General features: G+C 65.2%; 90 protein-coding genes and 4 pseudogenes (1 of these 94 running past the window's edge). 44 read left to right on the top strand and 50 right to left on the bottom strand.

Annotated elements, in window-relative coordinates:
• Nucleotides 1-4 carry the 3' end of a hypothetical protein gene (locus tag GGR62_RS12960; protein WP_184408297.1) on the top strand. The gene continues 446 nt to the left of window position 1, outside the view, so 4 of the gene's 450 nt are visible here — the last part of the coding sequence; its start codon lies off the left edge, out of view; it ends in the stop codon at nucleotides 2-4.
• Between the two features lie 214 nt (nucleotides 5-218).
• On the opposite strand, the gene GGR62_RS12955 is transcribed toward GGR62_RS12960, so the two are convergent.
• From GGR62_RS12955 to dnaA, 12 genes are all read right to left on the bottom strand, one after another.
• Entirely contained in the window at nucleotides 219-629 is a 411-nt protein-coding gene (locus GGR62_RS12955) for a biopolymer transporter ExbD (protein WP_011035269.1), read from the bottom strand.
• Between the two features lie 3 nt (nucleotides 630-632).
• A complete protein-coding gene (locus GGR62_RS12950) occupies nucleotides 633-1055 on the bottom strand; it encodes a biopolymer transporter ExbD (protein WP_011035268.1) in 423 nt (140 codons plus the stop codon).
• A 58-nt stretch (nucleotides 1056-1113) separates the two neighbouring features.
• Nucleotides 1114-1875 (bottom strand): TonB-system energizer ExbB, encoded by a 762-nt coding sequence (gene exbB, locus GGR62_RS12945; RefSeq protein WP_184408296.1) that lies wholly within the window; start codon nucleotides 1873-1875, stop codon nucleotides 1114-1116.
• Nucleotides 1876-1960: 85 nt separating this feature from the next.
• Nucleotides 1961-2518 (bottom strand): energy transducer TonB, encoded by a 558-nt coding sequence (locus GGR62_RS12940; protein WP_184408332.1) that lies wholly within the window; start codon nucleotides 2516-2518, stop codon nucleotides 1961-1963.
• A 267-nt stretch (nucleotides 2519-2785) separates the two neighbouring features.
• Nucleotides 2786-3982, bottom strand: a complete 1197-nt coding sequence (locus GGR62_RS12935; protein WP_184408295.1) for a tetratricopeptide repeat protein — start codon at nucleotides 3980-3982, stop codon at nucleotides 2786-2788.
• Between the two features lie 285 nt (nucleotides 3983-4267).
• The gene (locus GGR62_RS12930) at nucleotides 4268-5074 is read right to left on the bottom strand and encodes a M48 family metallopeptidase (protein WP_184408294.1); all 807 of its coding nucleotides are present in this window, start codon (nucleotides 5072-5074) and stop codon (nucleotides 4268-4270) included.
• A gap of 61 nt (nucleotides 5075-5135) precedes the next feature.
• Complete coding sequence (locus GGR62_RS12925) at nucleotides 5136-5972, bottom strand: CPBP family intramembrane glutamic endopeptidase (protein ID WP_184408293.1); 837 nt, start codon at nucleotides 5970-5972, stop codon at nucleotides 5136-5138.
• Nucleotides 5973-6041: 69 nt separating this feature from the next.
• A complete protein-coding gene (gene gyrB, locus GGR62_RS12920; protein WP_184408292.1) occupies nucleotides 6042-8486 on the bottom strand; it encodes a DNA topoisomerase (ATP-hydrolyzing) subunit B in 2445 nt (814 codons plus the stop codon).
• Nucleotides 8487-8567: 81 nt separating this feature from the next.
• A complete protein-coding gene (recF, locus tag GGR62_RS12915; RefSeq protein ID WP_184408291.1) occupies nucleotides 8568-9707 on the bottom strand; it encodes a DNA replication/repair protein RecF in 1140 nt (379 codons plus the stop codon).
• Nucleotides 9708-10111: 404 nt separating this feature from the next.
• Nucleotides 10112-10303, bottom strand: coding sequence for a hypothetical protein (locus GGR62_RS12910; protein ID WP_184408290.1), 192 nt, complete (start codon nucleotides 10301-10303; stop codon nucleotides 10112-10114).
• A 476-nt stretch (nucleotides 10304-10779) separates the two neighbouring features.
• Nucleotides 10780-11880: a DNA polymerase III subunit beta gene (gene dnaN / locus GGR62_RS12905; RefSeq protein WP_055852563.1), complete on the bottom strand. Its 1101-nt coding sequence runs from the start codon at nucleotides 11878-11880 to the stop codon at nucleotides 10780-10782.
• Between the two features lie 277 nt (nucleotides 11881-12157).
• Complete coding sequence (gene dnaA / locus GGR62_RS12900; RefSeq protein WP_184408289.1) at nucleotides 12158-13486, bottom strand: chromosomal replication initiator protein DnaA; 1329 nt, start codon at nucleotides 13484-13486, stop codon at nucleotides 12158-12160.
• Nucleotides 13487-13728: 242 nt separating this feature from the next.
• Between dnaA and rpmH the strand changes: the two genes are divergently transcribed.
• The 5 genes from rpmH (at nucleotide 13729) to mnmE (ending at nucleotide 20381) form a co-directional block, all read left to right on the top strand.
• A complete protein-coding gene (gene rpmH / locus GGR62_RS12895; protein ID WP_002805908.1) occupies nucleotides 13729-13869 on the top strand; it encodes a 50S ribosomal protein L34 in 141 nt (46 codons plus the stop codon).
• A 38-nt stretch (nucleotides 13870-13907) separates the two neighbouring features.
• Nucleotides 13908-14354, top strand: coding sequence for a ribonuclease P protein component (gene rnpA / locus GGR62_RS12890; protein ID WP_104650389.1), 447 nt, complete (start codon nucleotides 13908-13910; stop codon nucleotides 14352-14354).
• Nucleotides 14355-14369: 15 nt separating this feature from the next.
• Nucleotides 14370-16091, top strand: a complete 1722-nt coding sequence (yidC, locus tag GGR62_RS12885; RefSeq protein ID WP_184408288.1) for a membrane protein insertase YidC — start codon at nucleotides 14370-14372, stop codon at nucleotides 16089-16091.
• 79 nt (nucleotides 16092-16170) lie between these two features.
• Nucleotides 16171-18876 carry a polysaccharide deacetylase family protein gene (locus GGR62_RS12880; RefSeq protein WP_184408287.1) on the top strand — a complete coding sequence of 902 codons (2706 nt, stop codon included), beginning with the start codon at nucleotides 16171-16173 and terminating at the stop codon, nucleotides 18874-18876.
• A 164-nt stretch (nucleotides 18877-19040) separates the two neighbouring features.
• Nucleotides 19041-20381 (top strand): tRNA uridine-5-carboxymethylaminomethyl(34) synthesis GTPase MnmE, encoded by a 1341-nt coding sequence (gene mnmE / locus GGR62_RS12875; RefSeq protein ID WP_184408286.1) that lies wholly within the window; start codon nucleotides 19041-19043, stop codon nucleotides 20379-20381.
• 531 nt (nucleotides 20382-20912) lie between these two features.
• Here mnmE and GGR62_RS12870 read toward each other — a convergent pair.
• The 8 genes from GGR62_RS12870 to GGR62_RS12835 all read right to left on the bottom strand — a co-directional run bounded on the left by GGR62_RS12870 (nucleotide 20913) and on the right by GGR62_RS12835 (nucleotide 28924).
• Nucleotides 20913-22151 (bottom strand): ABC transporter permease, encoded by a 1239-nt coding sequence (locus GGR62_RS12870; RefSeq protein ID WP_047129802.1) that lies wholly within the window; start codon nucleotides 22149-22151, stop codon nucleotides 20913-20915.
• Nucleotides 22148-23377: an HlyD family efflux transporter periplasmic adaptor subunit gene (locus GGR62_RS12865; RefSeq protein ID WP_184408285.1), complete on the bottom strand. Its 1230-nt coding sequence runs from the start codon at nucleotides 23375-23377 to the stop codon at nucleotides 22148-22150. Before GGR62_RS12865 ends, GGR62_RS12870 begins: the two co-directional genes overlap by 4 nt.
• Entirely contained in the window at nucleotides 23374-24339 is a 966-nt protein-coding gene (locus GGR62_RS12860; protein WP_184408284.1) for an HlyD family secretion protein, read from the bottom strand. Before GGR62_RS12860 ends, GGR62_RS12865 begins: the two co-directional genes overlap by 4 nt.
• The gene (locus GGR62_RS12855) at nucleotides 24336-25331 is read right to left on the bottom strand and encodes an HlyD family efflux transporter periplasmic adaptor subunit (protein WP_184408283.1); all 996 of its coding nucleotides are present in this window, start codon (nucleotides 25329-25331) and stop codon (nucleotides 24336-24338) included. Before GGR62_RS12855 ends, GGR62_RS12860 begins: the two co-directional genes overlap by 4 nt.
• Nucleotides 25291-25974, bottom strand: coding sequence for an ABC transporter ATP-binding protein (locus tag GGR62_RS12850; RefSeq protein WP_326520257.1), 684 nt, complete (start codon nucleotides 25972-25974; stop codon nucleotides 25291-25293). Before GGR62_RS12850 ends, GGR62_RS12855 begins: the two co-directional genes overlap by 41 nt.
• A 1256-nt stretch (nucleotides 25975-27230) precedes the next feature.
• On the bottom strand, nucleotides 27231-27482 hold the full coding sequence (locus GGR62_RS12845) for a hypothetical protein (protein WP_184408282.1): 252 nt from the start codon (nucleotides 27480-27482) through the stop codon (nucleotides 27231-27233).
• Nucleotides 27483-27701: 219 nt separating this feature from the next.
• On the bottom strand, nucleotides 27702-27851 hold the full coding sequence (locus tag GGR62_RS12840) for a hypothetical protein (RefSeq protein ID WP_184408281.1): 150 nt from the start codon (nucleotides 27849-27851) through the stop codon (nucleotides 27702-27704).
• 212 nt (nucleotides 27852-28063) lie between these two features.
• A complete protein-coding gene (locus GGR62_RS12835; RefSeq protein ID WP_184408280.1) occupies nucleotides 28064-28924 on the bottom strand; it encodes a phosphatase PAP2 family protein in 861 nt (286 codons plus the stop codon).
• Between the two features lie 194 nt (nucleotides 28925-29118).
• Here GGR62_RS12835 and GGR62_RS12830 point away from each other — a divergent pair, with 194 nt between their 5' ends.
• Nucleotides 29119-31419 (top strand): TonB-dependent receptor, encoded by a 2301-nt coding sequence (locus tag GGR62_RS12830; protein ID WP_184408279.1) that lies wholly within the window; start codon nucleotides 29119-29121, stop codon nucleotides 31417-31419.
• 249 nt (nucleotides 31420-31668) lie between these two features.
• A complete protein-coding gene (locus tag GGR62_RS12825) occupies nucleotides 31669-32763 on the top strand; it encodes a glycerophosphodiester phosphodiesterase (protein ID WP_184408278.1) in 1095 nt (364 codons plus the stop codon).
• Nucleotides 32764-33068: 305 nt separating this feature from the next.
• Here the strand turns inward: GGR62_RS12825 and GGR62_RS12820 are convergent, their stop codons facing one another.
• Nucleotides 33069-33857 carry a rhomboid family intramembrane serine protease gene (locus GGR62_RS12820; RefSeq protein ID WP_184408277.1) on the bottom strand — a complete coding sequence of 263 codons (789 nt, stop codon included), beginning with the start codon at nucleotides 33855-33857 and terminating at the stop codon, nucleotides 33069-33071.
• 549 nt (nucleotides 33858-34406) lie between these two features.
• Nucleotides 34407-35363: a TerC family protein gene (locus GGR62_RS12815; RefSeq protein ID WP_055829329.1), complete on the bottom strand. Its 957-nt coding sequence runs from the start codon at nucleotides 35361-35363 to the stop codon at nucleotides 34407-34409.
• 264 nt (nucleotides 35364-35627) lie between these two features.
• Between GGR62_RS12815 and GGR62_RS12810 the strand changes: the two genes are divergently transcribed.
• The 7 genes and pseudogenes from GGR62_RS12810 to GGR62_RS12780 all read left to right on the top strand — a co-directional run bounded on the left by GGR62_RS12810 (nucleotide 35628) and on the right by GGR62_RS12780 (nucleotide 45379).
• Complete coding sequence (locus GGR62_RS12810) at nucleotides 35628-36794, top strand: class I SAM-dependent rRNA methyltransferase (protein ID WP_184408276.1); 1167 nt, start codon at nucleotides 35628-35630, stop codon at nucleotides 36792-36794.
• A gap of 45 nt (nucleotides 36795-36839) precedes the next feature.
• Entirely contained in the window at nucleotides 36840-37157 is a 318-nt protein-coding gene (locus GGR62_RS12805; RefSeq protein ID WP_184408275.1) for a hypothetical protein, read from the top strand.
• 264 nt (nucleotides 37158-37421) lie between these two features.
• Entirely contained in the window at nucleotides 37422-38687 is a 1266-nt protein-coding gene (locus tag GGR62_RS12800) for a dipeptidase (RefSeq protein WP_184408274.1), read from the top strand.
• Between the two features lie 351 nt (nucleotides 38688-39038).
• Nucleotides 39039-40178, top strand: a pseudogene (locus GGR62_RS12795) (glycerate kinase); the annotation flags it as partial.
• Between the two features lie 171 nt (nucleotides 40179-40349).
• On the top strand, nucleotides 40350-42098 hold the full coding sequence (locus GGR62_RS12790) for a diguanylate cyclase (protein ID WP_184408330.1): 1749 nt from the start codon (nucleotides 40350-40352) through the stop codon (nucleotides 42096-42098).
• A 138-nt stretch (nucleotides 42099-42236) separates the two neighbouring features.
• Nucleotides 42237-42629 carry a DUF2628 domain-containing protein gene (locus tag GGR62_RS12785; RefSeq protein ID WP_184408272.1) on the top strand — a complete coding sequence of 131 codons (393 nt, stop codon included), beginning with the start codon at nucleotides 42237-42239 and terminating at the stop codon, nucleotides 42627-42629.
• Nucleotides 42630-42901: 272 nt separating this feature from the next.
• Nucleotides 42902-45379 (top strand): GH92 family glycosyl hydrolase, encoded by a 2478-nt coding sequence (locus GGR62_RS12780; protein ID WP_184408271.1) that lies wholly within the window; start codon nucleotides 42902-42904, stop codon nucleotides 45377-45379.
• A gap of 276 nt (nucleotides 45380-45655) precedes the next feature.
• Here GGR62_RS12780 and GGR62_RS12775 read toward each other — a convergent pair whose 3' ends face one another.
• The 3 genes from GGR62_RS12775 to GGR62_RS12765 form a co-directional block, all read right to left on the bottom strand.
• Nucleotides 45656-46198 carry an SMI1/KNR4 family protein gene (locus GGR62_RS12775; protein WP_184408270.1) on the bottom strand — a complete coding sequence of 181 codons (543 nt, stop codon included), beginning with the start codon at nucleotides 46196-46198 and terminating at the stop codon, nucleotides 45656-45658.
• A 150-nt stretch (nucleotides 46199-46348) separates the two neighbouring features.
• Entirely contained in the window at nucleotides 46349-47764 is a 1416-nt protein-coding gene (locus GGR62_RS12770) for an amino acid permease (RefSeq protein ID WP_184408269.1), read from the bottom strand.
• Between the two features lie 107 nt (nucleotides 47765-47871).
• Nucleotides 47872-48492 (bottom strand): glutathione S-transferase, encoded by a 621-nt coding sequence (locus GGR62_RS12765; protein WP_184408268.1) that lies wholly within the window; start codon nucleotides 48490-48492, stop codon nucleotides 47872-47874.
• A 224-nt stretch (nucleotides 48493-48716) separates the two neighbouring features.
• Here GGR62_RS12765 and rmuC point away from each other — a divergent pair, with 224 nt between their 5' ends.
• The 4 genes from rmuC to GGR62_RS12745 all read left to right on the top strand — a co-directional run bounded on the left by rmuC (nucleotide 48717) and on the right by GGR62_RS12745 (nucleotide 52438).
• Nucleotides 48717-50300 (top strand): DNA recombination protein RmuC, encoded by a 1584-nt coding sequence (rmuC, locus tag GGR62_RS12760; protein WP_184408267.1) that lies wholly within the window; start codon nucleotides 48717-48719, stop codon nucleotides 50298-50300.
• Nucleotides 50301-50602: 302 nt separating this feature from the next.
• The gene (locus GGR62_RS12755; RefSeq protein WP_184408266.1) at nucleotides 50603-50998 is read left to right on the top strand and encodes a hypothetical protein; all 396 of its coding nucleotides are present in this window, start codon (nucleotides 50603-50605) and stop codon (nucleotides 50996-50998) included.
• A gap of 84 nt (nucleotides 50999-51082) precedes the next feature.
• Nucleotides 51083-51634 carry a glutathione peroxidase gene (locus GGR62_RS12750; RefSeq protein ID WP_184408265.1) on the top strand — a complete coding sequence of 184 codons (552 nt, stop codon included), beginning with the start codon at nucleotides 51083-51085 and terminating at the stop codon, nucleotides 51632-51634.
• A gap of 231 nt (nucleotides 51635-51865) precedes the next feature.
• Complete coding sequence (locus GGR62_RS12745; protein ID WP_184408264.1) at nucleotides 51866-52438, top strand: hypothetical protein; 573 nt, start codon at nucleotides 51866-51868, stop codon at nucleotides 52436-52438.
• 188 nt (nucleotides 52439-52626) lie between these two features.
• On the opposite strand, the gene GGR62_RS12740 is transcribed toward GGR62_RS12745, so the two are convergent.
• The 6 genes from GGR62_RS12740 to GGR62_RS12715 are packed head-to-tail and all read right to left on the bottom strand — an operon-like array spanning nucleotide 52627 to nucleotide 56723.
• Nucleotides 52627-53676, bottom strand: a complete 1050-nt coding sequence (locus tag GGR62_RS12740) for a VacJ family lipoprotein (protein ID WP_184408263.1) — start codon at nucleotides 53674-53676, stop codon at nucleotides 52627-52629.
• Nucleotides 53677-53686: 10 nt separating this feature from the next.
• Nucleotides 53687-53986: an STAS domain-containing protein gene (locus tag GGR62_RS12735; RefSeq protein ID WP_184408262.1), complete on the bottom strand. Its 300-nt coding sequence runs from the start codon at nucleotides 53984-53986 to the stop codon at nucleotides 53687-53689.
• On the bottom strand, nucleotides 53976-54638 hold the full coding sequence (locus GGR62_RS12730) for an ABC transporter substrate-binding protein (RefSeq protein WP_184408261.1): 663 nt from the start codon (nucleotides 54636-54638) through the stop codon (nucleotides 53976-53978). The genes GGR62_RS12735 and GGR62_RS12730 overlap by 11 nt, the downstream gene beginning before the upstream one ends.
• A complete protein-coding gene (mlaD, locus tag GGR62_RS12725) occupies nucleotides 54635-55168 on the bottom strand; it encodes an outer membrane lipid asymmetry maintenance protein MlaD (protein WP_184408260.1) in 534 nt (177 codons plus the stop codon). The genes GGR62_RS12730 and mlaD overlap by 4 nt, the downstream gene beginning before the upstream one ends.
• 11 nt (nucleotides 55169-55179) lie before the next feature.
• Nucleotides 55180-55929, bottom strand: coding sequence for an MlaE family lipid ABC transporter permease subunit (locus GGR62_RS12720; protein WP_184408259.1), 750 nt, complete (start codon nucleotides 55927-55929; stop codon nucleotides 55180-55182).
• On the bottom strand, nucleotides 55929-56723 hold the full coding sequence (locus tag GGR62_RS12715) for an ATP-binding cassette domain-containing protein (RefSeq protein ID WP_184408258.1): 795 nt from the start codon (nucleotides 56721-56723) through the stop codon (nucleotides 55929-55931). The genes GGR62_RS12720 and GGR62_RS12715 overlap by 1 nt, the downstream gene beginning before the upstream one ends.
• Nucleotides 56724-56869: 146 nt before the next feature.
• On the opposite strand from GGR62_RS12715, the pseudogene GGR62_RS12710 reads away from it, so the two are divergent.
• The 4 genes and pseudogenes from GGR62_RS12710 to GGR62_RS12695 all read left to right on the top strand — a co-directional run.
• Nucleotides 56870-57259, top strand: a pseudogene (locus GGR62_RS12710) (autotransporter domain-containing protein); the annotation flags it as partial.
• Nucleotides 57260-57488: 229 nt separating this feature from the next.
• On the top strand, nucleotides 57489-60893 hold the full coding sequence (gene recC, locus GGR62_RS12705; protein WP_184408257.1) for an exodeoxyribonuclease V subunit gamma: 3405 nt from the start codon (nucleotides 57489-57491) through the stop codon (nucleotides 60891-60893).
• A pseudogene (gene recB / locus GGR62_RS12700) lies at nucleotides 60890-64932 on the top strand (exodeoxyribonuclease V subunit beta). The gene recC and the pseudogene recB overlap by 4 nt, the downstream one beginning before the upstream one ends.
• 181 nt (nucleotides 64933-65113) lie before the next feature.
• The gene (locus GGR62_RS12695; RefSeq protein ID WP_184408255.1) at nucleotides 65114-67474 is read left to right on the top strand and encodes an AAA family ATPase; all 2361 of its coding nucleotides are present in this window, start codon (nucleotides 65114-65116) and stop codon (nucleotides 67472-67474) included.
• Between the two features lie 765 nt (nucleotides 67475-68239).
• Here GGR62_RS12695 and GGR62_RS12690 read toward each other — a convergent pair.
• Complete coding sequence (locus GGR62_RS12690; RefSeq protein ID WP_184408254.1) at nucleotides 68240-68572, bottom strand: hypothetical protein; 333 nt, start codon at nucleotides 68570-68572, stop codon at nucleotides 68240-68242.
• 296 nt (nucleotides 68573-68868) lie between these two features.
• Here GGR62_RS12690 and GGR62_RS12685 point away from each other — a divergent pair, with 296 nt between their 5' ends.
• The gene (locus tag GGR62_RS12685) at nucleotides 68869-69444 is read left to right on the top strand and encodes a hypothetical protein (RefSeq protein ID WP_260305923.1); all 576 of its coding nucleotides are present in this window, start codon (nucleotides 68869-68871) and stop codon (nucleotides 69442-69444) included.
• 551 nt (nucleotides 69445-69995) lie between these two features.
• The gene (locus tag GGR62_RS21450; protein WP_326520260.1) at nucleotides 69996-70808 is read left to right on the top strand and encodes a peptidoglycan-binding domain-containing protein; all 813 of its coding nucleotides are present in this window, start codon (nucleotides 69996-69998) and stop codon (nucleotides 70806-70808) included.
• 439 nt (nucleotides 70809-71247) lie between these two features.
• On the opposite strand, the gene GGR62_RS12675 is transcribed toward GGR62_RS21450, so the two are convergent.
• Nucleotides 71248-72300 (bottom strand): hypothetical protein, encoded by a 1053-nt coding sequence (locus GGR62_RS12675; RefSeq protein ID WP_184408252.1) that lies wholly within the window; start codon nucleotides 72298-72300, stop codon nucleotides 71248-71250.
• Nucleotides 72301-72507: 207 nt separating this feature from the next.
• Between GGR62_RS12675 and GGR62_RS12670 the strand changes: the two are divergent.
• Nucleotides 72508-72648 (top strand): annotated as a pseudogene (locus tag GGR62_RS12670) (IS256 family transposase); the annotation flags it as partial.
• Between the two features lie 100 nt (nucleotides 72649-72748).
• On the opposite strand, the gene GGR62_RS12665 reads toward GGR62_RS12670, so the two are convergent.
• Both GGR62_RS12665 and GGR62_RS12660 read right to left on the bottom strand, forming a co-directional pair.
• Nucleotides 72749-73585, bottom strand: coding sequence for a restriction endonuclease (locus tag GGR62_RS12665; RefSeq protein WP_184408250.1), 837 nt, complete (start codon nucleotides 73583-73585; stop codon nucleotides 72749-72751).
• Nucleotides 73586-73897: 312 nt separating this feature from the next.
• Entirely contained in the window at nucleotides 73898-75475 is a 1578-nt protein-coding gene (locus GGR62_RS12660; protein ID WP_184408249.1) for a choice-of-anchor Q domain-containing protein, read from the bottom strand.
• 330 nt (nucleotides 75476-75805) lie between these two features.
• Here GGR62_RS12660 and GGR62_RS12655 point away from each other — a divergent pair, with 330 nt between their 5' ends.
• Entirely contained in the window at nucleotides 75806-76702 is an 897-nt protein-coding gene (locus tag GGR62_RS12655; RefSeq protein ID WP_184408248.1) for a pseudouridine synthase, read from the top strand.
• Nucleotides 76703-76773: 71 nt separating this feature from the next.
• On the opposite strand, the gene GGR62_RS12650 is transcribed toward GGR62_RS12655, so the two are convergent.
• Both GGR62_RS12650 and GGR62_RS12645 read right to left on the bottom strand, forming a co-directional pair.
• Nucleotides 76774-77172, bottom strand: a complete 399-nt coding sequence (locus GGR62_RS12650) for a hypothetical protein (protein ID WP_184408247.1) — start codon at nucleotides 77170-77172, stop codon at nucleotides 76774-76776.
• A gap of 30 nt (nucleotides 77173-77202) precedes the next feature.
• Nucleotides 77203-77658, bottom strand: a complete 456-nt coding sequence (locus GGR62_RS12645; protein WP_184408246.1) for a hypothetical protein — start codon at nucleotides 77656-77658, stop codon at nucleotides 77203-77205.
• A 430-nt stretch (nucleotides 77659-78088) separates the two neighbouring features.
• On the opposite strand from GGR62_RS12645, the gene GGR62_RS12640 reads away from it, so the two are divergent.
• A complete protein-coding gene (locus GGR62_RS12640; RefSeq protein WP_184408245.1) occupies nucleotides 78089-78490 on the top strand; it encodes an antitoxin Xre/MbcA/ParS toxin-binding domain-containing protein in 402 nt (133 codons plus the stop codon).
• 69 nt (nucleotides 78491-78559) lie between these two features.
• On the opposite strand, the gene GGR62_RS12635 is transcribed toward GGR62_RS12640, so the two are convergent.
• Nucleotides 78560-80167 carry an alpha/beta hydrolase-fold protein gene (locus tag GGR62_RS12635; protein ID WP_184408244.1) on the bottom strand — a complete coding sequence of 536 codons (1608 nt, stop codon included), beginning with the start codon at nucleotides 80165-80167 and terminating at the stop codon, nucleotides 78560-78562.
• 385 nt (nucleotides 80168-80552) lie between these two features.
• Between GGR62_RS12635 and GGR62_RS12630 the strand changes: the two genes are divergently transcribed.
• Nucleotides 80553-80804: a helix-turn-helix domain-containing protein gene (locus tag GGR62_RS12630; protein WP_184408243.1), complete on the top strand. Its 252-nt coding sequence runs from the start codon at nucleotides 80553-80555 to the stop codon at nucleotides 80802-80804.
• A complete protein-coding gene (locus tag GGR62_RS12625) occupies nucleotides 80801-82078 on the top strand; it encodes a HipA domain-containing protein (protein ID WP_184408242.1) in 1278 nt (425 codons plus the stop codon). The genes GGR62_RS12630 and GGR62_RS12625 overlap by 4 nt, the downstream gene beginning before the upstream one ends.
• A 387-nt stretch (nucleotides 82079-82465) precedes the next feature.
• Here the strand turns inward: GGR62_RS12625 and GGR62_RS12620 are convergent, their stop codons facing one another.
• Together GGR62_RS12620 and GGR62_RS12615 are read right to left on the bottom strand one after the other, a co-directional pair.
• Nucleotides 82466-83578 carry a type II toxin-antitoxin system RelE/ParE family toxin gene (locus GGR62_RS12620; protein WP_184408241.1) on the bottom strand — a complete coding sequence of 371 codons (1113 nt, stop codon included), beginning with the start codon at nucleotides 83576-83578 and terminating at the stop codon, nucleotides 82466-82468.
• Entirely contained in the window at nucleotides 83565-83771 is a 207-nt protein-coding gene (locus tag GGR62_RS12615) for a hypothetical protein (protein ID WP_184408240.1), read from the bottom strand. Before GGR62_RS12615 ends, GGR62_RS12620 begins: the two co-directional genes overlap by 14 nt.
• A gap of 248 nt (nucleotides 83772-84019) precedes the next feature.
• Here GGR62_RS12615 and GGR62_RS12610 point away from each other — a divergent pair, with 248 nt between their 5' ends.
• Entirely contained in the window at nucleotides 84020-84556 is a 537-nt protein-coding gene (locus GGR62_RS12610) for a hypothetical protein (RefSeq protein WP_184408239.1), read from the top strand.
• 54 nt (nucleotides 84557-84610) lie between these two features.
• Here GGR62_RS12610 and GGR62_RS12605 read toward each other — a convergent pair whose 3' ends face one another.
• From GGR62_RS12605 to GGR62_RS12595, 3 genes are all read right to left on the bottom strand, one after another.
• A complete protein-coding gene (locus tag GGR62_RS12605) occupies nucleotides 84611-85876 on the bottom strand; it encodes a phospholipase D-like domain-containing protein (RefSeq protein ID WP_184408238.1) in 1266 nt (421 codons plus the stop codon).
• Between the two features lie 148 nt (nucleotides 85877-86024).
• Nucleotides 86025-86573 carry an RNA 2'-phosphotransferase gene (locus tag GGR62_RS12600; protein WP_184408237.1) on the bottom strand — a complete coding sequence of 183 codons (549 nt, stop codon included), beginning with the start codon at nucleotides 86571-86573 and terminating at the stop codon, nucleotides 86025-86027.
• A 117-nt stretch (nucleotides 86574-86690) separates the two neighbouring features.
• Nucleotides 86691-87530: an SDR family oxidoreductase gene (locus GGR62_RS12595; protein ID WP_184408236.1), complete on the bottom strand. Its 840-nt coding sequence runs from the start codon at nucleotides 87528-87530 to the stop codon at nucleotides 86691-86693.
• A gap of 100 nt (nucleotides 87531-87630) precedes the next feature.
• On the opposite strand from GGR62_RS12595, the gene GGR62_RS12590 reads away from it, so the two are divergent.
• Complete coding sequence (locus GGR62_RS12590; RefSeq protein ID WP_184408235.1) at nucleotides 87631-88524, top strand: LysR family transcriptional regulator; 894 nt, start codon at nucleotides 87631-87633, stop codon at nucleotides 88522-88524.
• A 335-nt stretch (nucleotides 88525-88859) separates the two neighbouring features.
• Complete coding sequence (locus tag GGR62_RS12585) at nucleotides 88860-90221, top strand: MFS transporter (RefSeq protein ID WP_184408234.1); 1362 nt, start codon at nucleotides 88860-88862, stop codon at nucleotides 90219-90221.
• Nucleotides 90222-90460: 239 nt separating this feature from the next.
• Here the strand turns inward: GGR62_RS12585 and GGR62_RS12580 are convergent, their stop codons facing one another.
• The 5 genes from GGR62_RS12580 to GGR62_RS12560 all read right to left on the bottom strand — a co-directional run bounded on the left by GGR62_RS12580 (nucleotide 90461) and on the right by GGR62_RS12560 (nucleotide 95916).
• The gene (locus tag GGR62_RS12580) at nucleotides 90461-92767 is read right to left on the bottom strand and encodes an FUSC family protein (RefSeq protein WP_184408233.1); all 2307 of its coding nucleotides are present in this window, start codon (nucleotides 92765-92767) and stop codon (nucleotides 90461-90463) included.
• Nucleotides 92764-94224 (bottom strand): efflux transporter outer membrane subunit, encoded by a 1461-nt coding sequence (locus GGR62_RS12575; protein WP_184408232.1) that lies wholly within the window; start codon nucleotides 94222-94224, stop codon nucleotides 92764-92766. The genes GGR62_RS12580 and GGR62_RS12575 overlap by 4 nt, the downstream gene beginning before the upstream one ends.
• Nucleotides 94221-95144 (bottom strand): efflux RND transporter periplasmic adaptor subunit, encoded by a 924-nt coding sequence (locus GGR62_RS12570; RefSeq protein WP_184408231.1) that lies wholly within the window; start codon nucleotides 95142-95144, stop codon nucleotides 94221-94223. Before GGR62_RS12570 ends, GGR62_RS12575 begins: the two co-directional genes overlap by 4 nt.
• A complete protein-coding gene (locus GGR62_RS12565; RefSeq protein ID WP_184408230.1) occupies nucleotides 95141-95359 on the bottom strand; it encodes a DUF1656 domain-containing protein in 219 nt (72 codons plus the stop codon). Before GGR62_RS12565 ends, GGR62_RS12570 begins: the two co-directional genes overlap by 4 nt.
• Before the next feature lie 101 nt (nucleotides 95360-95460).
• On the bottom strand, nucleotides 95461-95916 hold the full coding sequence (locus GGR62_RS12560) for a MarR family transcriptional regulator (protein ID WP_184408229.1): 456 nt from the start codon (nucleotides 95914-95916) through the stop codon (nucleotides 95461-95463).
• A 130-nt stretch (nucleotides 95917-96046) separates the two neighbouring features.
• Between GGR62_RS12560 and folE the strand changes: the two genes are divergently transcribed.
• From folE to GGR62_RS12535, 5 genes are all read left to right on the top strand, one after another.
• On the top strand, nucleotides 96047-96649 hold the full coding sequence (gene folE / locus GGR62_RS12555) for a GTP cyclohydrolase I FolE (RefSeq protein ID WP_184408228.1): 603 nt from the start codon (nucleotides 96047-96049) through the stop codon (nucleotides 96647-96649).
• A gap of 285 nt (nucleotides 96650-96934) precedes the next feature.
• Complete coding sequence (locus tag GGR62_RS12550; protein WP_184408227.1) at nucleotides 96935-98407, top strand: DUF3375 domain-containing protein; 1473 nt, start codon at nucleotides 96935-96937, stop codon at nucleotides 98405-98407.
• Nucleotides 98391-99092, top strand: coding sequence for a DUF4194 domain-containing protein (locus tag GGR62_RS12545; protein ID WP_184408226.1), 702 nt, complete (start codon nucleotides 98391-98393; stop codon nucleotides 99090-99092). Before GGR62_RS12550 ends, GGR62_RS12545 begins: the two co-directional genes overlap by 17 nt.
• A 118-nt stretch (nucleotides 99093-99210) precedes the next feature.
• Nucleotides 99211-102636 carry an SbcC/MukB-like Walker B domain-containing protein gene (locus GGR62_RS12540; RefSeq protein WP_184408225.1) on the top strand — a complete coding sequence of 1142 codons (3426 nt, stop codon included), beginning with the start codon at nucleotides 99211-99213 and terminating at the stop codon, nucleotides 102634-102636.
• A gap of 130 nt (nucleotides 102637-102766) precedes the next feature.
• Nucleotides 102767-103948: a DUF3322 and DUF2220 domain-containing protein gene (locus GGR62_RS12535; protein WP_184408224.1), complete on the top strand. Its 1182-nt coding sequence runs from the start codon at nucleotides 102767-102769 to the stop codon at nucleotides 103946-103948.
• 79 nt (nucleotides 103949-104027) lie between these two features.
• On the opposite strand, the gene GGR62_RS12530 is transcribed toward GGR62_RS12535, so the two are convergent.
• On the bottom strand, nucleotides 104028-104801 hold the full coding sequence (locus GGR62_RS12530; protein WP_184408223.1) for a TSUP family transporter: 774 nt from the start codon (nucleotides 104799-104801) through the stop codon (nucleotides 104028-104030).
• Between the two features lie 777 nt (nucleotides 104802-105578).
• Here GGR62_RS12530 and GGR62_RS12525 point away from each other — a divergent pair.
• The 6 genes from GGR62_RS12525 (at nucleotide 105579) to bphP (ending at nucleotide 113312) form a co-directional block, all read left to right on the top strand.
• Nucleotides 105579-105968, top strand: a complete 390-nt coding sequence (locus GGR62_RS12525; RefSeq protein WP_184408222.1) for a YchJ family metal-binding protein — start codon at nucleotides 105579-105581, stop codon at nucleotides 105966-105968.
• A gap of 653 nt (nucleotides 105969-106621) precedes the next feature.
• Entirely contained in the window at nucleotides 106622-106825 is a 204-nt protein-coding gene (locus GGR62_RS12520; RefSeq protein WP_184408221.1) for a hypothetical protein, read from the top strand.
• Between the two features lie 121 nt (nucleotides 106826-106946).
• Nucleotides 106947-109109 (top strand): lytic murein transglycosylase, encoded by a 2163-nt coding sequence (locus tag GGR62_RS12515; RefSeq protein ID WP_184408220.1) that lies wholly within the window; start codon nucleotides 106947-106949, stop codon nucleotides 109107-109109.
• Between the two features lie 343 nt (nucleotides 109110-109452).
• Nucleotides 109453-110718, top strand: a complete 1266-nt coding sequence (locus tag GGR62_RS12510) for a TCR/Tet family MFS transporter (RefSeq protein ID WP_184408219.1) — start codon at nucleotides 109453-109455, stop codon at nucleotides 110716-110718.
• Between the two features lie 99 nt (nucleotides 110719-110817).
• On the top strand, nucleotides 110818-111411 hold the full coding sequence (locus GGR62_RS12505; protein ID WP_184408218.1) for a biliverdin-producing heme oxygenase: 594 nt from the start codon (nucleotides 110818-110820) through the stop codon (nucleotides 111409-111411).
• Nucleotides 111408-113312: a bacteriophytochrome BphP gene (bphP, locus tag GGR62_RS12500; RefSeq protein ID WP_184408217.1), complete on the top strand. Its 1905-nt coding sequence runs from the start codon at nucleotides 111408-111410 to the stop codon at nucleotides 113310-113312. Before GGR62_RS12505 ends, bphP begins: the two co-directional genes overlap by 4 nt.
• A 293-nt stretch (nucleotides 113313-113605) precedes the next feature.
• On the opposite strand, the gene GGR62_RS12495 is transcribed toward bphP, so the two are convergent.
• Nucleotides 113606-114787, bottom strand: coding sequence for a benzoate/H(+) symporter BenE family transporter (locus tag GGR62_RS12495; protein ID WP_184408216.1), 1182 nt, complete (start codon nucleotides 114785-114787; stop codon nucleotides 113606-113608).
• Nucleotides 114788-115343: the final 556 nt, after the last annotated feature.

The raw sequence follows: 115343 nt of genomic DNA, 5'->3' as shown, positions 1-115343 counted from the left end.
GTAATTGGAGTAGTCAGCTGCTATTATCTGATGATTAACCCCCCACATCATCCATCCAGATAATGTGGTGTAACCAGAAGCCAAATCCACATCGGTCAAGCTCCTGGATTTGGGTTCAGACAGAAACCCTACGGTGGATTCAGAATAAAAAAAAACGCCACCGTTTCCGGTGGCGTTGCAGTCGCGTCATGACTGGTGTGTTGCGATGTTGCGATGTCTTACTGCATGAAGCCGATTTTCTTCATCTGCGAGTTTTTCGCAGCAGCCAAGACCTTGGCCATCACTTCGTACTCCGCATCTTCATTGGCATCGATGCGCAGTTCCGGCTGATTGGTCGGATCGGCCTGCACCACTTCTTCCATCTTCTGCTGCAACTGCGCGACCGGGGTCGGGCTGTTGTTCCAGAACACCTGGTTGCTGGCGTCGATCCGCAACTCGATCGGCGGCGGCGGCTCGGTCGTCTGCGGTGGCGGGTTGAGCACCCGCTGCGGCAGATCCACGGCGATCGGGTAGGTCATGATCGGCGCGGTCACGATGAAGATGATCAGCAGCACCAACATCACGTCCACCAGGGGCGTGACGTTGATGTCGGCCATCGGGCCACGGTTTCCACCGGTACTGAATGCCATGGCTTACTGCCCCTTCTCTTTGGTTGCAACGAAGCCGACGTCCAACATGCCCTGACCCTGCGCGATCTTGGTGATCTCGTTGATCGTACGCATCTTGGTGGTGCGGTCGCCGCGCAAGTTGAGCGGCGGTTGCGGGGTCTGCTGTGCTGCGGTGGACAGGCGCGACTCCAGGGCTTCCTTGGAAATCGGCTCGTCGTTCCAGTACAGCGACCCGTCTTCCTTGACGGCCAGGGTGATCGGTGCGGCACGTTTCTCCGCATCTTCCTTCTGGATCAGGTTGGCCTCTGGCAGCTCCACCTTGACCTTGTGGGACATCAGCGGTGCCGTAATGATGAAGATGATCAGCAGCACCAGCATGACGTCCACGAGGGGCGTCACATTGATGTCGGCCATCGGGCCACCGCTGTTTCCACTACTGAAGGCCATAACGGGCTCCGTCTAAATCGTTGCGAAGGCGTTCTTTACTAACGGATCTGCGACGCGATTAGCGAACGCGCGAACCGGTGGCGAAGAAGTCGTGCAGGTCGTGGGCGAAGGTGTCGAACTTGGCGATCACCGAGCTGTTGACCTTGGAGAAGAAGTTGAACGCGAACACGGCCGGGATGGCGACGAACAGACCGATTGCGGTCATGATCAGCGCTTCACCCACCGGGCCGGCAACGGCGTCGATGGAGGCCGAACCGGTGGCACCGATCTTGATCAGCGCGCCGTAGATGCCCCACACGGTACCGAGCAGACCGACGAACGGTGCGGTCGCACCGACGGTGGCGAGCAAGGTCATGCCGGACTGCAGACGGGTGCTTTCGCGGGTCACGGCCTGACGCAGGGCGCGATCGACGAATTCCGAACGGCTCAGGGTTTCACCCAGGCCGCCAGTGGTGCCCTCGGCACGCTGGTGGTGGGCAGCAGCCTGGGCAGCGTCCAGTGCGATCTTGGAGAACGGCTCGGAAGCCGGCTGCTCTTCCATGGCGCGGATGGCGTCCTGCGCATTCGGCGCATCCCAGAACGCGGTGGTGACGCGGTCAGCCGCGCTCTTCAGACGGGTGGCGCGGAAAATGTTGATGACAGTCCAGTACCAGGAGGCAGCGGACATGGCGATCAGGGTGATCAGCACGACCCAGGACACGGCGAAGTCGCCGGGCTGAGAGGTCATTTCGGTGATCAGATGCTCGAAGCCCATCTGCGACAGAGCGGCCGACGGATTGGAGCCCCCTGCAGCGGCGGCGATAAAGAATTCCTGCAGCATGACGCTTACCTTTGTTGTGTGTGGTGATGAAGGGTGGAGCGAAAGGAAGACAGGATCCTGGGCCGACCGTAGCCGGCCCGTGGGATCAGTTCAGAGCAAAGTTGACCGGGACGCGGACACGTCCGGCGGCTTTCTGCCCGTTGACAGTGGAGGCATTGAACTTCCACTTGCGTGCTGCGTCCATCGCGGCACGGTCAAGGTCGCGGTTGCGGCTGGACTTTTCGACCGACACGTTGGTCACGTTGCCGTTGGCATCCACATCCACGATCAGGATGACCTCACCTTGGACACCGGCACGGAATGCAGCCGGCGGGTACTTCGGCGGGTTCATGTTCTTGGACGAGATATCGACACTGGCGCCGATATCGCTCGGCGGAGTCGGAGGACTCGGCGGGCTAGGCGGCGTGACGATATCGCTCGGACGCGGTTCGGGAACATCGACGACCGGCGCTTCCGGCGGCGGCGGAACCGGTGACGGCTTCGGCGGCGACAGATTCTTGACCGGCGGCGGCGGCTTGTCTTCCGGCGGCGGCGGCGGCGGCGGCGGCGGGGGAGGAGGCGGTGCATCCACCAGGGTGACCATGGTGGTGCGCTCCTTCTCTGCCGGAGCCTTCGGCGCCACTGCAGGGATCAGCAACATCATCAGTGCAGTGAGGTGCAAGGCAATTACAAAAGCAATGCCGATAATGCGGGCCCAGCTCAGACCCTGGTTCCCGGCATCATAGTCATGCCTGTGGATAACGAGTTGTTCCGTCATGCGCCAATGGCTCTTTCAGTGGGGGCCCCGGATCACGGTGATGATCCCCAGGTTTTCGGACGGCTTTGACACCGCAGGAACTCCCAAGCTTATACCAATCCCGAGTCCTGTAACCACTAAAAACACAGGGATTTCGGGGGTTTATTTTCTTTTTTACTTCAGGTTGATGATCTTCTTGGCGTCTTCGGGTTTTTTAACACCCTTGGCGATCGCCTGCTGCGCGGCCTGCTTGGCCTCTGGGATGCGACCTTCCGAATGCAGCACCTTGGCCAGATTCAGATAGGTCTCGCCGTCCTTGGAAAGCGGTGCGGCCTTCTGCCAGTTTTCGATCGCCTTCGGCACATCCTCGCTGTAGTAATAGGACTGCGCCAATGCGAGGTATGTCTGATAATCAGGCTTGAGGATGCCTTTTTGCATACCTTCATTGATGACTGCGATGACGTCCTTTTCCTTGTTCTCGGTGTTGGCGTAGATGGAATACAGCTGTTTGTATTCCTTTTCTTCGGTCAACTGCCCGGCAGCGCGCAGTTTGTCCATCACTGCGGCGGCCTTGTCCATCTGGTCGGCCTGCATGTACATGCTGGCGAGATTGAGCTGGGCCTTCTTGTCGTTCGGCGTCTTGGCGGCGAGCGCCTCGGCGGCGGCAACGGCTTCACCGGTCTGGCCGGCTTCGGCATAGGCGGCCATCAGCAGCTGGTTCCAGGTGTCCTTCGGCTCCGGCGAGGCAGCGATGGCCTGCTTCAACACCGGGATCGCTTCCTTGTAGCGCTCGGCCTGATACAGCGCCTGGCCCTTGAGGATCAGATCTTCCGGGCGCTGCGACTTGCTCTCGGCCAGATACTTGTCGAGCGTGGCCAGGCCTTCGGCCTGCTGGTCGTCCTGCAACTGCAACTGCGCCAGCATCAGCATCGACTGGAACTGGCCGTTGTTGTCCAGCGCGTTCAGGCCGATTGCCTGCTGCAGATAGGTCTTGGCAGCGGCGGTGTCGTCCATGTTGTACGCCGCCTGGGCGGCCAGCTGGCCCGCCAGCGCCTTGTCGGCTTCGTTGGCGGCGCTGTTGGCCAGGATCTCGTCGGCCTGTGCCCGCACCGCCGGGAAATCCTCGCCCTTGTTGAAGGTTTCAATCAGCTTCTGCAGCTTGCTGCTCAGCTTGGACGAGGGCTTGACGGTCGGCGCGGTACGCGTGGCCTGCGGGTACAGCTCTTCCGCCTTGCCACTGCTCTTGGACTTGCGGCTGGCGCGCTCGGACGAACGATCCGACTGCGCGACCGCATCGGCGACGACAGCCCCACCCAACGACGCGGCGATGAACAGGGACAACAGGGCTTGCTTGCGGTTGAGCAGTTTCATGTTTCACCTCGGACGAGCCGCCGTCGGGCGGTACGAAAAGCGGAATGGACGCTGTACGAAAAATCTGAGCCGGCAAACTTAGCAGAAAGTCTCAGTTCCCGAAAACGGTTTCCATGCTGTATTGCGACAATCGGTACGTGAATTCACGGTCTTAGCATGACTGACACATGTTGCGAGCGATCGTCAGCTGTGTGAAATCGCGCTCTCGAGACCCTACGTACATGAGCGTATGGGCGTAGGCGCCCAGGCTGGCCCGACCATCACGACGAACCTGTGTTAGGTGTACTAGCCGCATTTTGGCGTCCGGCCGGCCTGGCGCGCCTGTTCATACACTGGCTCAAGCTGATTGACGTCGGCCTGCAATTCGCGGATGCGGTTGGCAGGGTCCGGGTGCGTGGACAGCCATTGCGGTTGGCGGTTGCCGCTGGCCGCCATCATGTTCTGCCATAGCGTCACCGCCTGCGCGGGATCAAATCCGGCTTGTGCCATGAGGCGCTGACCCACCACGTCGGCCTCGCTTTCCTGGGTGCGCGAGCCCGGGAGCAGGAACACTGTCTGCGCGGTCATACCGCCGACCTGGTTCACCGCGCTGGCCGCGCCGTCGCCGTAGGCCGCACCGGCCAGTGCGCCGATCACACCCAGACCGGCCTGTGCGCCCAGCTGGCGGGTGATGCGTTCTTCGTGGTGGCGCGAGATGACATGCCCGATCTCGTGCCCGAGCACGGCGGCCAGCTGATCCTGGGTCTTGGCAACGGTGAAGATGCCGGTGTTGACGCCGACCTTGCCGCCGGGCAGGGCGAAGGCATTGGCTTCGTCATCCACGAACAATGCGGTTTCCCAGCGGGTTTCGCGCCATTTCGGCGGCAACTGCGCGACCAGGGTATTGACCACGCATTGCACGTAGGCGTTCTGCTTACCGTCGGTGCTGACTTTTTCCTTGGCCTTGGTCTGCGCGAACGACTGCGCGCCGAGCTGGTCGAGCTGCTCTTGCGACACGCCTCCCACCACCTGTCGGCGGCCGGTGGGCGAGGTGGTGGTGGCACACGCCGTCAGTGCAAGGACGGTAACAACGAACAAGAGCCTGGCTTTCATGCGATCCCCCTAAAACTGTGGGGGCATTTTGGCAGGCTCGGCTTAACATTTCGTCAAACGGTCAGCCGATGCCAAAAAAGTACAGCGCTGCCAAGGCGGTCGCGTTGTTGATGCCATGTGCCGCGATGGGCGCCCACAAGGTTCCGGTGCGCCAATACAGCCACGCAAAGGCTGCGCCCATGCTGCCGTAGATCAGCCATAGCTGCGCGATGGCAGCCGGGCCATTGCCGCTGACACCGGGCACCTCATGCACCAGGGCGAAGATCGCGCTGCTCAGCCCGATGCCGAGCCACGGGCGTCCAGCTGCGAGCAGACGGCCGAACAACACGCGCCGGAACAGCAATTCCTCGTACGCCGGGGCAATCACCACGGCAAACAGCACCAGCGCCAGCGGCCACTGTTTGATCGCTTCTTCCATCAGCGGCAGGTTGGTCGGCACCGGCTTGATGCCCAGCGCGGATGCGGCGACGCTGACCAGACTGCTGAGCGCAAAGACACCCACTGCGATCAGCCCGGTCCAGCCCCAGGTGGCCACTCGGCGTGTGGCGGCACGCGAGGCGAGCTGTTCGGCCGCAGTGGCGCGGCGACGCCAGTAGTACAGCACCACCGCCGGCGTGGCGGTGCTGACAAGCGCGGTAACCAGCTGTGTCAAGACACCGGGAGGGCCGATCATGGCCATGATCTCGGTGGACGAGAGCGTTATGCCCTGTGCCTTGGCTGCCATTGCCGCGCTGATGCCGCGGGAGGCGCCCCAGAGCGCGAAGCAGGCCACGCTCAGCGTCAGGAGCATGCCGGTGGCGATCAGCACATCGATGCCAAAGCCGAGCAAGGGGGGAAGCAGCGGGGATTTGCCGGCCTCCGGCAACGGGGCCGGACGCGGTAACGGATCTGCGCTCATCATCATCCTGAAAAGCCGCAGCCGCCAATCCACCGCTTGCGCGACGCGTTGGCGGCGACAGACAGTGGCTCAGATATCCAGGTTGGATACCTTCAGCGCATTGTCCTCGATGAAGTCTCGACGTGGTTCGACCACATCGCCCATCAAGGTGCTGAAGATCTGATCGGCGGCCACGGCATCCTCGATACGCACCTGCAACAGACGACGCGTGTCCGGGTTGACCGTGGTTTCCCACAATTGCTCGGCGTTCATTTCGCCCAGGCCCTTGAAGCGCTGGACCTGGCGGCCTCGCTTGGCCTCTTCCAGCAGCCAGGCATGCGCCTGGGCAAAGCTGGTGATCGGGTGGGTCTTGTTGCCGCGCACGATCTGGGCGCCTTCGCGGACCAGGTCGTGCAGGGCCAGCGAGACCTCGCGCAGCGGACGCAACTCGCCGCTTTCGAATGCGCCCATCGGCAGCACCTGGGTGAATTCCTCGCCCATGTGCCTGCGCACCGCCACCAGCGACGCCGAGGCGCTGTCGGTAGCCGGGTCGAAACGCAGCTGGTAGCGCGCCGTGCCCAGGGTGCCACGGTTGAGCACTGCCTGCAGCGCATCCAGGGTGGGGTGCACCTCGCCTTCGGCCTGCAACTTGTCCACATCCAACGGCGGCAGGTCGATCAGCGCGGTAAGCAGCGCCGGGTCGTAGCGGTGCGCATTGCGTGCGATCGCTTCGTTGGCGCTGGTGAACAGCATCAACAGTTTTTCCAGCGCCTCGCCGGTGATCGGCGGCTCGTCGCTGGCCGGAATCAGCGCCGCACCTTCGACCGCATTGCTGGCCAGGTAGGCGTTGAGCGCCGCGTCGTCCTTCAGATACAGCTCGCTCTTGCCCTGCTTGAGCTTGTACAGCGGCGGCAGGCCGATGTAGATGTAGCCGCGCTCGATCAGCTCCGGCATCTGCCGGTAGAAGAACGTCAGCAACAGGGTGCGGATGTGCGAGCCGTCGACGTCGGCATCGGTCATCAGGATGATGCGGTGGTAGCGCAGCTTGTCCGGGTTGTACTCGTCGCGGCCGATGCCGGTGCCGAGCGCGGTGATCAGCGTGCCGACCTGGTCGGACGCCAGCATGCGGTCGAAACGCGCGCGCTCGACGTTGAGGATCTTGCCGCGCAGCGGCAGCACCGCCTGGTTCTTGCGGTTGCGGCCCTGCTTGGCCGAGCCACCTGCCGAGTCACCCTCGACGATGAACAGCTCCGACAGTGCAGGATCCTTTTCCTGGCAGTCGGCGAGCTTGCCGGGCAGGCCGGCGATGTCCAGCGCGCCCTTGCGGCGGGTCAGGTCGCGCGCCTTGCGGGCGGCTTCGCGCGCGCGTGCGGCATCGACGATCTTGCCGGTGATGGCCTTGGCTTCGTTCGGATTTTCCTGCAGGAACTCCTGCAGGCGCGCACCGAAGGCGTTTTCCACCGCCGGGCGCACATCCGAGCTGACCAGCTTTTCCTTGGTCTGCGAGGAAAAACTGGGGTCGGGCACCTTCACCGACAGCACCGCGATCATGCCTTCGCGCATGTCGTCGCCGGTCAGGGCGACCTTCGCCTGCTTGGCGATGCCGTTCTGCTCGATGTAGTTGCTGAGCACACGCGTCAGCGCCGCGCGGAAACCTGCCAGGTGGGTGCCGCCATCCTTCTGCGGGATGTTGTTGGTGAAGCAGTACATGGTTTCCTGGTAGGCGTCGGTCCATTGCAGGGCCACGTCCACCACGATGCCGTTGTGCTCGCCGGTCACCGAAATCACGTTGGGGTGCAGCGGCGACTTGAGCTGCGCCAGATGCTCGACGAAGCTGCGGATTCCGCCTTCGTAATGAAAATCGTCGCGGCGGCCTTCGCCGCGCTCGTCGATCAGCGCGATCTTGACCCCGGAATTGAGGAACGACAGCTCGCGCAGGCGGCGCGCCAGGATGTCGTAGTGAAACTCGACGTCGCTGAAGATGGCCACGGCCGGCTTGAACCGCAACGTGGTGCCGCGCTTGGTCGAGGCTTCGAGCTGCTTGAGCGGATATTGCGGCTCGCCCAGCGCGTATTCCTGCTGGTAGTGGAAGCCGTCGCGCCAGATGTCCAGCCACAGGTGCTCAGACAGCGCGTTGACCACCGACACGCCCACGCCGTGCAGACCGCCGGACACTTTGTAGCTGTTGTCGTCGAACTTGCCGCCGGCGTGCAGCACGGTCAGGATCACCTCGGCCGCGGAGACGCCTTCTTCCTTGTGGATATCGACCGGCACGCCACGTCCGTTGTCGGACACGGCGACCGAGCCATCGACCAGGATCTTGACCACGATATCGTCTGCATGGCCGGCCAGGGCTTCGTCGACCGAGTTGTCGACCACCTCGAACACCATGTGGTGCAGGCCGGTGCCGTCATGGACATCGCCGATGTACATGCCGGGGCGCTTGCGGACGGCTTCCAGGCCACGCAGCACGGTGATCTTGCTGGAGTCGTAGGTGCCGTTGGGAGTGGGCGAGGTGTTCTGTTCTTCGGTCATGCGAGTGCCGTTAGCTCCACAACACGGGCACAGACGGCGGGAGCCGCTTCGCACCGTGGGAAAAAGGGGATAGCGGCCGAATTATACCAGTCGGCCCGCCCCGGCCGTGGAAGCCCAGTCTGAGGCTGTCTGCGGGGCGACCTTACCCTGTTCCACGTGGAACCGGTGCAGCATCGCACCTGCGTCGGCGAGTCCGGGAGGAACTTCCGTGGCGGTGATCAGTACCTGGGCGGGCGCGTTGGACAACCGGTGCAACACGCGCGCCTGATGGTGCCGATCCAGCTCCGAGCCCAGATCGTCCAATGCGATGACCGGCCACTCGCCGCGCTCATGGGCGAAGTCTTCTGCCTGGGCAAGCAGGCAGGCGAGGGCGGTGAGCTTGGCCTGACCGCGTGATAGCGCATCCTTTCCTGGCAGCGCGTCGAACGCTGGGATCCAGTCGGCACGATGCGGCCCTTGCGAGGTGTAGCCGTTCTGGCGGTCGCGCTCGCGCGCCAGCAGCAAGGCATCGGCGAGCGATACCTCATGCCGCTTCCAACCTGGCGCGAACGTGAGCGCAGACAGCCCAAGCGATGGCGCGATGGCGGTGGCGACGGGAATCAGCCGTTCCTGCAGGCGCTCCAGGTAGCGCAGGCGACGGGAGGTCAGGGTTTCGCCGGATTCGGCGAGTTCCTGGTCCCAGGCATCGAGCATCCGGGGTTGCGCCCCTTGCTTGAGCAAGGCATTGCGTTGTTTGAGTGCGCGGGCATAGCGCCGCCACAGCGCCAGGAAGTCAGGTTCCACGTGGAACAAGCCCCAATCCAGAAAACGACGGCGTGGCTCTCCGCCACCGCTGATCAGCACATGGCTTCCGGGTTCGAAGGTCACCACCGCCAGCGCAGCGCATAACGACCCAAGCTGCGCGACATCTTCGCCATCCAGGCGCCCAGTCCACTCCTGGCCGCTGTGGCGCAAGCCAGCCTTACGCGAGCGGGCGCCCGCATCTGCGCCACGTTCGCGCCATTCCACGAACACTTCCAGGTCATTGGCGCCTTGCTGGATCAGGCCATCGCGCACGCGTCCGCGAAAACTACGCCCATAGGCCATCAGATGAAGCGCTTCGAGCACGCTGGTCTTGCCGGCGCCATTGTCCCCAGTCAGCAGGTTCAAGGAGCTGGCTGGTTGAAACTCGACAACCTGGAAGCGACGAAGTCGATGGATGGACAACCGTACTACGTGCATCGCTGGGTCTGCTCCGGACTGTGATCCGGCATCCCGGTCGGTGCGGAGAATACGTGATCGGTCTCGATCCTGCTCAGCACGACACGCCCAGTGCCTGCGGGCAGACAGGGGATAACCTGTGGACAAAACAGAGTCCGAATAGCCGGCGTGTCGTTATCCACAGGTTCCACGGGCGTAAACAGGGCGATAAGCACAGGGTTTCGATGCCATAAAACCCTTTAGAACCAATCGCTTAGTGTAATTTTCTTTGAAATCTGGGCCTACCATCACCACCAAGCTCTTAGATTATTTATAGATTTAAAAGCAAAGCTAGATGTGCATAAGTTCAAAAAGGTCTTGCTGTCTTGTCTCCGGAAAGTGCCGATCTTCCTCGAACGCACTGAGACTGCCTGCGATGTCGTCGTTCACCGTGGATCTGCATTGACCAACCCACTGCGTCTCGCGGGGAAGTCACGCATCGCCATGCTGTCCTCAACCTCGAACATCGTTCCCAGCCAGTCTGGTTCACGCAATCCGCCGTCGCGCAGCCTGCGCACGAGCGCGAGGGCTTCGATGGCGTCGAAAACCACGCCAGCTGGACGCAGGCAGCGACTCACTTCGCACTGCGCTGACGCGCCGAGACCCGCGCAGTGCAGAAACGCTGTTCCACGTGAGCATCTGCAGATAGCAGGCTGAATCGGCGGATTCCGCAGTAGACCCGCGCAGCGTTTCGCGGGTCGTGCCGGATGCACACCTCAACGGTGACGTCCGCTGCCTGACAAGGTCAGGAAAAATGCCCCGATGCTGCCTTGCCGCCGCGATGGCAGGGCGATGCCGCTGCTCTGGTTCCCGACCCGGGCGACCATTTGCAGTGGTGTTGGGCCACCTTCGCAGATGGATGAGCCGCACGCGGAACCATTGGCTTGTACAGCACGCGCCCGCGAACCCTCGCGATCAGCTGGACGATGCTCAAAGAGGCTCGATCCGATGCCGGCCAACCAACCAACGCTGTGCAGTGCTGTCGACGCCACCATAGACCATAAAAAAGCCCGGCATCCGCCGGGCTTTTTCGTGTTCCACGTGGAACGCGACGTCAGAGACGCAGCGGCATCACCACGTGACGCGACTTCTCGCTGCTCGCTTCACGCACCAGCGCGGACGAGTTTGCATCGCGCAGCTGGATCACCACATGCTCGTCGCGCAGTGCAGACAGCGCGTCCAGCAGGTAATTGACGTTGAAGCCAATCGCCAGGTCATCCACCTTTGTGTCGGCCTCGATCTCTTCCTGCGCTTCTTCCTGTTCGGGATTGTGCGCGCTGATCTTCAACTGACCCGGCGAGACTTCCACACGCACGCCACGGTACTTTTCATTCGACAGGATCGCCGCACGCTGCAGCGAAGCCCGCAGCGCTTCACGATCGACCTTGACCTCGCGGTCGGCACCAATCGGAATCACTGCCTCGTAATCCGGGAAGCGGCCATCGATCAACTTCGAGGTAAAGGTCACATCGCCACGCTTGACGCGGATGTGGCTGCGCCCGACTTCCAGCTCCACTTCACGGTCAGCGGCTTCCAGCAGACGCAGCAACTCGGTCACGCCCTTGCGCGGCACGATGATCTGGCGTTTGGCACCACCGGACTTCTCCAGCTCCGTCTCGCACAGCGCCAAGCGATGGCCATCGGTGGCCACGCAACGCAGCAAGCCGTCGCGCAGGTCGAACAACAGACCGTTGAGGTAATAGCGCACGTCCTGCTGCGCCATCGCAAACGCCGTGCGCTCGATCAACTCCTTCAACGCCGCTTCCGGCACCGCGACACGCTCGGTGGCCTCGACTTCGTCTACCGACGGGAAATCGTTGGCAGGCAGCGTCGCCAGGGTGAAGCGGCTACGACCCGCCTGCACGGTGACCTTGTCGCCGGTCTGCGAGATGGTGACGCGGCTGCCATCGGGCAGGGCGCGCAGGATGTCGAACAACTTGCGGGCCGGAATCGTGGTTTCGCCGTCCTGCGCGTCTTCCACCATCGTGCGCGAGATCATTTCCACTTCCAGGTCCGTGCCGGTCAACGAGACCTGTCCGTCCTTGACCTGCACCAGCAGATTGGCCAGCACAGGCAGGGTTTGACGGCGTTCGACCACGTTGACCACTTGGGCCAACGGTTTGAGGAAGGCTTCGCGCTGCAGTGTAAAACGCATGTGGTTCCGTGCCCCTATGCTTTAAAAGATATGGAATAAATCAAAAGCGTGGTGGTGATGGTAGGGCCGTTTTCAGCGGATAACCACCATAACTATTTGTTTCCAAAGACAATTCAGCGCCTGAAAGTCGTTGGATTAGTGCGCCTGGCCTTGCGGTAGAACCTGTGGATAGTTTTCCGCTCGAACCACCGCGCAACGTTATCCACAGATTCTCCCGCATTTGACCCCAACGTTTCCACGCATTTCTTCCATGCATGCCGTCAGCAGGTCGGCCGACTCACTCGCTGAGCTTGCGAATCAGCTTTTCCCAGTCCTCGCGCAGCTTGCCGTCGGCCTCCATCAGCGTGCGGATCTGCCGGCAGGCATGCAGCACGGTGGTGTGGTCGCGGCCGGCAAACGCGTCACCGATCTCCGGCAGGCTGTGTTCGGTGAGCTCTTTGGCTAGCGCCATCGCTACCTGGCGCGGGCGCGCCAGCGAGCGGGTCCGCCGCTTGGAGAGCAGATCCTTCATCTGCAGGCCGTAGTAGTCCGCCACGGTCTTCTGGATGTTGGGGATGCCGATCGCCTGCTGCTGGGCGCGCAGCAGGTCGCGCAGCGTCTCCTGGGCGAATTCCACGGTGATCGCGCGGCCGGTGAAGTTTGCGCGCGCCACCAGCGTGTTGAGCGCCCCTTCCAGGTCGCGCACGTTGGAGCGCATCTTCTTGGCGATCAAAAACGCCACGTCGTCGGGAATGTCCGCACCGCGCTCGCGCGCCTTGGCCAGCACGATCGCCGCGCGGGTCTCGAAGTCGGGCGGGTCGATCGCCACCGACAGGCCCCAGGCCAGCCGCGACTTCAGCCGCGGCTCCAGGCCTTCGACCTCGCGCGGATAGCGGTCGCAGGTCAGGATGATCTGCTGGCGGCCGTCGAATAGCGCGTTGAAGGTGTGGAAAAACTCTTCCTGGGTGCGGTCCTTGCCGGCAAAGAACTGGATGTCGTCGATCAACAGCGCATCGATTTGCTGGAATTGGCGCTTGAACTGGTCCATCGCCTTGTCCTGCAACGCCCGGATCATCGCGCTGAAGAACTGCTCAGAGCGCAGATACATCACCTTGGCGGCCGGATTGGCCTGACGCAGCGCGTTGCCGGCGGCGAACATCAGGTGGGTCTTGCCCAGGCCGGTGCTGCCGTACAGCAGCAGCGGGTTGTGCGCGCGGTCGCCGGGCTTCTGCGCGGCCTGGATCGCGGCGGCCAGGCCCAACTGGTTGCTACGCCCCTCCACGAAGTTGGCGAAGGTGTAATGCGAATCCAGGTTGCCGGCGAACGGCACGATCGGCGCCGCGACCGCCGCGCTGGGCGAGGCCAGCGGTGCCGGCTGCGGCGCCGGCGCGCGCGGACGTGAACCGACCGCCAGCGCCACTTCGCCGTTGCCGACGAAATACGCCACCAACTCGCGGATACGCGGCAGGTAGCGTTCGCGCACCTGGTCGACGATAAAGGCGTTCGGGGCATACAGCACGATACTGTCGCCGCGATCTTCGGCTTGCAGCGGTTTCAACCAGGTGTGGACGTCTTCGGGCGGAAATTCGGCTTCGAGACGTTCCAGGCAGCGGGGCCAAGCATCCATCAAAGTGTGATCATCTGTTGCTGGCTGCGGCGCGCAGCAAAGCGCCGTGCACGCAGCCCGGAAGTGAAAAGAGGATGGACCAGCCTAGCACCGCAGGCAGGGTTTTCCCAGACTTATTCACAGGTCCATCCACAGGCCGTGCGCCTCGTCACCTCCGGTAAAGCGTCTGGGGAGTTGACCGGGCCTGTTGCGCCCCTATAGAATCGCCGGTTCTATTCGTCTCCATTCATGCAGAGGGCCCCATGGCCACCAAGCGTACTTTCCAACCCAGCAACCTCAAGCGAGCACGCGACCATGGCTTCCGCGCACGTATGGCAACCGCCGACGGCCGCAAGATCCTGGCTCGCCGCCGCGCCAAGGGCCGCAAGCGCCTGAGCGCTTGATTGCCGCGCCGCTCCCTGCGGCCGAGGCAGTCCCTAACGTGAACGCATCGAACCCGTGCAGGCGATTTCCTCGCTCTGCGCGGGTTCGTACGCGTGCGCAATATACGGTCGTTTTCGATACGGCACGTCGTACCTCGGACCCGTTGCTCAGCCTGCACTGGCGGACCGGCGATACGCCGCCGCGCCTGGGCATGGCGGTATCGCGCAAGGTCGATACGCGTGCGGTCGGGCGTAACCGGATCAAACGCGTGTTGCGCGATGCGATGCGGCACCTGTTGCCCGAGCTGGCCGGTGGCGACTACGTCATTGTGGCGCGCTCTGCAGCCGCCAAAGCGACCAATCCACAGATCCGCGATGCCTTCGTGCGTCTGCTGCGCCGCGCTGGCGCATTGCCCCTGCCTGCTGCGCCCGGCACAATGCCGCCCGCCAGGACGATGCACCCATCCTCCCTTTCCCCGACAGAGCCGGAACCCAGTTCCGACTGAGCGAGTTGCTGCCCGATGAACCAGACCCGTGTGTTCCTGATTTTTGCCTGGCTGATGGTCGCGGCGTTGCTGTGGATGGAGTGGGGCAAGGACAAGGCGGCGGCCAACGCGCCGGTTGCGCCGACGACCCAGTCGGTCCCGGCTGCGCGTGACCCCGATGCCGCTGCGGCAGCGGCCAATGTGCCTGCGGCGCAAGCCATCCCGCAGGCCGGCGTGCCGGGCGCGACACCGGCGACCAGCATCACCGCCGCGACACCGGCTGCTGCCGGTGCTGCACCAGTGGTCACGCTGACCTCGGACGTGCTGCGCCTGAAGCTGGATGGCCGCAGCGTGCTCGATGCCGAGTTGCTGCAGTTTCCGCAGACCAAGGACGGCACCGCGCCGGTCAGCCTGCTGACCGAAGATGCGGTGCACCCCTACAACGCCACCAGCGGCTGGGCCAGCGAGCATTCGCCGGTACCGGGCGTGGCCGGCTTCCGTGCCGAACAGCCGGGCACCGCGTTCGAACTGGCCAAGGGGCAGAACACCCTGGTGGTGCCATTCGTGTGGAACGGCCCCAACGGCGTGTCGATCCGCCGCACCTTCACCCTGGAGCGCGGCCGCTACGCGATCTCGATCAAGGATGAAGTGATCAACAAGAGCGGCGCGCCGTGGAACGGTTATGTGTTCCGCAAGCTGAGCCGGGTGCCGACCATCCTCAGTCGCGGCATGACCAACCCGGATTCCTTCAGCTTCAACGGGGCGACCTGGTATAGCCCGCAGGAAGGCTACGAGCGTCGCGCGTTCAAGGACTACATGGACGATGGCGGCCTGAATCGCCAGATCACCGGCGGCTGGGTGGCGCTGTTGCAGCACCACTTCTTCACCGCGTGGATTCCGCAGAAGGACCAGGCCTCACTGTATGTGCTGAATCAGGATGGCCCGCGCGACGTGGCCGAACTGCGTGGCCCGGCCTTCACCGTGGCACCGGGTCAGACCGCCAGCACCGAGGCGCGCCTGTGGGTGGGTCCGAAGCTGGTTAGCCTGATCGCCAAGGAAGATGTGAAGGGCCTGGATCGTGTGGTCGATTACAGCCGCTTCTCGATCATGGCCATCATCGGCCAGGGCCTGTTCTGGGTGCTGAGCCATCTGCACAGCTTCCTGCATAACTGGGGCTGGGCCATCATCGGCCTGGTGGTGCTGCTGCGTCTGGCGCTGTATCCGCTGTCGGCTGCGCAGTACAAGTCCGGTGCCAAGATGCGCCGCTTCCAGCCGCGCCTGGCGCAGCTGAAGGAGCGCTACGGCGACGATCGCGTCAAGTACCAGCAGGCGACGATGGAGCTGTTCAAGAAGGAAAAGATCAACCCGATGGGCGGCTGCCTGCCGCTGCTGATCCAGATGCCGATCTTCTTCGCGCTGTACTGGGTGCTGGTGGAATCGGTGGAATTGCGCCAGGCGCCGTGGCTGGGCTGGATCCAGGATCTGACCGCGCGCGACCCGTACTTCATCCTGCCGGTACTCAACATCTCCATCATGTGGGCCACGCAGAAGTTGACTCCAACCCCGGGCATGGACCCGATGCAGGCCAAGATGATGCAGTTCATGCCGCTGGTGTTCGGCGTCATGATGGCCTTCATGCCGGCCGGCCTGGTGTTGTACTGGGTGGTCAACGGCGGCCTGGGGTTGCTGATCCAGTGGTGGATGATCCGCCAGCACGGCGAGAAGCCGAGCAAGATCATCCAGGCCAACGCCAAGTAAGTTCAAGAAGGCCCGCCGAAAGGCGGGCTTTCTGCATGCAAGCCTGTTTCCGTGTGTTGCCACCGCCAAGGACGCCGTCGTGAAGCCATTGCCGTTGCATCGCCTGTTGCTGTGCGCAAGCTGCGTGGGACTGCTGGCGCTGGCCGGCTGTGGCAAACGCGAAGCGGGCACCCCGGCACCTGCTTCGGCACCACCGGCGGGCGGCACAGCCAATGCAGCCGCGCAAACGGGCGACGCCGCCAAGGCGCGTGCGCTGATTGCACAGCTGCGCGAACAGCTGGATCGGCACCGCCGCATCATCGTGTTGCTGGCCGACGAGGACAAACAAAGCCCACGCGATCGCGCGACCTCCAGCAGCGTGGGGCAGCAGCTGTTCCATGAAAATCTGGAACAACGCGAACGCATTGCCGCTGCGTTTGAAACCGTGCTGAGCTCGCGCGAATCAGGCCGTTTTGCCGCGATCGCCACGGTATTGGATGAAGTGGAGTCGGCGCCCGATCTGTTCGATGCCGACCGCCTGGCGTTTCGCGAGGTGCTGCGCGAGCTGCACGCGCGCATCGGCAAGGATTCGGCGCTGCCGGCCGTGAAACTGCATCAACGTATTGGCGAGGATCTGGAGGCGCTGGATGAAATCGAGCGCAGCTACAACACCGAGCTGACGCAGATTTTCAGTCGCTTCGATCGCAGCCGCGCGATCGTGCCCAAGCGCGAAAAGTGGGACGACTACGTCGCCCATCTGCGTACGTTGTATACGCGCGAGAAAATCCTGCGCGACCACGGCGTGGTGGAGCCGTATCCGTTCTCCGCGCGCGATAGCGACGGCGAGGTGTTCGGCCGCGATCTACCGCCCAAGACGGTGGTGCTGACCTTCGACGACGGCCCGCACAAGGCCTATACCGAAGAGATCGTGGCGATCCTCAAGCGCTACGACGTGCCTGGCGTGTTCTTTGAAGTGGGGCGGAACCTCGGCAGCCTGGATGCCGATGGCAAACCCAAGCTGGCGCCGCTGTCCAAGATCAGCCACACGCTGATGGAAGAAGGCTATGCGGTGGGCAATCACAGCCTGACCCATGCGCAGTTGTCCAGGACCACCGGCGATGCCTTGCGCAGCCAGGTACTGGATACCGACACCTTGCTGCGTGCGGTGGACGACAAACGTGCGCCGTTGTTCCGGTTTCCGTATGGCGCGCGCAATGCCGAAGGGCTGCAGTTGCTGAGCGAAGCCGGCTTGAAATCGATCATGTGGAACATCGATTCGCTGGACTGGGCCGACCCGGTGCCAGAGTCGATCGTGCAGCGCGTGCTCGACCAGGTGAACAAGGAGCAGCGCGGCATCGTGCTGTTCCATGACATTCACGACCGTGCAGTGAAGGCGCTGCCGCAGATCCTGGACCGACTGATCGCCGATGGCTATCAGTTCGCCGGCTGGAATGGCCGCGAGTTTTCGGTGGCGCACGCGCCCAGCGCGGCGGCCGAGGCAACCGTGACCACCGGCTACGCCAACTCCTGGGCGATCGTGATCGGGATCGACGACTACGCGCACTGGCCCAAGCTCGAATATGCCGCCAACGATGCGCAGGCCATCGCCAGCACCTTGACCGGCCCGTTGGGATTTCCGTCCTCGCAGGTAATCGTGCTCAAGAACGGGCAGGCCACGCGCAACAACATTCTTGCAGCGTTCCACGATCGTCTCGGCGAGGGACGCGCGCAGACCAACGACCGCGTGTTCGTGTTCTTTGCCGGGCATGGCGCCACGCGCCGGCTGGCATCCGGGCGCGACCTGGGTTACATCATTCCGGTCGACTCGGATCCGCAGCAACTGGCCAGCGATGCGATCGCGATGAGCGACCTGCAGAACATCGCCGAAAGCCTGCAGGCCAAGCATGTGCTGTTCGTGATGGATGCCTGCTATAGCGGACTGGGATTGACGCGCGGCGGGCCGACATCCAGTGCTTACCTGCGCGAGAACGCGCGACGCATCGCCCGCCAGATGCTCACTGCCGGCGGTGCCGATCAGCAGGTGGCCGACAGCGGCCCGAACGGGCATTCGGTATTTACCTGGGTGCTGCTGCAGGCGCTGGCGGGCAAGGGCGACCTCAATGGCGATGGCCTGATCACCGGTACCGAACTGGCAGCCTATGTCGCACCGGCGGTGTCGGCAGTGTCGGCGCAGACCCCGGCATTCGGCAGCCTGCCCGGCTCGCAGGGCGGCGAGTTCGTGTTCCAGGTACCGAGCGGCGAAGAGTTCCTGACCGCCGGTACCGCGCAGTTGTCCGCCGATGCGATCGCACTCAACGGACGCGTGGATGCGGCGCGTCCTGTCGCCACCACCAGCGGTGCTGCAGTGGCGGCTGCACCGGTGACGGTAAAAACCCTGCAAGGCGGCGAAGCCAGGCTGGTCTTGCCGACGGCGGTGAAGAGCAGCGACCGCCAACGTGCGCAGCTGGCCAACGAGCGCGGCCTGCAGTTGTACAAGGAAAAACGCTACGCCGAAGCGGCCGAGCAGTTTGCCGAGGCCTTGAAGCTGCGTCCGGATTTCGCCTTGGCCGCCAACAACCTGGGCTTTGTGTATTACCGCCAGGAACGCTTTGCCGAATCGGCGCGCTGGCTGGAAAATACCTTGAAAATCGATCCATCGCGTGCGGTGGCCTATCTCAATCTTGGCGATGCCTACGCAAAAGCCGGCGATCGCGACAAGGCGCGCAAGGCCTATTCCACTTACCTGGAATTGCAGCCGCAAGGCAGCGGCGCCGCGCAGGCTCGCACGCAGTTGCAATCGCTGTGATTCACGGCGGCTGACGCAGCGTTGCGAACAGGCGTCAGGAGAGCGCGTGCCGCGATGGAGGCGTGATACACCAGGGACCCGGGCATCGGCAGGATGCCGCTGCCGGCCGCGCAGTCGCTGCATCGCCGCGCTTGTCTTCTTCAATCCACCTCAGAGCAATGCCCATGTCGTCTTCCACGTCTACCATCGTTGCCATCGCCAGTGCCGCCGGAGCCGGTGGGGTGGGGATCGTGCGCCTGTCCGGGCCGCAGGCGGCGCAGATTGCCGCCGGGCTGGGCGTTGCGCAGTTGCAGCCACGGCAGGCGCAGTACGCACGCTTTCGCGATGGGCAGGGCGAGGTCATCGACGATGGCATCGCGCTGTGGTTCAAGTCACCACGCAGCTTTACCGGCGAAGACGTGGTGGAGCTGCAGGGACACGGCAGCCCGGTGCTGTTGCGGCAGCTGGTGGCACGTTGCATTGCGCTGGGTGCGCGGCAGGCACGCGCGGGTGAATTCAGCGAGCGCGCGTTTCTCAACGGCAAACTCGATCTGGCGCAGGCCGAAGCCATCGCCGATCTGATCGCCGCCGGCGATCTGCGCGCGGCACGTGCTGCGCGCAGATCGCTGGACGGTGTGTTTTCGCAACGTGTCGATGCGCTCAGCGACAGCCTCACCCGGCTACGCATCCATGTGGAAGCGGCGATCGACTTTGCCGACGAGCCACTCGACACCCTGGGCGGGGCGCAGGTGCGCGACGGGCTACAGCAGGCGCGCGCATTACTGGCACTACTGCTGCGCGATGCCGAGCGCGGGCGCAAGTTGCGCGACGGCCTGCACGCGGTGCTGATCGGCCCGCCCAATGCCGGCAAGAGTTCGTTGCTCAATGCACTGGCCGGTAGCGAGCGTGCCATCGTCACCGATGTCGCCGGCACCACCCGCGACACCTTGCAGGAAGCCATCCAGCTCGATGGCTTCGAACTCACGTTGGTCGATACCGCCGGTTTGCGCGAGGGCGGTGATGCGATCGAGCGCGAGGGCATGCGTCGCGCTCGCGCGGAGTTGCAGCGCGCCGACCTGGCGCTGGTGGTACTGGATGCACGCGACCCGCAAGCCGCGCGCTATGCGATCGGCGATGCCATCGATGCGGTGCCGCGTCAGCTGTGGATCCATAACAAATGCGATCTGCTGGCCGGCCCCGCAGCGCTCGATCGCGACGCGGTCGCGGTCTCGGCGGTGACCGGGCAGGGACTGGAGCAGTTGCACGCCCGGTTGCGCGAGCTCGCACTGGGCGATGGAGCGGACAGCGTGGAAGGCGAATTCTCCGCACGCACGCGGCATGTCGAGGCATTGCGGCGCGCCGAACAGCATGCAGACGTGGCGGATCTGGAGCTGGGCTTCGAACAACTCGAACTGGCCGCCGAAGAATTGCGCCTGGCACAGGAAGCACTCGGCGAGATCACCGGCAAGCTGAGCGCCGACGAATTGCTGGGCAAGATCTTTTCGAGTTTTTGCATCGGTAAGTGATGCGGCACTGCGTAACGTGCAGGGCGAACCTGAGATTCGCCAATTGAAAAGACCTGGCCTCTTATGAGACAGGACCTTGTATTTAAAGCACTGATACCGCGACTAGAAGTCGTAGCAAGCGGTCAAGCGGAACGAACGAGCATCTAATAATCCTGATCGGCTAACCAGTTATCTGAGTAGTCTTAACCGATAACCAGAAGATCATAAAATTTACACTGCACTGAGCTGATGCTACTTTCACATGAGTCCACCGAGGTTGAAAGATGGACTATTACATTAAGTCAAATTTTAACGCACTGTTTACAATAGTGGTGGTTGATCCATGACCAATAAAAATGTGCAATCGTAAAGTCGAGACGTCGCCGGAATGGGTCCTGTAGCTACGAAGAATCAAAAAATGAAGAAGTCACATTTTACCGAGGAACAGATTGGCTACGCGCTCAAGCGGACCAAGTAAGGGGCGAGATTCGGAAAAATCTGCTGGTAGATGGGCATCGCGGAAGTCATCTCCGGCACCAATATTTAACGGGTTCACTCGTGTCGAAGCGCGGCGATCGGATCCATCCGCGCTGCCTGACGTGCGGGATACACACCAAATGCCAGACCGACCAGAGCGCAGAAGCTGGTTGACAGCAGCACAGGCAACGGTGCCCAAGCCACGTCCCAGTCGGCGAATGCGGCAATCAGATAGGCCAGCACGGTACCAAATGCAAGACCTAGCAGAGCACCGGCCGCACAGATGACGCTGGCTTCCCGCAAAAACTGTGCGACCACGTCGCTGCGTCGCGCGCCTAACGCGCGTAGCAGGCCAATCTCGCGACGCCGCTCCAGCACATTAGCCAACATTATATTCATGATGCCGATGCCGCCGACTAGCAAGCTGATTCCAGCAATCGCACTCATTACCACTTGGAAGATGCGCTGCGTCCGCTGGTGCTGCTGGAACAGCTGTTGCGGCACTACCAGCTGGTAATCGGATACGCCGGCGTGTCGCTGATCCAGTAAAGCGGCGAGCACGCTGGCACCTGCTGCAAGACGAGCGGGATCATCGATCCGCAGTGCGAAGCGGTCGATCTCGTCTTCCTGTGGCTGGAACCGCAGTCGCGCCCGGGCACTCGCCAATGGTAGATACACACGATTGCTTTCGCCACCTAGCTGCACACCCTCGAAGCTGTCCTTGCCCAGATCGCGATCGGCGAGTACGCCTACGACTTCGAGCCAGAGATGATTGACTTTGACCAGCCCGCCGACCGCGGTGCCGCCCGGGAATAGATCGGCTGCCGCCTGGTGTCCGAGCACCGCGACCGCTGCCAATGCCGCTTCGTCATCTGCATCGAAAGCGCGGCCGTAGGCAATATCCAACGACGAGAGCGCAAACCAGTCAGCGCTGATGCCGCTAGCTTGCGCGTCGCTCCTGCCACGGTCACTGAACACGGAATACGTGCGGACGCGTTTTTCCGCAGCCCATCGCTGCGCGCCCGGCACCACGACCAGCGCGGCCTCCGCATCGGCCGTACTCAGGCCGAGGCTGCGTGAACGGCTTTCCTTGCGAGTGGCGTCGTCCTGCTGACGCGTTTCGGAGATCAGGTTATGCAGGCCCAGACCTTCAACCAGGCGCAAGGCCTCACGACGACTGCCTTCACCGACCGCCTGCATCGCTACGATCGCACCCACACCGAAGATCATGCCCAGCAGTGTCAACAACGTACGTAGGCGATGACGCCACAATTCCTCGACCGCCTCGCGCCAGATTGGCGATAGCCTGCTCACAGTCCAGCCTCCGGTGTGTCGCGCACAAGCGCAAGCGGGTCTCCGCCCGGCGACAGCATCACCTCGTCGCCTGCAGACAATCCCGAGAGAACCTGCGTGCGCGCGGTCCCACGCGTCCCGAGCTCGAGTTCGCGATCCTCAAAGCCACTGCCGCGTCGAACTTGAACGTAGTTGCGGCCATCGCGCTGCTGCACGGCTACGTTAGCGACGCTGAGACCCCTTGCGCGCAGCAATTCGATCCGCGCTGCCATTCTCTGCCCAGGTACGAGACCAAGCCGGGTAACCGCGTCAGCCGGTACTGGTGCGCGCATGGAGAGATAGCGCATCGGGTTGTAGCGTCCCTTTACTGTCGCTGCGCTTGCTACCCAGGACAATTCGGTCGCGATCGTCTGCTTGGACCGGCCCAGCGGATTCAGCGACACCCTCATGCCGGTCTGCAGGCCCTGTGCTTCCATCTGCGGCAGGTCGATCTCGACCTCCATCGCCGAGGTATCCGACAGGCTGCCGAACTCGGTACCGGCATACAGCGTTGTGCCGACCATCGGCTTGTCGCCAGACCAGTTCGATGTCAGCAGCAGTATGCCGGCGTTAGGCGCGCGCAGCTCCAATGCATCGAGGTCGCCTTGTCGCTGTTGCGCGTTGAGATCATATGTAGCGCGCTGCGCATCAATCACTGCCATTTCTGCACCGCCGCGGACGCCGGATTGGTCGCGGTGCCACGCGAGTACTTTCTGGCGGGCTTCCAAATAGCGTGCATCCTCGAGCGCATCTAGTATCTGAGCGCGCGCGAGCGTCGACAAATCGGCATCGGAGTAGCGACGCGCGATGCCCAGCTGCACCGCGACCTGCGCCAGATCAACATCCAGGCGGCCGATCGCGGTTTCCAGCTCGCCCTCCTTAGCCGCGCGCGACAGCGCGTTGCGCTGCAGTTCGATCATCGCCTGCGCCAGTTGCAATTTGCCGTCGGGTGACGCAAAACGGGCGAGTAGATCCCCTTCTGCAACCACGCTCCCTTCGGCCAGCATCCACTCCACGCGTCGCGACGACCAATTGCTGCCGGGTACGTTGAGCAGTGTAGGCTTGGTCGAACGCAGTTCTCCTTCACCGCGCGTACTCAGCATGAAATCAGTTTCGGCAAGCGTTTCTGTCGCAACTGGCAACGGAATAGGACCGCATGCGGCCAGTACGAGCACGGACGCAATGAGCACTGCGCGCTGGATCATCATGAAGCCCCATCAGGATTACTGAGCTCGACACGGACCGACTGACCGGGGCGCAAGTGCGTAGCAGGGGCGTCGAGCGTGATTTCCAGATCGAGCACGGGAATTGGCTGCACCTGCGATTTGCTGTGCACCGCGCGACCGATCGCTGTGACTGTGCCGCGATGTACGCTGCCACCGCCACCTTCGACAATGATTCTCGCTGGCGCGCCTTCGGACACGCGCGCAAGTTCGCGTTCTGGCAGCGCGGCACGAACAGCCAGCGTGGTCGTGTCAGGAATCTGTGCAACCGTCTGTCCACGCCAAACCTGAGAACCGACATCGAACTTCTCATTATTCCAGCTGCTCTTGTGCATCATTACGCCACTGCGCGGCGCTGTGACATTCATCGCAGCCAGCGCAGTCCCCAGTCGCGTTACATCGGTTTCCAACTGCGCGAGTTCGGCGGTGGTGACACGGCGTTCCTGTGTGCGCTGCACCGACAACAGACGTTCGCGTTGTACTGCCAGTTTTGCGCGGTGTTCGGCACGCTTGCGTTCTGCCACAAACTTGGCGTACTGGAGTGCGGCGACCAGTTCCTGTGGCTGTTCGGTCTTGCGCTGCGCTTTGTGGAGTTCGGCGGCGGCAAGTGCGGTTGACAGCCCTTCGCTACGAGAGCGCTCGGCGAGATCGAGGTCAAGCTTCTTGAGCTCACGCCGCTTGGCTTCACGCTGACTCTGTTTTTCGCCAAGTTGGCGGATGATCTCGTTGCTGTCAAAAGCCAAAACGACATCACCCTCTCTGACCTGTGCGCCGTCGGGCGCGAGCTGGGTAACGGTGAACTGCGATAGGCGATCCACCGCAGGCGGCATCAGCACTGCAGTGCTGCGGGCATAGACTTCGCCATGCACGCGCAATGGGGCCTGCGCCGTCGCGAGGCCCGCAACCCATATCAACACAAGCGCGGTCGTCCAAGATGTGCGGCTCATCGCACCACGCCAACGGACTGCGTGGCTATGACACGCACGCTCATGCCCGGCAGCAACGGCAGCTCGGTCTGGTCGAGCGCGATGTCTACGGCAAAGTATCGCCCTTCACCCCATTCGGCTTTGCGTTCGGGCGCGCCTGCGATCGCGGTGACGCGACCCTCTACATCCTGACCGGGCACGGCGTCGAAACGCAACCGCACAAGCTGTTCCACCCAGATCGCCCGACGATCTGATTCCAGTACCCACGCGCGGACCTCCATGCGGCCATCGCCGACCACTTCCCCAGCCCTGCTGCCTGGCGTCGTGATGGAGCCCTCGTCGATACGGCCGCCGATCCAGTTGTTGTTGAAGCCATGAACAACGATACCGTCGCGGTCGGCACGGATTTCGGAGGAGCGGACCAGTGCGGCGTGGTAGTTCCGCTGCACAACCAGCTTGTCGATCTCCAGCTGACCGTCCTTGGCGCGACGCATGATTGCGGCCTTAGCGATGCCAAGTTCGTGACGCTTCAGCGCCGTCTCGTGCGTGGCGTGGTCCAGTTCGCCCCGATAGCGATCGTAGTCGAGCGCGGAAATCAGATCGGCTGGAATTGTCGCATCGAGTTTGGCCGCCGCCAGTTTCGCCTCGGTATCGACCAGTGAGAGTTCAGCATCGACAGCCTTGACTTCCAGCCCAGCAACATCGCGCGCGACCTTCGCGCGCAACTGTTCGATTTGTGCTTCGAGATCGGGCACCTGCGCCGCCGACTGGCCGGGATCAATGCGAAGTACCGGATCGCCGGTCTTCACCGCCTGACCTTCGGGCACGAAGAAGCGGATTGTCACCGGCGACATGTTTGATTGCGGCGTGATCAGCACCTGCGCGCCGACTGAGCGCACCTCGCCTGTTAGGACGATCGCCTGTACGGATGCGGCTGCCGAGAGCATGAGGAACAAGGCCACACGTTCAAGATCACGCGGCATGGAGCGCACCGTCGTGTTCGATGCGGCCATCGCGCAGCCGCACCTGACGCTGCGCGCGGGCGGCGATCTCCGCATCGTGGGTCACCATCACCACAGTCTGTCCACCGCGATGGACCTCGTCGATCAATGCCAGCACATCGGCGGCGCTCTTCGAATCCAGATTGCCGGTAGGCTCGTCGGCTAGCAGCATGGCAGGCTCCAGTAACAAGGCGCGTGCGATTGCAGCGCGTTGCATTTGTCCGCCCGACAGCTCAGCGGGGCGATGGTTGCGACGCTGCGACAAACCCACCCGATCAAGCAGGGTGTCCGCCCGCGCTTCGACACCGGCTGGCGGATCGCGATGGAAACGCAGTGGCAAGAGTACGTTCTCGCGGACGGTTAGCCGCGGTAATAGATGGAAACTCTGGAATACGAAGCCAATGCGCCGATTGCGGATGTCGCTGGCTGCTTCGTCGTCCAGATTCGCCACGTCACAGCCGTCAATCAAATAGCAACCGCTACTAGGATGATCCAAGCACCCGAGAATGTTGAGCAGACTCGACTTGCCGGAACCGGACTGGCCGGTGACGGCAACGAATTCACCGGTTGCGACTGTAAGGTCGATCCCGGCCAATGCATGGACAGTCTGTCCATTCATCGCGTAACGGCGACTCACGCCCTGCAACTCAATCACCTTATTATGTCCATAGGATTTGGAGTTAGAAGAAAATTAACTTGCTTTTTTAGAACTCTTCACATCGAGTACCGGGTAGATCGAACTATCTCATATAGAAAAGCTATGGACGATGAGAGGAACCAGTTCGTAGCGCTTGCGATTACTACGTAACTCAAGGCTTCATCCGATTCTCCGAGGAAAACTCCTAATTTCAATGTGGAAGTTCTGCATCTAGCAACGCCTGCTGGACAGCAACTCTCATGGCCATTTTCAATCAACTGTTAACAGTGCTCTGTGCTCAAAGCTATTGAAGCATGAGTCGATGCGCAATCGCTACTTGTATACTCGCATCCTTGAGACAACCAAATGGAAGAAGATTTAGCAATCAGGAAAGTGCAGCTTCTAGAACGTCGCGTCCCAGAAAAATATCTTCATAAGAATGTGTCGACGCAGCTGCAGTGTAGGACTTTTCCTACAGCTATTACAGAATTTCCTTACATACCTTCTTTCTAGAAAAGTGTATATAAAAAGTGAGTGCGGCGCGATTAAAAAATGTAATTAGAGTTGGCCAGAAATTTTTAACTCCATGCATTAGGGGTAGTTCTCTTAAGAAATGTGACTTTTAAAGTCATGAGCTAGATTGAAACTATTTATAGCGATTATTTCTTGATCCATCGGTAACGAGTTCGGCTCAAGCAATAGCTATTCTGGATGATGGCGATATTCATTGATATTCAATAGGGAAATATGAAATGAAGCTTAGATATGCTGTCCTAGTACTGCTGGTCGCTGCCTCCACAGCCCATGCCATTCGCCATCAGCCTAATCATCTCACGCGAATTTATTATCACGACTCCGCTAAAACACAATGGGCCGGCCATGGGATGCTGAGCTGTCCGATCTATGCAAATAATGATCAAGGGTGGGTTGTGCTTGATGGAGTGGAAGCACCTTATTTCACCGAGCTTGTAGGGCCTAAATGCCAGACTGGCGCTGCAGTGCCCACTCCCTGTTGGGCGGATGACGCTTGCCCTCCGATCAGTGGTCATTGAGGCATCAATACCAGCGCGGATCTTTGTCCACGAGGCCTACCTGTTTCGCTTGACCCAACCACGGATGAGTTGCTATTTCTAAGTTGCCTGAAATTTGCTTGTAATTCGTCATTTCGGGCAAATATCTATGGTTTCCTCATCCCGGCATATCGTGCTGCAGCTCCTCGTCACAAAAGCGCCCCCACCCTGCGATTTCGCTTAGCCTCTAATCCCGCGACGTCATCAATTTTCAAAGGCTTGGCTACGGAGATGGCTAGGCCCAACCGCGGTCAGTGATAGAAAACCGCGACCATCAAGCGCTGCATTACACACAAGCCCATCTCTCATCGGCTGCTTGGTGACCGTGATGGGCTGGCGTCGCCGCGTGCTGCGATTGCGACGAAACCTGAAAAATTTAAAGTAGGCTTTAAATTTATAAGCGTGATAAAAATTCTTGTTTTTTTCAGCGGTCTTCCCGTGCAGAACGGCGAACACTTACTTGTATGCTTATCATGCCGCAATTATGTCTCTGCGTTGTACCTGCAGCTGGGGTTTCAATATATCGACACTGTCCGCAACGTGTGGGACAGGCTGGTGCGAGAGCGTTTGCGTAGCTGGCCTACCCTGAGTGAAACTGGGCAGCTTCACAGTTTCTTTGTGACCACTTCTTCAGCATCGCCTTGTCCGGACACAGTATGACACCAGCTATTTGAGCTAATAGCGGCTTTCTTCCTTCAGCAGCGGCGGGCGCTTGAACTCAGGCGGCTCCTGCCTGCCGCACTTGTTTCGATACACGTAGAGCGCTGCCTCGGCGATTCCGCTGTTCTGGTAGCCGCCATCCCAACTTTGATTGCTTAAGCGCATAGACAACTGCTCTTTAGGTAAAATGTGATTTTTTTGCTTGACCGTAGTTGCTACGGTCCCATGCCAGGGAGGTGTCTGCTTGCGACGGGTCAGCTTGCTGGGAATGGGTCAGCCAGCAAGCGTTAACGAATCAGCGCTAGACGACATTAGCCTATGCCATGACAATCAGTTGCTGCGTCATGGGTCGCGTGCAGCAATCTCCGCGCTACTTCCTACATCACATCCGGCAACACCGTCTGCAGTGCCGCGTTTTCGGCATCGCAAGTGAGCGATGCCGCGGGCGTTGCAGAGTGCTTTGCGCGCGCCTTTTCGATCTCGCTGCGTGCGGCAGCCAGGTCTTTCTGGAACGCGGGGTTGTCGTGCAGGGCGGCGACGGTGGCGGCGCCCATGATGCGGCCCTGCAGGACATCGCTCTGCCAGTGCACGTTGCAGACCAGGCGGCTGTCGCCGAAGGCGCGGCCGCGAGCGAGCAGGGCGTCGCGTTGTGCGGGGGCCAGCTCTGCCAGGATCAGGCCCCAGCTCCAGCCGATCGCGGTGTGGCCGGAGGGGTAGGAGCCGTTCTTGCGCAGCGCCGCGTCGTCGTCGGGCGTGCACATCGGCTGGTCGTTGCGCATGAACGGGCGTGGCCGCTGGTAACGGGCCTTGGCTGCGCTGGTGCTGGTGCTGGCGTCGCGCATGCTGCGTTCGAGCAGGCGCAGCAGGTGCGGCGTGTGGGCCTGGTCGATCTGGATGCCGAGCGCGCAACTGAAGTGATTGGCGGCCGCCGGGAACGTCAGCGCAGCGTCCTGCGTGGCCAGGTCCCAGCGCGGTGTGCCGCGCAGGGCAAGCATGGATGTGGCGATGGCCTGATCGTTGGCGAGCGCGGCGCTGCCGTCCTGCGGCGGTGGCGGTACCAGGCGCAGGCTGTCGGGCACCTGTGCTTTTTCCAGGTAGCCGTGTGCATCGGTGGCGATCACCGAGCTCGCCGGAGCCGCCTTGTCGCGCGCGCTTGCACTGCCGCATCCCACTGCCAACACCGCGATGGCGACGCTGGTCAGCGTCCGGAAACAAGCGCGAGCAATGCGATCGGACATGCAGCAACCCTCGGACAACACAGATGGATGAGTGCGCAGATTACGACGCGCAGATGACATCTGCATGCCAGCGCAACGCAGCTGCGGCGCGGAATGCGCAGCTGCTGTCGCAGCACTGTCATGTCCCGGTCGCATCGACGCAAGACAGCTGTCGCACGCTTGCCGTCATCTTTTGACTCGTCCCCCTGCCGCTCATGCCCAAGACCCATCTGTTAAGTGCCGCCGTCCTTACCGCGCTCGTGCTGTCGCCGGCCGCCTATGCCGCCGATCCCGAGGTGACTGCCGATACCGGCACGACCGTGCAGCAACTCGACGCGGTCTCGGTGATCGGCCAGGGCGAAACGCGTCAGGTGCAGCGCATCACCCAGCAGGACATTCCGGTGTTGCCGCCGGGCACCAGCATCCAGAAACTGCTCAACCGCATGCCGGGCGTCAACGTGCAATCCAACGATGCCTTCGGTGCCAACGAGGAGTCGCAGACGATCAGCCTGCGCGGCTTCAACGGCACGCGCCTGGGCTATACGCTCGACGGCCTGCCGCTGGGCGACAACGCCTACGGCAACTACAACGGCCTCAATATCAGCCGCGCCCTGATTGCGGAAAACTTCGGCGGCGTGGAGCTGGCATCGGGCATCGGCGCACTGGGCACCGCGTCCACCAGCAACCTGGGCGGCACCATCCAGTACTACTCGGCCGATCCGTCCAGCGTGTTCGGCGGGCAGCTGTCGCAGACGGTGGGCTCCGATGCCAACCGGCGCACCTTCCTGCGCGTGGACACCGGCGACTACAACGGGTTTTCGGCGTATCTGTCCGGCATCAATGCCGAAGCCGACATGTGGGCGCGCCCGGAGTCGCCGACCACCACGCGGCAGTTCAATGCCAAGGGCGTGTACCAGTTCGACGGCGGCAAGCTGACCGCGTTCGCCGACACCTCGCGGACCTCGCAGGCCGACTATTCGTATCTGTCCAAGAGCGGCATGGCGCGTGGCCTGGGCTGGGACTGGAACCTGTACGCACCGGACTGGAACCGGGCGTTGGCCGCGGCGTACTGCGCACCGGCCACGCGCAATGCGGCGCGCTGCGGCTTCAGCGGCGGCGTGGACAACATCGACGATGCGTACTACCAGAGCCGCGCGTTGCGCGACGACGATCTGTTCTATGTGGCCGGCGACTTCCAGCCCAACGATGCCATCAGCCTGCACACCCAGGTCTACCACCACGAAAACAAGGGTCAGGGCCACTGGTGGTCGCCGGGCCAGGCGTCCAACCCGGGCACGCCGCAGGCATTGCCGATCTCCATCCGCAGCACCAATTACTGGATCAACCGCACCGGCGGCATCGCCTCGCTCGGCTGGAACCTGGGCCCGCATCATCTCGAAGCCGGGCTGTGGTACGAGCGCAATCACCACGATGTGGAGCGCAATTTCTACTGGATCGACGGGCCGGTCAGCGATGACAAGTTCCTGCAGGATCCCGACCGCCGGCTGTTCTCGCAGAACTACATCATCACCACGCGGCAGTTCTATGTGCAGGGCAACTTCAAGTTCCTCGACGAGCGCCTGAGCCTGGATCTGGGCATCAAGAGCCCGAGCACCGAAATGACCGCGCGCGAAACGCCGGGGCTGGCGGTGGAAGCGCCGGTGGCGACCGGCTCGATCAAGGCCAGCGAATCGGCGTTGCCGCAGGTCGGCCTGGGCTATCGTCTGGCCGAAGGACAGGAAGTGTTCGCCTCGTACGCGGAAAACATCGCCGCGTTCCAGGGGGGCGGCGCCGGTGGTCCGTTGCTGGTGACGCAGGCCTCCTTCGATGCCAGCGTCGGCGCACTGGAGCCGGAGAAGTCGCGCACCGTGGAAGCCGGTTACCGCTTCGTGCGTGACCGCTTCGAAGCCTCGCTGGTGGGTTACGACGTGACCTTCGACAACCGCCTGCTCTCGCTCAATCCCTGCGCCAGCATCCAGCAGGGCACCACGCCGGCCTGCACCACGCGCTTCTTCAACGTGGGCTCGGTGAGCAGCCGCGGCGGCGAACTGACCGTGATCTGGAAGCCGACCAGCTACCTGCAGTGGTACAACTCGGCCTCGATCAACCGTTCGACCTACGACGACAACTACGTGCAGAACGGGGTGATCATTCCGACCGCCGGCAAGACCACGGTGGATACGCCCAAGCGCATGTTCGCCAGCGAAATCGCCTTCAACTACGCCAATTGGAACATCAACCTGCGCGGCAAGTACACCGGCCAGCGCTACTACACCTACACCAATGACCAGGGCTTTGGCGGCTACACCTCGTTCGATGCGGGCGCCGGGTACGACTTCGGCCAGGCCGGCGTGCTGCAGGGGCTCAAGCTCTCGCTCAACGTGACCAACCTCACCGACAAGCGCTATGCGTCCAACCTCACCGCGTTCGCCAACAGCGATCCGAATGGCCGTCAGCTGGCCTTCCACGCCAGTGCGCCGCGGCAGGTGTTTCTGACGCTGGATGCGAAGTTCTGAGGACGGGAATTGCGAATCGGGATTCGGGAATCGTAACAGCGGGTCTTGTTGCTGCTTATTGATTTCGGTGGCGATCGACGTGGATGGTTTTAGAGTAGCTGGCAAGACTTAGGGAGTGGTTGTCAGGCTAGTGCGGACGATGCGGAGAAAGCGGGATGTACACGTCGTACATCCCGCACCAACCATTGGCCGCGCTCGCCTGGCAGTTGTACCGTGGTGTTGATGGCTGCTTTTTCGTTGGAGAAAGGCATGATGCAGTTCCACCGTATCTGGCTGTTGGGAGCGATGATGGTCGGCATGAGCGGCCCGGTTTTGGCAGAAGCGCCGTTGGCGAAGACGGTGCAGATCTTTGCGCATCGTGGCGCCAGCGCATTGCGCCCGGAACACACCCTGGCCGCGTATGCCAAGGCGATCGTCGATGGCGCCGATTTTGTCGAGCCGGATCTGGTGTCCACCAAGGATGGCGTGCTGGTGGCACGCCATGAGAACGAGATCGGTGGCACCACCGATGTGGCCAGCCACCCGGAGTTCGCATCGCGCAAGACCCGCAAGACCATCGACGGCCAGGCGCTGGACGGCTGGTTCACCGAAGATTTCAGCCTGGCCGAACTGAAGACGCTGCGCGCGCGCGAGCGTCTGCCGCAATTGCGTGGCACGCGCTGGGATGGGCAGTTTCAGATCGTGACCTTCGACGAGATCATCGATTTCGTCGCAGCCGAATCGGCCGCGACCGGGCGTACCATCGGGTTGATACCCGAGATCAAGCACCCGAGCTATTTCAGCGGCTTGAACCTGGCGATGGAAGACAAGGTGCTGGCGACGCTGCGCGCGCACACGTATACGCAGACCGCGCCAGTGGTGATCCAGTCGTTCGAGACCGGCAACCTGCGGTATCTGCGCGGCAAGATCGGACGCAGCAGCAACATCCGCCTGCTGCAGTTGCTGGCGGGCGCGCAATTCCCGCTACCCGATGCCGGTGTGGGCAACGCACCGGGTACCTACGGGCAGATGATCACGCCCGAGGGGCTGAAGCAGATCGCCAGCTATGCCGATGCAATCGGCCCGGATATCCGCGCCATCATTCCGTTGGATGCGCAGCAACACCTGGGCACACCGACCAGTCTGGTGCACGACGCACACGCGGCCGGCTTGCAGGTGCAGCCGTATACGTTCCGCCCGGAAAATTACTTTCTGGCCGTCAACAATCGCAGCGACGGCGCGCTCACCGAGCGCAACGAGACCGGGGCGTTGGCTGAGCTCGAGGCCTATCTGGATACCGGTATCGATGCGTTCTTCGCCGATGATCCGGGCTTGGCGCGGCGTGCGTTGAACCAGCGCAAGTAAGGTTGCTGCTGGCCGCGACAGGGCAGGAGGGGCATCGGGGATGCTGCGTCAGTCGTTCTTGTCGCCGCATGCCGCTGCGGGTCTGCATCTCCGCGCCGTGTCGTGATCGCTACCGATACCCATAGCGGAGGAGTGCCTTGGTCATCGCGCCTGTCGTTCTTGACCATCGCTCCCCATCAACAGGCAGGGCAGCGTGCCTGTACGCGATGAGGTGTTCTGGTAAAGCCCATCGCATGCAGACAGGCTGGTGTGTAAGGCGGGGGCGACGACGTCCAGTGTTTTGATACTCGCCTGAAGCGAGGACGCTAGCTGCCAGGTGGTCGTTCGCGCGGCGGGAACTGCAGCACCACGCTCTGTGAGCCGTCTTGCTGGCGTTGCCACAGCACCGGCACCTGGCGTGGCGGCGGTGGTTCCAGCACGTCGTGCTCTGCGTTGCTGATTTCCCAGGCGGCGTCTTCGTCCTCGTCCTCCCAGCTGTAGCGCGGCTTGGCCTGTTGCGGGTCGCGCCTGCGTAGCAGCAGCGCCGCGATCAGGCCTGCCACCGCGCCGCCCAGATGCGATTGCCAGGACACCCCGGCTTCGTGCGGCAGGATGGTCAGCAACATGCCACCGTAGAACAGGAAGGCGATCATGCTGGTGGCGATCGCCGGGCGGTCGCGGCGCAGCAGGCCCAGCACGAACACCAGAAACATCAGGCCGTGGGTGACGCCGCTGGCGCCCAGGTGGCGACTGCCGGGTTCGCCCAGCAGCCAGGCGCCCAGGCCCGAGCCCAGCCATAACAGCGGCAGCGCCATGGCGGTGGCGCGCGGATACACGCTGCCGGCCAGCGTGCCCAGGATCAGCAAGGCGGCCGCATTGGCGCCCAGGTGTGCGAGCGAGCCATGCAGCAGCGGTGCGGTGAGGATGCCGAGCAGGCCGTCGGCCTGCAGCGGTGCCACGGCCCAGGCGCGCCAGTCGAACATGCCCTGGGCGGTGAACACCGCCACCAGCAGCAGCACGGCGGCCAGGCTGAAGTTGAAGGCACGCAAGACCCGGGAACGGTCCAGGCGGTCTTGGGGGGTGGCGTCGGCGGCGGCAACGGGATGCGAGGTCATACCTTCACGGATGGCGTCACCCGGGTTTTTTTACAAGCCTACCCGGCGCGGGATAAGCAGGCCCGGCGACGGGATAATCCACTCCCGGCGCCGGTCGTTGGCGGATCGGCCTGCGCCTTATCACGGACGATCTGCGGCTTGGCTGCAGGGCCCTTGCCCGCCCGCCATCGCGGGACCTTACGCGGCACGGATGCCGCGTAAGAGCTTACAAGGACGTACTTGCGGCGTGTCCCGCGACGGTGGGCGGGCAAGGACCAGTCGAGCTGGTCGGTGTGCATGTTTTCAACAAAGCCACCTACAAACTGTCTGGTGCGGTGTCCTCGCCGCTTGCGGGACCGTGTGGCGGCATGGATGCCGCCACCGAGCCTCCAGGGACGGATTCACGGCGTGTCCCGCGAGCGGTGAGGGCACCGCGCCCTCGACTCACCTAGCTTTTGATTGTTGATCTGTCGCTTGGCTGCAATGACCTATCTAGATGGTCGGTGCGCATGGTTGGAGCAGTGCATGCGGCGCGGCCGTCCCAAATCCCGAATCCCGAATCTCAGCCCGTCAGTGACGGGCCGGCTTGGGCGGACGCAGCAGGCTCAGCACGATGGTGAAGATCAGGATCAGCACCACCGCCGCCAGCGACACCAGCACCGGGATCTTGTACAGATCGATGATCATCATCTTGGTGCCGATGAACACCAGGATCACCGCCAGGCCGTACGGCAGCAGGTGGAAGCGGTCGGCCATGCCGGCCAGCAGGAAGAACATCGCACGCAGGCCCAGCACCGCGAACACGTTGGAGGTCAGCACGATGAACGGGTCGGTGGTGATGGCGAAGATGGCCGGAATGCTGTCCACCGCAAAGATCACGTCGATCACCGCAATCAGGATCAACACCACGAACAGCGGCGTGAACCAGCGCTTGCCGTCCTTGATCACGCTGAGCAGGTTGCCGTCGTACTGCGGGCTGAGCCGCAGATGGCCGCGCATCCAGCGCAGCACCGGGTTGGCTTCCAGATCCGGCTCCTTGCCTGCGGAAAACCACATCTTGATGCCGGTCAGCAGCAGGAATGCGCCGAATACGTACAGCAGCCAATGGAACTTGGTGAGCAGCACCGAGCCGGCAAAGATCATGATCGCGCGCAGCACGATCGCGCCCAGCACGCCGATGATGAGCACGCGCTGGCGCTGTTCCTCGGGCACGCCGAAGTAGGTCATCACCATCAGGAACACGAAGATGTTGTCGACCGCCAGCGATTTCTCGACCAGGTAGCCGGTCAGGAACTCCAGCCCGATGCGATTGGCCACCGCCTCGCCGGCACTGCTCTGCAGGTACCACCACAGGCCCGCGTTGAAGGCCAGCGCCAGCAGTACCCAGCCGATGCTCCACCAGGTGGCTTCCTTGAAGGTCACCTTGTGCGCGCCGCCGTGGCGCATCAGCACCAGATCGACCATCAGCGCCACGATCACCACGATCGCGAAGCCGCCCCATAACCAGACATTGCCAATGGTTTGCATAAAAGAATCCCGAAAAGTGAAACGGCCTGGACAGCCGGTTGGGCTGAGGCCTTGTGACACGGAAATCGTGGATTCCGGGTGACGGACCTTCGCCTGCGCGGCGAAGGTCTCGCTCGCAACCGGTGTGGACCGGTTGCCGTTGCACCGGAGCGCCTGATGACAGGGCTCGTAATGACGGCGACAACGCTGGGAGCTACTCCCCTTCTGGGTCCGATTCTGCGTGCCCGGGGCAGGCACGTCAATCCAGCCGGATACAATGGGCCGATGAATACTCCAGTCCCCGTCGTCCGACTCAAGAATGCCTGGCGCTCCAGCCACCCGTGGATCTTCCAGAAGCTGGTGGAAAAGCCCGCCGCCAAGCCCAAACCCGGCACCATCGTCGATGTGGTCGGCGTGGACGGGGAATGGATCGGCCGCGGCTTCTACAACGGCCATTCGCGTATCGCCGTGCGCATCCTGGAGACCGACCAGTCGATGCCGGTGGATGCGGGCTGGTTCTCGCGCAAGATCGCCGCCGCGGTGAGCCTGCGCCGCGACTGGCTCAAGCTCGACGCGGTGTCCGATGCCTGGCGCGTGGTGCACAGCGAAGGCGATGGCCTGTCCGGCCTGGTGGTGGACCGCTACGGCGACCTGGTGGTGGTGGAGTTCTTTGCCGCCGGCATGTTCCGCCATCGCGAATGGATCTACGACGCGCTGCGCGAGCAGTTCCCCGGTTGCCGCTTCCACAGCTTTGCCGACGAACACGTGCAAAAGCAGGAAAGCTTCGACTTCCACGGCAACACCACCACCGAAGCGGCGGTGATCAGCGAGCACGGCATCAAGTTCCGCGCCGACCCGGCCGGTGCGCACAAGACCGGCTTCTTCGCCGACCAGCGCGACAACCGCCAGTGGCTGAGCGAGCAGGTCGAAGGCAAGAGCGTGCTGGACCTGTGCTGCAATACCGGCGGCTTCGCGGTGTATGCGGCCGCACGCGGTGCGTCCGAGGTGCTGGGCGTGGACATCGACGAGGACGTGATCGCCATCGCCAAGGGCAACGCCAAGCTCAACAACGTGCGGCCGAAGTTCGTGCAGGCCGACATCTTTCCGTGGCTGCGCGATGCGTCCAATCGCGGCGAGCAGTTCGATGTGGTGATCCTGGACCCGGCCAAGATGACCCGCGACCGCGAGCAGGTGATCCCGGCGCTGAAGAAGTACCTGGACATGAATAAATTGGCACTGGGCGTGGTCAAGCCGGGCGGCCTGTTCGCCACCTTCTCGTGCACCGGGCTGGTGGCCGAGCAGGAGTTTCTGGACATGCTGCGGCGCGCTTCGTATTTCTCCGGGCGCACCATCCAGATCCTCAAAGTGGCCGGTGCCGGCCCGGACCATCCGTTCATGGCGCACGTGCAGGAATCGCGCTATTTGAAGGCGGTGTTCTGCCGCGTCGTCTAAGCGGACAGCAACCAGCGGCGACCAACCCGTGGAGCGGACCAGGCGATGACACCGGACGATGACGAACGCAAGGCGCTGACCCGGTTGCTGCGGCAGGTCGAGCGGCCCAATGCCAGTCTGCTGGCCAGCAACTGGCCGGTGTTCGGCGTGTGGCTGCTGTTTTCCGGTGCCTTCATGTATCTGTTCCAGACCGGCGACGGCTCGCCGTTGCATCCGTTGATGCTGGCGCTGGGCTCGACGTGTCTGGGCGTATTCGGGGCGTGGATCGTGTTCCGCTCGGTGTGGGCGCGGCAGTGGCCGCATATCCGCGAGCACATCGACGTGGAGAGCGTGCGCGCGCGATTGGCCGAACTCGACGATTGAGATGCAGGACGCGTGGGCTTGCACGTGTGCTGCGGGTTGCACACCCATCCACGCGTTGCGGACGCACCGGTCCGTTGGTGGTGCGGTGAGTCCCGGCTCGGCTTGATGCGGGGCAGTTAGCGAATTCGGGATGACGCCGCCTGGCGAGTGCACGTGCGCGCCGGTGCGTAGTCGCGCTGCAACGCGGCCGGCCGCGCACTTGGCCGGCATCGACCGATGCGGGCGCGGCTATGATCCAGGCACCCCCACCTTCTGCGAGCTGCCATGACCCTGCGCCGCCTGTGCACCGCCATCGCGCTGAGTCTGGCCGTGGCCGCACCCAGCCACGCGCTGGAATTTTCCAAGGCCGAACTGGCGCGCGCCACCGCCTTGCAACAGCGGTTGGTCACGCTGGATTCGCACCTGGACACGCCGGCCAATCTGGAGCGCCCCGACTTCGATGTGTTGCAGGCGCATGCCGGCAACCGGCTGTCGCAGGTGGACTATCCGCGCATGGTCGAAGGCGCGCTCGATGGCGGCTTCTGGGCGGTCTATACCGGGCAGGGCAATCGCAGCGCGGCCGCGCATCTGGACGACCGCGACGCCGGGCTGCAGCGCTTGCTGAAGATCCACACGTTGCTGGCCGCGCAACCGCAGCGGTTTGCCTTCGCCACCACGCCTGCCGATGCCGCGCGCATCAAGGCCGATGGCAAGCGCGTGGTGTACATCAGCATGGAAAACGCCAGCCCGCTGGTGGCCGACCCCACGCTGCTGCGCTTTTACTACGCGCAAGGCCTGCGCCTGATGAGCACCGTGCACTTTCTCAACAACGAGTTCGCCGACTCGGCCACCGACCCCAAGGGACCGGAGTGGAAGGGCTTGAGTCCGGCCGGCCGGCAACTGGTGCAGCAGGCGCAGGCGCTGGGCATCGTGATCGATCAATCGCATGCCTCCGATGCGGTGTTCGACCAGTTGATCGCGCTGTCGCCGGTGCCGATCGTGCTCTCACACAGCGGCGCGCGCGCGGTCTTCGATCATCCGCGCAATATCGACGACGCGCGCTTGAAGGTGCTGGCCCAGCATGGCGGGGTGATCCAGGTGAATTCCTACGGCGGCTATCTGGTCGACAGCGGCGCCAGCCCCGAGCGCAAGGCCGCCGAAAAGGCGTTGACCGAGCAATACGGCGGCTGGGAGCACATCAAGATCGCCGATGGCACCCGCCTGAGCGCAGCGCTCCAGGAACTGGATGCGCGTTATCCGGTCAAGCGCGCGACCGAAGAGGATTTCTTCGCCCATCTGGAGCACGTGCTGGCCGTGGCCGGGCCCGAGCACGTCGGCATCGGCATGGACTGGGATGGCGGCGGTGGCGTGGTCGGCCTGGAAGATGTCTCGGACCTGCCGCGCATCACTGCCTGGCTGCTGCGCAAGGGCTACACCGAACAGCAGATCGCCGGCATCTGGGGCGGCAATCTGCTACGGGTGATGGGCCAGGCGCAGGACTATGCGGCGGGGAATCGCACCTCGGGATCAGGGGAGGCGTCCAGCCGCTAGGGCCGGGAGTCGGGATTGGGGAACTGGGAGTGGAAGGGCGGTCATCGCGCTGGGTCGGCGCTGGCCGCATGGAGACGGTGCACGCTGCGTCTTTGCGTGCACCGTGCGGTGAGCCTCAACCGCCGGCCGCGTTCGATGGCCTCGTCACTGCCGCTGCTGTGGCCGGTGGCGCCGATCGACGCCAGCGGCCAGATCTTCGGCCCGCCGCGGGTGCGCGGGATCGGTGACCCAGCCACGGCACATTGGCAACCTAGGTGCTGCTGGGGCCATGCTGCCGAGCGCAGCGCTGGTGCCGCCGATGCCCAGGCGCGCAACGACCCCAACGCTGCGTCCATTCAAGCGAGTGTCCCCATGAAGATCGTCATTGCTGCCGATGCCTACAAGGAAAGCCTGTCCGCGCTGGAGGTGGCCACGCAGATCGAGGCCGGCTTCCGCGAGGTGTTCCCCGATTGGCAGTACACCAAGGTGCCGGTCGCCGATGGCGGCGAAGGCACGGTCGCTGCATTGGTCGCCGCCAGCGGCGGGCGGGTGATCGACTGCACGGTCAGCGGCCCGCTCGGCAGCCCGGCACCGGCGTTCTTCGGCCTGACCGGCGATGGCCGCACCGCAGTGATCGAAATGGCCGCCGCCAGCGGCCTGGCGTTGCTGCCGCCGGCCGAGCGCGCGCCGCTGCGCACCAGCACCGCCGGGGTGGGTGAGTTGATCCTGGCGGCGCTGGATGCCGGCGCACGTCGCTTCATCATCGGCATTGGCGGCAGCGCCAGCAACGACGGCGGCGCCGGGTTGGCGCAGGCGCTGGGCGTGCAGTTGCTGGATGCCGCCGGCGCGCCGATCGGCCCCGGCGGTGGCGCACTGGCCGCACTGGCGCGCATCGACACCGCAGGGCTGGATGTGCGGCTGCAGGACTGCCACGTCGACGTGGCCTGCGATGTGGACAACCCGCTGGTTGGCCCGACCGGTGCCTCGGCGGTGTTCGGCCCGCAGAAGGGCGCCACCCCGGCCATGGTGGGCCAGCTCGACCGCAACCTGCGGCACTACGGCGACCTGCTGCAACGCGATCTGGGCATGCGCCTGCACGATCTGCCCGGCGGCGGCGCGGCCGGCGGTCTGGGTGCGGCCCTGGTGGCGTTTCTGGGCGCGCGCTTGCGGCCCGGCGTGGAGGTCGTGGCGCAGGCGCTGGGACTGGAGGCGCTGGTCGCCCAGGCCGATCTGGTCATCACCGGCGAAGGCCGCCTCGACAGCCAGAGCCTGCATGGCAAGACCCCGGTGGGCGTGGCGCGGCTGGCGCAGCGGCACGGCAAACCGGTGATCGCCATTGCCGGTAGCCTGGGCGACGGTGCCGCGCTGCTGCACGGCCACGGCATCGATGCGATGTTCGCGGTGGTGCATCGCGCCTGCACGTTGGAGCAGGCTCTGGCCGAGGCCGCCAGCAATGTGCGTATCGCCGCGCGCAACGTGGCGGCGGCGCTGCAGGTGGGCGGGGCGTTGGCGTCGTGTTCGGCAATTGCGCGTGCGTCGTCACGGCAAGGCGGGCACCATGCTGATGGAACCGCAGCACCAGGCGATGGCGCATCTGAGTCAGCGCGGACGCAACGCTGCATTTAGCACGTATACCCATTCCGCTAGACTGCGCGGATTGCCTGGGGATCAGTGAGCAGACCGTTGAATCCATGCGACACCGACGTATCGTCCACCGCCAGTGAAGCGCAGCGCCTGGCGCGTCTGGCGTTGCTGCAGGTGGTCGATACCGACGCCGAGCCGTTTTTCGATGCGTTGGCGGCCGCCGCGCAGGCGATCGCCGGCACCCCGATCGCGCTGGTTTCGCTGGTAGACGAGCAGCGCCAGTGGTGGAAAGCCAATATCGGCCTGCCCGGCGCGAGCGAAACGCCACGCGAGCTGGCGTTCTGCGCCCATGCCATCCAGGACGATGTGGTGATGGAGGTGCGCGATGCTCCGGCCGATCCGCGCTTCAGCGACAACGCCATGGTGACCGGCGCACCCGGTATCCGCTATTACGCCGGCGCGCCGATCGTGTTGTCCGATGGGCTGCGCATGGGCACGGTCTGCGTGATCGACCAGCGCCCGCGCGCGCTGGAGCCTTCGCAGTTGCAGGCGCTGCAGCAGTTGGCCAAGGTCGCCGCCGAAGGCCTGGAACAGCGCCGGCTGATGCTGGAGCGTCAAGCCGCCAACGAACAACTGCAGCAGCGCCTGCGCGAGAGCGAAGGGTTCCTGGAGCGCACCGGCCGGGTCGCCGGGGTTGGCGGGTGGGAAGTGGATGTGGCCAGTGGCGCGCTGACCTGGTCGGACCAGACCTGCCGCCTGCACGATCTGCCCGCCGGCTACCGGCCGAGGCTGGACGAGGCGATCGAGTTCTATCCGGTGGAGGCGCGCGCCGTGATCACTGCGGCGGTCGAAGCCTGCGTACGCGATGGCATCCCATGGGATCTGGAGCTGCCGCTGGTCAGCGCCACCGGCCGGCGGCTGTGGGTGCACAGCGCCGGCTCGCTGGAGCAGGTGGACGGACGCAAGCGCTTGATCGGCGCGGTCCAGGACGTGACCGATCGCCACCGCGTGCTGGCCGCGCTGGCCGCCAGCGAGCGCAAGTTCCGCAACATGTTCCAGTACAGCCTGGGCCTGATCTGCACCCATGACATCGAAGGTCGCCTGATCAGCGTCAACCCGGCCGCCGCACGTTCGCTGGGACGCAGCGTGGGCGAGATGGAAGGCCGCGCGTTGCTGGACTTCGTGCGCCCCGAGCGGCACGGCGCCTTGCAGGCCTATCTGTCGCGCATCGCGCTCGACGGCCAGGATGTAGGTGTGATCGAGCTGATCGCCAGCGATGGCAGCCTGCGGAACTGGCAGTACCACAATGTGCTGGACGTCGAATCGGACGCCACCCTCGTGCTGGGGCATGCCCAGGACATCACCACCCAGTACCAGCAGGAAAAGCAGCTGCTGGAATGGTCGTTCACCGACCCGCTGACCAATTGCTACAACCGGCGCTTCCTCGACGAGCTGGACAAGCGCGACCCCGGCGTGGGCTGGGGCTGCATCGTGGTGGATCTGGACAAGTTCAAGCTGGTCAACGACACCCACGGCCACCTGCGCGGCGACGAGGTGCTGGTGCAGATGGCATGGTTCCTCAACCAACCGCTACGCCCGCAGGACTGCCTGGTCCGTCTGGGCGGCGACGAGTTCCTGGTGCTGCTGCACCAGCCTGAGGCGCCGCAACTGGAGGCGGCTGCGCGCGGCTACATGGCCGCCATCGACCAGGCGCCGATTCGCTTCACCCTGGGCACGGCCTTGCGTCACCCCGGCGAAGCCCTGGCGGCGGTGGTCGATCGCGCCGACCGCGCGCTGTATGCGCAGCGCCGCGCCCGCCGCGGAAGCGGCATCAGCCAGGGGCGCTAGCCCCGTCCACGCGGCTGCATGGCAGTACCCGGCGAAGCTGATCGGCGGCTGACGTCCCCCAACGAGCGCACCCGGACCAATACGCGGATGAATACGCGATCCTTTATCATGTAACCGTTTTCAACTACATGGATTGGAATGGACACCCTCGATCGTACCCAGCTCAGCCCCAAGTGGCAGTTCCGCTTCGATTTCTTCGACCGCCACGGCGGCCCCAAGGATCCGAGCTACAAAGAAGCGCTCAAGACGCTGAGCTTCGGCGAAAAGGTCAAGATCGGCATGAATTTCTATGCCTTCTTCTTCGGCTGCATCTACTTCTTCATCATCGGTCTGTGGCGCAAGGCGTTGAGCCTGATCGGCATCAGCCTGGCGGTCGGCATCATCGCCTCGTTCCTGCCGGCGCCGTTCCAGAATGCGCTGTTCCTGCCCATGTCCTTGCTGACCGGCATGATCGCCAACTACGCCTATTACCTGGACAAGGTGAAGGGCAGCACCAGCTGGAACCCGTTCGAAGGCATGCGCTGGATCTGAGCCGCGCGCTACAGGTGTGACGGCCCGCCGCCACGCCAGCAACGCCAAGCCCGGTCACCGACCGGGCTTTTTTTATGCCCGCAGGTGCTGCAACCGACCGCGCTGCTGCGGCGCAAGGTGGCGTGCGGGCGATGTGTTGCCTACGCTTGGCGCGACCCGTGACCGACGTCGCGCCATGTTTGGATCGATCCAAAGCACACTCGTCCACACCGTGTCGAAGCCGAATGGCCGTCGGCCGATGACCGCTTTCTCCGTTCCCCCGAGGGGTACTCATGCTCGTTGCCGTGAACTGCGTTGCCGCTGCACCGCCCGCTTCATCGACCTCCTGGCGCCGCCGCGCCGCTGCCGGCCTGTGCCTGCTCGGCGCGGCACTGGCCGGTCCGCTGGCCGCGCAGGACCCGGCGCAGGTCAACACCTTCATCGGCAGCAAGGACGACGGCAATACCTTCCCTGGCGCGTCGGCGCCGTTCGGGCTGGTCCAGGTCAGCCCGATCGGCGCGCACTATGCCGGCTGGCGCTACGACGACCCCAGCATTCGCGGTTTTGGCCACTCGTTCCTGTCCGGCGCGGGTTGCTGGGAGCAGGGCGGACAGGTCTCGGTGCTGCCGGTCACCGGCCGCATCGGTCCTGGTGGCGATTTCGATACCGGCGATGCCAAGGCCTTCGACCAGACCCGTTACGCCGCGCGCTACACCCATGACGGCGAAGTGGGCCAGGCCGGCTACTACAAGGTGCGCCTGACCGACTACGGCGGCATTGACGCCGAAGCCACCGCGCTCACCCGCGCCGCCGCCGAGCGCTATACCTTCGCGCCCGGCGCCGACACCGGCCACCTGCTGGTCAACCTCGGCCAGGCCAACGATCGCCACGTGGTGATCGGCAGCCAGGTGCAGGTGGTCGGCGACCGCGTGGTCGAGGGCAAACTGACCACACAGAGTTTCTGCGGCGGCCACGAGTACACCACCTGGTTTCGGCTGGAATTCGACCGCCCGTTTACCGCGCATGGTGTCTGGGGCGAAGGCGGCGGCGTGCCCGACGCGCGCCATAGCATGGGCGGCGAACTCAAGCCCAACGGTGCCTGGCTCAGTTTCCCGCTAGGCAACAACAAGAGCGCGCGGGCCGTGACCGTGGTCAGCGCCATCTCGCACGTGGATGCCGAAGGCGCGCGCAACAACCTGCGCGCCGACGCTATGCACGGTGGCACGCTGCTGGGCCTGGAGCAGATGCGCCAGCGCGCGCAGCAAGCCTGGCGCAAGGAACTGGCCGGCATGCAGCTGGATGGCGCAAGCGCCGACGACCGCACCGTGGCCTACACCGCGCTGTACCACGCCTTGTTGCAGCCGCTCACCGGCAGCGATGCCGATGGCCGTTATCGCGGCTATGACGGTGCGATCCACCGCGCCGACGGCTGGACCTACTACGAATATTTCTCGCTCTGGGACACCTACCGCTCGCAGAACCAGTTGCTCGCCTTGCTGCAGCCGGCGCGCGCGCGCGACATCGGCCGCTCGCTGCTGGCGATCCATCAGCAAGGCGGCTGGTTGCCACGCTGGGGCTACGCCAACTTCGACACCAACATCATGACCGGCGACCCGGTCACGCCATTCCTGGTGGATCTATGGCGTTTCGGCGCGCTGCAGGGCAACGAGGCCGACGCCTATGCAGCGCTGCGTCAGAACGCCTTCGAACAACCGCCGATCAATTCGCGCCACGCCGGCCGCTCCGGCAACGCCAGTTACCTGGCCAACGGCTTCGTGCAATACGACCGCGCGTTTCCGTCCAAGGGCATGGACGTGGACCCGCACCACGGCGGCTCGGCCACGCTGGAATACGCGCTGGCCGACTGCGCGCTGGCGCAGATGGCGCAAGCGCTCGGCCACCCCGACGACAGCGCGCAGCTACGCAAACGCGGCGGTAACTGGCACAGCGTCTGGGATGCCAGCGTGCGCGATGCGGATACCGGCTTCAGTGGATTTCCACGGCCGCGCCTGGAAGACGGCAGCTGGTACGCGCCCTCGGACGACCGCTACAGCCCGCGCTCGCAGCACGGCTTCCATGAAGGCACCGCCTGGCAATACCAATGGCTGGTGCAGCAGGACATCCCCGGCATGCTGCAGGCCATGCACGGCAGCGAACAGGCAGGTAAACGGCTGGACGCCTTCTTTGCCTACGACGACCTGCTGAAGGACCCGCTCACTGCCGCGCGCACGCACTGGGTGGTGGGCCCGTACAGCTACTACAACCAGTACCGCTACAACCCCAACAACGAACCCGACCTGCACGCGCCGTGGATGTACACGCTGATCGGCCAACCGTGGAAGACCGCCACCGTGGTGCGCGCCGCGCAGCAACTGTTCACCAACGCGCCTAACGGCGTTACCGGTAATGACGACCTCGGCACGATGTCGGCCTGGTATCTGTTCAGCGCCTTGGGCCTGTATCCGGCGGTGCCCGGCAGCGGCGAGTTCCTGTTGCACGCCCCGCGCTTCAAGCGGGTCACGCTGGACCTGGGTAACGGCAAACGCCTGCGCATCGATGCGCCCGGTGCCGACGGCCGCGCGCTGCAATACGTGCAGGGCGTGCGTTTCAACGGCACACCGCAGACGCGGGTGTTCCTGGACTGGGCCCAGCTGCAGCAGGGCGGCACGCTGTCGTTCGCACTCACCAAACAGGCGCCGACCCAGGGCTGGGGCACGCACCCCGACGCACTGCCGACGTCGTTCTGCGCGACACCTGCCGCCGCGCCGTGATCCGACACGGCGGTGCTGCAAGCACCAGGCAGCGGCGTGCAGCTTGAAGCCACTCTGCCCCGGGTGACAGTGCGGCAGAGCGATCGGGGGTGAGGGTACGGCTCTGGCGAGGCGTGAGCCTTGCGGGGGATGCGTGTTCTTTGCAGACGCCTGGCGACGCATCCCTTGTCGCCGGCACCCGCTCTGCACCGACCGTATCCAGGTGCACAACGCTCAAGACATCGACAGAACGGTCGGACTGGGACACATGTCTACGTGGCGCACAGACGCAGATCCTTAGAACGCCACCGTCCTTTCCAGACCCTGGTACCTGGGGATATACCAGTAGTCATGTCCTTCCTTGTCGCGATTTTCATACAGCGACGCGACGAATTCGCGGAAGGAGCCGGCTTGCTCCCAGACCTTATTGTTGTTTTCCGCTCCCCAGGCACTGAGCGAATGCAGCCATAAATAGACCTTGCCGTAAGAGCGCTCATCGACGCCCAACAGAATTTCTATGCCTCCCGGGTTGGAGCCGATCACCAGCATATTCGGTGGGTTGCGCCTGTCGAATGTGCCACCGTTCCAGATGTCCTCGACAAAACTCCAGGAATAAAGGCAGTTCACGAATGTTGCGGAATCCTGCATTGGGTCCGCACCGACGGGAATCTTCATGTCGAAGATCAAGGGATAGATCCGGCCGCCGTTATAGTTGACCATGAAACGGCGATAATCCTCCGGTACCTGCTTGCCCGTCTCACGCTCCCATCGGGAGATTGCGTTGGTCGGGTCGGCAACGCAGCTCCAGTCGCCGTCGTCGGGTACAACGATCGTATCCATTGTTCACTCCTTGCAAATGCAGGCGTACTGCTGCCGCCAGAATCGAGGCGCTGCACCCCATGCGGGGTCGATGCAGCAGCACCATCGGTCTCCAGGGCACCCCGCATAGCATGCAGGGTGCGAGCTCCCGAGGCAGCAGAAGGCAGGCTCTCAGTTCGCCTGATTCAACCGACTCATGTGCCGCCCGTACGCCACATACACCACCACACCCAGCGCATTCCACAGCAGGAACCACAGCTGCGTCCTACTCGGCAGGCTCCAGAACAGGTACAGACAGCCGCCGATCGCCACCGGCCCCACCACCCACGCCAGCGGCGTGCGGAACGAGCGCGCACGGCCCGGTTCGCGCACGCGCAGCACCAGCAGACACGCCGCCACTGCAGTAAACGCGGCCAGGGTCCCGGCATTGGCCAATGCGGCAATTTCGTCCAGCCGCGCCACGCCTGCCAACGCCGCCACCAGCACCGCCGTGAACAACGTCGTCGCCACCGGCGTGCCGGTGCGGGCGTTGACCTTGGACAACCCACGCGGCAGCAGGCCATCGCGCGACATCACGAAGAAGATGCGGCTCTGCCCGTACAGGAACGCCAGCAACACCGTGGGCAGCGCGATGATCGCCACCGCGCCGATCACCAACGCTGCCTTGCCGTGGCCGAGTTCGCGCAGGATCAGCGCCAACGGCTCCGGGCTCTTGCCGAACACGGTGAAGCTCATCGCGCCCACCGCCGACAACGCCACCAGCACATAGATCAGCGTGCAGCCGATCATCGAACCGACGATGCCGATCGACAGATCGCGGCCCGGGTTCTTGGTCTCTTCGGCCGCAGTGGAGATTGCATCGAAGCCATAGAACGCGAAGAAGATGATCGCCGCCGCCGCCATCACCCCGCGCTCCACGCCATCCGGGCCTTCCGCCTTGGAGAAGCCATACGGCATGAACGGCTGCAGGTTGGCGCTGTCGAACGCCGGCAACGCGATCGCCACGAACACGCCCAGCGCGATGATCTTCAGCACCACCAGCACCGCGTTGAGCGTGGCGCTTTCCTTGGTGCCGGCCATCAGCATGCCGGCCACCAGGAAGGTGATCACCACCGCTGGCAGGTTGACGATGCCGCCGGCGTGCGGCCCGGCGATCAAGGCATGCGGCAGATTGACCCCCAACCACTGCAGGAAGCCGACGAAGTAGCCCGACCAGCCCACCGCCACGGTGCTGACCACCAGCGAATATTCCAGCACCAGGCTCCAGCCCACCACCCAGGCGATGCTCTCGCCGAGCGCGGTGTAGCTGTAGGTGTAGGCGCTGCCGGCGGCCGGCATCATCGTGGCCATCTCGGCATACGCCAGCGCCGCGCAGGCGCATACGATGCCGGCGGCGACGAACGACACCAGCACCGCCGGGCCGGCCTTGTCCGCGCCCACGCCGATCAGCGTGTAGATGCCGGTACCGACGATCGCGCCGATGCCGAGCGCGATCAGATGCGGCCAGCTCAGGCTACGGACCAGCTGCCGGCCGGCCTCGTGCACGGTGACCTGATCGATGGATTTGCGCCTGAGCCAAGACGACATGCGGACCTCGCGGGAATCAAAGAATTTCCCGAGTGTGGCCCAACGCGCCGCAGCAATGCTATCGGTCCAAGGTCATGCGTCGGCGCCGGCGCGGCAGCAGGTAGCGTCTACGGCGCGTTGCAGCCATGACGTTGAAACCCGGTACGTGTCTTCAGGCGTGCGTAATACGCCGCCACCGCCGGCAACACCGGGCGCTCGATCGGGCTGGCAAACCAGCGCTGCGTCGATAGCCCCAACACGAGATCGGCCAAGCTGAAATCCGCCCCGAGCACAAACGGGCCGCCGCGTTGCAGCTGCGCGTCCAGGATGGCCATGTGCCGATTCCACGCGTGCACGCTTGCCGCGATCGCCTGCGCATCGGTATGCGCCGGACTGCCGCGCACCGTGGCCATGAACGCGTAACGCCAGGCGGTGTTGAGTTCGGTGGCCTGCCAGTCCATCCATTGCTCGACCAGCGCACGTGCAGCGGGAGCCGTGGGCAACAGGTCGGCGCGACCTGCACGCGCGGCCAGATACCGACAGATCGTGTTCGACTCCCACAGCACCACATCGCCGTCGCGAATCACCGGCACCAGTGCATTGGGATTGAGCGCGCGAAACGCCGGCGTCTCCACCGGTGCGAACCCGCTGCCATACGCGTGCAGCGTGTAGTCCAGCGCCAGTTCCTCGCACAGCCACAACACCTTGCGCACGTTGATCGAGGTCGGCTTTCCGTAGAGCTCAAGCATGATCGGCGGCAGAGCGGGAGAGCAACAACCTTAACGCATCGCCAGGCCGCCCCGAACCCGGCACCCGCCATCGCGCACGCTGTACCGTCCACGCCCACGCCCACGCCCGGCGCAGCGCGAACGCGCACCACTCGACCCAGACCCGCGCCATGGTTCCGCACCGACGCATCCAGCCGGCACGCCACTGACGCAGCTGGTGCGACCGACACCGCTACACTGCGCGCATGTCATCCGAATCCCTGATCCTTCTCGGACTGCTCGTCGTAGTCCTCGTGTTGCAGCTGATCGCATTGCTGCGACGCCCTTCCACCAGCGGCCTGGAGCTGGCGCTGCGCGCCGAGCAGCGCGACGGCCGCGGCGAATTGCGCGAGCAGCTCGAAGGCCTGGCGCGGCAGCAGGACGGCCGCCTGGAAACCTTCGCGCGCAATCTCACCGAACTGTCCACGCGTACCGATCAGCGCCTGGACCTGTTGCGCGACGCACTCGGCGAAGACGCACGCAAGGCGCGCGAAGAAAGCGGCCTTGCGCAACAGCGCACCGGTGAACTGCTCACCCTGCGGCTCACCGAACTGCGCACCCAGCTGGATGGCTTCGGCCAGCAGCAGGAAACCCGCATCCAGGTGTTCGGCCAGCAGCTGACCGAACTGATCGCACGCACCGACACCCATATGGCCGCCCTGCGCGACGCGCTGGCCGAAGATTCCCGCAAGGGACGGCAAGAAGCCGGCGAGTCGCAGCAGCGCTTCACCGAGGCCCTCGGCCAACGTCTGACCGAACTCACCCAGCGCAACGAACTGCGCATCGGCGAAATGCGCGCCACCCTGGAACAACAGCTGGCCAACCTGCAGAACGACAACGCCAGCAAGCTCGAACTGATGCGCGCCACCGTCGACGAAAAACTGCAGACCACGCTCAATACGCGGCTGGATGCCTCCTTCAAACTCGTCTCCGAACGCCTGGAACAGGTGCAGCGCGGCTTGGGCGAAATGCAGCAGCTGGCCACCGGCGTGGGCGATCTCAAGCGCGTGCTGAGCAACGTCAAGGACCGCGGCGGCTGGGGCGAAGTGCAGCTGGAAAACATCCTCGAGCAGACGCTGACGATGGAGCAGTACGCGCGCAGCGTGCGAGTCAAGCCCGACAGCGCCGAAGCGGTGGACTTCGCGATCCGCCTGCCGGGTCGGGGCGACGACACGGTGGTGTGGCTGCCGGTCGATGCCAAGTTCCCGCGCGAGGACTACGAACGCCTGATCGATGCGCAGGAAAAGGGCGACCTGGACGCGATCAAGGCGTCGACCGCGCAGCTGGAACGCGCCATCCGCATCCAGGCCAAGTCGATCAGCGACAAGTACGTCTGCCCGCCGCAGACGACCGACTTCGCGGTGATGTTCCTGCCGACCGAGGGCCTGTACGCCGAAGTGATCCGTCGTGCCGGCCTGGTCGATCTGCTGCAGCGCGAACATCGGGTGGTCCTGGCCGGCCCGACCACGTTTACCGCCCTGCTCAACAGCCTGCAGATGGGCTTCCGCACGCTGGCGATCGAGAAGCGCTCCAGCGAGGTCTGGCAGGTGCTGGGCGCGGTGAAGAGCGAGTTCGGCAAATTCGCCGGTATTCTCGAAAAGGCCGAGCGGCAGATCACCACGGTCGGCAAGAGCCTGGGCGAAGCCAGCCGCAAGACCCGCACCATCGAACGTCGCCTGCGCGGCGTGGAAACCCTGTCCAGCGAACACTCCCAGGCGCTGCTGGACGATGCCGGCAACGACGACACCGGCAGCGGCAACGACGACGACAGCAGCGACGAGCAGGAATAAGCAGGATCGCGCCAAGCGCGAGCGCCTGCGCGTGGGTTGCCAGGGCCTGCTCGCAACACAGCACATGCCGCTGTGACACAAGAGCTGTCACCAAGGCCGTAACCTTTGGTCTGGCAGGCGCGGGCTGTAGAACGCTGGCAGGGAGCGACCGACGACGTCGGCAGCGCGCCCGGCTTCCTGCACGTGATTGCGCCGCCAGCAGCGGCGCCGCGCCTACGCCTTACCCAGCACCGACGCCAAGCACACCACGCAGACATCGCCAACGCGATGCTTGCACGCACCGTGTCCAACAAGAGAGTGCCATGTCGAGTCGATGGATCTGCGCAGTGGTCTGCGCGCTGCTGCTGACCGCATGCAGCAACACACCAACGTCCCCCTCCGGAACGTCCCCCTCCGGTTCTGCAGCACCTGCAGCGCAACCACCGCGTGGGGCCTCCGCCGATGCTGCCGAATGCACGGCAAAAGGCGGGCAACTGCGTCCGGTCGGCCGCATGCAGACGGTACGCTGCGTGGTCCCGTACGCCGATGCCGGCAAGGCCTGCACCGACAACTCCGACTGCAGCGGCGATTGCCTGGCGACCAGCATCGTGCCGACCGGCACCGCCACCTCGGGGACCTGCCAGCGCGACAGCGACCGCTTCGGCTGCCGCCAGGAAGTGGTCGGTGGCCTGGGCCAGGCGGCGTTGTGCATCGACTGATGGGCTAGGCGGGGAACGCCGCTGCATCGCTCCCCGCGCGCCCAGCGGTTTATGCTCTGGCTCTTCCGCTAACAGGACGCGCCGATGAGCCAGAGCATCCACGACATTCCCCTGACCACCATCGACGGCGCGCCCACCACGCTGGCCGACTATCGCGGCAAGGTGCTGCTGGTGGTCAACGTCGCCTCCAAGTGCGGACTGACCCCGCAGTACGAAGGTCTGCAAGCGCTGTACCGCGACAGGCAGGCGCAGGGGCTGGAAGTGCTGGGCTTTCCGGCCAACGACTTCAACGGCCAGGAACCCGGCAGCGAGTCCGAGATCGCGCAGTTCTGCCAGCTCACCTACGACGTCACCTTCCCGATGTTCTCCAAGATCGCCGTCACCGGTGCGGACATCCATCCGCTGTACCAGGCGTTGACCAGCGCACAGCCGCAAGCCACCGGCGACGGCCCGATGCGCGAGAAACTGGCCGGCTACGGCATCGCGCCCAACCCGGCACCGGGCGTGCTGTGGAACTTCGAGAAGTTCCTGATCGACCGCGATGGCCAGGTCATCGCCCGCTTCGCTCCCGACGTCCCCGCCGGCGATGCACGCCTGCGTGAGGCGGTGGAGACGGCATTGAGCACGCGTAGGTGATGCGCCGGCTGACAAACGCCTAGCGGCCCATCGTCCTTTCGACCGTTGTTTACCTGTTGCTGTGTTGCACCGAAGGGGCAAGCACATCGTAGGATTGGAAATCCCACGACCCATCAAGGGCGATGAGCGCATCAGGTTCCTGCTTTCAAGCAACGCGGTCTGATGGCGAAATGCGTGCTTCAACCCGACTACCGAATAGTCTGCGGCAATGGAAAGTGGAAGGATCCCTCGATGGACGACGACCTCACCCAGCTTTTCGATCGTTCCAACATCACGCGCACCGCATCTGCCGAAGAGATTTCAGCCGTCGAGGCGCAGATCGGCCCGCTGCCGCCCTGCTACAAGATCTTCGCGCGGACATTTGGCTACGGCACGACCAACGGCCTGTTCGTCATCGAGATGCCATTCAGCATGTTCGGCAGTGACGGCCTCCTCGTCCGAGGCGTCGAAATCCACGATGAGGTGCATTCGCTCGTCGACGCCTACCGGGAAGACGGCATCGAAATCGGCGATCTCGATTGCCTTGAACCCGATGACGACGAAAGCCGTCCCGTCGCCCGCTTTTTCGACGACCTTCGCTTCTACGGCAGCAGCGTCAATGGTGAGTATCTGTGCTGGCGGCGCGACCAGGACGAAGGGTTCACGTTCCATCTCATCGACCGTGCCTGCTTCTCGATCCGTTTTGCCGGAACCAGTCTCATCGAATTCATCCGCAAAACGCAGACGAACGACATAAAAACGTTGCTGGGTTCCGGTTACCAGGCACTGCCGCGCACTTTCGAAGGGGCGGTGGCCGAGCGCTGACTACAACGTCATCCAGGTCTTCTGCGCACCGGGGGTCTCAGCGGTTCAAGGACTGAAAACACGGAGCGATGAAGGCCGCGTGGTGGCACCCACTCACGGAAGTCATCATCTGCACGATGCCCACAAAGCAAAAAGCCCGGGATCGCTCCCGGGCTTTCGTATTCACTGCAAACCGCACTCTCGACCGATCAACGAATCCACTGCGGGATCGGCATCGCATCCACCGGCACGGTGCTGTCCTTGTCCTCGCGCAGATAGTCGGGCAGCTCGTTGTTCTTTTCGCGATGGCTGCGCAGGTCGCGCACGATCTGGTAGTTGCGGCGTTGCATCCACGCATCACGGGTCAGCGCATATTCGTCCGGTGCCTGGTCGCGTAGCGAATCCAGCGACATCAGTTGCGAACGTGTGTCCACCAGCTGCAGGCCCTGCAGGGCGAAGCGCACACCGCTGTCGTCGACCTGGCGCAGCGGCGAGAGCGGAATGTCGCCGCCCAGGCCGAAGGTGTCGCGCACGGTGCGCGGGCCGAACAAGGGCAACTCGAAGTAGCGCGAGTTGCGCCAGCCCCACACCCCCAGGGTCTGGCCGAAGTCTTCGCTACGGCGCGGAATGCCGGCCGCACTGGCAGGGTCGAACAGACCCGCCACGCCCAGCGTGGAGTTCATCACAAAGCGTCCCAACGACTGCACCGCGAACACCGGGTGGCCCTGCAGTAGCTGATTGACCATGGTCAACGGCGTGCCGAGGTTGTCGAAGAAGTTGGTCACGCCCAGGCGCGCCGGTTGCGGCACCACCTTGGTGTAGGCGGTGGCCAACGGACGGGCCACGCCACGGTCCACCGCCATGTTGAAGCGGTGCATGCCGCGGTTGTAGCGCTCCCAGGGGTCGTAGGAGGGGGCTGCGCCCAGCGGCACCGGCGTTCCGTCGGCACCGGCTTGCGGGGTGCTGGTGCCGTACAACGCGGCGAAGTCGTCTTCGGCGGACGTGGGCGTGCCCGGTGCATCCGGACCGGCAGCGGCACCGGCTTGAGCGGTGGGCGCGGCGGCTACGGCGGCCGGCACCGTATCGGGCGCTGCGACACCGGCTGCGGCCGGTTGCGCGGTCACTCCGGCGTCGTCGCGCACCGGCGCTGGGGCAGGGGCGGCGGCACTGGCCGGCGGCGGAGCGGATTTCGGCGCCTGGCTGGCGCAGGCGCCAAGCAGCAAGCAGGCCAACAGGGAGAGGGGACGAAGCAGGGTCATGGGGTGGCGCTCAGGCCTGAAAATCGAAGGTAGGGGACAAACGGTAGGCGGCGCGTAATTCGTCCAGACCGGACGCCTCACCCACCACCGTGACGGGACCGGCACCGGTGCTGCGCACCCGCGCAGCCAGTTCGGCCAGCATCGCCACGCCGGCACTGTCCAGGCGTTGTACACCTGTCAGGTCCAGCGTGCGAATGCCGTCCAGCTGCGCGACGGCCTGCGGCCAGGCCGCCGTCACCGCGTCACGGTCGAGCACGCCGGTCAGGACCAGCGCCTGGCCATTGCGTTGCACGGTGCTGTTACTTGCCATTGGCCGGTGCCGCACCGACCTGCAGGTTGCCGCTGCGCAGCTCGGCGGCGACCTTGGCGATGCCTTTCTCGCGCAGCGGGCCGTCGAACTGGGTCTTGAAGGTCTGCACGTAGGAAATGCCTTCGATCATCACGTCGAAGATCTTCCACTGGCCGCCGGTATTGCGCATCAGGTAATCGACCGGGGTCGGGTCGTTGCCGGCGCGCAGCAGGTCGGTGGAGACCTTGACGCCGCGGTTGCCCGGCAGCGGGCTCTCGGACTTGGCGCGGAAGGTCGGCTTGCCTTCGAAGTTGAGCAGCGCGGTGCCGTAGCGCTGCATCAGGTTCTCGGCCAGCGCGTCGGCAAACAGCTTGACGTCTGCATCGGACGCGCCACGGCCATGCACGCCCAGCACCAGACGGGCGGAATAGTCGCGGTCGAAGGCCTTGTTCAATTCGCCATTGATGTACTGGCGCAGGGCGGCCGGGTTGGCACGGAACTCGGCGCGGCGCTGGTCCAGCGTGCCGAGGATGCGGGTGCTGCTGTCGATGACGGTCTTGGTCGCGGCGCCCTGCGCGGGCGCGCTGGCGGGAGCCGGCTGCGCCAGCACGGTGGCCGGTGCGCTCACCAGCAGGGCCGAGGCCAGGAGGGCGGAAAGCAGGGTGGTTTTCATTGGTGCGGTTCCGTAGAAGGAGAAGCGGTCTGGGCAGGCGCGGCGGCCTGGCCGTCGGCGGCCGGCTTGTCGCCGCCGCCACTGAACATGTACTTGCCAACCAGCTGCAGCAAATCCACTGCCGGCTGGGTGAAGCCGATTTCTTCGCCCGGCTTGAGCGTTTCCGGGTCGCCGCCCGGTTGCAGCCCGATGTAGCTTTCGCCGAGCAGGCCGCTGGTGAAGATGCCGGCCGAGGTGTCGGCGGGCAGATCCTTGTATTTAGTATCCAGCGACAGCGTCACCACCGAGTCGAACTTGGTCGGGTCCAGGCTGATGTCCGACACCTTGCCGATGGTCACGCCGCCGATCTTCACCGGCGCCTGCGGACGCAGCTGGCCGATCTGGCTGAAACGCGCGATCAGCGTGTACTGGCTGGAACCGAAGCCCCAGCGCTGGTTGGTCGAGGCCACCGCCAGCACCAGCAGCGAGGCCAGGGTCAGCAGCAAAAAGGCGCCGACGGCGAATTCGAGTCGTGGTCCACGCATGGCCATAGTTATTCCACTCACCTAAACAACATTGCAGAAAGGACGAAGTTGAACATCAGCACCAGCAGCGAGGCGTTCACCACCGCGCGGGTGGTGGCGATCGAGGTGCCTTCGATGGTCGGCTCGGCGTGGAAGCCGACGTAGGCCGCCACCAGCGCCGCAGTGCCGCCGAAGATCGCCGACTTGAGCATCGCCACGCCAAAGTCGTCCCAGAAATCCACGCTGCCGCTCAGGCCCGACCAGAAGGTGCCGTTGTCGATGCCCAGCACGTGGACGGCTTCGAAGTAGCCACCGGTGATGGCCAGCGAGCAGAACACCCCGGTCAGCAGCGGCACCGTCAGCACCGCCGCCCAGAACCGCGGCGCCACCGCCTTGGCCACCGGGTCGATGGCCATCAGCTCCAGCGCCTTGATCTGGTCGGTGGCGCGCATCAGGCCCAGCTCGGCAGCGATCGAACTGCCGGCGCGGCCAATGAACAGCAGCGCGGTCAGCACCGGCGCCAGCTCGCGGTACAGCGACAGGCCCAGCAGCGTGGACAAGGCGTCCGATGCGCCGTAGGTAGTCAGCGTGCGATAGCCCTGCAGGGTCAGCACCAGGCCGACGAAGGCGCCGCCGACGGCGATGATCGGCAGCGAACGCGCGCCGACCTTGTAGATCTCGCGCACCAGCTCGGCGATGAAATCGCGCGTGGGCACCGAGCCGCGCAGCACGGTCAGCGAGAACAGCCCGGCGCGGCCGAAGGCGCGGATCGATTCGACCATGGCCATCAGGCAGCACTCCGGTCGCGCCGTGGCGCGGCATCGAAGGCGATCGGGCCATCCGGCTGACCGTGCAGGAATTGCTGCACCAGCGGATCGGTGCTGTCTTGCAGTTGCGCCGGCGTGCCGGCGAACACGATTCCGCCATTGGCGATCACCACGGCCTGGTCGCAGATCGGCAGCGTCTCGTGCACATGGTGGCTGACGATGATGCTGGTCAGGCCCAGGCTGTGGTTGAGGCGCTGGATCAGCGCCATGATGACGCCCGAGGCGATCGGGTCCAGCCCGGTCAGCGGTTCGTCGTAGATCATCAGCGGCGGGTCCAGCGCCAGCGCGCGCGCCAGCGCCACACGCCGCGCCATGCCGCCGGACAACTCGCGCGGCCACGCATCGGCGGCGGCCAGCAGCCCCACCGCGTGCAGCTTCATCTGCACCAGGCGTTGCAGCACCGGTGCCGGCAGGCGGGTATGGGTGCGCAGCGGCAACGCGACGTTGTCGGCCACGCTCAGGTCGGTCAGCAAGCCATTGCCCTGCAGCAGCACGCCGACACTGCGGCGCATCTCCAGCAGCGCGCGACTGCCACGCGGAATCGCGTTGCCGAACAAGGTGACCGTGCCGGCGACCGGGCGCAGTTCGCCGGTCAATGCGGCCAGCAGGGTGGACTTGCCGCTACCCGAAGGACCGAGCACGGCCGTGATGCTGCCGCGCGGCACGTCGAGCGAAACGTCGCGCAGGATGCTGCGACCGCCGCGATCGATGCGGACACCGGACAACTGCACGACAGGAGATGCGGACGCCGTCATCGAAGCCTTTAACAGAATTCCAACGCAATAGAGTAGCTGTCACACGGCTGAACATAACCGAACCGCCGCGTGCAGTATTGTCGCATGACCGCTGTACCGAAGCAGACGATCAGGGTGCCGCAGATGCAACGGGCCGTCTCATGCGTGACGCAGCGCGATATTCGACTGCGGGCTATGTCGAAGCGGGGTCGGGACGACATGGCTGTGGTCACTCACCACCGGCAACCTGGGTCTGCGTCTGTAACGCCGCCGCGCGGTCAGCTGGGGACGGCTGACCCCGCTTGTTGCGGGTGGAATACCAGCGCGATTTGTCCAAGGGCCGTGGCGATGCGACCCTGAGCTATGCCGACCTCACTGGCGGCCCGTTCCATCGTGTACGGCAGAGTGCGTTCGATCGCAACCGTTTGATGGTGGGCATCGGCGCGGCGTTGCTGAGCGAGCAGGGCCTGTCGACACGACGGAAATACCGCGGGATTCCCGATGGCGACAACAACGACGATCAGACCGGGATGATCACTCTGGAAAAGAAATACTGATCGCGCTCTGACCTTGCCATGCTTCTCCCGGCAGATGGCGAATAGCGTTGCCTTCCTTCTCCCGCCTGGCGGGAGAAGGTGCCCGAAGGGCGGATGAGGGCGTCGCGCGTCGCCGGCAGACGTTCGGCCGCCGCCGCGACGCTTCGCTGGCCGTGCGGCGGCGGCGATGCATGGCTGGCACTGCGCCAGACGGCGCAGCACGGCCGCATCCGGCACAATGCATGCACGCATGCACGCCCCTTCCGCGCCCGATTTTCGTCTCTATCCGTCCAATGCGCTGGATACGCTGGCCGCCTTGCTCGCGCAGGAGTTGCGCCAGCCGATGCCGGAGCAGCCGTTGCTGCAGCCGGAGGTGGTGCTGATTCCGCAGGTGGCGATGCGGCGTTGGCTGCAATCCACGCTGGCGGCCGAGCACGGCGTGGCGGCCAATCTGGAATTTCTCACCCCCGGCGAATTCGTCGCGCGGGCGCTGGAGTGCAACCTCGGCCCGGCCGACGACGATCTGGACATGGCGACCACGCAGTGGCGCCTGTATGACGCGTTGCAGGCCGATCTGGGCAGCGATGCGGCGTTGGCGCCGTTGGCCGGATATCTGTCCGATGGCGATGCGCTCAAGCCGTGGGCGCTGGCCGGCGAATTGGGCAACGTGTTCGAGAAGTACCAGGCCTGGCGACGCGACTGGTTGCTGCGCTGGGAAGGCGGCGCCGACCCCGACGATCCGCAGGCGCGGCTGTGGCGCAGCATCGCGTCCGGGCGGCAATACCGCGCGCGCCGCATCGGCCAGTATCTGGATCGCCACGCGCGCCCGGACGGTCCGTTGCCGCAGGGCTTGCCCAAGCGCCTGTTCGCCTTCGCCATCTTGAATATCTCGCCCGACGTGCTGCGCGTGCTGGCCACGCAGGCGCGCGTGGGCACGCTGCATTTCTATCTGCCCACGCCCACGCAAGGCTATTGGGGCGATCTGCAGACCTTGTGGCAGCGCCGGCGCGAAGACGGCGCGGTGCAACTGTTCGTCGATCAGGTGCAGGAAAACCCGTTGCTGCAGGCCTGGGGCGCGGCCGGGCGCGACTTCATGGCGTTGGTGGGCGACTACGAGGTGGTGCATCCGCTGGCCGAGATCGCTGCCTACGCCGATCCGCTGGAGTCCGGCCGTCGCGCGCTCGCCGACGGCGGCCTGGGCGACAGCCTGCTGCGGCGGATGCAGAGCGATCTGTTCCATCGCCGCGCGCCCGCTGTGCCTGCGCTGTTGTCGGCGGTGAATCTGCACGACCCCAGCGTGCAGGTGCACGCCTGCCACACGCGGCTGCGCGAGCTGCAGGTGCTGCACGACCAACTGCGCGCCTTGCTCGACGACACGCGCTTCGACCCGCCGCTGCAGCCGCGCGAGATCGCGGTGCTGTCGCCGAACATCGACCCGTACGTGCCGTATCTGGATGCGGTGTTCGGCAGCCATGGCAACGACGACGCACTGCCATACGCGCTGGCCGATGCCAGCCCGTTGGCGAGCGAGCCACTGGCGGAAGTGTTCCTCACCTTGCTCGGCTTGCCGATCGCGCGCTTCGGCCTGCATGAAATTCTCGACCTGCTCGCCAGCGCGCCGATTGCCGACGCTGCCGGCCTGGACGAAGCGGCGCTGGAACGGCTGCGCGGCTGGCTGCACGCGGCCGGCGCGCGCTGGGGGCTGGATGCGGCGCATCGGTCTCAGCTGCTTGCACCGAGCGACGATGCCTATACCTGGCGCTTCGCGCTGGACCGGCTATTGCTTGGCCATGCCAGCGGGGCCGAGGACGACATCGCCGGTGTGGCGCCATGGCCGCAACTGGAAGGCAGCGCGCTGGCCGCGCTCGATACGCTGCTGCGATTGCTGCGCGTGCTCGAACGCCACCAATCCGTGTTGGCCGAAGCGATGACACCGGTCGAGTGGCGCGAGCGTCTGCTCGGCCTGCTGGAGGCGCTGATTCCCAAAGCGCCCTCGGCGCCGCGTGCGCAGCGCGCGCTGGACCGGCTGCGCACACTGATCGACCAATTCGCCCGCGACGCAGCGCGCGCCGAGTACGCCGGCAAAGTGCCCGCCGACGTCGTGCGTGCGCATTTCGCCGCGGTGCTGGGCGAGTCCGACACGCGCGCGCCGCTGCTCACCGGCGGGATCAGTTTCGGCCGCATGGTGCCGATGCGCCTGCTGCCGTTCCGCGTGATCTGCCTGCTCGGCATGAACGATGGCGACTTCCCGCGCCGCGACCCGGCTGCCGGGCTCAATCGGCTCACCGCCGAGTTGGGCACCGAGCGTCGTCGGCACGGCGATCGTTCGACCCGCGAGGACGACCGCTTCCTGTTCCTGCAGTTGTTCGCCTCCGCGCAGGAGGTGTTCTACCTGAGCTATCTCGGCGCCGATGCGCGCGATGGCAGCGCGCGCGAACCGTCGGTGCTGGTCAGCGAATTGCTGGGCAGCGCCGCGCAGTACCACGCCGATCCCAAGGCGATCGACATGCTGGTGGTGCACCACCCGCTGCAGCCATTCGCCGCCGCCGCCTTCGGTGCGCTGGGCGAAGATGGCGCCGACCCGCGCCGCTTCAGTTATCGCCGCCAGTGGCGGCCCGCGGTGGACAGCCTGGTCGGGCAGCGCCAGGCGCTCGCACCGTGGGTGGCCGCTGCGTTGCCGGCAGACGACAGCGCGGTGCCGACCAGCCTCTCGATCGACGCATTGCGCCGCCTGTTCGCCGACCCGGCCGGGCAGTTCCTGCGCCATCGCTTGGGCATGCGCTTGCCCGATCCGGCCGGCGAAGACAGCGATCTGGAACCGCTCGTCGCAGCGCCGCGTGGATTGGAGCACTACAGCTTGCAGCAGCATGCGTTCGAGGCAGTGCTGGCCGGCGCGACCGATGGCTTGTACGCGCGTCTGCGTGCCCGCGCGCTGCTGCCCTCTGGCCCGTTGGGACGACGTGACCTGGATGCAATTTTGACAACCCTGCGCCCGTACGCAGAGGCATTCCGGCAGTGGCGGGGCCAGGTGCCGGCGCAGTCGCGCCTGTTGCACGTGCAGATCGGCGATATCGACGTGCACGGCCGCGTCCCCGGTTGGTATGCCGGCGGCGTAGGGCGCGTGCAGGTCGGCCAGCTCAGTGGCCGCAATGTGATCCGCCACGGCCTGGAATGGCTGCTGCTGCGCGCCGCCGGCGAGCACGTACCGTACGTGCGTTTCTTCGAACACGACGATGGCCTGGGCCCGCATCCCATCGACGCCGAACCGCTGTCGCAACCACAGGCACAACGTGCGTTGGCCGAGCTGCTGCAGCTGTATCGTCATGGCCTGCAGACACCGCTGGCGTTCGCGCCCTACAGCAGCTGGAAATATCACCAGGCCGCGCGCAGCGACGATCTGGACAAGGCCATCAAGGACGCCGCCGGGCAGTGGCAATCCAACTTCGGCTGGAGCGAATCGCACAGCCCGGAACTGCGCCTGGTCAATCGCGGCTGCGACCCGTTCGCCGATGCGCAACGCTTCGCCGATTTCGCCACCACCAGCCATCGCGTGTACGACCTGCTCGAACGCGGCAACACCGATGCGGTACTCGATCCGGAACGTCTGACCGAAAGTTGGCGACACTGGCATGGCACGCAGGACGATGCCGAATGAACGCCCTCTCCGATCCGTATCTGCACCTGCCGCTGCACGGCGTGCGCCTGATCGAGGCCAGCGCCGGCACCGGCAAGACCTTCACCCTGGCCACGTTGTTCACCCGGCTGGTGGTCGAGCGCGGGCTGCGCATCGGCCAGATCCTCGCGGTGACCTTCACCGAAGCGGCCACGCAGGAATTGCGCCGTCGTATCCGCGAACGTCTCGTGCTGGCCGCAACGCTGGTCCCCGATGCCGCATTGGCGTTTGTAGAAGCGGCCCCGGTCGCGACCGAGCCGACTCCACTGCTGGCGACCGACGCTCCACCGTCGTCCCTGGGCGCAGCTTCGGCCGCACATGAGCTGACTCCAGCGCGTGTGGGCGATACGCCATCGCCTTCTGCAGGAGCGGCCCTGGCCGCGACCGACCTCGCCAACAACCCGTCACAGTCGCCAACCCAAGACCACCCAGCCCCGCACGGACAGGAACCACCCGACGCCGTCCTCACCCGCACCATCCTCACCACGCATCTGGCCAGCGGCACCGAAACACCCGCCGCCTTACGCCGCCGCCTGCAACAGGCGGTGGAAGAAATCGACCTGGCGGCCGTGTTCACCATCCACGGCTTCTGCACACGTGTGCTGCGCGAACATGCGCTGGAAAGCGGCCAGGCCTTTGCCGCGCCGGAACTGCTTGCCAACGACCGCGAACTGCTTGGCGAAGTCGCCGCCGATCTCTGGCGCCAGCGAGCCGCCGATGCGGCGATGGCCGAAGACCTGATTGCGCTGTGGTCGGGCGGCCCCGATGCATTGGCCAGCGATCTGCGCGCGCTGGTGCGCCATCCAACGCTGCTGCCGGCCAAGGCCACGACCACCGACGATTCCGCTGCGCTGCTGCAAGCCGTGCAAGACGCCAGCGCCGCATTGGCCGCTGCATTCCAGGCGCACGGCACCGCGTTTTTCGAAACCATCATGTCCGCCATCGATGGCGGCATCCTGAGCAAGGTCAGCTACAAGCCCGAGTGGTTGACGGCGTTATGGCACTGGTTCGACAGCTTCGCCGCCGCGCCATCGGTCAACACCGCGCCGCACGCCAAGCTGATCAAACTCACCGCCGCGGAACTGGCCGCCGGCACCAACAAGAAGTTTATCGATCGCACGCCGGCCTCGCCGATGAGCCACGAGATCGATGGCTATCTCACTGCATTGGCCCGCGTCGAAGAATGGCGCACCCGTCGTCGCATCCGGCTGCTGCACGAGTTGCGCGACGATGCCATCGCACGATTGGCATTGCTCAAGCGCCAGCGCCGCGTGCAGACCTACGACGACCTGGTCGATGGCGTCGCACACGCGCTGCAAGGCGAGCAGGCCGACGCCCTGGTCACACGCCTGCGCGCGCAATACGCCATCGCGCTGGTGGACGAATTCCAGGACACCGACGACCGCCAGTGGTCGATCTTTTCCAACGTGTTCGGCCAAGGAAAACGCGCACGCGACGCCGGATTGGCGCCGGCGTTGTTCCTGATCGGCGACCCCAAGCAGGCCATCTACGGCTTCCGTGGCGGCGACGTGCGCACCTATCTGGCCGCTGCGGTCACCGCCGAACGCGCCCCGCCGCTGAGCCACAACTTCCGCTCGCGCCCCGGCGTGCTGGCAGCCATTGATGCGCTGTACGCGCAGGCCGGCTACACCGACGCCTTCCTCACCGACGGCATCGCCTTCCATCCGGTGCAACCGGGCACCAAACGTCTCGATGCCGACCTGCAATGCGACGGCGCTATCGCACCGGCATTGACGCTGTGGCGCGCGCCGGAACCGCCGCCGCCGACCAAAGGCAAGCCCAAACCCTGGAGCGCCGGCCGTGCCCGCGAGCTGGCCACCGCTGCCTGTGTCGCGGCGATCCGCCATTGGCTGGCCGGTGGCCGCGACGGCACCGCCACCATCAACGCACGCCCGGTGCAGGCCGGTGATATCGCGGTGCTGGTGCGCAGCCACGGCGAGGCCACGCGCATGCAACAGGCGCTCGGTGCCGTGGGCATCCCCGCCGTAGCCGCGGGTAAGCAAAGCCTGTTCGCCACCGACGAAGCGCTGGAACTGCTCGCCCTGCTGCAGGCCTTGCTCGACCCCGGCGACGACAGCCGCCTGCGCGCCGCCCTTGCCACCGTGCTGATCGGCGAAGACGCCGCCGCCATCGCCGCGCTTGCGCACGACGGCGAGCGTCATCGCCGCTGGCAGCAACAGGCGCTGGACTGGCGCGAGCGCTGGCAGCGCGGCGGCCCGCTCGCCCTGCTGGGCGACCTGGGCGCCGCGCACGGGCAACGCCTGCTCGCCCTGGTCGATGGCGAGCGCCGCCTCACCAACTACCTGCAACTGGCCGAACTGCTGCAGGAAGCCGACGCCCGCGCGCTCGGCCCGCACGGCCTGGTCGACTGGCTGTCGCGCCGCATTGCCAATGCAGACAAGGAAGACGAAGCCCAGCAGCTGCGGCTGGAATCGGACGCGCGCCGCGTGCAGATCGTCACCCTGCACAAGAGCAAGGGCCTGGAATATCCGCTGGTGTTCCTGCCGTATATCGGCGTCGGCCGCAGCGACAAGGGCGCCGGCCGCCATTGCGTGGTGCATGCGCCGGAGCTCGGCCGCCAGCTGCATTGGAAGACAGACAAGGAAGACCCCACCTGGAGCGCGGCCGAAGCCGCCTGGAAGCAGGAACAACGCGCCGAAGACGCCCGCCTGCTCTACGTCGGCCTGACCCGCGCCGAGCACGCGCTGTGGATCGCCAGCGGCCCGTTCCACCAGCACGAGCGCACCGCACTGTCCGGCATGCTGCGCGCGCTCGACGCGCTGCAGGGCGCGGCCGGCGAGGGCGCAGTGCTGGTCGACACGTCCACGCCGCCCGCCACCCTGCCGCGCCTGCCGCCACCGCTCGAGGCGCAGGTGCCACCGGCGCGCACCCCGCAACGGCATATCGCACCCGAGTGGTGGGTCTACAGCTTCACCCAGCTGGCCAACGCCGATGCCGGCGCCGCCACCGACCCGATGGCCAGCGCCACCGTGGTCGGCAGTGGCGGCAGCGACGAGCCGTCCGGCAGCGAGGCGATCGCGGTAGCCGCCGAGGTCGACACCTTCGACCCGCGCTTTGCCGGCAACCGCTTCGGCGTGGTGATGCACGACGTGTTCGAACGCTGCGACTTCGCCGCCTGGCAAACCTGGCGCCCCGGCCTGCCGGCACCCGAGGGCCAGGCCGCCGCCATCCTCGAGGCGCTGCAACGCGGCGGCTACGCCCAGGACGAACTGGACGACGGCCTGACCATGCTCACCGCCCTGATCGGCCACACCCTCACCGTCGCCCTGCCCGAAGGCACCACCCTGGCCGCCGTGCCCGAGCCACAGCGCCGCAACGAGATGGAATTCCACTTCGCCATGCGGCCCACCCGCGTCGAGGCATTGCTCGCATTGCTGCATCGCTTCGGGGTGGTGAGCGACCGCCAGGCGTTCGGTGCGCGGCAGCGGCTGGAAGGCCTGATGACCGGCCTGATCGACCTCACCTACACCGTGGACGGCCGCTGGTACGTGCTCGACTACAAGTCCAACCGCCTGCCCAGCTACGACGCCGATGCCCTGGCCCGCGCCATGGCGCACAGCGAGTACGAGCTGCAGGCGCTGATCTACACCGTCGCCCTGCATCGCTGGCTGCGCTTCCGCCTGGGCGAGGCCTACGACTACACCCGCGACTTCGGCGGCGTGCGCTACCTGTTCTGCCGTGGCTTGGACGCGGCCCGCGCCACCGCAGCCGAGCTTGGCTCCGACAGCGACGCCGCGCCCGGCATCCACGCCTGGCGCTTCGACCCAGCCCTGGTGGACGCCCTGGACGCCCTGTTTGCCGGTGCTTCTGCAGCGCCCCTTTCGACGGCGCAGAGGGATCCAGGCACGACCGCTGCAGGAGCATCCGCACCATGACCCCATCGCCCCCGCCATGCGTCGACCGCTGGCTCACGCGTCCCTCCCATCGGGAAAGGGCACGGGGTGAGGGTACGTCCGCAACCGGGACGCCCACCCCATGACCCAACGCAACCTGCCGGAGCCATGGCACCCCCGCAGCTCGCTCGCGCTTCCCTCCATTCGGGGCACCCAGGCAGCGCCTGCGTGCCACCGGCGCGCTTGGTCTGGAGCGTCCGCGCTGCAAGCGCAGGCCAGGGCGCGGAGCGGCTGCCAGGCAACGTCCTGCGTGGGAACCCCCGCCCCATGACCCACCCAACGCTTTTCAGCGCGCTGATCAAAGCCGACGCTCTCCGTCCGCTGGATCTGGCCTTCGCCCAAACCCTGCAACGGCTCGCCCCAGACACCGACTCCCTGGTGCTGGCCGGCGCCGCATTAGCCTCCCTGGCAGTCACCAGCGGCCACGCAGGACTCGACCCGACGCGCGCGGCCATGCTGCTGGACCCCCGCACCGGCCCACCACCGCAACTGCCAGACCCCGCCGACTGGCAACGCGCCCTGGCCGCGTCGCGCTGGGTCGACCAACCCAATCCCGCCGCCCCCGCGGCCGCCGACTGCCCACTGGTGCTCGAACACGGCCTGCTCTACCTGCGTCGCTACCGCGAGTACGAACGCCGCCTGGCGCTGGGCCTGCAACGCATCGCCGCCCAATCGCCGCCCCCATTCGACGCAGCCACGCTGGCGCCGTTATTCGCCCAGCTATTCCCCAACCCCGCCGTCGCTCCTCCGCCTGCGGGAGAGGGTGCCCGCCTGCAAAGGCGGGATGCCGAAGCGAACCGCGACGCCGGCCCGGAGGGCGTGCCGCAGGAGCAGCACATCACGGTGGGCGAGGGCACAGACCTGCTGCCCGAGCCATCCATCGACCGCCAGGCCCGAGCCGCAGCCCTGGCCCTGCGCCGCAGCCTGCTGCTGGTCACCGGCGGCCCCGGGACCGGCAAGACCACCACCATCGCCCGCCTGCTGCTGTTGCGCATCGCCCAGGCGCAGGCATCCAACACCCCGGTCCCACGCATCGCCCTGGCCGCACCCACCGGCCGCGCCGCCGAGCGCATGGCCGAAAGCCTGCGCCTGGCCATCGCCCGCGCCATCGCCGACGGCATCCAGCTCCCATCCACTGCCAGCACCGCCCCTCACGGGCAAGCGACAGGGCCAGCAAACCCCGCTGTTTCCCATCTCCCGCAAGCGGGAGAGGGTGCCCGGGGCCAGCCGTCCACCTGGGAACCCCTCCTCCCCACCAGCGCCAGCACCCTCCACCGCCTGCTCGGCGTCATCCCGGATTCGCCGAATTTCCGCCATAACGCCGACAACCCGCTCCCTTTCGACCTGATCGTCGTCGACGAAGCCTCCATGGTCGACCTGCCGCTGATGTGCAAGCTGGTCGAAGCCGTCGCCGATGGCACCCAACTGATCCTGCTCGGCGACGCCGACCAGCTGCCTTCGGTGGAGGCCGGCGACGTGCTCGCCGCCATCCTGCAGGCCGCCGGCCCCGGCGACACCCTGCAGCCGCACGACGCACAGGCGCTGCAACCGCTGCTCGGCGGCGCGCCCGACCACACCACGCCCCCGGGCACCCACAGCGGCGGCCTCACCGGCCACCGCGTGCATCTGCTGCGCGGCTACCGCCAGGCGCACGACTTCGCACTCGCCCCGTTGGCCGACGCCATCCGCACCGGCGACGCCGACACCGCCCTGGCCCTGTTGCGCAGTGGCGAACTGGCCGGCGTGCATTTCCACGAAGACGGCGAAGACCCGCTGGCCCTCGGCCGCGACGCCTTGCTCGCGCACTGGCGCGCGCTGGCCGATGCACACGACCCCGCCGCCGCCCTGCGCGCGGCCAGCCGCCTGCGCCTGCTCACCGCCGTACGCGCCGGCCCGCAAGGCGCGCGCGGCCTCAACGCCCGCATCGAACAACTGCTCGCCGACACCGGCTCCGGCGCCCGCCGCCTCGGCGGCGCCTCGCCCTGGTTCCAGGGTCGCCTGCTGCTGATCACCGAAAACAGCTACCGCCACGGCCTGTTCAACGGCGACGTCGGCATCTGCCTGCGAAGCGAAGCGAGTCCCTTTTCGGGGCGAAGCGAAGCGAGTCCCTTTTCGGGACGCAGCGACACAAACGCTCCCTCGGAGCGCAGCGACGCGAGCACCGCTACAGCGCGTAGCGAGGCAGCTGGGTCTTCCGGCGGCACCGCAAACCGCGGCGACCCCGCCGCCGCCGACCGCCGTGCCCAAGGCGCCTTGGTCGCCTGGTTCGAAGGCGACGGCGACGGCCAGGTGCGCGGCTTCCACCCCGCCGCACTGCCCGCCCACGAAAGCGCCTTCGCCATGACCGTGCACAAGGCCCAGGGCAGCGAATTCGACGACGTCTGGCTACAACTGCCCACCCGCGACGCCCGCGTGCTCAGCCGCGAACTGCTCTACACCGGCATCACCCGCGCCCGCCGCGCCCTGCACCTGGCAGGCAGCGAAGCGGTCATCCGCGCCGCGCTCGCCCGGCATGCCGCGCGCATCTCGGGCCTGGCATGGCGGTTGGGTGCGCAGCAGCAGGGTGCATCCGTCACGCAAGCCACGGAACCATCCACTGTCACGCCGGTGCAGGGGTCGTTGTTCTGATAAAGGCGTTCACCGAGCAAGACGCAGTTATCTGAAATTTTCGGATAACGGCCGCCGACGGCAAGAGCCATGGAAAACACTCACATCGCATCTGCAACGTATCTGGCGGAGTGCGGCTTACGCGTCACGCATCGCTCCGAAACAGCGCTTGTCGTCAGCCAGCAAGGCGATCGCACCTGAGGTTGCTCGAAGCGGATGGCGGATATCGCCTGACCTTATGCGAGGCCGTGGCTGGGCCGGGCGAAGGCGACAGCCGTCTGGTCGCAGCGTCGGGGCGTTATCGCAGGTCATGCCGGCAGCGATCGGGAGAGCCTGGCAGGCCGAATTCGCAAGCCAACGCTCGGCGCCACGCGCCGCGCCCCAAACGCGAGGTCAGGCGATCCACCTGACCTCGTCCGCCGTCTGGCAGGCCGGGCGGCTTACTTGGCCTTCTTTTCCTGCTTGGCCGCGCGCTTTTCCTTCAGCGTCTTGGCCGGCTCTTTCTTCTGGCTCTTTTTCTGGTCCATCCCCTTGCTCATGACACCCTCGTAGTTGCTGGATTGATCGGTTGGGCAGCGCCATGACCCTGGCGTGCCTGCGCACTGTAAGGCTTGCGCGCGCTGGATGGCAGGGGAGAGCGGGCGGGGCGACGGGCGGTGCCCCAGGCTTGGCGTTTTCTCGGGGGCGGCGCCGGCAGCCGAGCGGTGCGGCCGGCAGACCCAACAACAAGAACGCCCGCGTGCGACCGTGAAGGTCGGCACGCGGGCGCCGGTGACAGCGGCGGCCTTACTTGGCCGGCACGCGCTGGTACTGCTCGCCGCCAGTATTGAGGTGGCCGTTGCTCTCGTCGATGGCGAAGTTCACCGTCTCGCCATCGTTGCTGACCTGCAGCGCCCCGTCCTTGTAGACCGCCGGGTAGCTCTCGGTCTTGGGTTGGCGGCTGAAGAACTTCGGCGTGGTGCTGCGGACCATGAAGGTCTCGCCATTGCGCTCGATGTCCATCGTCTCTTCCTGCGTCTGCACATTGACCCAGTGGCCGACGAACTTCTCGCCCTCCACCTTGGCGCAACCGCTCACCAGCAGTGCCGCGGCCAGCGCGGTGCCCATCCACTTCATCATCGTGTGTTCTCCAGTTGAGGCTGCGGCGAGGATGGCGGGTGGGGGATGTATGGGAGGTCAAGGACCAGGAGTGCTCCCAGGGACAAAAAACTGCCGCTGCTTCGGATGCGTAATTGGGAACGACGCGCTCTGCCACGTCTGATGACGTGTCAAACCCGATCTGACTTGCCAACCGCTTAGGGACAAGCAGAAGCTAGTGATGCCGCCGCCAGCCTTCTGACGTTCGGCTTGAGCCATGGGTAAGCTGAGGTCGTCTTGAAGTAGCCGTCAAGATGGGCCTTTGAGATGCCACCGCCATGAATAAAGGAAGCATGATGAGCATGGGTGCCTGTCACTTGAATCCATATATCGCCTTTGCTGCGGTGCTTTGTATCTCAATGGCGGGATGCACTTCGCCCGCCCGGGCGGTCGCCCCACAGCGCGAGCATCCGAGACAGAACAACGAGAAAACGTCGGTCGCTTGCCCCTCGAAGGATTTCAGCATTTTCCTTCAGCGCTATGCCGATGTTGCAAACGATGACGTACGTCGCCGCTTCACGGATGATCCGCTGGAGTATGAGGTCCCGACTCACACTGTCGAAGAAGAAACTGCGTCATCACCGGACACGCATATCTCCAAGCAGAAAGGCCCGTCTCGGCTTCAGTTATTCTCCTACCGGTACTTCAAAGAAGCAAAAATATTCGATCAACTAGCCGCTGGAAGAAGTAAGCCTGAGCCAAAAAGTGAGGTTGGCTCTCAGGTCTCCGTAGAGGTGACTGCCAATGAGGGGCGCAGGGTAAATTTCGGCATGGAATATGAAGTGGATACTTATGTGTTCGAGAAGCGTAGAGGCTGTTGGTACCTAACGCGGGCTATTAATCTCAGAGACTGACAAGGAGTTAGGATATGGCAAGCCAGGATGCTGGACAGCAGATACCCTATCGCGTCATTCAACTCGAATGGGATGCTGAAAAGGGAGATCATAACGAGGCTGTCGGAAGCTTCGACGAGTTGGTTACACACCACCCCAAAAGCAACAGTGATGCTCATCTGGTCAACGGCAAAGTCGTTGGTGGTCAAGCAGGCCGTACGCTGGGAGTGGTTGGCGGTGAAATCCAAGAGATCGAGGTCTCCAAGGCAGGGATGGACTATGGCCTTCGTCCTGATCAGGTATTGCTGAAGAAGGACTTCATGCTTGAGGATTCCAGATTACCTACTGGGCCTGCTTCAAGGTCGCTCGATGTTCCTTCACCCGTTGCCGGCGTGGTTGGTACCGTCAATCCGTCGAAGGGTCTGGTGGATGTGCTGGATCGGGAAGGCGGTGATGTCATCCTCCGTGTCCGGCATATGTCGCCACTCCATGTAAAAACTGGTGATCAGGTTGAGTATGGTCAGGCGTTAGGCGTGCAGAACAAGCAGGCAACAGGAGCAATTCACGTACATATGGAAGTGGACAGTCGTTTTTACCAGCACTACGAGAACTACATAGGCGATTTGGTCAGCGGCCGTCTGTCGATCGATGCAGAAAGGCGGGATCGTGGCATTGAACCCAGGCCGTTCGTGGATGACGGAACAATCCGCATCGGTGAATCGTCTGAGATGGTTCGGAAGGTGCAGCAATCCTTGAATGCCGAAGGGTATCGCGGCGCAGACAATCAGCCACTTCAGGAGGATGGTGTCTACCGCCTTTCGATGCAGGCAGCAGTGATCAACTACCAGCAGGCGCATGGCCTCTCTCAAACAGGCGACATCGACCCCGCGACATTGCAGCAGATTGCTCCGCGTACCTTCCCGCCCGAGCTGAATCGGGAAGATCACAATGCTGCGCCAACCTATCGCAATATCCAGGGCGCCGTGCCCTCGCAAGATCCGCTACATCGTCAGGCCGAAGAGGCCGTGCGCCGCCTGGAGCAGAGCCTTGGCCGCGACTATGACGACAACAGTGCTCGGCTGGCGGCCAGCAGCGCCCACTTGGCCAAAGCGAACGGACTAACGCAGATCGACCACGTCGTGTTGAGCAATCAAACAGCGTCCGTGGGACGGGGCGAAAATGTATTTGTGGTCCAGGGCGCATTGGATAACCCCGCTCATCTGATGGCGCACATGAAGACGAGCGACGCTATCGCCCAGCCTGTGGAGCAATCCCTTTCGCAGCTGCAGACACTGAGCGAAACGCAGCGGCAGCAACAAGCTCAACAGCAAAGCCAGCAGCAGGACCAACAACAGTTGAGTGCGCCACAACATCGAATGGTCTAAGCAGCTGAGAATTTCGTCTGGCAGCTTGACTCAGTGGCCGACGAATTTCTCGCCCGCCACCTTGGAGCAATCGCTCACCAGCAGTGTTGCGGCCGGCGCGGTGCCCATCTACTTCATTATCGTATGTTCTCCAGTTGAGGCTGCGCCGAGGATGGCGGGTGGGGGCATGTCTGGAAGGTCAAGATGTATTAGACGAGGCCTTCGAATGTGAGCGCTGATGAGGTTAGAAAAAGTCAACCTGACCCCGTTACTCGGAAAAAGTCAACCTGACCCCGTTACTCGGACCCCGTTACTCGCCTGGAAGAAATGTGGGGAACCTCAGCGTTAGATTGACTGAAAGTCAATCTAACGCAATTTTACTATGACAATTTCGTTTAAAGATTGCCCGCGAGAATCCCCTGCGACCAATCGCCGCTCTGCTCAATGGGGCGTTCACACTTCAATTTAAAAAATTCCCCAACTTGCAACTAAATATCCCTGGGCTGCCACTGAAATAGCCTTTTGGGGTGAGTTTAATCTTTGCGGTTTCGCCTTGGTTTTTTATTTCGACGAATTTCTCAAGTGTATCGTTATAATTAAGTGTGTAATTGTCAGTCTGATAGTAGGTGGTTAATGTTGGCCTTCCTTGAACTCCTTCAAATGAAGTGCCCACTGCTCTAGTGTCACTTCGATTAAAGGAGGTACTCATTTCCGCCATTACATAGTACCTTCCAGGTTTCAGTTTCGAAAATTTAAAATCTCCATCTTCGTTAGTCATCCCATCCAGCCGAATCAGCATAGAGGCGGGCGAAAGCTCGACAGTCTCCCCACGTTTCGCCTTCGATAGGAGAGTTCGCGCCTCTTCCAAATAAGGGTTTGCGGGGAATAAGAAAACCGGATGGTTGCGCGCTAGGTTAATCTTTCCTCCACGCAAAACGCAGGCGGTTCCAGTGATGGTCGATGTCCCAGGCTCCAGGGCAGCATTGGCGGCATCCATGTCGAAAATCGCTTTGGGCCTCAGCACCTTTGAAGGACGAGAGGGCGGTGCAGTTCTAGCGGCCATTGGGTCGGGCGGCGCTTTAGTTGGCTCAAGGTTGACGCGGGCCAGCATTCCGCACATCGTAGCCCTGACGTCTTCCGGGCGAGCCTGCATCAGTGGAGGCAAAACCGTCATAATGGTAAGTGTGCCTAGCGTTTCGTCTGCTTCGGAGGTCAAAAAAAATCCGCGGGTTTTGGTACTAGGTTTTTGAAAAAGCGTGAGCGTTACCTTGCCTTTCTCGGTCTTTTCTTCGACAACTTCGAACTTATCGTCCTGGGCCACTTTTCGAAGCTGACTGGCTGCACTGTTTAAATCTAATTTTTGCGAATGGACATAGGTTGCGAAGAATAAGCCTTTCTCTTGAGACCCGCTCGCTGTGAAATTGGATTCACAATTTGCAGCCTCCCCCCTAAGGCTTAGTGAAGATAATGATATAAAAACCATGGTGGAAAAGATTAATTTATGCTGCTTCATTACTATTCCTTTCTATAAAGATGTGATTCCCTGAATTAATCTTCGTACTGAACGGCCCCGGGAAGTGGGGGGGCTGTTTGGTTTAAGTCACGCCGCTTCGGCGTAACTGGCTCGTTGTCAATAGTAAACCTTCTCTGCTGAGTCTGTAAATTGAACTGTGTAATGGCCCTTTGAGAAGATGCGCGTTGAGCCGGGAGGAGCTGTTGCATGAAGTTATCGAAAGACCGCTTGGACGAGTTGACCGCCGGTTATACTCCGCCGGAACAGATGGGGTCGCTGTATTCGCAGATGCTCCAGCACATAATAAATCGCTCGCTGGAAGCGGAGATGCAGACGCATCTGGGCTACTAACGGCATGGGCGCAGCGTGGCGGGCAACGCCCGCAATCAGCAAAAAACGGGGTCCAGCAAAAAACGGGGTCAGGTTCAAAAAAAGGGGTCAGGTTCACTTATGCGGTTCCTCTACACCTGGGGAACTGGCTGCAGCCTAGGAAGTGCTCGCTAGTGCGTCGGTTCCTTCTCTGAACAAGCTCGCTGCCGCAGCGCGGGCAGCCTAGGGTGGCGATAGTTGTGGAGGCAGTGGACTCAGTGGAAGCGAAGATAGGTTCGACGCGCGCTGCTTGTGGTGTCGGTTGCTTTGCAGCGTGTAGTTGTACCGCTCGAATCATTTCCAGCAGCCGTTCGCCGCGGATCAGCTCAATCGGCCTACCTTCAGCAAACCGCTCTGCGTCCTTCGTGTAGGTACCGATACATACGATCTTCACCGCGTAGGCCTGGTGATGGGCGAGCAGGCCGAACATTTCTCGCACGACGCTGACGCCAACCTGCTGGCGCTTCCATTGCTTGCATTGCACCAGCGTGCGGCGGCCGTCCTTACGCAGGATCAGGTCGATGCCGCCGTCGGCGCCACCCAGACCGGTTTCTTCAACGCCGTAGCCCTGGCGACGAAACGCTTCGCCCACTAACTGTTCGAACTGGCGCCAGCCACCGGCGGCCAGGCTCTCCAGCGTTGTGCGTGTTTCCAGAAAGCGTCGCCGCCTGCGTGTGCCCAGATAGGAGACCAGCGCAGCGAGCCAACAGATGCCGAGCAGCATCCACGCCAATGGCGCGAATATTCCATCCGCTTGCTGGGCGAAGCCTTGCGACAGCATTCCGTCCTGGTGAGAAAACCACCAGCCGATGCCGTAGCGCACGCCAACAAAAGCAACGATGCCCGCGACCAGGCCGAGCGGCCACGGCAACGCGGCCAACGCGTCAAACCCACCCTGTTTCTTTCTGCGTCCCATGCCAGAACCCCCATTCCAGATTCGACCATAGTCGCTGAAACGGGGTTTGTCAGCAGGTCAACCAGGCCACCGCGATCTGGACTCCATCACGTGCCGGGAACGACGCACTTCGATGCAACCGGCCGGCAGCCAGGGTAACGCTCGAGTCCGCTTGCGACGCAGGAGACAGCGGAAACAGGGTCAGGCTCACTGACGCAACACTTGTCACTTCGGGATTGATCTTGCGAATGCTTGATTGCGCAACCGAGCGGGCTAGCCCGCCCGGTCACGCGATACGCGTCCTCCTCAGGCGAGGAGGATGCGCGGGTCGACTTACTTGATTTCCACCGCACCTGCGTCGCAGACAGCGGTGTTGCGTGCAATGCCACGCTGGTCGATGGTGCGGCAGTTGTTGCCGAGATTGCGCACCGGGCTATTGGCCGCCGGCAACTGGGTCAGCGTGGGGCCACCGTTGGTGGCCGGTTTGCCAAGCAGGGGATCGGTGGCGCGTGCGAGGCCGGCGGTGAGGCAGCGATTGAACAAGGCGCCCGCAGCCGAATACTCGATCAGGTTGTTGCCGGTGCTGCTCTGGTCGCTGCAGAACGTCCGCTCGGTCTTGGAGTACAGGATGCTGTTGCGGATGTCGAAGCCGCTACCGAACAGGGTGGACCCGGGGGTGTTCTCGGCGAAGGTCACGTTGTTGAAGCGCACCGTGGTCTTGCCCTGGTCGCCATTGGACGGCTGCCAACCCACATGCTGGATCGCAGCGCCGACACCCTTGGCGTAATTGCCATAGAAGGTGCTGTTGCTGACGTTACAGGACGGGCCGTAGCAATCCATGTACAAGGCGCCGGCGTTGCTCTTTTCGGCGCGATTGGAAATGAAGCTGGTTTCTTCGACGTTGATGATGCCTGGGGTGGTGATGGTCGTGCCGGAGTGAGTGGTATCGCCGAAGCCGAGGCTGATGCGCGCACCACCGGCCGGGCCGCCGTAGGCAATGTTGTTGGCGAAGGTCGAGTAGCGCACGTCGATGGTGTCGGGTGCATACGCCCATAGCGTGGCGCCGCCGCCACTGTTGGCTGCGGTGTTGTTACGCACCACGGTGCCGCAGACCGAGAGGGTGGCGCCGCCTGCGGCCGCGTTGAGGTAGCCGGCGAGCGAGGCGCCGTCCGTGTCGATCGCGCCGCTGTTGCCGAACTGGTCGGCATCCGGGAAGCCGGCCGGCGCATTGATCGCCTGGTTGCCGACAAGCTCCGAATTGACGATGGTCAGGCGGCTGAGCTGCGTGTAGAGGGCACCGCCCAGCCACGAGGTGTTCTTGGAGAACGAGCTCTTGACGATGGTCACGTCGGTATCGCTGCCGGCGAAGATGGCGCCACCGCCAATGCTGCTGCGGTTGCCCAGGAACTGGCTGTTGATCACTTCCAGCTTGCCGCGGTAATTGACGTTGATCGCCCCGCCACCCCAGGTGCCGGGGGCGTACTGGGTGTTGGACGACGGCTGCACGGAGCTGCCGTTCTGCAGCTTGAGATTGCGCACAGACAACGCATTGCCGTTTTTTACCTGGAAGATGCGCGCGGCCTGGCGGCCGTCGAGGGTGATCTTGCCCTTGCCATCGATCACCGTTGGCGTGCTGGCGCCGATGGTGATGGTCTGGTTGACGGCGATGCTGGCCGCACCTGCGCCGCAGTTGAAGGTGACATAACCACCTCGCGCCACCGCAGTGGCGAGCGCGCTGGCGGTACAGCTGGCTGCGGTGCCGTTGCCGACGACCACGCCGGCGTTGGAATGCACCCAGGGCTGGGGCGTGGTGCATTGCGCGACCGACGGCACGGCGGCCATGGCCGCACTGGTGGTGACGAGGGCAACAAGTCCTGCCGTCGCAACGGTTGCGTGAAGGGTTGAACGCATGGTGATGTCCTGCTTGAGAAAGGGATAGGCGGGCTGCCAGCACGCAACGTCAACGGTCTCGATGACACATGTGTTGCAAGCTGCTGGGCCGATGATCAGGGCGTGCATCGTGCGCGATCGCACGCATCTCCATTCGAACGTAGGTTCCAGAACACCACGTGTCGATGTAGCGACATCGTGCGAGCGCACATCGCTTCGCGCAGGCGGAAGCCAGCAGCTACGGCGAGCAAATGATGGTGCAGTGCTGCAGGCAGTCGCGACGCTGCATGCAATGCGTCGCGGCATCGCGCGTTACCATGCCAACTTCTCGATCCTGTTGCGATCTCGGCGATGCCCGATGCACCCCGCACCCACGATGGCACGCCGGCCAGTCGCTTCCAGCTGCCTGCCGGCCCCTGGGCCTCGGTCTTCGATGCGCTGTGCGCATGTTTTCCGGCGATCGCTGCCGAGCGCTGGCGCGACCGCTTCGCACGCGGCCTGGTGCGCGATGCAAATGACCACGCTTTATCGTTATTGGCGCCGTATCGATTGGGGGCCGAAATCCGCTATTTCCGCGAGGTTTCCCACGAGCCGGTCATCCCCTATGTCGAGACGGTGGTGCACGCCGACGCGGATCTGGTGGTGGCCTGCAAGCCGCACTTCCTGCCGGTGGCACCGACCGGTGCATACGTGCGCGAGACCCTGCTGACGCGACTAGTGCGCCGGCTGGACAATCCAGCGCTGGTGCCGTTGCACCGCATCGATCGCGAAACCGCCGGGCTGGTGTTGTTCTCGGCCAACCCCGCCACGCGCGGCATCTATCAGGCGCTCTTCCGCGAGCGACGCATTCGCAAGCACTATCTGGCGGTCGCACTCCCGCTGCCGGCGCTGACCTTTCCATCTGTGCATCGCAGTCGGCTGGAGCCGGGCGAGCCGTTCTTCCGCATGCGCGAGGGCGTGGGCGAGCCGAACAGCGAGACCGTGATCGATGTGGTCGCACGCGGCGCAGACACGTGGACGTATCGGCTGGAGCCGGTCACCGGGCGCAAGCACCAGTTGCGTGTGCACATGGCCGCGCTGGGCGCGCCGATTCTGCATGACCGTTTCTATCCCGATCTGGAAGATCAGCGGCCCGATGATCCGGAACGGCCGCTGCAGTTGTTCGCGCATACGCTGGCATTCGATGACCCGATCACCGATGAGGCTCGCCACTTCACCGCAACGGTCAGCCCTGTGAAGCAAGGCTGAGACGCGGGCAACGCGCTCACGCTTGGAAACCGGCATGCATAACGCGCATCGGTCCGTGGTCAAGCGCCGCGCTAAAGACAGATACCCGCTCGGCCGACGGTGAAGGACGCAAGCGTGTCCTGCGCATCGTACGTCAGCGAAATCATGGTGAATGTGGTGGCACAGGGAAAATGCGGCCAGCGGGTTTCCACAGGTTCGGCCATGAGCATTGGGGTCACGCCGGTGGCGTGGCGAAGCGTGTGATGCGCCGCCCAGGCTTGCACCTGGGCTTTGGACATGCCGGGCGCCAATTCCCGCTCGGCTTTGCCACGCCAATACGTCTGCTGCTGTTGCTCGGCCGCGCTTGGGTGTGCTGTGCAGCCGTAGCCGCTCAGCGCAACAAGCAGCATTGCAGCGACGCCGATGGCAAGCCACACCCTGCGCCTGCGTCGCCTTGCGTGATCGGGCAGGCGCAGGGTGTGCGGTTTCAAGAGCGCACGCATCGGTGCGCGATGACGCGCTTAGCGCACCTTGTACAACACCGCCGCACCCGGCTTGGGTTCGAACATCGGCACGGTCTGCTGCTTGAGCGCGGTGCCCTTGGCATCCCACACCAGGGTTTCGGTGGGGTATTCCTCGTTGCGGGTCATGGTTCCAATCTGCTTGACGATCACCTCCGAGCCGGCCTTCACTTCGGGGTTCCAGGCGAACACGCCGAACTTGCCGTAGAACACGGCCGGTGCGGCGGCATCCAGGCGGCGGTCCGGGCACATGACCAGGCCGCGCTCCAGCATCACCCGCAGCGCGCCCACGGGGACGGCCTTGACGGTGGGCGAGGTGCGATCGGTACTGTGGCCGGGGCAGACATTGGCCGAGCGCGTGAGCATGTCCTCGACCACTTGTCGGTCGGATTGGGCCAGTGCCGGCAGCGCGGCGGCGGACAGGGCAAGGACGGCGAGAGCGGACTTCCAGGGCATCTGACAACTCCTCATGAGATGAAACTCCAATGCTGCAGCCCATCCAGGCGCAGGCTGCTTCCAGAGACGCGCCCGAATCCTACCAACCCATTTGTTAAGTCCTTTCGACAGTCGCTGCGGTCGATCGGTGATCTGCCCGGGCAGGGCAATCGCTCGCGGTCACCGTGACGCAGTCGCCATCATCCTGCTGGCCGACAGTGCCGCGATGGCCCGGGCATGGCGTCGCTCACCCGGCTTTCGTCGCAGCCCAGCCCAGCAGTGCCCATCCGTCAGCAGAGCGGGCGCCGCCACTGGCTGACCTACCGGGCAATGGCCGGCCAGCACGAAATGCAACGCTTGCTGACGCCTTCACCGCCTGTCAGGAGACTCCTGATTGAGCGACCGCCATCACGCGGTTAGCTTGCCCGCAAACACACTGCAGGACTGCCACGTGGAACGCGCCGACCTGATTGCATCACTGCTCGTTGGCATGCGGCGCGCCGAAACATTCCGCGCCCAGGTATCTGCGTACAGCACTGCGCACAGCGAGCGCATGGAGAGCGAACAGGCCAACGCGGCCGATGCAGAGTTGGTGCTGTCGCTGTTTTCCTTTACGCCGGAGCACCTCAAGTTGCTTGGCAGCACCGGCATCGAGACCGTGGGCGAGATCGTCTGCCATGCCTGGGCGCTCAACGGCGGCAACAACGAAGCACTGATCCGCTGGTTCCGCACACCCTTGAACGCACTGGACGGGCAAACACCGGCGGCCATGGTCCGCACCGGCCAAATCCAGGTACTGCTGCTGGTGCTCAGGCAGCAGCTGGAATGGGAGTTGCCCAAGCGCTTGGCCTGAGTCTCAGTAGCGGTTTGGGGTGGCGGTGGCTTGCATGGGCGCGATACGCAGACACCTGCGTGGAGGCACTTACTGCTTCGGTCGTGCCACTGCGTACATCTCCCAGGCAATCTTCTTCATCAAGGCGTTGCTGTCCTCGCCCTCCTTGTACAGGTCGAAGTGGGTGCGACCTTCCAGGTAGCGGAAGTCGCTCCTGGCGCCCAGGCCGTCCAGCACGGCCTGGAACTTGTGCGCCGCCCCATCCAGATAGAACGTGTCGGCGGTGCCGACGATCAGGTGGATCTTGCCGTCCAGATCCGGCTTGAGCGTGGGCCATTGCGCGGCCACGCGCGCGGCGATGTCGTAGTGCGTGCGCCAGTAGGCCACCACGGCCGGGTCGACGGTGCCGGTGTCGCGGTCGAACATCGGCACCGGGTGGCCGTCGGGCCCGCGCGGCGAGAACACCCAGTCGAACGAGGTCATCTGGCCGCCGTAAGGGCCGAGCACGCGCTCGAGCTTGGCGAAGGTTTCCAGGTCGGCCACGACCTTGCCCTGGTCGCGGATCAGCGGGAACTGGCTGCCGTCGGCGCGCCGGTAGACGTTGGCATTGGGCGCGTACAGATCCGGCCCGGTGAAGTCGTGGAAGTCGCTGGAATCGGGCGAGGTGGACCAGGTGCCGCCGAACAGCTTGGGGTAGCGCGTCTGCAGCCACAGCGTGGCCCAGCCGCCGGACGAATGCCCGTTCAGGAACCGGCCCTTGGCGTTGCCGTCCATCTTGTACTGCCGTTCCAGCGCGGGGATCAGCTCCTCGGTCAGTGCGGTGCCCCAGGGACCGTTGTTGACCGAGTCGGCGAACTCGTGGGTGCCGGTGGGCGTGGACTGGTCCAGGAACACCCAGATCATCGGCGGCATCTGCTTGGCCGCCATCGCGCTCCAGGTCGCGGCGATGCTGCCGGCAAAGCGGTTGTAGTTGCCGCCGAAGCCATGGGTGACATACACGGTGGGATAGCGCACGCGGGCCTTGGCGTCGTAGCCGGGCGGAGTCAGCACGCGGGCGCGCAGCGAGACCGGCCGGCCCCAGAACGCGCTCAGCGACGGGCTCAGCAGCGAGGCGTCCGCGCTATGCAGCTTGGCCTCCGGGATCGCGTCGCGGATTGCCTGCGGTGCACGCGGCGACACCTGCCACGGGTCGTCCGACACCGGCACCTGCTTGCTGAGCCTCAGTGTGGGCAACGGCTTGCCCTTGCCCGGCGTCACCGCGGTGACCTCGCTCAGCAGATCGCCGCCATCGCGGCCGCCATAGCTGTAGCTGTGGTCCGGGTCCAGCACGGCCTGGAACAGGTACTCGCCGGCCGGCAGCGCGGAAAACGCGCTGGGGTAGGCGATGTTGTCCAGGTCGATCTCGACGCTGGCACCGGGCCTGAGCGCGGTCACCTCCTGCGCCGCCACGGCCACCGCCGTCGGGCGGAACGGGTTTACGTTCACCTCTTCCACCTTGCCGTCCTTGGCCTCGGCCCGGGCCTGCTTGGCCAGGGTGGCGAACACCAGCAGCCGCCCGGACGCGGGCTGATCGGTCGCCCCGTCCAGGGTGACGCGCAGCAGGCGATGCGCGGCCACCGGCTCGGCCGCATGCGCGACGCAGGCGCACAGCAGGCCAACGGCCAGGCCCAGGCGGGGGGCAAGACGATGCAGGGGCATGCGGATCCTTTGAGGCGCAGATGGATGGAGTGGGCGCAATGGCCCTGCGCAGACTGTAGCCAGTTCGCTGCGCGCTGCAATCGCAAGTCTGGTCACCGCATCCGATCTGCGTGGCTTGGAACTCCGGCGGGCGGTGCGAGCAGCACAAATGATTGGGTGGAGTAGGTAGGCCAACGCAGCTGGCATCGTTTGGTCATCAAATTGCACGGGGGCGTTGCCACTCACGCGTCAGCGTCGGCTTAAGATCCTAAAACTAAAGCCAGCTTTAGTTTCCAATCCAGCAAATGCCTGACAGACAAGCCGATCTAATGCCAGCTTTAGATTTTGCTTGTTCCTGCATCAGTGCCGGAATAATCTAAAGCCCGCTTTAGATTCGATGACTGCTATGCGCGTCCCAATCGACCAAGCATCCGACATCGGCGCTTACGTCCGCGCCGTTCGCAAGGCACAAGGCTTACGGCAGGACGACTTGGCGGCGCTGGCCGGCACCAGCCATGTGGTGCTGGGCAATGTCGAGCGCGGCAAGGACACCGTGCAACTGGGCCGGGTGTTCGAGCTGCTGCGGCAATTGGGCATCCAGGTCCAGCTGGACCTGCCGATGGAGCTGCCGGCCCCTGTATACAAGCCCCCCAAATGAACAACGCCGACGCGCCACGTAGCCTGGAACTGTGGCTGGAAAGCCGCCGCGTCGGCGAACTGCGGGAGCAGGGCAATCTGTGGGTGCTCGCGTACGACCAGACGTGGCGCAAGGACGGCTTCGACCTGTCTCCTGCGTTGCCGCGCAGCGCCGGCGAGATCGTCGATGGCGGCAGCCAGCGCCCGGTGCAGTGGTTCTTCGACAACCTGCTGCCCGAAGAGGGCGGGCGCCGGCTGATTGCCAGCGACGCGGGCATCGACGCGGCCGACGCCTTCGGTCTGTTGCAGCGTTTCGGCCCGGAGTCGGCCGGCGCGTTGACCTTGCTGCGGCCAGGTCAGCAACTGCCAGGGCCAGCGCTGCAGCCGCTGACAGATGCGGAGTTGTCCACGCGTATTCGCGCGTTGCCTCGGCAACCGCTGACCCATGACGCACCCAAGCGCATGTCGCTGGCGGGCGCTCAGCACAAGCTGGCGGTGGTGCTGGATGAGGGGCGGTTATGGGAGCCGGTGGGCACGGCCGCGTCCACCCACATTCTCAAGCCCGACCACGAACATGTGGACGACTACCCACATAGCGCGGTCAACGCATGGTTCTGCATGCAGCTGGCCGCTGCCTGCGGACTGCCGGTGCCGCAAGTCGCCGTGCGCCGCGTGCCGGAACCGGTGTATCTGGTGCGCCGCTTCGACCGCCTCGGCGATGGCCTGCAGGCACAGCGCCGTTACGCGCTGGACGGTTGCCAATTGCTGTCGCTGGATCGCGTTTACAAATACCAACAAGCCACCAGCGGCAACTTGCGCGCGCTCGAACGCATCAGCCGCATGCCCGCGGCCACCCGCATCGCGCTGCTGCGCTGGCAGTTGTTCAACTTCTTGATCGGCAACAGCGACGCCCACCTCAAGAACCTGAGCTTTCTGCGCGGCGCCAACGGCTGGGAACTCGCGCCGCACTACGACCTGCTCAGTACCAGCGTCTACAAGGCCCCAGATTGGGGTTTGGAGGAATTGGTTTTTCCGATGGGCAACGCCCGCCGTTACGCCTCTATCCGCCGCAATGATGTCGCTGCATTTGGCGACTCCATCGGCGTGCCGCCCAAACTGGCATTGCGGCATCTGGATGAACTTGCAATCGCGATCAGGCGGGAATCGCACGCCGTGCTGCAGACCTATGAGCAAGGTGCGACGCATGCAGTGGACGCTGGTGAGGCGCGCTTGCTGCGGCAGATTGTGTTCGGACCAGTGACGGATGCATTGAAAACGGTGGCGTTGTCACTTTAGTTCATACGCTGAAATTGGAATCGGGGGTGGGTCAAACCAGCCCCGGACTCTAAACCAGGCCGCTACTCAGGGCGGGGGGACGTCGCAGCTCCAGCAAGCCGTGTGATCCAGCTGCGCGCAGTGCAGCGCCATACCGAATTGCATCGGCAAATCGGACCAGTGAATGCCTGTGGTGCCTCCTGCTGCGCGTGTTTCATCCAGACGACGGAAGAACCACATCCTCTGGCGCGTCAATATTGCGAACAGTGATCGATGAAATGCCGCTTTCCCACAGCACTCGGACTGCTTGAACTTTAGATCCAGTGCAAGCAGTCCGGTAACTGGGTAACGCGTCATACCTTGGCTTGAGTTTCTAAGGTAGCTGATGCGTGCCGCATACCCCACCACTCACCGATACGGCCCCGGCCCACGCCACACCGGCTCGCCTTGCTTGTAGACCTCCATCATGTTGATGACCTCGCGGGCGTCGCCGATGTCTTTGAGTTCCGGCGAGTCCGGTGGCAGCAGGCGGCACTTGCTGGAGCCGCGCTTGAGGGCGACTTCCAGTGGGCAGACCATGCGGTACTGGGTGCCGGGCAGGATGATGGCGAGTTCCTTCATGCCCTGGTCGCGCCAGTTGCGTAGCTGGGTCTCGCTGCGCACTTCGTAATAGACCTGGTAGCCGCCCACATCCATGCTGGGTTGGGCGTTGTTGCGGTCGCGGCGGCGGCCTTCGCTGATGGTGGGCGTGTTGGACATGCCGTCTTCGGCGGCATCGGCTTCTTCTTCGAGCATGCCCGGTGGGCGGCCGGTCCAGGTCTGGGGACGGCGCTGCGGCGGCGATGAGGGTTCTGCCGGCGGTTGCGGTGGCGTGGGGCGCTGCACCGGCTGTGTCTGGCGCTGCTCGACCAGGCCACCGCGTCGTGTGTTGCCTGCGGGCGGCACCGGGTTCTTGGCGTTCTTGACCAGGGTGGACTGCACCGGCGAGGCGGCCGGTGGCGGCTGCACCGGGGCGGGCTTGGCCGACGGCGGTGTCGGTGTCGGGGAGGGCGTGGGTTGCTCGGGCTCGGCGGTGTCGCCGACGAAGTCGACCTTGGTGCGGCCACCGCTGGCCGAGCCTTGCGGCGGGGTCATGGTGGGCGTGGAGGCCGACAGCAGGATCAGCAGCATCAGCACATGCAGCAACGCGCTGATCAGCGCGGCGATCCAGGGCTCGATGCGTTCGATCAGCGGTTCGCTGCGGGGCAGCCAGTCGCTAGGCTCCAGATGCACGTGCAGCAGCTGCAGCGCGTCGCCGCGCACGCGGTAGACCAGCACGTAGGGCGTCTGCTTGACCACCCACTCGCGGGTGCCGGCGACCCGGCCGGCGCGGCCACGGCCGGGTTGCTCGGCCAGGGTGCGGGTGGCTTCCAGCACCTGCCGCGCCATCGCGGCGGCGGCGGTCGGGTTGAGCGCGTGGTAGTGATCCTGGGCGTATGCAAGCTGCTTGGCGGCCGGGACGGTCCAGTCACGCCGCAACATCAACGCCCCATTTGGCGAACAGTGCCGTCACCTGTGCCGGCGCGGCAAAGGCACCCTGGTCCGCCGCCGCGATCCCGTCCTGCACCGCCGCCTGGAAGCCGGCGGCGTCCACGACGCGGGACACGTCCTCCCATCCAGCTGCTTCGGGCAGCGTGTCGATCAGGGCGTGGGCGTGTTGCTTGATGGCAGACATGGCACTGCAGTGGGGGAACTCTGCGCACAAGTCTACCGCCGCCGCCGGTGTTCGCGTGTGGCAATGGGCGCGGCGCGCAGCCGCGTTCACTGGCGGTGCTGGGAGTGCGGCCAGGGCCGGTGGCAGGTGGTGACTTTCCAGCAGCCGTGCGCAGCTGCCGCGCGGTGCGCGACGTGACGCCTGGCATCTTGTTTCCGCCGGTGGCTGGTTTCATCCTGCGGCGGTCACCTCAGCCGCAAGAAACCACCATGCCCGCTGCTGCCATTGCACCGCTCACGCCTTACCTGTCGATGGCGGCGATTGCCTTTCTCTACTACCGGCGCATCCGGCGCAGCTTCGGCCGCCAGCAATGGAAGCCGGTGGGCACGGCGCTGCGCATAGCGGTGCTGGTTCTCGCCACTGCAGCGCTGGCGTTTGCGGCCTACGGCTTGCCGCATGTCGCGCCAGGGGTTGCGGCGGGCGGGCTGGCAGGCATCGGGCTGGGCATGCTGTCGCTGCGCTACACGCATGCCGAATGGGCGGACGGCCGTGGCTGGTACACACCCAATCCGTGGATCGGCGGCGCCTTGATGCTGGTGCTGCTTGGGCGGCTGGCCTGGCGCTGGGCCACTGGTGCGTTCAGTGCGGGCGCGGCGGCGGCCGGGTCGCAGGCCAGCCCGCTGACGCTGGGCATCGCCGCAGCGCTGGTGCTGTACTCGCTGGCGCACATCGGCGGGCTGTGGTGGCGGTTGCGCCAGTTGCGGCGGCAGGCGCAGCCGGGTGCGACCCCGCCCACGCGGCCGTGAGGGTGGGCGGGCGCCGCTGCCGCTTGCTGGATCGGCAACCGCACCCACGCGGCATCACACCTGCGAGCGAACCGGAATGACCAGCTTCTCGGCCAGCTTCTGCCGCAGCGGGCGGGCGCGCCAGCGTTCCAGCGTGTACAGCTCAGCCTGCTGCAGGTCGCGCTCGAAGACCTCGGTCATGCGCGCGGCCAGCGTGCGGTCGTAGACATTCAGGCTGGCCTCGTCGTTGAGGCGGAACGAGCGGATGTCGAAGTTGGTCGAGCCCACCGAGACCAGCAGGCCATCGATGATCAGCAGCTTGGTGTGCAGCATGGTGGGCAGGTATTCGTGGATGGCGATGCCGGCCTGCAGCAACGGTTCCCAACTGGCCTTGGAGGCCAGCCGCACCGAAATCGCATCGATATGCTTGCCGGGCAGCAGCACGCGAATGCGTACGCCACGCGCGCGCGCTTCCAGCAACGAGCGGGTGATCAGCGCATCGGGCACGAAGTAGGCGGCGGCCAGGTCGATGGAGGTGCGCGCTGCGGCGATGGCGATCAGATACATCAGGTGCATGCTCTCGCTGCCACCGGCCGGCGAGGCCACGAACAGCTGCGCGTCGCTGTCGCCGGCCGGCGATAGCGCGGGGTAGTACTCGGCGCCATTGAGCACGCGGCCGGTGCTCTTGATCCAGTTGTCGTTGAAGGCGGCCTGCACCTGCGCCACCACCGGGCCTTCGATGCGGTAATGCGAGTCGCGCCAGTGCTCCGGGTCCTGCGCATCGCCCATCCACTGATCGGCCACGCCCACGCCGCCGGTAAAGCCAATGCGGCCATCGATCACCAGCAACTTGCGATGGGTGCGGTTGTTGACCCGGTGCAGGTTGTACCAGGTGAGTGGACGATAGCGATGCACTTCCACGCCGGCGTCGGTCATGTTCTCCACCAGCGACGGGTCCATCTTCAAACTGCCGCCCCAGTCGATGGTGACGCGCACCTTGACGCCGGCCCGGGCGCGCTCGGACAGCGCCTGGCTGAACTCGCGGCCGATCTCGCCGGACCAATAGATGTAGGTTTCAAAGGTGATGGTGTGCTGCGCGCTGCCGATGGCCGCCAGCATCGCCGGGAAAATCTCGCGCCCGTTCTGCAGCACCTCGATCTTGTTGCCGGGCAGGATTGCCGGGCCCAGCAACACCGACATCTCGCGTTTGAACTGCGGGTCGGACACGTCGTAGCAATGACTCGGGATGTGTTCGAGCTTTTTCTCAGGTGTGGCGAAATTGAGCGCCACCAGGCCGATCACCAACGCGCCGATGATCGTGCCCACGATGATCCATAGCATGCATCCAGCTCCTGTTCCCCTGCCATCAACGGCCCCGAGCGGCCAGGAGTCTGGCAAGGGCGGCGGCATGGGAGTTGTGAAGGGTGGACGGCTTGCCGGGCCTGCCGCGCGTTGCTCTGGAGGTTGCCGGCTTGTCCCGCCCGCTAGCTCAACGCGGGCGAATCAGGAACGTTGCTGGCACATGCGCGGTGAGCCACACGCCGTTATCGGCCTGGAAAAACTGCAGCCCATCGCGGTGCATGCGGCCGGCCTCCACCTGCAGGACGACCGGCGCGCCGTACCGCTGTCCGACCGATGCGGCCGTTTGCATGTTGTCGGACAGATGCACGTGGTGGCGCTGGCCGGGGCGCAATCCTTCGGCCATGATCGCGTCGAGAAACCGCGTGGCCGTGCCGTGATACAGCACCTCGGGCGGCAGCTTGGCCTCCAGCTGCAGGGCGACGGTGGGCGTGGAGTGGCCCTGCACTGCACGGATGCGCCGCCCATCGTCAGAAAGCGCAAACCGTTGCTTGTCGCTGCCGGCGACCACCGCTTGAATCAACGCCAGATCAAGCGTGGTGCCGTTGGCCTTGGCGCCGGCGATCAACGCATCGATCTCGGCCCAGCCCTGCGCGTCGAGCGTCAGTCCGATGGCGTGAGGGTCGTGGCGCAATACGAAGCTGAGGAACTTGCTGATCTCGGTATGGTGCTTGCTCATGGTGCAGCGCGCGAAGCGTCCTTGTTGCGGCGAGTGATGCCGGCAATATTGACGCATGCGCGTCGCCAACGGGCGCCACTGCTCCGGAGTGACTGCGCGACGCCACCGTGGCTGCCATCATCCAGCGGCCGCCGGGTTATCGGTGGAAAACGCCAGCTCGCGTTGGACGTCGAGCGCGGCCAGCCGCGTGGTCAATGCATCGCGGATGGCGTGGTACGCGCTGCCGCCCATGACCAGGCGAAACGGCGGGGGCGATTGCTCGGTGCAGGCGATCATCGCCGCGACCATCCGCTCCGGGTCGCCGACGATGACCCAGCTGCCGTCGTCCAGCGCGCGGCTGAGGGCGTCGACCGGCGTGCCGGCGTAGTCGGATGGCACATCGATCCTGACCAGTGCGGCGCCGAAATTGGTGCGTGCCGGCCCAGGTTCGGCCAGGGTGAAGTGGATCCCGAAGCCGGCCACTTCCTGCGCGACGGCTTCGACAAAGCCTTCGATGCCCCATTTGCTGGCGTGGTACAGGCTGAAACCGGGGTAGGCGATCTGGCCGCCCTCGGACGACACCTGCACCACGTGCCCGCCACCCTGACGACGCAGGTGCGGCAGCGCGGCCTGGATCAGTGTGATCGAGCCGATGAGGTTGGTGTCGATGACCGCGCGCACCTGCGCATCGGTGGCGGCCTCGGCCGCACCGAGCGTGCCGTAGCCGGCGTTGCTGATCAGCACGTCGATCCTGCCCAGGGTCTGGAAGGCCTGGGCCACGACGTCGCGCACTGCTGTGCTATCGCGCAGATCCAGTTGCAGGACGGTCAACGCGTTGCCGTGCGTGGCCTGCAGATCGGCCAGCGCATCCGCGCGCCGCACCGTGGCCGCCACGCGATCGCCGCGCGCCAGCAAGGTTTCGACCAGGCCGCGGCCGAAGCCGGAGGAGGCGCCTGTGATCAGCCAGGTTCTGGACATGGGGGTTGCCTTTGCGTTGGGAAGAGAAACCACCTTAGGCGCAGGGAATTGATGGGTCTATGCCATAGAATTCGAATGAGTTGATGCGTTTTCACCACTAATGCCCAAGCCCACATTCAATGATCTGGCCGCGTTTACGAGCGTGGCGGTGCATCGCAGCTTTCGGCGTGCGGCCACCGAGCTGGGGCTGGCGCCGTCCTCGCTCAGCCACCTGATCAGCGCGTTGGAGCGCAACCTCGGCGTGCGCCTGTTGCATCGGACCACGCGCAGCGTGTCGTTGACCGAAGCCGGCGAACGGCTGTACGCCAAGCTGGTGCCGGCATTGCAGGACGTCGAGCATGCGCTGGGCGAACTGGACGCCTTCCGCAGCGGGCCCACCGGTACGGTGCGCATCAATGCACCGGACGTGGTGGTGCGGCTGTTGTTGCAGCAGGTGGTGCCGGAGGTGCTGGCGCGGCATCCGGCGCTGTCGGTGGACCTGGTCAGCGAAGGGCGCCTGGTGGACATCGTGGCGGCCGGCTTCGATGCCGGCATCCGTCTGAGCGAATCGGTGCCGCAGGACATGATCGCGGTGCCCTTTGGTGGCCAGACGCGTTTCATCGCGGTGGCCGCACCTGCGTATCTGCAGCGTGCCGGCTGCCCGGACGTACCGGACGATCTGCATCGCCACGCCTGCATCCGGCATCGCATGCCCAGCGGCAAGCTGTATCGCTGGGAGTTCGAGCGGCGCGGTCAGGAGGTGGTGATCGATGTGCCGGGACGGCTGACGCTGGACCAGACTCAGACGATGAGCGAGGCCGCCGAAGCCGGCCTTGGCATCGCCTATGTGCCCGAGCATACGGCGATGGCTGCGCTGGCGCGCGGCACGTTGGTGCGCGTGCTGGAGCACTGGTGCCCGGCAATTCCGGGACTGGTGCTGTATTACCCCGGACATCGACAGATCCCGCCGGGCCTGCGTGCGTTTATCGAGACGCTCAAGCAGGTGTTGCCGTAGTCGTCGATGGGCATCCAATGCGGTCTCGACAATAACGGCCTGCGTTTTCGGCAATGCCGTCGCGGATGCACCCGTGCTGCCGCGCGGCTGGCTCCCTGCGAGACAGCAAATGGCTGGCTGCACCGACGCCGAAAGCGGACTGAAGCGCCACAAATAACCTCAGTGGACATCGCTGTGGAGCGAAGCAAGCGAACGCTCCCGGTTGGCTGCCACCCGACCAAAAACCGCACGGACTAGCCGCTTGCACGGCGCCTGCCTATGCGCCGAAATGCTTACATGCGTCACACAAGCAGGCACCTATACTCCCGGGGTGTCCACCACGAGGTTCCGTCTGCATGAGCGCACCCCCAACGTCCCCGATCGCCGCCGGTTCTGGCGCAGCCCCCGGTAGCCTTCGCCGTTCGGTGTCCAACACGCTCAAGGGCTCGGCCGGCAATCTGGTCGAGTGGTACGACGTCTACGTCTACTCGGTGTTTGCGGTCTATTTCGAATCGCAGTTCTTTTCCAAGGAAGACAAGAACGCCACCATGTTCGTGTGGGCGATCTTTGCGATGACCTTCCTGATGCGCCCGATCGGTGCGTGGTACTTCGGCCGCTTCGCCGACCGCTACGGCCGCCGTCTGGCGTTGACCATCTCGGTGTCGATGATGGCGCTGTGCTCGTTCGTCATCGCGATCACGCCCACGGTGTCCACGATCGGCATTGCCGCGCCGATCATCCTGCTGATGGCGCGGCTGTTGCAGGGCTTTGCCACCGGTGGCGAATACGGCACCAGCGCGACCTACATGTCGGAGGCGGCGATTCCCGGCCGGCGCGGGTTCCTGTCGTCGTTCCATTACGTCACGTTGGTCGGCGGGCATGTGCTGGCGCAGGCCACGTTGCTGGTGATGCTGCATTTCTTCGACGCCCCGCAGGTGTCTGCATGGGGCTGGCGCGTGGCGTTCGGCCTGGGCGGCATCGGCGCGCTGGTGGTGTTCTGGCTGCGCCGCACCATGGACGAGTCGCTGAGCTCCGAATCCATCGCCGATTCGCGCACCGGCAAGGCCAAGGCATCGGGCTCGATGCGCGAATTGTTCGTCAATCAGTGGCGCCCGCTGCTGCTGTGCTTCCTGATCACCGCCGGCGGCACGATCGCGTTCTACACCTATTCGGTGACCGGCCCGAAGATGATCCAGACCGCGTTTGCCGGTGGCGACGTGATGGCCGGCACCATCATCAACCTGGTCGCGCTGACGGTGTTGATGCTGATGCAGCCGGTGGGCGGCTGGTTGTCGGACATCGTTGGGCGCAAGACCTTGCTGGTGTTTTTCGGCATCGGCGGGGTGCTCTACACCTGGTTCCTGGTGACCGAGCTGCCCAAGCAGACCGACTGGCTGGCCGCGTTCGCGATCCTCACCGTGGGCTTTGTGATCCTGACCGGCTACACCTCGATCAATGCGGTGGTGAAGGCGGAACTGTTCCCCACCCATGTGCGCGCGCTGGGCGTGGGCCTGGGCTATGCGCTGGCCAATTCCGCGTTTGGTGGCACCGCGCCGTTGTTGTACCAGGCCTCGTTGAAGACTGGGCACGTGAGCGAGTTCGTGATCTACGCAACGGCGGTGATCGCGGTGTCGCTGGTGGTCTACATGTTCTTCCTGACCAACAAGGGCAGCAACTGGCTGGATGACGAAGCGGCGATGCATCAGCGCAAGCGCTGATGGGTTGCGCGCGGGCCGAGCCATTCCCTTCTCCCTGCGGGAGGAGGGGCCCGATGGGCGGATGAGGGAGCGCCTCAGGTAACTGGCATGCCAGCCCTGGTGAACGCGTCGCCACGCGCCGCTGAGGTGACGCATCGATGCTGCCTCGTGCATTGCTGCACCGTCCCCTCACCCCAGCCCGCGCCAGCAGTGCGGGCGCTGCAAGGCACGCGCGCCAGTGGCGCGCAAGCACGGCCTCATCACCCCGCAGGGAGAGCGGCTACAGGCGGCTGAGTACCGGGGTTTCCATGGGGGGCGCGCGGCGCCGCCGCTGCAAACACGCTGTCACGCAGCCCGATCAAACCCAGCAGCGCGTCATCGCGATGCGTCCCCGCCGGCACCGTGCCAACGCGCGCAAGCGAGGCGTCCAGACGATCACGCAGCGCATCCGGCCCAGGCAACGGCCGCTGCTGCGCAATCTGCTGCCGGTAGTGCGCCGCAACCTCGCACAGGATCGCGTCCACCGCATCCTTACTGGTCTGCGGCAAACCATGTCGCGCGCTGCGCAGTTGCAGGATGTTCAAGCCCACACGCACCTCGTTGAGCATATCCACCGAGGCCAGATCGCTGCCTTCCGGCGTCAATGCCAGCCGTGGTGCGAGCAGGCCCAGCAGATCCAGCATGCGCGCGGCAAAGTGCTGGCGATCCTGCATGCCGTGGCCTTCGGCGGCATCGGCCAGTGTGCGCCAGCCCTGGCGCACCAACCGGCGCGCGCTCCATTCGGCGCCGACCGAGCGAAACAGCCGCGTCAGCACCACCGCAAATCCAATGCCCACCACCATCGCCACCGCTGCATTGACGAAGCTCTGGATGTTGGCGTTGTAGGTGTTCTGCAAACTCAGCAACGCGGTGAGATTCACCACCAGCGGCAGTGCGATCAGCATGGTCTTGGGGCGGTGCAGCAACGCGCCGATCGGCAGGAACACCGCCGCCAGCACCACGACCAGCAGCGGGAAATCGTGGATGGCCGGGAAGATGCCGAACAGATAGATGCCGGCGACCACGCTGGCCACCACCGCCCAGGTCAGGAACGACAGCATGCTTGGCGCCGGGTCGTCCTGCGCGGCGAAGAACGCGGCAGTGACCGCAGCCATCATCGCGCCGTTGCCGCCGCCTTCCCAACCGATGCCGATCCACAGCACGCAGTACGCCATCAGTGCGAAACCCGCGCTCAGCGCGGAAAACGCGGCCATGCCGAAATCAAGATGGCGGGTGGTACTCGCAGGCGCATCGGTTGTCTGCGGTCGTGACCCGACGAGACCTTGCAGAAGCGTGGACTGCATGCGCGAACGTGCAGCGGGTTCTTCCAGCGCCTGGTTGACCTGCGTGGATGACGCCGCCGTTGCAGCATCGCGTTGTGACCAGCCCAGGCGCTGCAGCAACGACGACTGCGTGCGCGAACGCGGGGCGCGCGCGCCTTGCGTGGCCTCAGTTCGCTCGGGTGATCCCGCGGTTGCAGGTTGTATCGCGACCGCGGGCGAGGCACGCAGCGCAGGCGTCGCCGCACCTTGCACCAAGGCCTGCTGCAGCACGCGGCAGTCCTGCCAGAGATCAAGCAACGCTTCCAGCCGCAGCAGCAGGCTCGCCAGCAGCAGATGCTCGATGTCCTGATCGACCACCGGGCGCAGTGCGGCGATGCGTCCACGTAAGGCGTCGACGTCCGCATCGCTGCGTGCATCCTCGCCCCGATCCACCCAGGCCGCGACGTCCTCCAGCAGCGTGGCCGTTTCAAGCGGCAACGCAGACCCATCGCGCTGCAACCCATCCAGCCGATCGGCCATCGACGACAGCACCGGCAACAGCATCAGCATGCGTGCGTGCAGCTGTTCCAGCGCGGGGACGGCACCGGCATGGCGCGGGTCGTCGTGGCGCACGAAGGCGATCAAGGCTTCGAACTGCACCAGGTCGGCGGCCAGCCGATTGCGCGGTGCCTGCGATGGACCGCGCTGCAACACCTGCCGACACCATTGCGCGGCGTCCTGCATCCAGTTGCCAATGCGCGCGGTGAGCATCGGCTTGACCGAGGCGGGAAACACCAGCGCGGCGAACAGCACCGCCATCACCGTGCCGAGAATGATCTCCTCGCTGCGGGCCACCACGGTGTCGAAGATGCCTTCGGGCGCTGTGACCGCAGGAAAGCCAATGAACGCCGTGGTATAGCCGGCCAACAAGAACGCGTAACCGCGCGGGCCACGATTGAGCAGCGCCAGGAACAGGCAGGCCGACAGCCACAGCGCCATCGCCGCACTCAGCAGCAGCGGAGTCTCCACCAGGTTCGGCAACATCACCAGGGTCGCCGCGCCGGCCAGCAAGGTGCCGAGCACGCGGTACACGCCCTTGGCGCGGGTGGGACCGAGCAACGGCTGCGAGACGATATAGACCGTGGCCATCGCCCAGTACGGTCGCGACAGATTACCGGCCAGCCCCACGTACAACGCCGCAATCGACGCGGCGAAGGTCTTGGCCGAAAACAGCCAGGCCTGGCGGTCGCGCAGCAGCGCACTCATCGCGTGGCCGTCGGGTCGGTGTGGTCGGCCGTGGTTTCCCAACCGCCACCCAACGCGAGGAACAGCTGCAGTTGATCCTGCGAGACCTGCGCCTGCGCATTGGCCAGCGTCATGTCGGCGGTGGCCAGCGTGCGCTCGGCATCCAGGCTGGACAGATACGGCGTGCGCCCGCCTTGATACAGGCGCCGGTTCTGCGCCGATGCCAGGTCGGCTTGTTGCTGCGCCTGTTCCAGCAGATGCAGGCGGTCCAGATCCTGCGCGTAACGCGAGAGCGTGGTCTGCACCTCGCGCAAGGCCTGCAGCACGGTGTTGTCGAACTGTGCCAGCGCAGCGTCGGCGCCGGCTTCGGTGGCGCGGATGCGTGCACGGGCACCGCTGGAGGGCAGCGTCCACGAGATCAGCGGGCCGAACGACCAGGCATGCGTGGCCTGCTCGCCGAAATCGGCCAGCAGGCCGGTGGCACCGATCGAACCGCCCAGACGGATCTCCGGATACAACTCGGCAGTGGCCACGCCGATGCGTGCGGTGGCTGCCGCCAGCCGACGTTCGGCCTGGCGCACATCCGGGCGACGCGCCAGCAGCGCGCGGCCATCGCCGATCGGAATCGGTTGCTGCAAGGCCGGCGCATGCGCACAGCTGTCCACGCCGGCCGGCACCTCGCCGGGCGTCTTGCCGAGCAGCGCAGCCAGTTGGTAACCGGCCGCCTGGCGACGCGCCCGCAGCGGCGGCAGCGCCGCTCCCAGCATCGCCACCTGCGCGGTGGCGCGGGCCAGATCCGGTGGCGTGCCGCGTCCGGCGGCGATCAAGCGTTGGGTGATCTCGCGGCTGCGCTGCTGCAATTGCAACGACTGCTCGGCCACATGCAGCTCGTGGTTGGCGTGGCAGATCTCCACATAGCTGCCGGCGACCTGCGCGGCCACGTTGACGCGGGCCAGATCGATCGCGGCCTGGGCGACTTGCGTATCGGCCTGCGCGGCCTCGGCACCACGTTGCAGCTTGCCGAACAGGTCGAACTGGTACGACACCCCGAGCTCGCCATCGGCCAGGTTGAACACCGGCAGCTTTTCCTGCTGCAGGAACGCCTCGGCCGAGACCTGCGCGCGGCTGACGCCGGCGTCCACTTCGTAGTCGAAACCGCCCGCGTCCAGCGCCTGTTCGTACACCGCGGCGGCGCGGCGCAGGTTGGCACCGGCGACCTTCAACTCGACGTTGTCGCGCAAGGCCTGTTCGATCAAGCCATCCAGCATCGGGTCCTGATACAGCGCCCACCAGCGTGCCGGCAGCGCTGCGCCGGGGCGCACCTGGGCGTTGCCGGTGTCGAGAAACGCGGCGTTGGCGGTTGGCCGCTGGTAGGCCGAATCGTCCGGCACGGCGTAGTTCGGGCCGACCGTGCTGCACGCACTTAGCGCGACCAGCAGTGCGGCCAGGGACACAGGGCGTAACGCAGCGCGGTTCATGGCGCGGCCTTCGCCTGCACGCGGGCAGGCGCGCTGGCCGGAGCAGGGCGCACGGCGTCCGGCAGGATGGTCACCGTGGCGGTGCGCCCGGCAATCAGCTGCACGTGCGTGGGCACCTGGTCCAGCACGATGCGCACCGGGATGCGCTGCGCCAGCCGCACCCAGTCGAACGCCGGAGTGACATTGGGCAACGCGCCGGCGCTGCCGCTGCGGTAGCGGTCCTCGATGCCGGCGGCGATGCTCTGCACATGCCCGTGCAGCGTGACCGGCTCGCCCATCAGGTGCACGTCCACGCGCTGGCCGGCATGCACGCCATGCAGGCGGGTCTCTTCGAAATAGCCATCGACGCGGAACGAACCGGTATCCAGCACCGCCACCACCGGGCGCCCGGCGCTGACGTAATCGCCCACGCGCACGGTGCGGTCGCTGACATGGCCATCGGCGGGGCTGCGCACTTGCGTACGGTCCAGATTGAGCTGGGCCAGGTCCACCGCCGATTGCGCAGTGGCCACGGCGGCCTGCGCCTTTTGCACATTGGAGCGGCGCACCTCGGCATCCTCGGCGGCGACCAGGTCCTGCAGGCTGCGGTCGCGCGCGATCTCGCGGCGCAACTGGCTCAACGTGGCCTGGCGCTCGGCCAGCGCGGCGCGCGCCTGTTCCAGCGCGATCGCATAGCGCGCGCGGTCCACCACGAACAGCAGCTGGCCGCGCGTGACCGCCTGGTTGTCGTCCACCGCCACCGATTCCACCAGCCCGGACACATCCGGCGCCACCTGCACCACATCGGCGCCCACGTGCGCATCGCGCGTCCACGGCGCCTCCATGTAGTAACGCCACAGGTGCTGCAGTACCACGGCAGCCACCACCACCATCGCCAGGGTCAGCAGCGCCGGCCCCGCGGTCTTGATCAGCTTTTTCACGATTGCATCCAACGGGTAAGGAAAAACAGGCCGCCCAGCAGCGCGATGTACAGCGCCAGGTTGAACAGCGCCGGGTGCCAGATGTGGCGGTACGCGCCGGCGCGGGTCAGCAGCGCGCCGATGGCGCTGTTGAGCAGATAGGCCAGCGTCATCAACGCCAGCAAGGTGGGAACGAACACACCGTAGAGACTGAATTCGCCGTACATCGGGCACATCCTGGGTAAGAGAAAACAACGACGCCCGGCGCAGCGCAGCGCGCGCGTCAGGACATCGGCAAGGCACTACACGCGTCGCAGGGCGACGCCTTCCCACTGACTCAGTCGGACTGACCCAGCCGCGCATGCGCCTGCGCGATCTGTTCCCACAACGTCAGCACCGTCTCCACCTGCGTTTGGCTGAGTGCGCCAAACACCTCGGCGCGCAGCGCGTCCAGGCGCACCTCGATCTGCCCGACCAGCGCCTGGCCTGCGTCGGTCAGCCATAGCTGATTGGCGCGGCGGTCGCTGCTGTCGGCCTCGCGGCGGACCAGCCCCTGGGCCGCCAGCTTGTCCAGCAGCCGCACCAGCGACGGGCCTTCCATCCCCAGTTGCTGGGCCAGTGCCACCTGGCGGATGCCACCGCCGGAGCGGCCGATCGTCAGCAGCGGCCCGGTACAGGCACTGGACAGCCCGACGTCGGCGAATGCCTGGTCGGCCAGCCGCTGCCATTGGCGGGCGGCGACCAGCAGGCCGGAGCTGACCTGGGCACGCGGGGAAGGACTGTTGTTCGTCATAATAGATAGCATCCTATCAATTCAATAATGAATCAATAGTCACTGAACCCGTGGCAGCGGCCGCAACCGCCACTGGGGCGGCCGGCCCGTCCTCGGGTACCATGCTCGCCCCCTTTGGGTGCACCTGCGCATGAGCCAGTCCGACCAGCCCGATTCTTCCGTCACCCAGGCCCAGGCCGAAGACGCCGTGCGCACCCTGTTGCGCTGGGCCGGCGAGGACCCAGCCCGCGAGGGCCTGCTGGACACCCCGCGCCGGGTCGCCGAAGCCTATGGCGACTGGTTCAGCGGCTACCGCGAAGAACCGCGCGAATACCTGGAACGCACCTTCGAAGAAGTCGCCGGCTACGACGAGCTGATCGTGCTGCGCGACATCTCCTACGAAAGCCATTGCGAGCACCACATGGCGCCGATCATCGGCAAGGTGCACGTGGGCTACCTGCCGAGCGGCAAGGTGGTGGGCATCAGCAAGCTGGCCCGCGTGGTGGAAAGCTACGCGCGCCGCTTCCAGGTGCAGGAGAAGATGACCGCGCAGATCGCCCAGTGCATCCAGGACGTACTGCAACCGCGCGGCGTGGGTGTAGTGGTGGAAGGCTCGCACGAGTGCATGACCACGCGCGGCATCCACAAGCGCGGCGTCAGCATGGTGACCTCCAAGATGCTCGGCAGCTTCCGCGAAGACGCGCGCACCCGCGCCGAGTTCCTGCAGTTCATCGAAGTGGGCGGCAAGCGTTGAGGCATTCATGGCGTGTTGGCGGCTGATAGATTGGGTCGAAACCGCACCATGACCGTCGCCTGCAAGGAGCCGCATGCAGATCTACTCGGTGGAACAAGCAACGTTTAACGGCCTGCCTGGCAAGTCCGGCATGGCACAAGCACCACGGCGCAACGTGCAATGCCCGCCGACGCGGCGTACAGCCGCGCCGATGCGCTCTGGCTTGTGCCAGGCGCGTGTCCGCATGTCCGCCGCGCCTGCGATCATGCCGCCGGTGATCGATGTTGCTGACCGCCGCACACCGCCATGAAACACCGTGCCCGCATTGCCCGCTATCGCACCCTGCGCGAGCAGCCGCTGTGGAAATTGCTGGCCGCCGACCAGGCGCCGGAGGTCATCGGTCTGCTGCAGACGCTGTTGCTGGACAGCGAGCGCCGCCTGCCGGCGGCAGTGCTGCACGAGCGCCTGCAGCGCATGCTCGACGAGCTCAATGTCGATCAGCTCTCGCGCGAATTGCCGCGCACCGCGCAGGCCTATGTGGCGCATTGGTTGAACCAGGGCTGGCTGGAACGGCGCCTGCCCGATGGCGCCCAGCAGGAGGAATACGAACTGTCCGCACAGGCCCTGCAGGCGATTCGCTTTGCCGACGGCCTGGAGCATGCGCGTGGCGCCGCCACCGAAAGCCGCCTGGCGCTGGTGATGCAGCAACTGTCGCAACTGGCCGCACTGACCGAAACCAATCCCGATGCCCGGCTGTCGGCGCTGCGCGACGAACGCGATCGCATCGATGCAGAAATCGCGCGGGTGTCCGCCGGCAAGGTCGCGTCGCTGGACGGCAAGCGCGCATTGGAGCGCGCACGCCAGGTCATCGCGCTGGCCGACGAACTGACCGAGGATTTCCGCCGCGTGCGCGAGGATTTCGAGCAACTCAACCGGCAGTTTCGCGAGCGCATCATCGACGACGAGGGCGAGCGCGGCGATGTGTTGACCAAGCTGTTCGAAGGTGTGGACGTCATCGGCGACAGCGAGGCCGGACGCAGTTTTCAGGCGTTCTGGGGCTTGCTCAACGATGCCGAACAGAGTGCGCAGCTGGATGCGGCGCTGGAGACGGTGCTGGCGCGCGCGTTCGCGCGCAAGCTCGATCGCCGCGAGCGCAGCTTCCTGCGCGGGCTGACCGGCACCATGCTCGAACGCGGCGGCCAGGTGCACGATGTGATGCAGCATTTCGCCCGCAGCCTGCGCGGTTTCGTGCAGAGCCGCGGCTATCTGGAACAGCGCCGACTCAACCAGTTGCTCAAGCAGGCGCAGGCCGAAGCGCTCGGCCTGCGCGACCACCTGCGCGCGCAGCGCCCGATCGGGCGCGACCTCAACCTGACCACCAGCCGATTGCGTTCGTTGTCGCAGTGGCGGCTGCACGATCCGCGTCAGGCGCAGGTCGATGGCAGCATCCAGCGCAACGACGCGGCGGCAATCTCGCTGGACAGCGTGGGCGATCTGGTCGCGCAATCGGAGATCGATTTCCGCAGTTTGCGCCGCGATCTGTACGAGCTGCTGGGCGATCACGCGCAGCTGTCCATCGCGCAGGTGCTGGCGCAACGGCAGGCCGAGCAGGGGCTGGGCAGCGTGATCGGGTATCTGTCGCTGGGCACGCGGCATGGTCGGGTCGATGCACAACACAGCGAGATCGCGCAGTGGTGCGGTGGCGATGGCCAGTGGCGTCGCGCACGCATCCCGTTAGTGTGGTTCAGCCAGGAGAAACGCAATGAATTGGCAGGCTGACAACGCCGCAGCAGACGATCAGGAACACACCGACCACGCCGACGAGGGTGCGGTCACCGACGCTGACACCGGCCAGGCGCTTTTCCCCGGCGATAGCGGCCGGCTCGCGCTGGATGCCCGGCGCGTCCTGTGCCAGCTGCTCAGCGGACCCAGCGTGGACGTGCAGCGGCACAGCAAGTTGTGGCCGGCGTTGCTGCGTCACGAAGCGGCCGTGCGCAGCAGTCTGGCCGATCTGTTCCTGGAGCTGGTGCTGGACCGCGAAGCCGGCGTCGCCTTCACCCGCCAGGCCGAGACCGGCGAGCTGGACGCGCCGGTGCTGCTGCGCTCTTCGCCGCTGACCTTCATAGACTCGGTATTGCTGCTGCATCTGCGCCAGCAACTGGCCGAAGCCGATGTGCGCGGCGTGCGTGCGGTGGTCGAGGACGCAGCGTTGAGCGAAGCGTTGGCGGTGTACGAAAAAAACCTGTCCACCGACCGTGCCGGGTTCATGCGCCGGGTCGGCAACGCCATCCAGAAAATGAAGGACAACCACGTGCTCACCCGCCTGCGCGGCGACGACAATCGCTACGAGGTTTCGCCCACGCTCAAGCTGCTGTTCTCGGCCGAGGATGTCTCCGCGCTGGCGCAGGTCTATCGCCAGTTGCGCGAGCAGCCCGGCACCGTGGGCGATGCGGGCGAGTCCTAGCGTGCCACGTGCCGGCGCACGCCCGTTGGTCGGCCGCAGCGGCCCTGGCGGTTGCAGCGGCACGTTCCAGTCCCACGCCACCGGCGCTCACCTGCATGACACGGCCTAAACTGTCGCAATGAAATCTTCTTCCACGCCTTCCAGCCTGTTCGCAGAGACGCTGCCCGATCCGCGCCTGCAGCAGTTCCGCATGCGCCGCCTGCAGGTGCATAACTGGGGCACGTTCAACGGCCTGACCGACGTGCCGATCGCCGAGAAGGGCTTTCTGTTCGTCGGCCGTTCCGGGTCGGGAAAATCGACCTTGCTGGATGCGATGTCGGCGCTGCTGACCCCGCCCAGCCTGGTCGATTTCAACGCCGCTGCGCGCGAGGCCGAACGTAGTGGTCGCGATCGCAACCTGGTGTCGTATGTGCGTGGCGCCTGGGCCGACCAGCAGGACAGCGCCTCCGGCGAAATCGCCACCCAGTATCTGCGCAAGGGCGCCACCTGGACCGCGCTGGTGCTGGAATACCGCAATGGCGAGGGGCAAGTGATCAGCCTGGTGCGGCTGTTCTGGATCGCCGGCAACGGCGCGGCGGCAGCCGACGTGCGCAAGCACTACATGGTGGTCGAGCGCAGCTTCGATATCGCCAGCGAGCTGGCCGGCTTCGATCTGGATCTGCGCAAGCTCAAGGCGCGGCTGGGCGACGGCATCGCCCACTTCGAGAATTTCTCCGGCTATGCCGAGCGCTTCCGTCATCAGCTGGGCATCGCCAACGAGATGGCGTTGCGGCTGCTGCACAAGACCCAGTCGGCGAAAAATCTCGGCGATCTCAATGTGTTCCTGCGCGGGTTCATGCTCGAAGAGCCCAAGACCTTCGACGCCTGCGAGCGGTTGGTGGGCGATTTTGCCGAGCTCGATGGTGCACACCAGGCGGTGGTCACGGCGCGGCGTCAGGTCGAAACGCTGCTGCCGGCGCGCGCGCACTACGATGCGCTGCAACAGGTGCAGCGCCAGCGCGGGCAGCTGCAGGAGCTCAAGCTCGGCATCGATGCCTACCGCGAGCAGCGTCGGCTCGCCTTGCTGGATGCGCGCCTGCACGCACTGGACGTGCACGATCAGGGACTGGCTGGCGAGGAAGGCCAGCGTCACGCTGCGCTGGACAACCACCAGCAACGCTTGTCCGACCTGGAGGCCCAGCGGCGCAGCCAGGGGGGCGAGCGGATCGATGCGCTGGAACGCGAGCAGCTCCAGCTGCAGGGCGAACTTGCGCGCCGCAGCGCCAAGCGCGCCAAGGCCGACCAGGCCTGCGGCCAGCTCGACCAGACGCTGGCCGACAATGCGCATGGCTTTGCCGAGCAGTCTGCACAGGCGCGCGCCGCACTGGAGGACGGGCAGCGGTTGGCGGCCGAACTGGACGAGGCGATCGGCGAGCGCATCGCCGGCAAGCGCGAGGACACCCAGCGCTTTGCGCAGGTGCGCGCCGAGATCGAGGCGCTCACCCGCAACCCCTCCAATATTCCGGCGCCGATGCAAAGCCTGCGCGCGCGCCTGAGTGCCGAGACCGGCGTGCCCGAGGCAGCGTTGCCGTTCGTGGGTGAGTTGATCCAGGTGCGTGCGCAAGACGCCAGTTGGCGCGGTGCCATCGAGCGCGTGCTGCATGGCTTTGCGCAGTCGCTGCTGGTGGACGAGCGGCATTACGCCGAGGTCGCCGACTGGGTCAATCGCACCCATCTGGGCACGCGCCTGGTCTATTACCGGGTGCGCAACAACGAACAGGCGCTGACGGGGCGCGAACCCGCCAGCGCCTCGCTGCTGCACAAGCTGGAACTGCGCGATCATCCGTTCGCCGGCTGGTTGCGCCGCGAGCTGGGCAAGCGCTTCGACTACGACTGCGTCGACAACGCCAATGCCTTGCGCACCGCAGAGCGCGCGATCACCCGCGAAGGCCAGGTCAAGCACCCGGGCGAGCGCTATGAAAAGGACGACCGCCATGCGGTGGGCGACCGTCGGCGCTGGCTGCTGGGCTTCGACAACCGCGACAAGCTGGCGCTGTTCGAACGCGAAGCCATCGCGCTGGCGCAACGCATCGCCGCCTGCGATGCCGATGTGTCCGAGCTGCGTGCGCGCCGCGAACGCGATGGCAGCCGGCGCCTGGCCCAGCACACCCTGGCCAACCTGGGTTGGGAAGAGATCGATGTGGCCGCGCCGCTGCAGCGGCTGGACGATATCGCCAACGCCTTGCGTCAGCTGCGCGAAGGCGATGCCAACCTGCGTGCGCTGGGTGAGGCGATCGAGCGCACGCGCGGCGATCTGGAACAGGCCAGGCGCACGTTCGAGGACGTGCGCAAGGAGCGCGCCAAGCTGGAGGGCGAACGCGAGCGGCTGGAAAAAACCCGGCTGGGCTGTGCCGATGCAGATCAGCGTGTGATCACGCCATTGCAGCAGCAGGGGTTGAGCGAGCGCGTGGCCGGCCTGGGCGTGCTCACCCTGGACAACCTGGATGCGCAGTTCCGCAGCATCGACAACGCGCTGACCGAGCAACTACGCGCCAGCGACAGCGAGCACAATCGGCTGGAACAGTTGCTGCTCGGCTGCTTTCGCCGCTATTGCCAGCACTGGCCCGAAGACAGCGGCGACTTCACCGTCAGCCTGTCCGGCGCCGACGATTTCCTCGCGCGGCTGCAGCGCCTGCAGCGCGATGGCCTGCCCCAGCACGAAGCGCGTTTCTTCGAGCTGTTGCAGAGCCAGAGCAAGAACAATCTGCTCGCCTTGCAGCGCTACACCGCCGAGGCGCGCAAATCGATCGCCCAGCGTCTGGACGAGGTCAATGCCAGCCTGGAGCAGGTGCCGTTCAACCACGGCACGCTGCTGACCATCGAACTCAGCGACCGCCGCCTGCCGGAGGTGATCGACTTCCATCAGCGTCTGCGCGATGTACTCGGCCATCACCAGACCGAGCAGCGCGACGTGGCCGAACAGCAGTTCGCGGTGTTGCGCGAACTGGTGCGCAAGCTCGGCTCGGCCGACGGCGAAGACCGGCGCTGGCGCGAGCTGGTGCTGGATGTGCGCCTGCATGTGGAGTTCGTCGGCGTCGAACTGGATGCGGCCACCCGCCAGCAGGTGGAGATCTACCGCAGCGGCGCCGGCAAATCCGGCGGCCAGCGGCAGAAGTTGGCAACCACCTGTCTGGCCGCCGCGCTGCGCTACCAGCTTGGCGGCGAGGACGGTGAACTGCCGCGGTATGCGGCCGTGGTGCTGGACGAAGCCTTCGACAAGGCCGACAACGAATTCACTGCGCTGGCGATGAACATCTTCGAGAACTTCGGTTTCCAGATGGTGGTGGCCACGCCGCTGAAATCGGTGATGACGCTGGAGCCGTTCATCGGCGGCGCCTGCTTTGTCGAGATCAGCGGCCGTCACGATTCGGGCGTATTGCTGATCGAATACGACCAACAGTCGCGCAGGCTCAAGCTGCCCGAGCGCTCGCGTAGCGCAACCGCAGCGGCGGCACCGATCGAGCCGTCTGTCGACGATGGCGTCGCACCACCCTCCACCGCATGAGCTGCGCTGGATGCCCGCACTGCGCTTTGGGAGCGCCCGGCCAGAGGTGCACTGCCTGCGTATCCGCAGCGGGTGATCCCACGCGTGTGGCGGCTGCGCGCCAACGCCGCACCGCCGCGAACGCCCACTGATGGCGGCCGTCTCGCCGATGCTGCTGCCGGCCGCCGCACTGCAGGCCTTGCGCGGACAATGGCAGCGCGCACGCGGGCAGTGGTTGATCGGGCAGGGCGAACCGCAACCGATTGGGTTGCGGGTGCCGACCCAGGCGCAGGCCATCGCACGCTTCGATGCCTTCGGTCACTGGCTGCAGAGCTGGAACCGCAGCGGCCTGCCCGGTCGGGTGGAGTACCGCGATGTGGCCTGGCCGCAACTGGGCTCGCAACGCCTGCCGCACGCCTGGGTGCTGGACGATGCCGCCCAGGTTGCCGCCGCGCTTGGCGAGGCCGCGCGCTGGGAGCGCGCCAGCGAACGTTGCGCGGCGTTGCAGGCGCGCTGGCCGCAGGCGGTCGCCCTGGCAGCGCGGCTACGCCGTCAATTCGATCTGCTGGCCGACTGGCCCGATGCCGATTTCTCCCGGCTGGTCGCCGTGGTCGATTGGCTGCACCGGCACCGCGACAGCGGGTTGTTCCTGCGCCAGCTTCCCATCGCCGGCATCGACAGCAAATGGATCGACCCCCACCGCAAGGTGATCGCCGACTGGCTTGCCAGCCTGCGCGGCATTGCCGAACCACGCAGCTTCGCCAGCCTGTCCGGCCTGCGCAGCGCGCCGGATCGGCTGCGTTTGCGATTGCTCGATCCAGCCCTGCGCCAGCAGCTAGGCGGGTTGGAAGACATCACCGCACCGATTGCGCAGATCGCCGCGCTACGCCTGCCGGCGCGCCGCGTGCTCATCGTGGAGAACCGCGAGACCGGTCTGGCCTGCGAAGCACTGCCGGGCACGGTGGTGCTGATGGCGCGCGGGTACGCCATCGAGTACGTGCGCAGCATCGACTGGCTGCGCGCGTTGCCGCTGTACTACTGGGGCGACATCGACACCCACGGCCTGGCGATCCTGCATCGCTTGCGCACGCATGCGCCACACACCATCGCCTTGCTGATGGACCAGGCCACCCTGCATGCCACCCCGCGCGCGCTGTGGGGGCACGAACGCAAGCAGCACCGCGCCCAGCGCCTGGAGGCGCTCAGCGACGACGAACAGCGCCTGTATGCAGACTTGCGTGACGGCCGGTTCGGTCCTTCCCCGCGCCTGGAGCAGGAGCGCATCGCCTGGGACTATGCCTGGCCGCGCATCCAGGCCGCATTGGCCGAGTGAGCGGCGACCCGATCGGGTCGCAGGCCAGCGGGAATCAACGGCATCGGTCAACCCAAGCCACGCGTGTCTGCAGGCACGCTCAGTGCAGCAGGTCCCAGCCCATCTTGCCGATCAACACGATGACCAGCACCAGGAACAACTTGCGGATCAGCGGCGTGCCGCCGCGCAGCGCCATCCGCGTGCCGGCCACGGCGCCGGCCACATTCGCCACCGCCATTGGAATGCCGAGCGCCAACATCACCTGGCCGCTGGGCAAAAAGAACGACAGCGCCGCCAGGTTGGTGGCCAGGTTCACCACCTTGGCTGCGGCCGAGGCGCGCAGGAAATCCAGCCCGAAAAAGCGGATGAACAGGAAGATCAAAAAGCTGCCGGTGCCCGGCCCGAAGAAGCCGTCGTAGAACCCGATCGCCGCGCCCATCGCCAGCGCGGTGGCCAACTCACGCCGGCCGATCTCGCGTGGCCGATGCAGTGCACCGAAATCCTTCTTGATCAACGTGTAGATCAGCATCGCGATCAGCAGCGCCAGGATCAGCGGCCGCACTGCCTGCTTGGGCATCAGGCTGACGGCGGTCGCGCCCAGAAACGAAAACGTAAAGGCCGCCGCCGTCGCGTACAGCACCGGCCGCCATGGAAAGCGCACGTTGCGCGCATAGCGCCACGCCGACACACCGGTGCCGAACATGGCGCTGAACTTGTTGGTGCCCAGGATCAGCGACGGTGTCTGCTGCGGCAAGGTGGCGAACATGCCGGGCAACTGGATCAACCCGCCACCACCGACCGCCGCATCCACCAGCCCGGCAACGAAGGCGATGCAGAGCAGCCACGGCAATTCGGTGGGAATCAGGTCCAGCAAGGCGGCGCTCCGCACGAGGGGGCGCCAGCATAGCCGCAGCACCAACCCGGCGCGACCGCAGCGCAGGGTGGGGTGCCTGCGAACACGTCGCTGCCTGCGCCACGCCGGAAGCCATGATCGGCACATCGGATCGCGCGTGCGCGCACCAGCAAGCGCCCATACCGAAGCGCCCTCGGCCGTGAGAGGCATCGCCTTGATCGACTGCTGGCATCCTTCCCCCATCCGCCCTGCGGGCACCTTCCCCCGCACGCGGGAGAAGGGAAGTCGCATGCGTGAGTCGGCACGCGCGGGAGAAGGGAGGTCGCATGCGGGGAGTTGGCATGCGCGGGAGAAGGGAAGTCGCATGCGGGAGTCGGCATGCGCGGGAGAAGGGAGGTCGCATGCGGGGAGTTGGCACGCGCGGGAGTCGGGACGTTGCTCCGGGAAACAGGATGTCGCACCGGGCAATCAGGATGTCGCACCGGTGTAGGAACCTCGAGATTGCACGCGCACTAGCCCCTCTCCCGCGTGCGGGAGAGGGGTTGGGGTGAGGGGACGGGGCAACGCCCTGCTGCCGTGCAACCGCACCAGCCTGTCATCCGCCGCCTCAAACGCCACACCAGACCTTAGCTTGTCAAAAAAAAACGAGCCCGCATCGCTTGCCGGAGAACGCCATGACAAACCGCGGCATCGGTCGTCCAAGCAACCCCTGCAGACCTGCAATAACGCGTACAAGCCGCATCCCGCATCCCCAATCCCCAATCCCCAATCCCCAATCCCATCGCGCACAATTGCCGCATGGCGAACCCTGCATCCACCGATCCCTGTCCCTGCGGCCGCGCTGGCGCGTACGCGCAATGCTGCGGGCAATACCACGCCGGCACCGCCGCTGCCGATGCCGAAACCCTGATGCGTGCGCGTTACAGCGCCTACGTGCGCCGCGATGTGGCCTACCTGCTCAGCAGTTGGCACCCGTCCACACGCCCGCCCGAGCTATCGCTGGACGAAGGCGGCCGGACCACCTGGCTCGGCCTCACCGTGCAGCGCGCCACTGTCACCGGCACCGATACCGCCGAGGTGGTGTTCCTGGCCCGCTACCGCATCGGCGGCGGCAGCGCGGTGCGCATGACCGAACACAGCCGCTTCGTGCGCGAAGACGGCCGCTGGTATTACCTCGACGCACGCTGAGCGCCAGGCGCTCAGCGACCGCAGCGTCGCGTGGACCGGCGCATCGGCGCTGCAAGCGTGCCGCACGCCGCTCTCCATGCGCATCAGGCAGCGTAACGTGGCGCGCCCCCACCTTTTGCGAAGGTCTGCTCCCAGGCCCGCTGCTGCGGGAACCAGAGGCCATGGACGTTGATGGACATTGACAGTGCTGCCGATGGGTTTTTGCAAGACGCTGCTGCGGCAATACCCCGCAGTAGAGACGCCCAGGCGCGCACCTGGAATGCCGACCAAGATATCCAGATCCACGTCCGCTCCCACGCCCACTCCGCCGGCATTGGCGTCGCCGGCCGAGCGTCGGCCCGAGACAGTGTGGGCGTCATCGTTGGCCCACAAAAAAGCGTGCCGTGATACCGCGCTGTTCCAGTCAGGCAGTGCCTGGCCTGCAATGGTCGACACCGTGACCGCGCGGCTGCGCCCTGGCCAACGTGGGGGGACGTGTGGGTGCAAACGGGCGTGCAGCGCCGCCGTGGGGATTGGGGAGGCGCCGAGGTCGCCCGGATTGAACAAGCGACCGACAAGCGGCATGCGCGGCCGCGTCTTCTCGACACCACGTTCGCAGGCGATCCCGGAAGCTTGCCGCGCGGCGAAGCTCGCCGTCAGGGCGGACACGGATCATGGCAAGTCTCAATCTCTGGCACTGGGTGTTGCTGACAGTCACGCTGTTTGCGATTGTGCTGCCGCTGCTGCTTGCCACCGCAATGATCTGGTTCGGTCCACGCCACGACCGTCCGCGCCGGGCGCGCCGCCGCCCGATCGAGGTCGGCCCGTCGGCGCCGGGCCTGTCGCTGCTGAGCGGCATCACCGGCGACGGCAGCTAGTGGAAGGGCGCATCGCCGCCCTGCACGCCTGAAACCAGCCAGGTTGGCTATCCTCGTCGGCTCGACTTGCCGCAGGAGCGCCCCATCGCATGACGTTCGCCCATATGCCGGCCACCACGCCATGACGCCGCTGCGGCGTGCCTTCGCGCTACTGATCGCACTGGTGCCGCTGGCCGCCAGCGCCGACCCGGTCTTCGACCGCTGCCTGGCCGGGCTGCAGACCCAGGCCGCCGCCAAGGGCGTGGATGCCGCCAACTTCCAGCGTTTCACCGCCGGCCTGGCGCCCGACCCGAGCGTGTTGCCGCTGCTCGATGCGCAGCCCGAATTCAGCACGCCGATCTGGGATTACCTCGCCAGCCTGGTCGACAGCCAGCGCGTCACCGATGGCCAGGCCATGCTGGTCACCCACCGCGACTTGCTCACCCGCCTGTCCGAACAGACCGGCGTCGATCCAGCCACCATCGTGGCGGTCTGGGGGGTGGAGAGCGACTACGGTCGCGTCACCGGCAAGCGCCCGCTGCTGGTGTCGCTGGCCACGCTGTCGTGCGCAGGCCGCCGCCAGCCGTTCTTCCGCGGCGAATTCCTCGCGCTGCTCAGCCTGTTGCAACGCGGTGACCTGTCCCCGCAGGAACTGACCGGCTCCTGGGCCGGCGCCTTCGGGCAGACCCAGTTCATGCCCTCGACCTATACGCGCATCGCGGTGGACGGGGATGGCGACGGCCGTCGCGATCTGGTCGCCAGCATCCCCGACGCGCTGGCCTCCACTGCCAACTATCTGGTCAAGGCCGGCTGGGAACGCGCCCGCCCCTGGGGCATGGAAGTGCGCCTGCCCGCCGGTTTCGATGCCAGCAAGGCCGGGCGCACCCGGCGCCAACCGTTGCAGGCCTGGCAGAACGCTGGTCTGCTCGGCACCGACGGCAAGGCGTTGGCGCCGACCGGTATCTCCGCCGACACCGCAGCCGCCCTGTTGCTACCGGCCGGCGCCACCGGCCCGGCGTTTCTGGTCTTCCGCAACTACGACGCGATCTACGCCTACAACGCCGCCGAAAGCTACGCGCTGTCGATCGCCTTGCTCGCCGACCGCCTGCGCGGCGGCCCTGGCCTGGTCACCGCCTGGCCCACCGACGACCCCGGCCTGGGCCGTCCCGAACGGCGCGAACTGCAGCAGTTGCTGCTGGCTCGCGGCCACCTGATCGGCGAGGCCGACGGCATGATCGGCACCGCCAGCCGCCGTGCCATCCAGGTCGAACAGACCCGCCTGGGCCTGCAACCGGCCGATGGCCGCCCCGGTCAACGCATCCTCGCCGCCCTGCGCGCCGCCCCGCCGGTCACCGGTGCGGCCGCCGTCCGCGCCACCGCCTTCAAGCTGCCGGCTGCCTATCCCGCATTCGCCCAATCCCCCATCGTCCAGAAGGCCCCCCCCATGTCCGACCTCATTGGCCTGCGCACAGGCGACTTCCACGGCTTTCCCTCGCTGTTGATCGACACCCCGTTCTCCACCGCCGCCATCAGCCTGTTCGGCGGCCAGCTGCTGTCGTTCGTGCCCAAGGGCGGGCAGGACGTGATGTGGCTGTCGCCGACCGCCAAGCAGCCGCCGACCCCGATCCGCGGCGGCGCACCGGTCTGCTGGCCGTACTTCGGCCGTCAGGACCAGACCGGCGAGGTCCCCGCACACGGTTTCGTGCGCACCGTGCCCTGGCAGCTGACCGACAGCCGCCGCGAGGACGACGGCACCCTGGTGCTCACCCTGACGCCGCCGACCTTCGACGACCTGGCCCTGCGTCTGCACATGACCCTGCGCATCGGCCGCACCCTCGAACAACGTTTGATCACCGAGAACACCAGCAAGACGCCGGTGCGGTTCACCCAGGCGCTGCACAACTACTTCCGCGTCGGCGACGCGCTCAAGGTCAGCGTGCAGGGCCTGGACGGGCTGGACTATCTCGACAAGTACGAGAACTACGCTACCGTCCACCGCCAGCAGGGCGACTGGAGCCTGCGCGACCCACGCGATCCCGGCCGCAGCGACCGCATCTACACCAACGCCGGCGGCCGCTACACCCTGACCGATCCGGTGCTCGGCCGGCGCATCGTCATCGCCACCCAGGGCAGCCGCTCGCTGGTGGCCTGGAACCCGGGCGAAGAGGCCGGCAAGAAGATGGCCGACGTGGGCGAGGGCTGGCGCGACTACGTCTGCCTGGAAGCGGCCAACGCCGGCCCGGACGTGATCGAACTCGCACCCGGCGCCAGCCACACGCTGACCCAGACCATCAGCATCGAGTAACTGCCAGCGCACGCTTGCCGCCGCCTGCCGCCTGCCGCCTGCCGCCTGCCGCCTGCTATTTGCCGTCAGCCGTCAGCTGTTCGCTGTTCGCCGCCAGCCGTCAGCCGTCAGCCGCCAGCCGTCAGCCGTCAGCCGTCAGCCGTCAGCCGCCAGCTGTTCGCTGTTCGCCGTCAGCCGCCAGCGCCCCACGCCCGCACACCACATACCTCTTCCACGCCCGCCTTCTCCCGCGTCCCTTCTCCCGCCTGCGGGAGAAGGTGCCCGAAGGGCGGATGAGGGCCCAGCGCCGCGCACACCCAAGCCCACCCGCTACACTCGCCGCCTCGCTCCTCTGCGCCGCGCGATGCCCCTCTCTCCTGATCCCGCTCCCGCCACGGGCCGGCGCCGCGCCGCGCTGATCTTCATCTTCATCACCGTGCTGATCGACGTGCTGGCGTTCGGCGTGATCATTCCGGTGCTGCCGGATCTGGTGCGGCAATTCACCGGTGGCGACTACGCCGTGGCGGCCGGCTGGATCGGCTGGTTTGGCTTCCTGTTCGCGGCCATCCAGTTCGTCTGCTCGCCGCTGCAGGGTGCCTTGTCCGATCGCTTCGGCCGACGCCCGGTGATCCTGCTCTCGTGCCTGGGCCTGGGGCTGGATTTCATCCTGATGGCCGTGGCCCACTCGTTGCCGATGCTGCTGCTGGCGCGGGTGATCTCCGGCGTATGCTCGGCCAGCTTTTCCACCGCCAATGCCTACATCGCCGATGTCACCCCCGCCGATAAACGCGCTGGCGCGTTCGGCATGCTCGGCGCCGCGTTCGGCATTGGCTTTGTCGCCGGCCCATTGATCGGCGGCTGGTTGGGCAGCATCGGCCTGCGCTGGCCGTTCTGGTTTGCCGCAGGGCTGGCCTTGTTGAACGTGCTGTACGGCTGGTGCGTGCTGCCCGAATCGCTGCCCGCCGAACGCCGCACGCCACGCCTGGACTGGTCGCACGCCAACCCGCTCGGCGCGCTCAAGCTGCTGCGTGGCTATCCGCAGGTGTTCGGCCTGGCCTCGGTGGTGTTCCTGGCCAATCTGGCCCATTACGTCTATCCCAGCATCTTCGTGCTGTTCGCCGGCTACCAATATCGCTGGGGCCCGCGTGAAGTCAGCTGGGTGCTGGCCGGTGTCGGCGTGTGCAGCATCATCGTCAACGCGCTGCTGGTCGGCCGGCTGGTGCGCTGGCTGGGCGAACGTCGCGCGCTGCTGCTGGGTCTGGGCTGCGGGGTGGTCGGTTTCGTCATCTACGGGTTGGCCGACAGTGGCACGGCGTTCCTGATCGGCGTGCCGATCAGCGCGTTCTGGGCGATCGCCGCACCGGCAGCGCAGTCCCTGATCACCCGCCAGGTCGGCGCCGATGCGCAGGGCCGCGTGCAAGGCGCGCTCACCAGCCTGGTCAGCCTGGCCGGCGTCGCCGGCCCGTTGTTGTTCGCCAACGTCTTTGCCTGGTTTATCGGCGCCGGGGCGGCCTGGCATCTGCCGGGTGCGCCCTGGTTGCTGGCCGGCCTCCTGCTCGCCGCAGGCTGGGTCATGGCCTGGAAGCGGGCAGGGCGTGGCCCCGGCATCGCTCCCGCTGCACCGGGCTGATGCCAACCTATTCAGCTTGTGCTCGCGCCCGCTTTTTCTGATTTGCGCGGGCACTGCTAGGCTGGTGCACTCCGTGCCGCGGCACCGCCTCGACTCCCTATGTGTCCTGACACCCTGGCTGTTCCGCCATCGGCCGCGCTTGCGTTGCGCCATGCCACACAGGACACCCATCGCCTGGTCGAAACGGTCCCGCTGATGCAGGCGTTGGGGCAGGGGCGGGTCGATCGCGCTGCCTATGCGCAGATCCTGCGCCGCCACCATGCCTTGCTGGCCGGCTTCGAAGACCAGTTGAACGACTGGCTCTGCAGCCTGGTGGGCACCGGTTGGCACTACCGGCGCCGCCTGCCGGCCTTGGGCGAGGATCTGCGCACGCTCGGCCAGCAACCGGATGCGCCCATCGCAGCGCCCGCCGCCGGCAGCGATGCCGCGCGCTGGGGCATGCTGTACGTCATCGAAGGCTCGCAACTGGGTGGGCGGATGATCGCGCGCACCTTGCGCAAGCAGCAGCCCGCGCTGGCCGACGCCTTGCGCTATTTCGAACTGGCCGACGATGATCCGGCCGGCTGGCGCCGTTTCCAGGCCGTGCTCGACCAGCGTCTGACCACTCCTTCCGCACGCGACGCCGCCATCGACGGCGCGCAGGCCATGTTTTCCCACTTTCATACCTGCCTTGCAGCGGAGCCGCGCCCGTGAATCAGCCCACCGAACCCCTGGATATGGATGTCTGTGCACGTGAGCCGATCCATATTCCCGGCCTGATCCAGCCGTACGGCGTCTTGCTGGTGATCGAACCGGCCGACGGCCGCATCGTGCAGGCCAGCACCACCGCCGCCGAGCTGCTCGGCGTGCCGCTGGCCGAGCTGCTGGGCATGTCCTACACCCAGGTGCTGGAACTGCCCGGCGAGCAGCCGTTCGCGGTCGACGACCAACCGCAGCACCTGCTGCACGCCGACGTGCACTTTCCGCTACGCGCAGCCCCCACCGAGCGCCCCTGGGTTGCCGCCTGGCATCTGTATCCGGAGCAATGGCTGATCGAGATGGAGCCGCGCGACGCGCGCCTGATGGACGTCACCCTGCGCGAAGCGCTGCCGCTGTTGCGCAGCATCGAGCGCGATCCCGGCATCGCCGAAGCCGCCGTGCGCGCCGCCAAGGGCCTGCGCAGCATGATTGGCTTCGACCGGGTGATGATTTACCGCTTCGACGAAGAGTGGAACGGCGACGTCATTGCCGAAGCGCGCCAACCCGACCTGGACGCCTATCTCGGCCTGCATTACCCGGCCACCGACATCCCGGCGCAGGCGCGCGCGCTGTACCTGCGCAACCGCGTGCGTCAGATCGCCGATGTCGGTTACCAGGCGTCGCCGATCGAACCCACGCTGCATCCGCGCCTGGGCACCCCGGTGGATTTGAGCGACGTCAGTCTGCGCAGCGTGTCGCCAGTGCATCTGGAATACCTGGCCAACATGGGCGTGACCGCCACGCTGGTGTCCTCGATCGTCGTCAACGATGCGCTGTGGGGATTGATCGCCTGCCACCATTACAGCCCGCACTTCACCAGCCATGCCATGCGCGATGCCACCGACGCGGTGACCCGCGCGCTGGCCGGGCGCATTGGCGCATTGCAGGCGGTGGCGCGTGCGCACATGGAATCGGTGCTGCTCACCGTGCGCGAGAAGTTGATCACCGACTTCAACGATGCCGACCAGATGACCGTGGAAATGCTCGCCGACATGGCGCCGGACCTGATGGACGTGGTCGATGCCGACGGCGTGGCGATCTTCCATGGCAACGAGATCAGCCGGCATGGCAGCACCCCCGATGTCGCTGCGCTGCGGCGCATCCGCGACCACATCGAATCCGAACACCACGACGCCCTGCGCGAGGATGCGGTCGGCGCCCTGCATGTGGATGCGATCGGCGACGTGTTCCCGCACCTGGCCGACCTCGCCCCGCTGGCGGCCGGCTTCATCTTCGTCCCGCTGATGCCGCAATCGCGTAGCGCTTTGCTGTGGACCCGCCGCGAGCAGGTGCAGCAGGTCAAATGGGCCGGCAACCCGCAGCTGGCCAAACTGGCGGACATTCCCAACTCGCGGCTGTCGCCGCGCAAGAGTTTCGACCTCTGGCAGGAAACCGTGCGCGGCCGCGCGCGCCGCTGGTCGCCACTGCACCTGGAATCGGCGCGCAGCCTGCGCGTATTGATCGAACTGATGGAGCGCAAGCGCTTCCAGCAGGATTTCACCCTGCTCGAAGCCTCGCTCTCGCGTCTGCGCGACGGTGTGGCCATCATCGAACGCGGCGCAACCAGTGCCGCGCACCGCCTGATGTTCGTCAACCCGGCCTTTGCCGAACTCAGTCAGACCGAAGTGGCCGACCTGATCGGCTGCGACATCCTGGCCTTGTTGGCCAACGATGCCTCCCGCACCAAGGTGGAATTGCTCGAAGACGCGCTGCGGCAAGGGCGCGCCGCCTATGTCACCCTGCCATTGCGTTCGCAGGATGGTTCGCCGGTCTACCGCCAGTTCCACCTCGAACCCTTGCCCAGCCCCAGCGGCGTCACCGCCCATTGGCTGTTGCAGCTGCGCGATCCCGAATAAGCGCTGGCCGGAACACAGCGGCTTGCTTGCTCCGCAGGGAGAAGATGCCGCTGTGGAGACGCCTTCCTTTCAGCGGGCAGGGGTCAGGGGCATCGCAACGGTCGGGTGGCCGTGCCACCAGCCCGAATGCCCCTTGCCTGGCGACCACAACGCGATGTGTTTGGTGACACGCGGAGTGCAAGTCGCAGCAGGCCGCTCGCGGCCCTGCTGCCTGCATTGCGTCGCGCGATCGGGCACGACGTCCCGCTCACGTCATCCTGCAAGCACTCCATCCATGAGATGGCGCGCACTGTCTAAGCCCGTGGCCGCACCACCAACAAGGCGATCGTCCCGGCCACCAAGCCCCAGAACGAGGCACCGATCCCGCCCAGCGTCAGCCCCGATGCGGTCACCAGGAAGGTGATCAAGGCCGCTTCGCGCGCGCTGTCCTGCTGCAACGCCGCCGCCAGGCTGTTGCCGATCGTGCCCAGCAACGCGATCCCGGCGATCGCCATCACCAGCTCGCGCGGGAACGCCGCAAACACCGCCGCCACGGTCGCACCGAATACCCCGATCAGCAGATAGAACACGCCCGCGCTCACCGCAGCGGTGTAACGCCGCGCCGGGTCCTCATGCGCCTCGCGGCCCATGCAGATCGCCGCCGTGATCGCCGCCAGGTTCAACGCATAGCCGCCGAACGGCGCCAACAGCGTATTGGTCACCCCGATCCAGCCGATCGTCGGCGAGATCGGCACCTCGTACCCGCAGGCGCGGATCACCGCCACGCCCGGCACGTTCTGCGACGCCATGGTGACCACGAACAACGGGATCGCCAGTCCGAACAACGCCGCCCACGACAGCGACGGCACCACCAACACCGGGTGGGCCAGTTCAAGCCGGATGCTCTGCCACTGCATCGACCCGCTGCCGGCCGCAATCGCCACCCCGACCAGCAAGGTCGCAATCACCGCGTAACGCGCAAACCAGCGTCGGCCGGCCAGATAAGTCGCCAGCATCGCCAGCGCCAGCAGCACCTGACTCTTCATCGCCACGAACAGGTCCAGCCCGAAGCGCAACAACACCCCGGCCAGCATGCCCGAGGCCAGCGAGATCGGAATCCGCCGAATCGCCCGCTCGAACACTCCCGAGAAGCCGGCCACCATGCCGAGCACCGCAGCCACCACAAAGGCACCCATCGCCTCGCGCAACGGCACCCCGGCCGCACTGCCGATCAACATCGCCGCCCCCGGCGTGGACCACGCGGTCACCACCGGCACGCGATAGCGCAGCGACAAGCCGATGCAGGTCATGCCCATGCCGATCCCGAGCGCCCACATCCACGAGGCGAGCTGCGCCTGATCCGCACCCAGATGCCGCGCCGCTTCGAACACGATCACTGCAGAACTGGCAAAGCTCACCAACACCGTGACAAAGCCCGCGGCAATCGCGGGCAGGGACAGATCGCGGAGCAGGCTGAGGGTGCGGGAGGAAGGCATCGTGAGCTCTCTAACGAGTGCATGCATTCTCACCGAGCACGCCGGTGATCGATACCTGTGCACTTGCGATGGATAGCGTGTCTTTATAGAGAGAGAGCGCAGTGCCGCCAGGTCGGACTAGCGCGTCGCATCGGTCCTCGCGGATGCGTGCAGGGCGGTGTCATGCCAGTGTCAAAAAACGCTTGCACTTCTGCGCAGGCTCGATAAACTGCGCGACCTCGCTCAGGACGGCGGCGCTTCTCGAAGCATCGCAACAACGAACGAGGCGAATCGGAAACATCACAAGGTGTTGACGAAACGCAAAAGCCGGCTATGATGGGCGGCTCGCTACACGGAAAGACGCTACGGCGGATTGAGGTGCAGCGGCGGCAACGTCCTCTTCACGAGGGGTTGACGGAGATGAAAAGCCTGCTAATATGGCCGGCTCGCTTCGCAGAAAACCTTCGGGTGGAAACGAAGCAGCGTCAACCACCTCGGAAACAAGGTGTTGACGGTAAGAAAAAGTCCGCTATACTAGGCGGCTCGCTTCGACGGAAACGACGAAGCTGACGGGAAC

The organism is Xanthomonas sp. 3075 (genome assembly GCF_014197275.1).
Lineage (GTDB): Bacteria > Pseudomonadota > Gammaproteobacteria > Xanthomonadales > Xanthomonadaceae > Xanthomonas > Xanthomonas campestris_B.
The sequence above is the reverse complement of the archived record's forward strand: the minus strand, read 5'-3'. Positions and strand labels throughout refer to the sequence as shown.

Coding starts and splice junctions, on each gene's coding strand:
- GGR62_RS12955 (WP_011035269.1), bottom strand. CDS start 629: ATGGCATTCAGTACCGGTGGAAACCGTGGCCCGATGGCCGACATCAAC.
- GGR62_RS12950 (WP_011035268.1), bottom strand. CDS start 1,055: ATGGCCTTCAGTAGTGGAAACAGCGGTGGCCCGATGGCCGACATCAAT.
- exbB (WP_184408296.1), bottom strand. CDS start 1,875: ATGCTGCAGGAATTCTTTATCGCCGCCGCTGCAGGGGGCTCCAATCCG.
- GGR62_RS12940 (WP_184408332.1), bottom strand. CDS start 2,518: ATGATGTTGCTGATCCCTGCAGTGGCGCCGAAGGCTCCGGCAGAGAAG.
- GGR62_RS12935 (WP_184408295.1), bottom strand. CDS start 3,982: ATGAAACTGCTCAACCGCAAGCAAGCCCTGTTGTCCCTGTTCATCGCC.
- GGR62_RS12930 (WP_184408294.1), bottom strand. CDS start 5,074: ATGAAAGCCAGGCTCTTGTTCGTTGTTACCGTCCTTGCACTGACGGCG.
- GGR62_RS12925 (WP_184408293.1), bottom strand. CDS start 5,972: ATGAGCGCAGATCCGTTACCGCGTCCGGCCCCGTTGCCGGAGGCCGGC.
- gyrB (WP_184408292.1), bottom strand. CDS start 8,486: ATGACCGAAGAACAGAACACCTCGCCCACTCCCAACGGCACCTACGAC.
- recF (WP_184408291.1), bottom strand. CDS start 9,707: ATGCACGTAGTACGGTTGTCCATCCATCGACTTCGTCGCTTCCAGGTT.
- dnaN (WP_055852563.1), bottom strand. CDS start 11,880: ATGCGTTTTACACTGCAGCGCGAAGCCTTCCTCAAACCGTTGGCCCAA.
- dnaA (WP_184408289.1), bottom strand. CDS start 13,486: ATGGATGCTTGGCCCCGCTGCCTGGAACGTCTCGAAGCCGAATTTCCG.
- rpmH (WP_002805908.1), top strand. CDS start 13,729: ATGGCCACCAAGCGTACTTTCCAACCCAGCAACCTCAAGCGAGCACGC.
- yidC (WP_184408288.1), top strand. CDS start 14,370: ATGAACCAGACCCGTGTGTTCCTGATTTTTGCCTGGCTGATGGTCGCG.
- mnmE (WP_184408286.1), top strand. CDS start 19,041: ATGTCGTCTTCCACGTCTACCATCGTTGCCATCGCCAGTGCCGCCGGA.
- GGR62_RS12865 (WP_184408285.1), bottom strand. CDS start 23,377: ATGATGATCCAGCGCGCAGTGCTCATTGCGTCCGTGCTCGTACTGGCC.
- GGR62_RS12860 (WP_184408284.1), bottom strand. CDS start 24,339: ATGAGCCGCACATCTTGGACGACCGCGCTTGTGTTGATATGGGTTGCG.
- GGR62_RS12855 (WP_184408283.1), bottom strand. CDS start 25,331: ATGGCCGCATCGAACACGACGGTGCGCTCCATGCCGCGTGATCTTGAA.
- GGR62_RS12840 (WP_184408281.1), bottom strand. CDS start 27,851: ATGCGCTTAAGCAATCAAAGTTGGGATGGCGGCTACCAGAACAGCGGA.
- GGR62_RS12835 (WP_184408280.1), bottom strand. CDS start 28,924: ATGTCCGATCGCATTGCTCGCGCTTGTTTCCGGACGCTGACCAGCGTC.
- GGR62_RS12830 (WP_184408279.1), top strand. CDS start 29,119: ATGCCCAAGACCCATCTGTTAAGTGCCGCCGTCCTTACCGCGCTCGTG.
- GGR62_RS12825 (WP_184408278.1), top strand. CDS start 31,669: ATGATGCAGTTCCACCGTATCTGGCTGTTGGGAGCGATGATGGTCGGC.
- GGR62_RS12820 (WP_184408277.1), bottom strand. CDS start 33,857: ATGACCTCGCATCCCGTTGCCGCCGCCGACGCCACCCCCCAAGACCGC.
- GGR62_RS12815 (WP_055829329.1), bottom strand. CDS start 35,363: ATGCAAACCATTGGCAATGTCTGGTTATGGGGCGGCTTCGCGATCGTG.
- GGR62_RS12810 (WP_184408276.1), top strand. CDS start 35,628: ATGAATACTCCAGTCCCCGTCGTCCGACTCAAGAATGCCTGGCGCTCC.
- GGR62_RS12805 (WP_184408275.1), top strand. CDS start 36,840: ATGACACCGGACGATGACGAACGCAAGGCGCTGACCCGGTTGCTGCGG.
- GGR62_RS12800 (WP_184408274.1), top strand. CDS start 37,422: ATGACCCTGCGCCGCCTGTGCACCGCCATCGCGCTGAGTCTGGCCGTG.
- GGR62_RS12785 (WP_184408272.1), top strand. CDS start 42,237: ATGGACACCCTCGATCGTACCCAGCTCAGCCCCAAGTGGCAGTTCCGC.
- GGR62_RS12780 (WP_184408271.1), top strand. CDS start 42,902: ATGCTCGTTGCCGTGAACTGCGTTGCCGCTGCACCGCCCGCTTCATCG.
- GGR62_RS12775 (WP_184408270.1), bottom strand. CDS start 46,198: ATGGATACGATCGTTGTACCCGACGACGGCGACTGGAGCTGCGTTGCC.
- GGR62_RS12770 (WP_184408269.1), bottom strand. CDS start 47,764: ATGTCGTCTTGGCTCAGGCGCAAATCCATCGATCAGGTCACCGTGCAC.
- GGR62_RS12765 (WP_184408268.1), bottom strand. CDS start 48,492: ATGCTTGAGCTCTACGGAAAGCCGACCTCGATCAACGTGCGCAAGGTG.
- rmuC (WP_184408267.1), top strand. CDS start 48,717: ATGTCATCCGAATCCCTGATCCTTCTCGGACTGCTCGTCGTAGTCCTC.
- GGR62_RS12755 (WP_184408266.1), top strand. CDS start 50,603: ATGTCGAGTCGATGGATCTGCGCAGTGGTCTGCGCGCTGCTGCTGACC.
- GGR62_RS12750 (WP_184408265.1), top strand. CDS start 51,083: ATGAGCCAGAGCATCCACGACATTCCCCTGACCACCATCGACGGCGCG.
- GGR62_RS12745 (WP_184408264.1), top strand. CDS start 51,866: ATGGACGACGACCTCACCCAGCTTTTCGATCGTTCCAACATCACGCGC.
- GGR62_RS12740 (WP_184408263.1), bottom strand. CDS start 53,676: ATGACCCTGCTTCGTCCCCTCTCCCTGTTGGCCTGCTTGCTGCTTGGC.
- GGR62_RS12735 (WP_184408262.1), bottom strand. CDS start 53,986: ATGGCAAGTAACAGCACCGTGCAACGCAATGGCCAGGCGCTGGTCCTG.
- GGR62_RS12730 (WP_184408261.1), bottom strand. CDS start 54,638: ATGAAAACCACCCTGCTTTCCGCCCTCCTGGCCTCGGCCCTGCTGGTG.
- mlaD (WP_184408260.1), bottom strand. CDS start 55,168: ATGGCCATGCGTGGACCACGACTCGAATTCGCCGTCGGCGCCTTTTTG.
- GGR62_RS12720 (WP_184408259.1), bottom strand. CDS start 55,929: ATGGCCATGGTCGAATCGATCCGCGCCTTCGGCCGCGCCGGGCTGTTC.
- GGR62_RS12715 (WP_184408258.1), bottom strand. CDS start 56,723: ATGACGGCGTCCGCATCTCCTGTCGTGCAGTTGTCCGGTGTCCGCATC.
- recC (WP_184408257.1), top strand. CDS start 57,489: ATGCACGCCCCTTCCGCGCCCGATTTTCGTCTCTATCCGTCCAATGCG.
- GGR62_RS12695 (WP_184408255.1), top strand. CDS start 65,114: ATGACCCACCCAACGCTTTTCAGCGCGCTGATCAAAGCCGACGCTCTC.
- GGR62_RS12690 (WP_184408254.1), bottom strand. CDS start 68,572: ATGATGAAGTGGATGGGCACCGCGCTGGCCGCGGCACTGCTGGTGAGC.
- GGR62_RS12685 (WP_260305923.1), top strand. CDS start 68,869: ATGAATAAAGGAAGCATGATGAGCATGGGTGCCTGTCACTTGAATCCA.
- GGR62_RS21450 (WP_326520260.1), top strand. CDS start 69,996: ATGGAAGTGGACAGTCGTTTTTACCAGCACTACGAGAACTACATAGGC.
- GGR62_RS12675 (WP_184408252.1), bottom strand. CDS start 72,300: ATGAAGCAGCATAAATTAATCTTTTCCACCATGGTTTTTATATCATTA.
- GGR62_RS12665 (WP_184408250.1), bottom strand. CDS start 73,585: ATGGGACGCAGAAAGAAACAGGGTGGGTTTGACGCGTTGGCCGCGTTG.
- GGR62_RS12660 (WP_184408249.1), bottom strand. CDS start 75,475: ATGCGTTCAACCCTTCACGCAACCGTTGCGACGGCAGGACTTGTTGCC.
- GGR62_RS12655 (WP_184408248.1), top strand. CDS start 75,806: ATGCCCGATGCACCCCGCACCCACGATGGCACGCCGGCCAGTCGCTTC.
- GGR62_RS12645 (WP_184408246.1), bottom strand. CDS start 77,658: ATGCCCTGGAAGTCCGCTCTCGCCGTCCTTGCCCTGTCCGCCGCCGCG.
- GGR62_RS12635 (WP_184408244.1), bottom strand. CDS start 80,167: ATGCCCCTGCATCGTCTTGCCCCCCGCCTGGGCCTGGCCGTTGGCCTG.
- GGR62_RS12630 (WP_184408243.1), top strand. CDS start 80,553: ATGCGCGTCCCAATCGACCAAGCATCCGACATCGGCGCTTACGTCCGC.
- GGR62_RS12625 (WP_184408242.1), top strand. CDS start 80,801: ATGAACAACGCCGACGCGCCACGTAGCCTGGAACTGTGGCTGGAAAGC.
- GGR62_RS12620 (WP_184408241.1), bottom strand. CDS start 83,578: ATGTTGCGGCGTGACTGGACCGTCCCGGCCGCCAAGCAGCTTGCATAC.
- GGR62_RS12615 (WP_184408240.1), bottom strand. CDS start 83,771: ATGTCTGCCATCAAGCAACACGCCCACGCCCTGATCGACACGCTGCCC.
- GGR62_RS12610 (WP_184408239.1), top strand. CDS start 84,020: ATGCCCGCTGCTGCCATTGCACCGCTCACGCCTTACCTGTCGATGGCG.
- GGR62_RS12605 (WP_184408238.1), bottom strand. CDS start 85,876: ATGCTATGGATCATCGTGGGCACGATCATCGGCGCGTTGGTGATCGGC.
- GGR62_RS12600 (WP_184408237.1), bottom strand. CDS start 86,573: ATGAGCAAGCACCATACCGAGATCAGCAAGTTCCTCAGCTTCGTATTG.
- GGR62_RS12595 (WP_184408236.1), bottom strand. CDS start 87,530: ATGTCCAGAACCTGGCTGATCACAGGCGCCTCCTCCGGCTTCGGCCGC.
- GGR62_RS12590 (WP_184408235.1), top strand. CDS start 87,631: ATGCCCAAGCCCACATTCAATGATCTGGCCGCGTTTACGAGCGTGGCG.
- GGR62_RS12585 (WP_184408234.1), top strand. CDS start 88,860: ATGAGCGCACCCCCAACGTCCCCGATCGCCGCCGGTTCTGGCGCAGCC.
- GGR62_RS12580 (WP_184408233.1), bottom strand. CDS start 92,767: ATGAGTGCGCTGCTGCGCGACCGCCAGGCCTGGCTGTTTTCGGCCAAG.
- GGR62_RS12575 (WP_184408232.1), bottom strand. CDS start 94,224: ATGAACCGCGCTGCGTTACGCCCTGTGTCCCTGGCCGCACTGCTGGTC.
- GGR62_RS12565 (WP_184408230.1), bottom strand. CDS start 95,359: ATGTGCCCGATGTACGGCGAATTCAGTCTCTACGGTGTGTTCGTTCCC.
- GGR62_RS12560 (WP_184408229.1), bottom strand. CDS start 95,916: ATGACGAACAACAGTCCTTCCCCGCGTGCCCAGGTCAGCTCCGGCCTG.
- folE (WP_184408228.1), top strand. CDS start 96,047: ATGAGCCAGTCCGACCAGCCCGATTCTTCCGTCACCCAGGCCCAGGCC.
- GGR62_RS12550 (WP_184408227.1), top strand. CDS start 96,935: ATGAAACACCGTGCCCGCATTGCCCGCTATCGCACCCTGCGCGAGCAG.
- GGR62_RS12545 (WP_184408226.1), top strand. CDS start 98,391: ATGAATTGGCAGGCTGACAACGCCGCAGCAGACGATCAGGAACACACC.
- GGR62_RS12540 (WP_184408225.1), top strand. CDS start 99,211: ATGAAATCTTCTTCCACGCCTTCCAGCCTGTTCGCAGAGACGCTGCCC.
- GGR62_RS12535 (WP_184408224.1), top strand. CDS start 102,767: ATGGCGGCCGTCTCGCCGATGCTGCTGCCGGCCGCCGCACTGCAGGCC.
- GGR62_RS12525 (WP_184408222.1), top strand. CDS start 105,579: ATGGCGAACCCTGCATCCACCGATCCCTGTCCCTGCGGCCGCGCTGGC.
- GGR62_RS12520 (WP_184408221.1), top strand. CDS start 106,622: ATGGCAAGTCTCAATCTCTGGCACTGGGTGTTGCTGACAGTCACGCTG.
- GGR62_RS12515 (WP_184408220.1), top strand. CDS start 106,947: ATGACGCCGCTGCGGCGTGCCTTCGCGCTACTGATCGCACTGGTGCCG.
- GGR62_RS12510 (WP_184408219.1), top strand. CDS start 109,453: ATGCCCCTCTCTCCTGATCCCGCTCCCGCCACGGGCCGGCGCCGCGCC.
- GGR62_RS12505 (WP_184408218.1), top strand. CDS start 110,818: ATGTGTCCTGACACCCTGGCTGTTCCGCCATCGGCCGCGCTTGCGTTG.
- GGR62_RS12495 (WP_184408216.1), bottom strand. CDS start 114,787: ATGCCTTCCTCCCGCACCCTCAGCCTGCTCCGCGATCTGTCCCTGCCC.